This is a genomic window from Streptomyces sp. AHU1, assembly GCF_045343905.1.
GTDB lineage: Bacteria > Actinomycetota > Actinomycetes > Streptomycetales > Streptomycetaceae > Streptomyces > Streptomyces triticiradicis.
The window spans coordinates 8111546-8225246 of record NZ_CP174283.1; the positions used below are offsets into that span (position 1 = coordinate 8111546).

At 72.7% G+C, this 113701-nt stretch carries 97 protein-coding genes, 3 pseudogenes and 1 riboswitch (1 of these 101 only partly in view); of the genes and pseudogenes, 61 read left to right on the forward strand and 39 right to left on the reverse strand.

The window, feature by feature from the left end; genetic code table 11:
• Positions 1–433: pseudogene (locus ACICHK_RS35785) on the forward strand (SfnB family sulfur acquisition oxidoreductase); its annotated part reaches 754 nt to the left of the window's first position; the annotation flags it as partial.
• A gap of 57 nt (positions 434–490) precedes the next feature.
• The gene (locus tag ACICHK_RS35790; RefSeq protein ID WP_406841407.1) at positions 491–1633 is read left to right on the forward strand and encodes an LLM class flavin-dependent oxidoreductase; all 1143 of its coding nucleotides are present in this window, start codon (positions 491–493) and stop codon (positions 1631–1633) included.
• Between the two features lie 21 nt (positions 1634–1654).
• Here ACICHK_RS35790 and ACICHK_RS35795 read toward each other — a convergent pair whose 3' ends face one another.
• Positions 1655–2698 (reverse strand): acyl-CoA dehydrogenase family protein, encoded by a 1044-nt coding sequence (locus tag ACICHK_RS35795; protein ID WP_406840171.1) that lies wholly within the window; start codon positions 2696–2698, stop codon positions 1655–1657.
• A 592-nt stretch (positions 2699–3290) separates the two neighbouring features.
• Between ACICHK_RS35795 and ACICHK_RS35800 the strand changes: the two genes are divergently transcribed.
• From ACICHK_RS35800 to ACICHK_RS35810, 3 genes are all read left to right on the forward strand, one after another.
• Positions 3291–4196 carry a universal stress protein gene (locus ACICHK_RS35800; protein ID WP_406840172.1) on the forward strand — a complete coding sequence of 302 codons (906 nt, stop codon included), beginning with the start codon at positions 3291–3293 and terminating at the stop codon, positions 4194–4196.
• Between the two features lie 61 nt (positions 4197–4257).
• Entirely contained in the window at positions 4258–5280 is a 1023-nt protein-coding gene (gene adhP / locus ACICHK_RS35805; protein ID WP_406840173.1) for an alcohol dehydrogenase AdhP, read from the forward strand.
• A gap of 5 nt (positions 5281–5285) precedes the next feature.
• Positions 5286–6173: a universal stress protein gene (locus ACICHK_RS35810; RefSeq protein ID WP_406840174.1), complete on the forward strand. Its 888-nt coding sequence runs from the start codon at positions 5286–5288 to the stop codon at positions 6171–6173.
• Between the two features lie 5 nt (positions 6174–6178).
• On the opposite strand, the gene ppk2 is transcribed toward ACICHK_RS35810, so the two are convergent.
• Entirely contained in the window at positions 6179–6982 is an 804-nt protein-coding gene (gene ppk2 / locus ACICHK_RS35815) for a polyphosphate kinase 2 (RefSeq protein WP_406840175.1), read from the reverse strand.
• An 86-nt stretch (positions 6983–7068) separates the two neighbouring features.
• On the opposite strand from ppk2, the gene ACICHK_RS35820 reads away from it, so the two are divergent.
• Together ACICHK_RS35820 and ACICHK_RS35825 are read left to right on the forward strand one after the other, a co-directional pair.
• Complete coding sequence (locus ACICHK_RS35820; protein ID WP_406841408.1) at positions 7069–9453, forward strand: phosphoketolase; 2385 nt, start codon at positions 7069–7071, stop codon at positions 9451–9453.
• A 74-nt stretch (positions 9454–9527) separates the two neighbouring features.
• Positions 9528–11912: a glycoside hydrolase family 65 protein gene (locus tag ACICHK_RS35825; RefSeq protein WP_406840176.1), complete on the forward strand. Its 2385-nt coding sequence runs from the start codon at positions 9528–9530 to the stop codon at positions 11910–11912.
• Between the two features lie 73 nt (positions 11913–11985).
• On the opposite strand, the gene ACICHK_RS35830 is transcribed toward ACICHK_RS35825, so the two are convergent.
• The 3 genes from ACICHK_RS35830 to ACICHK_RS35840 all read right to left on the reverse strand — a co-directional run bounded on the left by ACICHK_RS35830 (position 11986) and on the right by ACICHK_RS35840 (position 14032).
• The gene (locus ACICHK_RS35830; RefSeq protein WP_406840177.1) at positions 11986–12690 is read right to left on the reverse strand and encodes a response regulator; all 705 of its coding nucleotides are present in this window, start codon (positions 12688–12690) and stop codon (positions 11986–11988) included.
• Positions 12691–12860: 170 nt separating this feature from the next.
• Complete coding sequence (locus ACICHK_RS35835) at positions 12861–13517, reverse strand: CBS domain-containing protein (RefSeq protein ID WP_406840178.1); 657 nt, start codon at positions 13515–13517, stop codon at positions 12861–12863.
• Between the two features lie 50 nt (positions 13518–13567).
• The gene (locus ACICHK_RS35840; RefSeq protein ID WP_406840179.1) at positions 13568–14032 is read right to left on the reverse strand and encodes a cyclic nucleotide-binding domain-containing protein; all 465 of its coding nucleotides are present in this window, start codon (positions 14030–14032) and stop codon (positions 13568–13570) included.
• A 292-nt stretch (positions 14033–14324) separates the two neighbouring features.
• Here ACICHK_RS35840 and ACICHK_RS35845 point away from each other — a divergent pair, with 292 nt between their 5' ends.
• Positions 14325–15209: a universal stress protein gene (locus ACICHK_RS35845; RefSeq protein WP_406840180.1), complete on the forward strand. Its 885-nt coding sequence runs from the start codon at positions 14325–14327 to the stop codon at positions 15207–15209.
• Between the two features lie 148 nt (positions 15210–15357).
• On the opposite strand, the gene ACICHK_RS35850 is transcribed toward ACICHK_RS35845, so the two are convergent.
• Positions 15358–15942 (reverse strand): hypothetical protein, encoded by a 585-nt coding sequence (locus tag ACICHK_RS35850; protein WP_406840181.1) that lies wholly within the window; start codon positions 15940–15942, stop codon positions 15358–15360.
• 256 nt (positions 15943–16198) lie between these two features.
• Here ACICHK_RS35850 and ACICHK_RS35855 point away from each other — a divergent pair, with 256 nt between their 5' ends.
• The 5 genes from ACICHK_RS35855 (at position 16199) to ACICHK_RS35875 (ending at position 22332) form a co-directional block, all read left to right on the forward strand.
• Positions 16199–16966 carry a helix-turn-helix domain-containing protein gene (locus tag ACICHK_RS35855; protein ID WP_406840182.1) on the forward strand — a complete coding sequence of 256 codons (768 nt, stop codon included), beginning with the start codon at positions 16199–16201 and terminating at the stop codon, positions 16964–16966.
• Positions 16967–17116: 150 nt separating this feature from the next.
• The gene (locus ACICHK_RS35860; protein WP_406840183.1) at positions 17117–17557 is read left to right on the forward strand and encodes a pyridoxamine 5'-phosphate oxidase family protein; all 441 of its coding nucleotides are present in this window, start codon (positions 17117–17119) and stop codon (positions 17555–17557) included.
• A gap of 168 nt (positions 17558–17725) precedes the next feature.
• Positions 17726–19999, forward strand: a complete 2274-nt coding sequence (pflB, locus tag ACICHK_RS35865; RefSeq protein WP_406840184.1) for a formate C-acetyltransferase — start codon at positions 17726–17728, stop codon at positions 19997–19999.
• Positions 19996–20733 carry a pyruvate formate-lyase-activating protein gene (gene pflA / locus ACICHK_RS35870; protein ID WP_406840185.1) on the forward strand — a complete coding sequence of 246 codons (738 nt, stop codon included), beginning with the start codon at positions 19996–19998 and terminating at the stop codon, positions 20731–20733. Before pflB ends, pflA begins: the two co-directional genes overlap by 4 nt.
• Positions 20734–20790: 57 nt before the next feature.
• The gene (locus ACICHK_RS35875) at positions 20791–22332 is read left to right on the forward strand and encodes a hypothetical protein (protein ID WP_406840186.1); all 1542 of its coding nucleotides are present in this window, start codon (positions 20791–20793) and stop codon (positions 22330–22332) included.
• A gap of 87 nt (positions 22333–22419) precedes the next feature.
• On the opposite strand, the gene gndA is transcribed toward ACICHK_RS35875, so the two are convergent.
• From gndA to ACICHK_RS35890, 3 genes are all read right to left on the reverse strand, one after another.
• On the reverse strand, positions 22420–23862 hold the full coding sequence (gndA, locus tag ACICHK_RS35880) for an NADP-dependent phosphogluconate dehydrogenase (RefSeq protein ID WP_406840187.1): 1443 nt from the start codon (positions 23860–23862) through the stop codon (positions 22420–22422).
• A gap of 197 nt (positions 23863–24059) precedes the next feature.
• Positions 24060–24857, reverse strand: a complete 798-nt coding sequence (gene thiD / locus ACICHK_RS35885; RefSeq protein ID WP_406840188.1) for a bifunctional hydroxymethylpyrimidine kinase/phosphomethylpyrimidine kinase — start codon at positions 24855–24857, stop codon at positions 24060–24062.
• 67 nt (positions 24858–24924) lie between these two features.
• Positions 24925–26325 (reverse strand): purine-cytosine permease family protein, encoded by a 1401-nt coding sequence (locus ACICHK_RS35890; RefSeq protein WP_406840189.1) that lies wholly within the window; start codon positions 26323–26325, stop codon positions 24925–24927.
• Positions 26317–26410: riboswitch (TPP riboswitch) on the reverse strand. Its footprint overlaps the gene before it by 9 nt.
• 193 nt (positions 26411–26603) lie before the next feature.
• On the opposite strand from ACICHK_RS35890, the gene ACICHK_RS35895 reads away from it, so the two are divergent.
• The 4 genes from ACICHK_RS35895 to ACICHK_RS35910 all read left to right on the forward strand — a co-directional run bounded on the left by ACICHK_RS35895 (position 26604) and on the right by ACICHK_RS35910 (position 30673).
• Positions 26604–27437 carry an alpha/beta fold hydrolase gene (locus ACICHK_RS35895; RefSeq protein WP_406840190.1) on the forward strand — a complete coding sequence of 278 codons (834 nt, stop codon included), beginning with the start codon at positions 26604–26606 and terminating at the stop codon, positions 27435–27437.
• A 150-nt stretch (positions 27438–27587) separates the two neighbouring features.
• Positions 27588–28955, forward strand: coding sequence for a phospholipase (locus ACICHK_RS35900; protein ID WP_406840191.1), 1368 nt, complete (start codon positions 27588–27590; stop codon positions 28953–28955).
• 140 nt (positions 28956–29095) lie between these two features.
• Positions 29096–29713 carry a hypothetical protein gene (locus tag ACICHK_RS35905; RefSeq protein ID WP_406840192.1) on the forward strand — a complete coding sequence of 206 codons (618 nt, stop codon included), beginning with the start codon at positions 29096–29098 and terminating at the stop codon, positions 29711–29713.
• A 189-nt stretch (positions 29714–29902) separates the two neighbouring features.
• Complete coding sequence (locus ACICHK_RS35910) at positions 29903–30673, forward strand: MBL fold metallo-hydrolase (RefSeq protein WP_406840193.1); 771 nt, start codon at positions 29903–29905, stop codon at positions 30671–30673.
• Positions 30674–30718: 45 nt separating this feature from the next.
• Here the strand turns inward: ACICHK_RS35910 and ACICHK_RS35915 are convergent, their stop codons facing one another.
• Entirely contained in the window at positions 30719–31432 is a 714-nt protein-coding gene (locus ACICHK_RS35915; protein ID WP_406840194.1) for a phosphatase PAP2 family protein, read from the reverse strand.
• Between the two features lie 445 nt (positions 31433–31877).
• On the opposite strand from ACICHK_RS35915, the gene ACICHK_RS35920 reads away from it, so the two are divergent.
• A complete protein-coding gene (locus ACICHK_RS35920; protein ID WP_406840195.1) occupies positions 31878–32270 on the forward strand; it encodes a VOC family protein in 393 nt (130 codons plus the stop codon).
• Between the two features lie 79 nt (positions 32271–32349).
• Complete coding sequence (locus ACICHK_RS35925; RefSeq protein WP_406840197.1) at positions 32350–33414, forward strand: adenosine deaminase; 1065 nt, start codon at positions 32350–32352, stop codon at positions 33412–33414.
• A 63-nt stretch (positions 33415–33477) separates the two neighbouring features.
• Here the strand turns inward: ACICHK_RS35925 and ACICHK_RS35930 are convergent, their stop codons facing one another.
• The gene (locus ACICHK_RS35930; protein ID WP_406840198.1) at positions 33478–33987 is read right to left on the reverse strand and encodes a DinB family protein; all 510 of its coding nucleotides are present in this window, start codon (positions 33985–33987) and stop codon (positions 33478–33480) included.
• A 60-nt stretch (positions 33988–34047) separates the two neighbouring features.
• Complete coding sequence (locus tag ACICHK_RS35935; RefSeq protein WP_406840199.1) at positions 34048–34941, reverse strand: LysR family transcriptional regulator; 894 nt, start codon at positions 34939–34941, stop codon at positions 34048–34050.
• A gap of 149 nt (positions 34942–35090) precedes the next feature.
• On the opposite strand from ACICHK_RS35935, the gene mgrA reads away from it, so the two are divergent.
• Positions 35091–36083, forward strand: coding sequence for an L-glyceraldehyde 3-phosphate reductase (gene mgrA / locus ACICHK_RS35940; protein ID WP_406840200.1), 993 nt, complete (start codon positions 35091–35093; stop codon positions 36081–36083).
• A 90-nt stretch (positions 36084–36173) separates the two neighbouring features.
• Here the strand turns inward: mgrA and ACICHK_RS35945 are convergent, their stop codons facing one another.
• Complete coding sequence (locus tag ACICHK_RS35945) at positions 36174–36551, reverse strand: nuclear transport factor 2 family protein (protein ID WP_151473900.1); 378 nt, start codon at positions 36549–36551, stop codon at positions 36174–36176.
• A gap of 356 nt (positions 36552–36907) precedes the next feature.
• Between ACICHK_RS35945 and ACICHK_RS35950 the strand changes: the two genes are divergently transcribed.
• The 4 genes from ACICHK_RS35950 to ACICHK_RS35965 all read left to right on the forward strand — a co-directional run bounded on the left by ACICHK_RS35950 (position 36908) and on the right by ACICHK_RS35965 (position 41515).
• Positions 36908–37318, forward strand: a complete 411-nt coding sequence (locus tag ACICHK_RS35950; protein ID WP_406840201.1) for a hypothetical protein — start codon at positions 36908–36910, stop codon at positions 37316–37318.
• A gap of 68 nt (positions 37319–37386) precedes the next feature.
• The gene (locus ACICHK_RS35955; RefSeq protein ID WP_406840202.1) at positions 37387–39729 is read left to right on the forward strand and encodes an FHA domain-containing protein; all 2343 of its coding nucleotides are present in this window, start codon (positions 37387–37389) and stop codon (positions 39727–39729) included.
• A gap of 6 nt (positions 39730–39735) precedes the next feature.
• Positions 39736–40482 carry a hypothetical protein gene (locus tag ACICHK_RS35960; RefSeq protein WP_406840203.1) on the forward strand — a complete coding sequence of 249 codons (747 nt, stop codon included), beginning with the start codon at positions 39736–39738 and terminating at the stop codon, positions 40480–40482.
• 34 nt (positions 40483–40516) lie between these two features.
• The gene (locus ACICHK_RS35965; RefSeq protein WP_406840204.1) at positions 40517–41515 is read left to right on the forward strand and encodes a serine/threonine-protein kinase; all 999 of its coding nucleotides are present in this window, start codon (positions 40517–40519) and stop codon (positions 41513–41515) included.
• A gap of 23 nt (positions 41516–41538) precedes the next feature.
• Here ACICHK_RS35965 and ACICHK_RS35970 read toward each other — a convergent pair whose 3' ends face one another.
• Positions 41539–42834: a streptophobe family protein gene (locus ACICHK_RS35970; protein WP_406840205.1), complete on the reverse strand. Its 1296-nt coding sequence runs from the start codon at positions 42832–42834 to the stop codon at positions 41539–41541.
• 169 nt (positions 42835–43003) lie between these two features.
• Between ACICHK_RS35970 and ACICHK_RS35975 the strand changes: the two genes are divergently transcribed.
• Positions 43004–44353: a DUF6777 domain-containing protein gene (locus ACICHK_RS35975; protein WP_406840207.1), complete on the forward strand. Its 1350-nt coding sequence runs from the start codon at positions 43004–43006 to the stop codon at positions 44351–44353.
• A 128-nt stretch (positions 44354–44481) separates the two neighbouring features.
• Positions 44482–44961, forward strand: a complete 480-nt coding sequence (locus ACICHK_RS35980) for a helix-turn-helix domain-containing protein (RefSeq protein WP_406840208.1) — start codon at positions 44482–44484, stop codon at positions 44959–44961.
• A gap of 33 nt (positions 44962–44994) precedes the next feature.
• On the opposite strand, the gene ACICHK_RS35985 is transcribed toward ACICHK_RS35980, so the two are convergent.
• The gene (locus tag ACICHK_RS35985) at positions 44995–45597 is read right to left on the reverse strand and encodes a ClpP family protease (protein ID WP_406840209.1); all 603 of its coding nucleotides are present in this window, start codon (positions 45595–45597) and stop codon (positions 44995–44997) included.
• Position 45598: 1 nt separating this feature from the next.
• Positions 45599–46252, reverse strand: a complete 654-nt coding sequence (locus ACICHK_RS35990) for a ClpP family protease (protein WP_151473909.1) — start codon at positions 46250–46252, stop codon at positions 45599–45601.
• A 247-nt stretch (positions 46253–46499) separates the two neighbouring features.
• Here ACICHK_RS35990 and ACICHK_RS35995 point away from each other — a divergent pair, with 247 nt between their 5' ends.
• On the forward strand, positions 46500–46982 hold the full coding sequence (locus ACICHK_RS35995) for a VOC family protein (RefSeq protein WP_406840210.1): 483 nt from the start codon (positions 46500–46502) through the stop codon (positions 46980–46982).
• 34 nt (positions 46983–47016) lie between these two features.
• Here the strand turns inward: ACICHK_RS35995 and ACICHK_RS36000 are convergent, their stop codons facing one another.
• On the reverse strand, positions 47017–48237 hold the full coding sequence (locus ACICHK_RS36000) for a PP2C family protein-serine/threonine phosphatase (RefSeq protein ID WP_406840211.1): 1221 nt from the start codon (positions 48235–48237) through the stop codon (positions 47017–47019).
• Positions 48238–48394: 157 nt separating this feature from the next.
• Between ACICHK_RS36000 and ACICHK_RS36005 the strand changes: the two genes are divergently transcribed.
• Together ACICHK_RS36005 and ACICHK_RS36010 are read left to right on the forward strand one after the other, a co-directional pair.
• Positions 48395–49192 carry a VOC family protein gene (locus ACICHK_RS36005; protein WP_406840212.1) on the forward strand — a complete coding sequence of 266 codons (798 nt, stop codon included), beginning with the start codon at positions 48395–48397 and terminating at the stop codon, positions 49190–49192.
• A gap of 90 nt (positions 49193–49282) precedes the next feature.
• Positions 49283–49990 carry a ribonuclease H gene (locus tag ACICHK_RS36010; RefSeq protein ID WP_406840213.1) on the forward strand — a complete coding sequence of 236 codons (708 nt, stop codon included), beginning with the start codon at positions 49283–49285 and terminating at the stop codon, positions 49988–49990.
• Between the two features lie 56 nt (positions 49991–50046).
• Here ACICHK_RS36010 and ACICHK_RS36015 read toward each other — a convergent pair whose 3' ends face one another.
• Together ACICHK_RS36015 and ACICHK_RS36020 are read right to left on the reverse strand one after the other, a co-directional pair.
• Positions 50047–50871, reverse strand: coding sequence for a tyrosinase MelC2 (locus ACICHK_RS36015; RefSeq protein WP_151473913.1), 825 nt, complete (start codon positions 50869–50871; stop codon positions 50047–50049).
• A gap of 33 nt (positions 50872–50904) precedes the next feature.
• Complete coding sequence (locus ACICHK_RS36020) at positions 50905–51309, reverse strand: tyrosinase cofactor (protein WP_406840214.1); 405 nt, start codon at positions 51307–51309, stop codon at positions 50905–50907.
• A gap of 338 nt (positions 51310–51647) precedes the next feature.
• Here ACICHK_RS36020 and ACICHK_RS36025 point away from each other — a divergent pair, with 338 nt between their 5' ends.
• The 3 genes from ACICHK_RS36025 (at position 51648) to ACICHK_RS36035 (ending at position 55128) form a co-directional block, all read left to right on the forward strand.
• Complete coding sequence (locus ACICHK_RS36025; RefSeq protein WP_406840215.1) at positions 51648–52850, forward strand: FAD-dependent monooxygenase; 1203 nt, start codon at positions 51648–51650, stop codon at positions 52848–52850.
• A gap of 176 nt (positions 52851–53026) precedes the next feature.
• On the forward strand, positions 53027–54472 hold the full coding sequence (locus tag ACICHK_RS36030; protein ID WP_406841409.1) for an MFS transporter: 1446 nt from the start codon (positions 53027–53029) through the stop codon (positions 54470–54472).
• A gap of 143 nt (positions 54473–54615) precedes the next feature.
• On the forward strand, positions 54616–55128 hold the full coding sequence (locus tag ACICHK_RS36035) for a TetR family transcriptional regulator (RefSeq protein WP_225860947.1): 513 nt from the start codon (positions 54616–54618) through the stop codon (positions 55126–55128).
• 48 nt (positions 55129–55176) lie between these two features.
• On the opposite strand, the gene ACICHK_RS36040 is transcribed toward ACICHK_RS36035, so the two are convergent.
• Positions 55177–55884 carry an SDR family NAD(P)-dependent oxidoreductase gene (locus ACICHK_RS36040; RefSeq protein ID WP_406840216.1) on the reverse strand — a complete coding sequence of 236 codons (708 nt, stop codon included), beginning with the start codon at positions 55882–55884 and terminating at the stop codon, positions 55177–55179.
• A 102-nt stretch (positions 55885–55986) separates the two neighbouring features.
• Between ACICHK_RS36040 and ACICHK_RS36045 the strand changes: the two genes are divergently transcribed.
• Positions 55987–56826, forward strand: coding sequence for a helix-turn-helix transcriptional regulator (locus ACICHK_RS36045; RefSeq protein ID WP_406840217.1), 840 nt, complete (start codon positions 55987–55989; stop codon positions 56824–56826).
• Between the two features lie 24 nt (positions 56827–56850).
• On the opposite strand, the gene ACICHK_RS36050 is transcribed toward ACICHK_RS36045, so the two are convergent.
• A complete protein-coding gene (locus ACICHK_RS36050; RefSeq protein WP_406840218.1) occupies positions 56851–57732 on the reverse strand; it encodes an aminoglycoside phosphotransferase family protein in 882 nt (293 codons plus the stop codon).
• 336 nt (positions 57733–58068) lie between these two features.
• On the opposite strand from ACICHK_RS36050, the gene ACICHK_RS36055 reads away from it, so the two are divergent.
• The 3 genes from ACICHK_RS36055 to ACICHK_RS36065 all read left to right on the forward strand — a co-directional run bounded on the left by ACICHK_RS36055 (position 58069) and on the right by ACICHK_RS36065 (position 62294).
• Positions 58069–59124 carry a tetratricopeptide repeat protein gene (locus ACICHK_RS36055; RefSeq protein WP_406840219.1) on the forward strand — a complete coding sequence of 352 codons (1056 nt, stop codon included), beginning with the start codon at positions 58069–58071 and terminating at the stop codon, positions 59122–59124.
• Complete coding sequence (locus ACICHK_RS36060) at positions 59121–60248, forward strand: polyprenyl synthetase family protein (RefSeq protein ID WP_406840220.1); 1128 nt, start codon at positions 59121–59123, stop codon at positions 60246–60248. The genes ACICHK_RS36055 and ACICHK_RS36060 overlap by 4 nt, the downstream gene beginning before the upstream one ends.
• A gap of 261 nt (positions 60249–60509) precedes the next feature.
• The gene (locus tag ACICHK_RS36065; protein ID WP_406840221.1) at positions 60510–62294 is read left to right on the forward strand and encodes a M4 family metallopeptidase; all 1785 of its coding nucleotides are present in this window, start codon (positions 60510–60512) and stop codon (positions 62292–62294) included.
• A gap of 72 nt (positions 62295–62366) precedes the next feature.
• Here the strand turns inward: ACICHK_RS36065 and ACICHK_RS36070 are convergent, their stop codons facing one another.
• Together ACICHK_RS36070 and ACICHK_RS36075 are read right to left on the reverse strand one after the other, a co-directional pair.
• A complete protein-coding gene (locus ACICHK_RS36070; RefSeq protein WP_406840222.1) occupies positions 62367–63044 on the reverse strand; it encodes an AIM24 family protein in 678 nt (225 codons plus the stop codon).
• Between the two features lie 124 nt (positions 63045–63168).
• Positions 63169–63732: an NAD(P)H-dependent oxidoreductase gene (locus ACICHK_RS36075; RefSeq protein WP_406840223.1), complete on the reverse strand. Its 564-nt coding sequence runs from the start codon at positions 63730–63732 to the stop codon at positions 63169–63171.
• Positions 63733–63858: 126 nt separating this feature from the next.
• Between ACICHK_RS36075 and ACICHK_RS36080 the strand changes: the two genes are divergently transcribed.
• On the forward strand, positions 63859–64524 hold the full coding sequence (locus ACICHK_RS36080) for a TetR/AcrR family transcriptional regulator (RefSeq protein ID WP_406840224.1): 666 nt from the start codon (positions 63859–63861) through the stop codon (positions 64522–64524).
• 33 nt (positions 64525–64557) lie between these two features.
• On the forward strand, positions 64558–65685 hold the full coding sequence (locus ACICHK_RS36085) for a sulfite oxidase (RefSeq protein ID WP_406840225.1): 1128 nt from the start codon (positions 64558–64560) through the stop codon (positions 65683–65685).
• Positions 65686–65734: 49 nt separating this feature from the next.
• Here the strand turns inward: ACICHK_RS36085 and ACICHK_RS36090 are convergent, their stop codons facing one another.
• Positions 65735–66886, reverse strand: a complete 1152-nt coding sequence (locus tag ACICHK_RS36090) for a glycoside hydrolase family 64 protein (protein ID WP_406841410.1) — start codon at positions 66884–66886, stop codon at positions 65735–65737.
• A 303-nt stretch (positions 66887–67189) separates the two neighbouring features.
• On the opposite strand from ACICHK_RS36090, the gene ACICHK_RS36095 reads away from it, so the two are divergent.
• The 4 genes from ACICHK_RS36095 to ACICHK_RS36110 all read left to right on the forward strand — a co-directional run bounded on the left by ACICHK_RS36095 (position 67190) and on the right by ACICHK_RS36110 (position 71860).
• Complete coding sequence (locus ACICHK_RS36095) at positions 67190–67876, forward strand: FadR/GntR family transcriptional regulator (protein WP_406840226.1); 687 nt, start codon at positions 67190–67192, stop codon at positions 67874–67876.
• Positions 67873–69255: a hypothetical protein gene (locus tag ACICHK_RS36100; RefSeq protein WP_406840227.1), complete on the forward strand. Its 1383-nt coding sequence runs from the start codon at positions 67873–67875 to the stop codon at positions 69253–69255. The genes ACICHK_RS36095 and ACICHK_RS36100 overlap by 4 nt, the downstream gene beginning before the upstream one ends.
• A complete protein-coding gene (locus ACICHK_RS36105; RefSeq protein ID WP_406840228.1) occupies positions 69252–71096 on the forward strand; it encodes a GMC family oxidoreductase N-terminal domain-containing protein in 1845 nt (614 codons plus the stop codon). The genes ACICHK_RS36100 and ACICHK_RS36105 overlap by 4 nt, the downstream gene beginning before the upstream one ends.
• Before the next feature lie 131 nt (positions 71097–71227).
• Positions 71228–71860, forward strand: a complete 633-nt coding sequence (locus tag ACICHK_RS36110) for a hypothetical protein (protein WP_406840229.1) — start codon at positions 71228–71230, stop codon at positions 71858–71860.
• A gap of 147 nt (positions 71861–72007) precedes the next feature.
• Here the strand turns inward: ACICHK_RS36110 and ACICHK_RS36115 are convergent, their stop codons facing one another.
• Positions 72008–73828 carry a coagulation factor 5/8 type domain-containing protein gene (locus ACICHK_RS36115; RefSeq protein ID WP_406840230.1) on the reverse strand — a complete coding sequence of 607 codons (1821 nt, stop codon included), beginning with the start codon at positions 73826–73828 and terminating at the stop codon, positions 72008–72010.
• A 426-nt stretch (positions 73829–74254) separates the two neighbouring features.
• Here ACICHK_RS36115 and ACICHK_RS36120 point away from each other — a divergent pair, with 426 nt between their 5' ends.
• From ACICHK_RS36120 to ACICHK_RS36140, 5 genes are all read left to right on the forward strand, one after another.
• A complete protein-coding gene (locus tag ACICHK_RS36120) occupies positions 74255–75346 on the forward strand; it encodes a DUF1996 domain-containing protein (RefSeq protein WP_406840231.1) in 1092 nt (363 codons plus the stop codon).
• Positions 75347–75501: 155 nt separating this feature from the next.
• A complete protein-coding gene (locus ACICHK_RS36125; protein WP_406840232.1) occupies positions 75502–77250 on the forward strand; it encodes a discoidin domain-containing protein in 1749 nt (582 codons plus the stop codon).
• Positions 77251–77297: 47 nt separating this feature from the next.
• Positions 77298–79745 (forward strand): glycoside hydrolase family 3 C-terminal domain-containing protein, encoded by a 2448-nt coding sequence (locus ACICHK_RS36130; protein ID WP_406840233.1) that lies wholly within the window; start codon positions 77298–77300, stop codon positions 79743–79745.
• 63 nt (positions 79746–79808) lie between these two features.
• A complete protein-coding gene (locus ACICHK_RS36135) occupies positions 79809–80849 on the forward strand; it encodes a LacI family DNA-binding transcriptional regulator (RefSeq protein ID WP_406840234.1) in 1041 nt (346 codons plus the stop codon).
• 114 nt (positions 80850–80963) lie between these two features.
• Positions 80964–81845 carry a universal stress protein gene (locus ACICHK_RS36140; RefSeq protein ID WP_406840235.1) on the forward strand — a complete coding sequence of 294 codons (882 nt, stop codon included), beginning with the start codon at positions 80964–80966 and terminating at the stop codon, positions 81843–81845.
• A 29-nt stretch (positions 81846–81874) separates the two neighbouring features.
• On the opposite strand, the gene ACICHK_RS36145 is transcribed toward ACICHK_RS36140, so the two are convergent.
• Positions 81875–82228: a hypothetical protein gene (locus tag ACICHK_RS36145; RefSeq protein ID WP_151473934.1), complete on the reverse strand. Its 354-nt coding sequence runs from the start codon at positions 82226–82228 to the stop codon at positions 81875–81877.
• 99 nt (positions 82229–82327) lie between these two features.
• Positions 82328–83569: pseudogene (locus ACICHK_RS36150) on the reverse strand (RNA-guided endonuclease InsQ/TnpB family protein).
• A gap of 104 nt (positions 83570–83673) precedes the next feature.
• Here ACICHK_RS36150 and tnpA point away from each other — a divergent pair.
• From tnpA to ACICHK_RS36165, 3 genes are all read left to right on the forward strand, one after another.
• Positions 83674–84102, forward strand: a complete 429-nt coding sequence (gene tnpA, locus ACICHK_RS36155) for an IS200/IS605 family transposase (RefSeq protein WP_406840236.1) — start codon at positions 83674–83676, stop codon at positions 84100–84102.
• A 159-nt stretch (positions 84103–84261) separates the two neighbouring features.
• Positions 84262–84927 (forward strand): NUDIX domain-containing protein, encoded by a 666-nt coding sequence (locus tag ACICHK_RS36160; RefSeq protein ID WP_151473947.1) that lies wholly within the window; start codon positions 84262–84264, stop codon positions 84925–84927.
• Positions 84928–84999: 72 nt separating this feature from the next.
• Positions 85000–85986: an aldo/keto reductase gene (locus tag ACICHK_RS36165; protein WP_406840237.1), complete on the forward strand. Its 987-nt coding sequence runs from the start codon at positions 85000–85002 to the stop codon at positions 85984–85986.
• A gap of 45 nt (positions 85987–86031) precedes the next feature.
• Here ACICHK_RS36165 and ACICHK_RS36170 read toward each other — a convergent pair whose 3' ends face one another.
• Entirely contained in the window at positions 86032–88581 is a 2550-nt protein-coding gene (locus tag ACICHK_RS36170) for a SpoIIE family protein phosphatase (protein ID WP_406840238.1), read from the reverse strand.
• A 317-nt stretch (positions 88582–88898) separates the two neighbouring features.
• On the opposite strand from ACICHK_RS36170, the gene ACICHK_RS36175 reads away from it, so the two are divergent.
• The 3 genes from ACICHK_RS36175 (at position 88899) to ACICHK_RS36185 (ending at position 91702) form a co-directional block, all read left to right on the forward strand.
• Positions 88899–90329 carry an MFS transporter gene (locus ACICHK_RS36175; protein WP_406840239.1) on the forward strand — a complete coding sequence of 477 codons (1431 nt, stop codon included), beginning with the start codon at positions 88899–88901 and terminating at the stop codon, positions 90327–90329.
• A gap of 38 nt (positions 90330–90367) precedes the next feature.
• The gene (locus tag ACICHK_RS36180) at positions 90368–91186 is read left to right on the forward strand and encodes a methyltransferase domain-containing protein (RefSeq protein WP_151473938.1); all 819 of its coding nucleotides are present in this window, start codon (positions 90368–90370) and stop codon (positions 91184–91186) included.
• A 147-nt stretch (positions 91187–91333) separates the two neighbouring features.
• Positions 91334–91702, forward strand: a complete 369-nt coding sequence (locus ACICHK_RS36185; protein WP_406840240.1) for a DUF6479 family protein — start codon at positions 91334–91336, stop codon at positions 91700–91702.
• A gap of 107 nt (positions 91703–91809) precedes the next feature.
• On the opposite strand, the gene ACICHK_RS36190 is transcribed toward ACICHK_RS36185, so the two are convergent.
• Positions 91810–92703 (reverse strand): Gfo/Idh/MocA family protein, encoded by an 894-nt coding sequence (locus ACICHK_RS36190; protein WP_406840241.1) that lies wholly within the window; start codon positions 92701–92703, stop codon positions 91810–91812.
• Between the two features lie 258 nt (positions 92704–92961).
• On the opposite strand from ACICHK_RS36190, the gene ACICHK_RS36195 reads away from it, so the two are divergent.
• Both ACICHK_RS36195 and ACICHK_RS36200 read left to right on the forward strand, forming a co-directional pair.
• Positions 92962–93750: a PIG-L deacetylase family protein gene (locus ACICHK_RS36195; RefSeq protein WP_406840242.1), complete on the forward strand. Its 789-nt coding sequence runs from the start codon at positions 92962–92964 to the stop codon at positions 93748–93750.
• A gap of 197 nt (positions 93751–93947) precedes the next feature.
• The gene (locus tag ACICHK_RS36200) at positions 93948–95375 is read left to right on the forward strand and encodes a M1 family metallopeptidase (protein ID WP_406840243.1); all 1428 of its coding nucleotides are present in this window, start codon (positions 93948–93950) and stop codon (positions 95373–95375) included.
• Positions 95376–95407: 32 nt separating this feature from the next.
• On the opposite strand, the gene glgB is transcribed toward ACICHK_RS36200, so the two are convergent.
• The 5 genes and pseudogenes from glgB to ACICHK_RS36225 all read right to left on the reverse strand — a co-directional run.
• Positions 95408–97765: a 1,4-alpha-glucan branching enzyme gene (gene glgB, locus ACICHK_RS36205; RefSeq protein WP_406841411.1), complete on the reverse strand. Its 2358-nt coding sequence runs from the start codon at positions 97763–97765 to the stop codon at positions 95408–95410.
• Positions 97714–99087: a maltokinase N-terminal cap-like domain-containing protein gene (locus tag ACICHK_RS36210; protein WP_406840244.1), complete on the reverse strand. Its 1374-nt coding sequence runs from the start codon at positions 99085–99087 to the stop codon at positions 97714–97716. The genes glgB and ACICHK_RS36210 overlap by 52 nt, the downstream gene beginning before the upstream one ends.
• 47 nt (positions 99088–99134) lie before the next feature.
• The gene (gene treS, locus ACICHK_RS36215; RefSeq protein ID WP_406840245.1) at positions 99135–100856 is read right to left on the reverse strand and encodes a maltose alpha-D-glucosyltransferase; all 1722 of its coding nucleotides are present in this window, start codon (positions 100854–100856) and stop codon (positions 99135–99137) included.
• Positions 100843–102837, reverse strand: coding sequence for an alpha-1,4-glucan--maltose-1-phosphate maltosyltransferase (locus ACICHK_RS36220; RefSeq protein WP_406840246.1), 1995 nt, complete (start codon positions 102835–102837; stop codon positions 100843–100845). Before ACICHK_RS36220 ends, treS begins: the two co-directional genes overlap by 14 nt.
• Positions 102838–102938: 101 nt before the next feature.
• Positions 102939–103130, reverse strand: a pseudogene (locus tag ACICHK_RS36225) (DUF5133 domain-containing protein); the annotation flags it as partial.
• A gap of 301 nt (positions 103131–103431) precedes the next feature.
• Here ACICHK_RS36225 and ACICHK_RS36230 point away from each other — a divergent pair.
• Complete coding sequence (locus tag ACICHK_RS36230) at positions 103432–103947, forward strand: pep a2 (protein WP_192582572.1); 516 nt, start codon at positions 103432–103434, stop codon at positions 103945–103947.
• A 253-nt stretch (positions 103948–104200) separates the two neighbouring features.
• Positions 104201–105598, forward strand: a complete 1398-nt coding sequence (locus tag ACICHK_RS36235; RefSeq protein ID WP_406840247.1) for an FAD-binding oxidoreductase — start codon at positions 104201–104203, stop codon at positions 105596–105598.
• An 18-nt stretch (positions 105599–105616) separates the two neighbouring features.
• Here the strand turns inward: ACICHK_RS36235 and ACICHK_RS36240 are convergent, their stop codons facing one another.
• From ACICHK_RS36240 to ACICHK_RS36250, 3 genes are all read right to left on the reverse strand, one after another.
• Positions 105617–106423, reverse strand: a complete 807-nt coding sequence (locus tag ACICHK_RS36240) for an SAM-dependent methyltransferase (RefSeq protein WP_406840248.1) — start codon at positions 106421–106423, stop codon at positions 105617–105619.
• 270 nt (positions 106424–106693) lie between these two features.
• Entirely contained in the window at positions 106694–106930 is a 237-nt protein-coding gene (locus tag ACICHK_RS36245) for a DUF397 domain-containing protein (RefSeq protein ID WP_103553710.1), read from the reverse strand.
• 3 nt (positions 106931–106933) lie between these two features.
• Complete coding sequence (locus ACICHK_RS36250; protein WP_406841412.1) at positions 106934–107755, reverse strand: helix-turn-helix domain-containing protein; 822 nt, start codon at positions 107753–107755, stop codon at positions 106934–106936.
• Positions 107756–108053: 298 nt separating this feature from the next.
• On the opposite strand from ACICHK_RS36250, the gene ACICHK_RS36255 reads away from it, so the two are divergent.
• Complete coding sequence (locus tag ACICHK_RS36255; RefSeq protein ID WP_406840249.1) at positions 108054–109463, forward strand: hypothetical protein; 1410 nt, start codon at positions 108054–108056, stop codon at positions 109461–109463.
• A gap of 67 nt (positions 109464–109530) precedes the next feature.
• Here the strand turns inward: ACICHK_RS36255 and ACICHK_RS36260 are convergent, their stop codons facing one another.
• On the reverse strand, positions 109531–110352 hold the full coding sequence (locus ACICHK_RS36260; protein WP_406840250.1) for an SDR family NAD(P)-dependent oxidoreductase: 822 nt from the start codon (positions 110350–110352) through the stop codon (positions 109531–109533).
• Positions 110353–110498: 146 nt separating this feature from the next.
• Here ACICHK_RS36260 and ACICHK_RS36265 point away from each other — a divergent pair, with 146 nt between their 5' ends.
• The 3 genes from ACICHK_RS36265 to ACICHK_RS36275 all read left to right on the forward strand — a co-directional run bounded on the left by ACICHK_RS36265 (position 110499) and on the right by ACICHK_RS36275 (position 112782).
• Positions 110499–111092, forward strand: coding sequence for an ATP-binding protein (locus ACICHK_RS36265; RefSeq protein ID WP_406840251.1), 594 nt, complete (start codon positions 110499–110501; stop codon positions 111090–111092).
• Positions 111093–111316: 224 nt separating this feature from the next.
• Entirely contained in the window at positions 111317–111832 is a 516-nt protein-coding gene (locus tag ACICHK_RS36270) for a hypothetical protein (protein WP_151471766.1), read from the forward strand.
• 113 nt (positions 111833–111945) lie between these two features.
• On the forward strand, positions 111946–112782 hold the full coding sequence (locus ACICHK_RS36275) for a hypothetical protein (protein ID WP_406840252.1): 837 nt from the start codon (positions 111946–111948) through the stop codon (positions 112780–112782).
• A gap of 49 nt (positions 112783–112831) precedes the next feature.
• Here the strand turns inward: ACICHK_RS36275 and ACICHK_RS36280 are convergent, their stop codons facing one another.
• The gene (locus ACICHK_RS36280) at positions 112832–113374 is read right to left on the reverse strand and encodes a hypothetical protein (RefSeq protein WP_151471768.1); all 543 of its coding nucleotides are present in this window, start codon (positions 113372–113374) and stop codon (positions 112832–112834) included.
• Positions 113375–113701: the final 327 nt, after the last annotated feature.

Genomic DNA, 113701 nt, shown 5'->3' on the forward strand with positions numbered 1-113701 from the left:
CGCCGAGGCGGCGGAGTTCGTGCGCACCAAGAGCCGTCCCTGGTTCGAGAGCGGCGTGGACACGGCGGCCGAGGACCCGTTGCTCATCCAGCGCTTCGGTGAACTCGCGCTCCAGGTGAGGGCGTCCGAGGCACTGCTCGGTGTCGCGGGCCGTGCGGTCGACGCGGCGCGCGAGGAGCTGACCGACGCGTCGGCGGCCGAGGCGTCCATCGCCGTGGCCGCCGCGAAGGCGCACACCTCCGGCACCGCCGTACTGGTCGCGGACGCCCTCTTCGAGGTGTCCGGAACCCGTGCCGCGCTCGACTCGCTGAACCTGCACCGGCACTGGCGGGACGCCCGCACCCACACCCTGCACGACCCGGCGCGCTGGAAGATCCAGCACATCGGCCGCCACGTCCTGAGCGGCATCAGACCGCCGCGGCACGGCCTTCTCCAGACACCGTCCGACGGCCCCTCGCCCGCCAGGCCCCCACGATCGGAGAACTCCGCCGTGTCCCTCACCTTCCACTGGTTCCTGCCCACCAACGGAGACAGCCGTCATGTCGTCGGCGGCGGCCACGGCACCCCCGCCACCGCCTCCGGAGGGGACCGGCCGCCGACCGTCGCCTATCTGAGCCAGATCGCCCGCGCGGCGGAGGACCTGGGGTTCGTGGGCGCCCTCACCCCGACCGGCGCCTGGTGCGAGGACGCGTGGCTGACGACCGCGATGGTAAGCCAGCGCACGGAGCGGCTGAAGTTCCTCGTGGCCTTCCGGCCGGGCTTCGTGTCGCCCACGCTCGCCGCGCAGATGGCCTCCACCTTCCAGCGCCACAGCGGCGGGCGGCTGCTGCTGAACGTGGTGACCGGCGGGGAGAGCCACGAGCAGCGCGCGTACGGCGACTTCCTCGACAAGGACGCCAGGTACCGCCGTACCGGCGAATTCCTGGGGATCGTCAGGGAGTTGTGGGACGGGAAGACCGTCGACCTGACCGGCGAGCACCTGAGGGTCGAGGACGCCCGGCTCACCCGGGTCCCCGACCCGGTCCCGCAGATCTACTTCGGCGGTTCCTCGCCCGCCGCCGGTGAGGTCGCCGCCCGCCACGCCGACGCCTACCTCACCTGGGGCGAACCGCCTTCCCAGGTCGCCGGGAAGATCGCCTGGATCCGCGGGCTCGCGGCCCGGGAGGGGCGGAACCCGCGGTTCGGCATCCGGCTCCACGTCATCACGCGCGACACCTCCGAGCAGGCCTGGGCCGAGGCCCACCGGCTCCTCGACGGCTTCGACCCGGCGACCGTACGGTCCGTGCAGGAAGGGCTCGCCCGCAGCGAGTCGCAGGGACAGCGGCGGATGCTCGCGCTGCACGGCGGCAGCCGGGACGGACTGGAGATCCACCCCAATCTGTGGGCCGGCATCGGTCTGGTGCGCGGCGGAGCGGGCACCGCCCTGGTCGGCAGCCACGAGGAGGTCGCCGAGCGGATCGAGGAGTACCACGCCCTCGGCATCGACGAGTTCGTGCTCTCCGGCTACCCGCACCTGGAGGAGGCCTACTGGTTCGGCGAGGGCGTCCTGCCCCGCCTCGCCACGCGGGGCCTGTGGCGGCACCCGTTCGCGGCGCCGTCCGCGCCCGCCGTCCAGGTGCCCTTCGGCGGCTGAGCGGAGCGTCCGGGACGGCCCTCAGCCCAGCGATCCCAGGTGCGCGGCGCGCACCTGGGCCGTCTGCCCCTGCACCAGCAGGAACATCCCCTCGCGCGCGAGGCGTTGGGCCGGGCTGCGCAGATCCATCGCCCGCCCGCCGCCGGCCACGACCGCCGCCGTGGTGGCCGCCCGCATCACGTCGTACGCCCGTGCCTTGCACTCCAGGCGCTCCTCGATCCGCTCGGTGGGCACCGGGTGGTCGGCGAGTTCGTACGCCCGCCGTCTGACCTCGTCGAGGCGCGCCCGCAGCGCCTCGGCCGTCCGCCGCGCCGGGGGATCGTCCCCCAGCAGGCCGATCGCCGCCGCCGTGATCCCGAAGACGGCCGGCGAGGCGTTGGTGTTCCTGGGCCGGTCGGTGACCGCCCAGGACTCGTACGGAGTGCGCAGCGCCACCGCGTCGTCGGGCAGCCACAGCCCGTCCAGTTCCAGCGAGACCGTCCGGGACGCGGTGAGCGCCGCGAGCCGCATCGGCGGTGACGGCCGCAGCCCCGGCTGCTCACGCGCCCCGGTGAACGCGAACAGCGCCTCGTCCTCGTCCGTCACCCCCGCCAGCAGCATGACGTCGTTCAGCCCCCAGCCGGTGTACCAGGGGACCGTCCCGTCGAAGCGCCAGCCGCCGCGCTCGCGCGTGACCCGCACCGGGACGCGCGGGTGGGCCCGCAACTGGGCGTACGCGACACCGGAGAGCAACTCCCCGCGCGCGAGCGGACCCAGCAGACGTTCCCGTACCGGAAGGGCGCTCCTCGCCAGGGTCGCCACCGGGGTGTGGTGCTGGGTCTGCACGAACCAGGTCGAACAGCACGCCCCGGCCAGGATCTCCGCGGTCTCCCGGACCACGGCGGCGGGCGCCGCCGAACCGCCGTCCTCGACCGGGGCGCCGATCCCGAGCAGCCCCGACCGCTTCACGGCCTCGATGCTGCTCGCGGGCAGGCCCTCCCGGTCCACGTGTTCCGCCAGGGGCGCCAGCACCCGGTCCGCCAGTTCCCGGGCCGTGGTGACGAGCGGATGCGGTGGGGCGGTCATCGAAGGGGTCTCCCGCCGTCGTCGTGGCGCGTGCCGATCCGGGGTGCGGGCCCCGTCCGGGGTCCTGGAGGAGATCATGCACACCCCGGACGGGTTCCACACGGAGCCCTCCGAAGCGAGCGGCCGGCCGGGGCCGGGACGCGACCCGCGGCGGCCCGGCGTCCTCGGTACCCTCGAAGGGACCACCACCGTGGCCGTGCACGAGGCCTCCGGCCGGTGCGCGAGATCCTGCCGCCGTCCGGCGAGGGCCGGATCGAAGGCGGCTCGCACTCGCCCTGATCGGCGGTATCGCGCTGCGGATCTCCGCGGTCGCGGGCACTGTGATGACAGGGCCGGCGCGGGTCGCCGAGCGGCCGCCCGCCCGGCACCGTCCGACGGCTCACCGAGCGTGCCGGTGACCCGATCGTCGACCGCCCCCTCGTACGCCGCCGTCCCGACCGTCCTCGCACCGGCCTCCGCGGGCGGCCCCCGCGGCGGCGCGCTCTGGGCCGAACGGCCCTCATCGGGGACCTGCGGCCCCTGCCCCGTCCGGCCGCTCGGGCGCGAGGCTGGAATCGGATCGACCGGACCGTCGACTCAGGAGGTGGACACCATGTCCCGCACCGTCACCGTGGGCCTCGACGGTTCTCCCGAGAGCCGCGCCGCCGCCGAATGGGCCGCCCGCGAGGCACGGTTGCGCGCCCTGCCGGTCAGACTGGTCAACGTGTGGGAGCCGGCCCCGGACCCCATGGCCCAGGCACCGCTGCTCGGAGCCGAGACCCTCCAGCACTGGAGCGAGCGGATCCCGCGCGAGGCCGCCGAAGGGGTACGGCTGCGGCACCCGGGGGTCGACGTCACCGTCGAACAGCTCACCGGCCGGCCGGCCGAGGCACTGCTGAAGGCCGCGGACGACGCCGAACTGCTGGTCCTCGGCACCCGCGGGCTCAGCGGCGCGGGCGGTTTCATGGTCGGCTCGGTCGGGCTGGCCGTCGCGGCGCACGCCGGACGCCCCGTGGTCTTCGTACGCGCCGATGAGCAGGCCGCCGACGAGCACCTGCCGGATCCGACGGGCATCCCGTCCGCCGCGGCGCCCTTCCGTCCCGTCGTGCTCGGACTCGACACGAGCCGCCCGGACGACGAGCTGATCGGCTTCGCCTTCGAGGCGGCCCTCCTGCGCGCCACGGTGCTGCGGGTCGTGCACTCCTGGAACGAGCCGCCCTACATCGCCTACGGGCTGCCCCCGGACCTGAAGATGACCGCCCGGCTGGCCGCCGAGGACGCCGTCGCCATGACCACGGCGCTGCGGACCTGGCGGGAGAAGTACCCGGCCGTCGAGATCGTCGAGGACTCCCTGTCGGGGAAGCCGGCCAACCACCTCGTGGACGCCTCCCGGGAGGCCTCGCTCGTGGTCGTGGGCCGCCGGATCCGCCGGGCCGCGCTCGGCGCCCACATCGGACCCGTCACGCACGCGGTGCTCCACCACTCCACCGCCCCCGTCGCCGTCGTCCCGCACCCGTGAGCACCACCGGCCGCCCCGGCCCGGTGCCGACCGCACCCGACCGTGCAAGGAGAGACACCCCATGAAAGCGGCAGTCGTACGAGCGTTCGGTGAACCGCTGGTCATCGAGGACCGCCCGGACCCCGAGCCCGGTCCCGGTCAGGTCCGCATCCGCCTGGAGGCCTCCGGGCTCTGCCACACCGACATCCACGCCGCCCACGGCGACTGGCCGGTCAAGCCCAGTCCGCCGTTCGTCCCCGGACACGAGGGCGTCGGCCTGGTCGAGGCGCTGGGCGAGGGCGTCACCCACCTGAGGGTGGGACAGCGGGTCGCCGTGCCCTGGCTCGGCAAGGCGTGCGGACGCTGCGAGCACTGCCTCTCCGGCTGGGAGACCCTGTGCGAGCAGCAGCTCAACACCGGCTACGGGTACGACGGAGGCTACGCCGAGAAGATGCTCGCCTGGGCCGACTTCGCCCAGCCGGTGCCCGAGGGCATCGACCCGCTCGACGCGGCCCCGCTCACCTGCGCCGGCGTCACCACGTACAAGGCCCTGAAGGTCGCCGACGTCCGGCCCAGCCAGCTCGTCGCCGTCTCCGGCGTGGGCGGACTCGGCCATCTCGCCCTGCAGTACGCGAAGATCGCCGGGGCGACCGTGGCGGCGGTCGACGTCACCGACGAGAAGCTCGAACTCGCCCGGGAACTCGGCGCCGACATCGTGATCGACGCCCGCAAGGAAGACGTGGGCGAGGTCCTGCGGAGCCACGGCGGAGCGCACGCCGCGCTCGCGCTCGCGGTCGACGAGGAGGCGTTCGGCGCGGTGTACACCGGACTGCGGCGCGGCGGGAAGCTCGTCATGGTCGCCATGCCGGCGCACGGCACGATCCAGGTCCCGATCTTCGAGACCGTGCTGAACGGCACCTCCGTGATCGGCTCCATCGTCGGCACCCGGCAGGACCTGGCCGAGGTGTTCGAGCTGCACGCGGCGGGCCGCACCAGGGTCATCCGTGAGTCCCGGCCGCTGAGCTCGGTCAACGAGTCCATCGACGAGGTCCTGCACGGCCGCGTCCAGGCCCGGATCGTCTTCGACTTCGGCGAAGGGAGCTGACCGCGGTGGACCTGCCCCTCGTCGTGGGTGTCGACGGATCGGAGCTCGCCATGCGCGCCGTGGACTGGGCCACGGACGAGGCCGCCCTGCGCGGGCTGCCGCTGCGCCTGGTGTACGCCTCGCTCTGGGAGCGCTACGAAGGCGCCGCCCTCGCCGAGGGGGTCGGCAGGTCCTTTGAGCAGATCACGGCCGACGCCGTCGTACGGGCCGCCGCCGAGCGCGCCCGCCGTCGCGACGCCGCCGTGCGGGTGACCACCGAGGTGGTGCCCGACGACGCGGTGGGCGCGCTGCTCAGGAAGGGCAGGGACGCCACCGCCCTGGTGCTCGGCTCACGAGGACGCGGCGGCGTCGCCGGGATGCTCCTCGGATCGGTGAGCCTCACCGTCGCCGCCCGCGCCCACTGCCCGGTGATCGTGCTGCGCGGCAGCCACGACAACCGGGCCAGGGACGGCCGCCACCGGCGGGTCGTCCTCGGGGCCGGCGATCCCGCGCACGGCTCGGCCGCCGTGCGCTTCGCCTTCGAGGAGGCGGCCGGACGCGGGGTCGCGCTGGAGGCCGTACGGGCCTGGCGGTGCCCCGCCCACGAGGGCGCCGGACACCCGCTGACGGCGGGCGGGCCCGGCAAGCCGTACGAACAGCGGGCGGCGGAGATCCTCGACGAGGCGCTGGGCTCCGCCGCCGCCGAGCACCCCGGGGTGGCCGTGCGCCGGCGGACCGTCGAGGGGACCGCCCGCAAGGTGCTGCTGGACGCCTCCGAGGAGGCTGACCTGCTCGTCGTCGGGGTCCGGCGGCGCGACGGCCACGGACACGTCGGGCTGCAGCTCGGCAGGGTCGCCCACGCGGCCCTGCACCACGCGGCCTGCCCCGTCGCCGTCGTGCCCCTGCGGGCGTGAGGGCCTCAGAGGCCCGCCGCGTGGTCGGGGACGAAGGTCTGCAGATCGCGCGGCGGGCGGACGTACCCCGTCGACGGCGGCCGGTCGGGCAGCTCCAGGACCGGCGGCGGAACCTCGTGATAGGAAACGGTGGAGAGCAGGTGGGCGATCATGTTCAGCCGGGCCCGGCGCTTGTCGTCGCTCTCGACCACGAACCACGGCGCCTCGACGATGTCCGTGTGCACCAGCATCTCGTCCTTCGCCCGGGAGTACGCCTCCCAGCGGGTGATCGACTCCAGGTCCATGGCGGACAGCTTCCAGCGCCGCGTCGGGTCCTTCAGCCGGCGCCGGAACCGTTTCTGCTGCTCCGCGTCGCTCACCGAGAACCAGTACTTGCGCAGCAGCACGCCCGCCTCCACCAGCATGCGCTCGAAGATCGGGCACTGCCGCAGGAAGAGCTGGTGCTCCTCCTTCGTGCAGAAGCCCATGACGTGCTCGACCCCGGCGCGGTTGTACCAGCTCCGGTCGAACAGCACGATCTCCCCGGCGGCCGGCAGATGCTCCACGTACCGTTGGAAGTACCACTGGGTGCGCTCGCGCTCGGTCGGCTTCGGCAGCGCCACGATCCGCGCGACGCGCGGGTTCAGATGCTCCGCCACCCGCTTGATCGTGCCGCCCTTGCCCGCCGCGTCCCGGCCCTCGAAGACCACCACGACCCGGGCGCCCTCCGTCCGCACCCACTCCTGGAGCTTCACCAGCTCCGTCTGCAGACGCAGAAGTTCCCGCTCGTACGCCGCAAGCGGCACCTTCGCCGTCTTCTCGTCGGCCATGCCGCCTCCTCCACCCGATCACGCCTCCTGTGAAGCGCTGCGATGAACCGCCTCGTCGACTTATCCCGATGACCCACGGAGTCACCATGCCCAAGGCCGGACACCAGGACAGCACGGTACTGACCGACGACGAACTGCGCACTCTGGACGCCCACTGGCGGGCCGCCAACTACCTTGCCGTGGGCCAGATCTACCTGCTGGCCAACCCGCTGCTCACCGAGCCCCTGACCCCCGCGCACATCAAGCCCCGGCTGCTCGGCCACTGGGGCACCTCGCCCGGCCTCAACCTGGTCCACACCCACCTCAACCGGGTGATCAGGGCCCGCGGCCTGGACGCGCTGTGCGTCTGGGGCCCCGGACACGGCGGCCCGGCCGTGCTGGCGAACTCCTGGCTGGAGGGCACGTACAGCCGGACGTACCCCTCCGTGCCCCGGGACGCGGAGGGCATGGAGAAGCTGTTCCGGCAGTTCTCCTTCCCCGGCGGAGTGCCCAGCCACGTCGCCCCCGAGACGCCCGGCTCCATCCACGAGGGCGGCGAACTCGGTTACTCCCTCGCCCACGCCTACGGCGCCGCCTTCGACAACCCGGGACTGCTGGTCGCCTGCGTGATCGGCGACGGCGAGGCGGAGACGGGACCGCTCGCCGCGTCCTGGCACTCCAACAAGTTCCTCGACCCGGTGCACGACGGAGCCGTCCTGCCGGTCCTGCACCTCAACGGCTACAAGATCGCCAACCCGACCGTGCTCTCCCGGCTCCCGGAGGCCGAACTCGACGAGCTGCTGCGGGGATACGGCCACGAACCGATCCACGTCACCGGCGACGACCCCGACCGGGTCCACCGCGCCATGGCCGCGGCGATGGACGACGCCCTCGACCGCATCGCGCTGCTCCAGAGCACCGCCCGCGAGGAGGGCGTCACCGGGCGGGCCCGCTGGCCCATGATCGTGCTGCGCACCCCCAAGGGCTGGACCGGCCCCGCGGAGGTCGACGGCGAGCCCGTCGAGGGCACCTGGCGCGCTCACCAGGTGCCCTTGGCCGGGGTCCGCGAGAATCCCGAACACCTGCGGCAGTTGGAGGCCTGGCTGCGCTCCTACCGGCCCGGGGAGCTCTTCGACGCCGAGGGACGGCCGGTGGCCGACGTACTGGCCTGCGTGCCCGACGGCTCCCGGCGCCTCGGCGCCACCCCGCACGCCAACGGCGGCCTCCTCCTGCGCGACCTGCCGCTGCCGCCCCTGGAGCGCTTCGCCGTCCCCGTCGACAAGCCCGGCACCACCCTGCACGAGCCGACCCGGGTCCTCGGCGACCTCCTCGAGGACGTCATGAACAAGACCTCCGAGCGCCGTGACTTCCGGCTGGTCGGCCCCGACGAGACCGCCTCCAACCGGCTCCAGGCCGTCTTCGGCGCCAGCGGCAAGGCCTGGCAGGCGGGGACCCTGCCGGTGGACGAACACCTCGACCGGCACGGCCGCGTCATGGAGATCCTCTCCGAACACACCTGCCAGGGCTGGCTGGAGGGCTACACCCTCACCGGCCGGCACGGACTGTTCTCCTGCTACGAGGCCTTCGTCCACATCGTCGACTCCATGGTCAACCAGCACATCAAATGGCTGAGGACCTCGCGCGAACTGCACTGGCGCGCCCCGATCGCCTCCCTCAACTACCTGCTCACCTCGCACGTGTGGCGCCAGGACCACAACGGCTTCTCGCACCAGGACCCCGGCTTCGTCGACCACGTCCTCAACAAGAGCCCCGAGGTCGTGCGCGTCTACCTCCCGCCGGACGCCAACACCCTGCTGTCCGTGGCGGACCACGTCCTGCGCAGCCGCGACTACGTCAACGTCGTCGTCGCCGGCAAACAGCCCTGCTTCGACTGGCTGTCCATGGACCAGGCCCGCGCCCACTGCGCCCGCGGCGCCGGCATCTGGGACTGGGCGGGAACGGCCGACGGCGACCGGGACCCCGACGTCGTCCTCGCCTGCGCGGGCGACGTCCCCACCCAGGAGGTACTGGCCGCCTCCGGCCTGCTGCGCCGCCACCTGCCCGGACTCGCCGTCCGGGTCGTCAACGTCGTCGACATGACCCGGCTGCTGCCGCGCGAGGAACACCCGCACGGGATGAGCGACTTCGAGTACGACGGGCTGTTCACCACGGACAAGCCGGTGATCTTCGCCTACCACGGCTATCCCTGGCTCGTCCACCGGCTCGCCTACCGCCGCGCCGGCCACGGCAACCTCCACGTGCGCGGCTACAAGGAGATGGGCACCACCACGACCCCCTTCGACATGGTCGTCCGCAACGACATGGACCGCTACCGGCTGGTCATGGACGTCGTCGACCGCGTCCCCGGCCTCGGCGTCCGCGCCGCCGCCCTGCGCCAGAAAATGGCCGACGCGCGCTCCCGGCACGCCGTCTGGATCCGCGAGCACGGCACCGACCTCCCCGAGGTCGCGGACTGGACCTGGACCGGCTGAGGACCCACGGGAGGGCCCGCCGTCCCCGCGCGTTCCGCGGGGACGGCGGGCCACCCGTACCGGAGGATGGAGCCATGGACGACCTCACCTGGGAATACGAGGGCTACCACCCGGCGCAGGAAAGCCTGCGCGAATCGCTGTGCACCCTCGGCAACGGGTACTTCGCGACCCGCGGCGCCGCCCCGGAGTGCACCGCGGACTCCGTCCACTACCCGGGCACGTACGCGGCGGGCTGCTACAACCGTCTGACCTCACAGGTGGCCGGGCAGCAGGTCGAGAACGAGGACATGGTCAATCTCCCCAACTGGCTGACCCTGCGCGTGCGGACCGCCGGCGGGACCTGGCTCACCCCCGACTCCCACCGGCTGCTCGACCACCGGCTGAGCCTCGACCTGCTCGCGGGCACCCTGGAACGCACCGCGCGCTACGAGGACGAGGAGGGCCGGCGCCTCGCCGTGCGGCAGCTCCGCCTGGTCCACATGGCCGATCCCCACCTCGCCCTGCTGCGCACGGAGCTGACGGCCGAGGGCTGGTCGGGACCCGTGGAGATCGAGTCGGCACTCGACGGGACGGTCACCAACAACGGGGTCGAGCGCTACCGCTCCCTCGCTTCCCGCCACCTCACGGACGTCCGGACCGGCACCGGGAAACCGGACACGGTCTGGCTGCACTGCCGCACCTCCGCCTCGGAGACCGGTGTCGCCATGGCCGCCCGGACCGTCACGGACGTGCCCGCCGCGACCACGGACGCGCACACCCCGGGGCGCGCCGCCCAGTCGCTCGGGATCGCGCTGGCCGACGGCCGGACGGTGACCGTGGACAAGACCGTGGCCCTGCACACCTCCCACGACCCGGCGATCGAGGACCCGCTGGACGCGGCCGTCGACCGCGTCGGCCGGGCCGGGGACTTCGAGACGCTGCTGGAGACCCACCGCACGGCGTGGCGGCAGCTGTGGCGCACCGCCGAACTGGACGTGCGGGGCGGCGTGGGCCCGATCCTGCGCCTGCACCTGTTCCACGTGCTCCAGACTCTCTCCCCGCACACCGCGGAGCTCGACGTCGGTGTCCCGGCGCGCGGGCTGCACGGCGAGGCCTACCGGGGGCACGTGTTCTGGGACGAGCTGTTCGTGCTGCCGTACCTGAACCTCCACTTCCCCGAGGTCTCCCGCGCCCTGCTCACCTACCGCCACCGCCGGCTGGAGCGGGCCCGCCGGTCGGCCCAGGACGCCGGCCGCACCGGCGCGATGTACCCGTGGCAGAGCGGCAGCGACGGACGGGAGGAGACCCAGCGACTGCACCTGAACCCGCGTTCCGGGCGCTGGCTGCCCGACCACTCGCGCCTCCAGCACCACGTCGGATCGGCGGTCGCGTACAACGTGTGGCAGTACTGCGAGGCGAGCGGAGACACCGAGTTCCTGCACACCAAGGGCGTCGAGATGCTCGTGCAGATCGCCCGCTTCTGGGCCGGCCTCGCCGGGTACGACGGCGCCCTCGGCCGCTACCGGATCCGCGGTGTCGTCGGCCCCGACGAGTACCACGACGCCTACCCGGACGCGGTCCGGCCGGGCCTCGACGACAACGCGTACACGAACGTCACGGCCGCCTGGGTGCTCGCCCGCGCCCTCGACGTGCTGGGCGAGATGCCCGAACTGCTGCGCCGGGACCTCGTCGAGCGGACCGGCCTCGACCCCGCCGAACTCGATCTCTGGCACGACGTGTCGAGCGGACTGCACGTGCCCTTCCACGCCGGTGTGATCAGCCAGTTCGAGGGTTACGGGGACCTCGCGGAACTCGACTGGGAGGGCTACCGGAGGCGGTACGGCGACATCCGGCGGCTCGACCGGGTCCTGGAGGCCGAGGGCGACAGCGTCAACCGCTACCAGGCGTCGAAGCAGGCGGACGTGCTGATGCTCGGCTACCTCTTCTCGCCCGCCGAACTCGGCGCCCTGTTCCGCAGGCTCGGACACGAGGTCGACGACGTCCTGTGGCGGCGCACCGTCGATCACTACCTGAGCCGCACGAGCCACGGTTCGACGCTGAGCAGCCTGGTGCACGGCTGGGTACTGGGCCGGGCGCGGCGCGCCGAGGCCTGGACGTACATCCACGAGGCGCTGCGGGGTGACATCGCCGACCTGCAGGGCGGCACCACGGGGGAGGGCATCCACCTGGGTGCCATGGCGGGCACCCTCGATCTCGTCCAGCGCGGGCTGACCGGCCTCGAGACGCGCGGCGGAGCGCTGCGGTTCGACCCGGTCCCGCTGCCGGAGCTGTCCGAGTACGGTTTCTCGATCCGCTACCGGGGCCACCGTGGTGTGCAGGTGCACCTGAACGCGGGAAGGCTGAGCGTCAGCGTGCCGGCGTCGGACGAGCCGCCGATCGACATCACCCTGGCGGACCGCACGGTCACGGTGGCGCCGGGCGAGTCCTGCGTCCTGACGCTGCCGGACAGGCGACAGTGACCGGTCGCCGGGGACTCGGGGTCGGGAACCCGGGGCCGGGCGCGGCCGGCCGGGTCGCCGGCCCGGGAGGGACTCAGCGCGCGGAGTGGTGGCCGGCCGTTTCCGGGTGTTCGAGCTCCTTGGCGAGCACCGCCGCCTGGACGCGGCGCTGGACGCCGAGCTTGGCCAGCAGCCGTGAGATGTGGTTCTTCACCGTCTTCTCGGACAGGTAGAGCTCCTTGCCGATCTCGCGGTTCGTGAGCCCGTCCCCGATCAGCGCGAGGATGTCCCGCTCGCGCGGGGAGAGGCCGGCGAGCTCCTGCGAGAGGGGCGGCTCCTCGGCCGGGTCCGTGCGCAGCTTGCGCATCAGCCGGGCGGTCGTCGTCGGGTCCAGCATCGACTGGCCGGAGGCGACGGTACGGACCGCCGAGATCAGGTCCGACCCCTTGATCTGCTTCAGCACATAGCCCGCCGCACCGGCCATGATGGCGTCGAGCAGCGCCTCCTCGTCGTCGAACGACGTCAGCATCAGGCAGGACAGCTCGGGCATCTGGCTGCGCAGCTCCCGGCAGACGCTGATGCCGTCGCCGTCCGGCAGGCGTACGTCGAGGACCGCCACGTCGGGGCGCAGCGCGGGGCCGCGCACCAGGGCGTGCTCGACGCTGTCCGCGTCGCCGACCACCGAGATGTCGGGTTCGGCGTCCAAGAGGTCCGTCAGACCACGGCGCACCACCTCGTGGTCGTCCAGCAGGAAGACCCTGATCGGGTTCTGCTCGGAGAACGTACGCGCCTCGGTCATGACGATCCCTTGTTCAGTAATGGACCACGCACCGTGAGTCCTCTCAGGACGATCATCACTCTTCCGGCCCGAATGCACTAGGGCCGACCGGCCCCATACGAGTCTGCCCCTGTTCCACCGTTGCGTATTCTGTCCTTTTTTCGCCACCTCGGTCGGTGACCGGCCGACGACTACGGGTGGCTTTCCGGGCCCGTGAGGTCGAAGCCCACGTCCACCACTCCTTCGACGCCCCGCGCCAGCCGGGCGGCCACCGGCACCAGCGCGGTGTCGCGGACGCGCCCGGACAGGGTGACGACACCCTCCCGCACCTCGACGCGGACCGCCGCGGGCGACGCGTGGAACAGACGGGCCACGACCTCCCGGCGGACCTCCTCGGCGATGTCCTCGTCACCGCGCAGGAACACCTTGAGGAGATCGCCGCGGCTGACGACGCCCTCGAGGCCGCCGAGCCCGTCGACGACGGGCAGCCGTTTGACCTTCGCGCGCGCCATGACGCGGGCGGCCTGCGCCAGGGTCGCGTTCGCCCGCACGGTGACCGCCGGAGAGGTCATCAGGTCCTCAGCGGTCACTCCGCCGGCCTTGGCGAGATCGCCCAGCCGCCGCAGCTGCGTGCGCCGGTCGGGGTCGTGGTCGCGGAACTCCTCCTTGGGCAGCAGATCGGCCTCGGAGACCACCCCGATCACCCGGCTCTCACCCTCCACCACGGGCAGGGCGCTGACCCGCCACTGCTCCATCAGCCGCACGATCTCCTTGAACCCGGCCCCACGGCCGATGGCGGCGACCGTGTGGGTCATCACGTCGCTCACGATGTGCGGACTGCCGTTCACGGTGACTCCTCGGTCGGTTCCGGCGGTGGCCGCCGGCGTGACGGGTGCGGTCAGCGCACGCTGCCGCTGCCGTAGGGGGCGTACAGGTCGAGCAGCCGGGTCCGGGCCGACTGGAGCCGGTGGGCGACGATCCGGCCGGCCCACTGGGCCACGGCCATGCCGAACGAGGGATCGCTGCGGCACATGCTCCGGACCTCCTCGGCGTCGAACTCGTAGGCGCGCACCGGGCTCGTCGCCTCGGCGCCCAGATGCCAGACGTGCGGGTCGAACAGCCAGGACCAGCCGACGAGTTCGTTGTGGCCGAGGATCTCGATGACGGCCGGGCGGCGACCCGGGACCCGCAGGTCGAGCGCCACGGTCCCGGTCCGGACGATCCAGAAGCGGTCCGCGCGGCCGCCCTCCTCGAACAGCCGGGCGCCCTCGGGGAACGACACCTCGCGGGCCACGCGCAACAACTGTTCCCGGTGCTGGGCGGGCAGCGCCCGCAGCATGGTGGATGTGGTGGAAGCGTTCATGATCCTGCCTCTCCCTGACGCCCGGCCCTTCCACCTCGAATCTCCGCCCGCGGTCCGCCCGCCGCCATGGGCCGTCCGGCCCCGGCCGCGGGCCGCACGGCACCCGTCGGTGAGGACGGCCACGGCACGGCCGACGGCGGCCCCTGCTGTACGGACGGCCGGCGTCTTCCTCCCGGAGGAGTGAAGTCCCTTGCGGCATGGGCCGGTTGGTCCCTACGGAGGACCAGCGGCCCCTCCTCCGGCGCCCGTGCGGACACGAGACTGATCACGCATCCCCCAAGGAGGTCACCAGATGTCCCGCACCATCGTCGTCGGTCTGGACGGCTCGCCCGAGAGCCTCGCCGCAGCCGAGTGGGCAGCCCGTGAAGCCCTGCGCACGGACGCCCGGCTGCGTCTCGTGCACGCCTGGTTGTGGCATCCCTACGTCTACGGCCCGCTGGCCGGTGTCTCGGTCCCGCCGCCGTCGGAGGACCCGCAGCGGGAATGGGCGGAGCGCCTGCCGCGCGAGACCGCGGACAAGCTCCTCGCGGACCACCCCGGTCTGTCCGTCACGGCCGAGCGCGTCGCCGAGCAGCCCGTCACCGCGCTGCTGGCCGCCGCCGAGGACGCCGAGCTGCTGGTGCTCGGGTCCAGGGGCCTCGGCACGGTCGCCGGTTTCCTGACCGGATCCGTCGGGCAGGCCGTGGTGGCCCGGAGCCGGACGCCGATCGTGCTCGTACGGGCCGACGCGCCGCCCGCGGGGGCGCCCGGGCGCGAGGAGGTCGTCCTCGGGCTCGACCTGGAGCACCCGGACGCCTCCGTGATCGCGTTCGCCTTCCGCGCCGCGGCCCGCCGGGCGACGGACCTGCACGTCGTCCACGGCTGGAAGCTGCCGCCGTACTACGGCTACGGCGGAGTCCTCGACGCCGGGGTCGACGAGGAACTGCTCACGGAGGCGCGGGGGCAGCTGACCGAGGTCCTGACCCCCTGGCGGGAGAAGTTCCCCGCCGTCGAGGTGCGCGAGCAGGCCGTGATCGGCGGCGCGGGTCCCCATCTCGTGGAGGTCTCGCGGAACGCCGCGCTGGTCGTGGTCGGCCGCCGCAACCGGCAGTCCCCGGTCGGCAGCCACATCGGCCCGGTGACACAAGCGGTGCTGCACCATTCCGCCGCGCCGGTCGCGGTGATCCCGCACGACTGACCGCTCGGTCGCCGGTACGCGACGAAGGGCCCCGGGAACCACCCCGGGGCCCTTCGCGCCCCGGCCACCAGGACCGCCCGATCCGTCGGCTCACCGGCTCACCGGCTCACCGCTCCTGTGGCCCTCCGGCCGGTCGCCGTCCGGGACGTCACGGAGTCTTGTGCCCCCACTGCGGGCCGAGCCGTTCCCACTCGCGCTCCCACCGGTCGTAGCGCCGCTGGTCGAGGCGCCACCGGACGAGACCGCCGACGCCGAAGACCAGGCCGCCCAGGGCCACGCCGGCGCCGACGCCCAGCAGGCTGGACTCGGTGGCCGCCGCGCTCCCGGTCGGAGGCGCCGTCGTCGGCAGACCCCGCGCGTCCAGCCAGATCATCACGTGCGACCCGGCCTTGTGCCCGGACTCCACCAGGGCGCTGCCGACCCGGGGCGACCCGTCCGGCGCCGTCCACCGGACCGTCGCCCGGACATGGTCGTAGACCGCGCTCTCCCCGGCGGGTACCGCCGATCCCGTACCGGCGACCAGGACGGCCGGGACGGCGTGCCGGTCGTGGCGCAGCCGCGTGAAGGACGCTTCGGCGGCGTGGGCCGTCACCAGACCGGCGACGGTGCCGCCCAGCACCATCACCGTCCAGACGATCAGCACGATCCACGCCTCGAAGACGTCGTCACGGCGACGCAGCGGATTCCTCCGCCAGCGCCAGCACCACTGCCTCGCACCCTGTGCTCCGCGCATGGCACCGCACCTCCTCGCTACACCCCAACAGTGCAAGCGGATCGCGGCGCGCGCGAGCGGTGGCGGGGGACGTCCGGTCCCGCGGTGAGGACCGAACGGCCCATGCGTGGGGCATCTGCCCCGGTCAGGGTGGATATGAGAGGTCGGGCGGCATGCTGAACGGACCGCCGTCGAGGCACTGTCCGTCCTGGCCGTCGGGCGCTCCGCAGGTCGGTACGTCCTGTCGGCGAGAAATGGCCGGAAGGAAGTGAAGGACATGTCCGAGCGGACACGAGGCCTCATGTCCGAAGGGGCGCCGCAGGCGAGGCACAGCGGGATTCCGGGCGGGACGGACTCGCCGCGCGGGTCCTCGGGCACGACGTCCGGGGCCGGGACGACGGCCGTGACGGGCGACGTCGGGCGGCGTATCGCCGCGCGGCGCGAGGAGCTCGGCCTGTCCCAGGAGGACGCGGCCGTCCGCGCGGGCATCGCCGTCGGCTACCTCCGGTACCTGGAGCGCCGGCCCACCGCGGCGCCCGGAGCGAGCGCCCTGATCCGGCTCGCGGACGCCCTGGGCACCAGCGTCGCCGCGCTGCACGGCGGCGACGTCGAGCTGCCGCCGGGTGTCGGCCGGGCCGGGCCCCACTCCGAGCTGGTCGAACTCGGCCCCGAGGAGTGCTGGGCGCGGCTGTCGACGCACGGCGTCGGAAGGATCGCCCTCCACACCCCCGAGGGGCTCGCGGTCCTTCCCGTCAACTACAGCGTCCTCGACGGGTCGGTCTCCTTCAGGACGGCGCCCGGTTCGGCACCCGCCATGGCGGTCGGAGCCCGTGTCGCCTTCGAGGTGGATCACGTCGACGAGGCCCTCAGCCAGGGCTGGAGCGTGCTCGTCCGGGGACGCGGGCGGGCCGTGACCGGTCCCGACGCCGTGCGACGGCTCGACGCCCTCGCCCACAGCCGGCCCTGGGCCGGTGGCGCGGAGCGCGACCTGTGGGTGCGCGTCGAGGAGGAAGGGATCTCCGGCCGCCGGATCGCCGTGCGGTGACGCGGGCGCCGGGAAGTGGCCACTCTCCGTCCGGCCGGGACCAATGGGCCCTGTACCCCCCGCGCCGGCCGCCGGAATCTGAACCGTATGTCGCTGTACCGCTGTGCCGCACTGCTGTGCCGCCCCGACGCGTGAGAGTTGGCTCCGGTGATGAATCCCAACGACGGCTTTCGTGAACTCGGCCGGCAGGAGTGCCTGGACCGGCTCGGTGGCGCGCCCATCGGCAGGGTGGTCCACACGCGCAACGCCCTGCCCGCGGTCGTGCCGGTCAACTTCGGTCTCGACGGTGATTCCGCCGTCGTGCTGCGGACGTCGGCCGACTCGGAACTGGCCCGCTCCATCGACGGCGTGGTGGTGGCGTTCGAGGCCGACGCGGTGGACGCGGCCGCGCACTCCGGCTGGAGCGTGGTCGTGACGGGCCACGCCCTGGTGGTGAGCGACCCCGCCGAGCACGATCACCTCATCCGGACGGGGCCCCGTTCCTGGGTGGCCTCGCCCCGCGACGTCTTCATCCGGATCGCGTCCGAACTGGTCACGGGCCGCGAGCTCGTGGGAGGCCGCACGCTGTACGGCGTCGATCTGCCCCTGTGAGGCCGCGGGAGGCCGCGGGAGGCCGAACGGCCCTACCGGGCCGAGGGCTTTCGGCGTGAACGCCGGTGCTGTCCGGCCCTCGCCGGGACCGGCCCGGAGGACAAGGATCGAAAACGCGGAAGGCGCGGAAGCGCCGAACATCTGGACACTGTGCGAGGGAGACCGGCAATGACCACAACGGTGGCGGCCGAGGGCCGGGAGACCGAGGGCCGGACGGCCGAGGCGTGGCAGGGCTTCGCCGGAACGGCATGGCGCGAGCGCGTCGACGTCCGCGACTTCATCCAGGCCAACTACACGCCCTACGAGGGGGACGCCACCTTCCTGGCCGGCCCGACGGAGCGCACCCGGGCCGTCTGGGACAAGATCAGCGCGCTCTTCCCCGAGGAGCGGAGGAAGGGGATCCTCGACGTCGACACCGCGACCCCGTCCACGATCACCTCGCACGCCCCCGGATACATCGACCGCGAGCGGGAGCTGATCGTCGGCCTCCAGACCGACGCTCCGCTGAAGCGCGCCATCATGCCGGGCGGCGGTCTGCGCATGGTCGAGAACGGACTGAAGGCGTACGGCTACGAGCCCGACGAATTCGTCACCCGCGTCTTCGGTACCTACCGCAAGACCCACAACGACGGCGTCTTCGACGCGTACACCCCCGCGATGCGCGCCGCCCGCAAGGCCGGCATCATCACCGGCCTGCCCGACGCCTACGGCCGGGGCCGGATCATCGGCGACTACCGGCGCGTCGCCCTGTACGGCACCGACCGGCTCATCGCCGCCAAGCGGGCGGAACGCGCCGTCCTCGACGCGGCGCCCTCCACCGAGCACATCGTCCGCGACCGCGAGGAACTCGCCGAGCAGATCAAGGCGCTCGGCGAACTGACCCGGATGGCGGCGACGTACGGCTGTGACGTCTCCCGCCCCGCGGCCACCGCCCACGAGGCCGTGCAGTGGCTGTACCTGGGCTATCTCGCCGCCGTGAAGGAGCAGAACGGCGCAGCGATGTCCCTGGGCCGCACCTCGACCTTCCTGGACGTCTACCTCCAGCGCGACCTGGACGCCGGGGTCCTGGACGAGACCCGCGCCCAGGAACTGGTCGACGACTTCGTGATCAAGCTGCGCATCGTACGGTTCCTGCGCACCCCCGAGTACGACGCGCTGTTCTCCGGAGACCCGACCTGGGTCACGGAGTCCATCGGCGGCATCGGCGAGGACGGCCGTCCGCTCGTCACCCGCACCTCGTTCCGCTTCCTGCAGACCCTCTACAACCTGGGACCGGCCCCCGAGCCCAACCTCACCGTCTTCTGGTCGCCCCGGCTCCCCGCCGGTTTCAAGGAGTTCTGCGCCCAGGTCTCCATCGACACCAGCGCCGTCCAGTACGAGTCCGACGAACTCATGCGGCCCCGCACCGGCGACGACACCGCGATCGCCTGCTGCGTCTCCGCCATGGCGGTCGGCAAGCAGATGCAGTTCTTCGGCGCGCGGGTCAACCTCGCCAAGGCGCTGCTGTACGCGATCAACGGCGGCCGGGACGAGATGAGCGGCGAGCGGGTCGCTCCCGAGGCCCCGGCCCTGACGGGGGAGTACCTGGACTACGACGAGCTGTCGAAGGCGTACGACGTCATGCTGGACTGGCTGGCCGAGACGTACGTCAACGCGCTCAACGTCATCCACTACATGCACGACAAGTACGCCTACGAGCGCATCGAGATGGCGCTCCACGACCACCCCGTGCACCGCTTCATGGCCTGCGGCATCGCCGGCCTCTCCGTCGCCGTCGACAGCCTGTCCGCCGTCAAGTACGCCCGGGTCAAGGTGATCCGGGACGAGACCGGCCTGGCCGTCGACTACGAGACCGAGGGCGACTACCCGGCGTACGGCAACAACGACGACCGGGCCGACTCCATCGCCGTCGCCCTGGTGGACTCCTTCATGACGAAGGTGCGCGAGCACCCCACCTACCGGGACGCCGAGCACACCCAGTCGGTGCTGACGATCACCTCGAACGTCGTCTACGGCAAGCACACCGGCAACACGCCCGACGGCCGCCGCGCGGGAGCGCCCTTCGCGCCCGGCGCGAACCCGATGAACGGCCGCGACCGGCACGGGGTCGCCGCCTCCGCGCTCTCCGTCGCCAAGCTGCCCTACGAGCACGCCCGCGACGGCATCTCCCTGACGACGACGATCACTCCGGAGGGTCTGGGACACGTGCCCGCCGAGCGCGCCGGCCACCTCGTCGGCATCCTCGACGCCTACACGGCCTCCGGCGGCTTCCACATGAACGTCAACATCCTGGACCGGGCGGTCCTGGAGGACGCCATGGAGAACCCGGAGAAGTACCCGGAGCTGACCATCCGGGTCTCCGGCTACGCCGTCAACTTCGTCCGCCTGACCCGCGAGCAGCAGCTCGACGTGATCAGCCGCACCTTCCACGGCTCGCTGTGAGGACGGCCACCACGGGCCGGATCCACTCCTGGGACCTGTCCACCGGCGTGGACGGTCCCGGGACCCGGTTCGTCCTCTTCGTCAACGGCTGCCCGCTGCGCTGCCTCTACTGCGCCAATCCCGACACCTGGCACATGCGCGACGGCAAGGAGGCCACCGTCGACGAGGTGATGGCGGAGATCGAGAAGTACCGGCCGTTCGTCACCGCCTCCGGGGGAGGGGTGACCATCACCGGCGGCGAGCCCCTGCTCCAGCCCGCCTTCACCGGCGAGATCCTGCGCCGCTGCAAGCAGGCCGGACTGCACACCGCCGTGGACACCTCCGGGTTCCTCGGCGCCCGTGCCGGCGACCAGCTCCTCGCGGACACCGACCTGGTGCTGCTCGACATCAAGTCCTTCGACGTCGCCGCCTACCGGAAGCTCACCGGCGGTGAACTCGGCCCGACGCTCAACTTCGCCACCAGGCTCGACCGTCTCCGCATCCCGGTGTGGGTCCGCTACGTCCTCGTCCCGGGCCACACCGACGCCCCCGAGACCGTCGACGGACTCGCCCGGTTCCTCTCCGGGCTCGGGAACGTCGACCGGGTGGACGTCCTCCCCTTCCACAAGATGGGCGCCCCCAAGTACGAGGCCCTGGGCATCCCCTTCCCCCTGCGGGACAACCCCGTTCCCGACGCCGCCCTGATCGAACGGGTCCGGGGTCAGTTCAGGTCCCACGGGCTCGCCGCCCAGTGACCCCCGCGCCGGGAAAACCCCGGGCCGCTCCACCGCGGCCCGGGGCAGGATGCCCCTGTGAACCACGTCCTGAGCGGCCTCGCCGCCAACCCGGCCCTGCCCTCCGAACTGGTCGACCGGCTGATCGCCGTCGCGGACGCCGACCTCGCTCACGACCTCGCCGACCGGGAGGACCTCGGCCACGGACAGGCGGTCGCCCTCTTCTCGCACGACCCGGAGTGCGGCGTGCGGCTCGCCTACGCGGGGAAGCTGACGGCCGCCGACGTCGATCCCGTGGCACAGCCGGACACCGCCCTCGCCCTGCTCGACGAGGGGTCCGGCAGCCCGGAGTGGGCCCGGCTCCTCGCGGCGGATCCCGCGGTGGAGCGCCGGGAGAAGCTGGCCGCCTGCCCCGGCCTCCCGGCCGACGTGGTGGACCGGCTCGCCGCGGACCCGGATCCGTGCGTCGTCGCGGAACTCGCGCTGCGGACCGCATCGGAAACGGCCGCGAGGCTCGCGGGGCACCCGCACGCCGAGGTCCGCCGCGCGGTGGCGTTCAACGAGGCGACCCCACCGGACGTACTGGCCGCGCTCATCACCGGCGAGGGACTGCCGCCCGCGCGGCACTGCCTGGTCTGCGACCGCGAGGCGACCCCCTTCGCCCATGATCCCGAGTGCTCCCTGCCGGACTGCCACCTGGGTCCGGGCGACTCCTGCGACGGCTCCCACGAATCCACCGTCCACGAGATACGGATCGCGGCACTCGGCAACCCCGGCACGCCCACCGACGCGGTCGTCCCCTTCGCGGACCACCCCTCGATCCAGCTGCGCCGGCCGCTCGCCACCCGCCCCGACCTGCCGCCGGAGGTGTGCGCACGGCTCGCCGCGGACCCCGTTCCCGGCGTCCGCGCCGACCTCGCCGAGAACCCCGCGACCGGCGAGGACGTCATCCGCGTACTGGCGCGGGACCGGGACCCCCAGGTGCGCCGGGCCCTCGCCCGCCATCCCCGTGTCCCGCTCGACGTGCTCACCGAACTGGCCCGGACCGCCAAGGCCGCCGCCACTCTGCTCCCGCGCGTCGCCGCCGCGACGGCCGCCGAGATCGAGGACCTGGCCCGGTCGCCGGACCCGGCGGCGCGCATGCTCGTGGCCCAACGCCGTGATCTGCCGCCCGAGATGCGCGACGCGCTGGCAGGTGACCCCGACGCGAAGGTGGTCAAGTCCGTCGCCCCTCATCCGGGGCTCTCCGAGAGCCTGTTGCGCGCCATGACCGACCGGCACGGAGTCAGGGTCCTCGCCAAGGTCGCGACCAACCCCGACGCGAGTCCGGCGCTGCTGGAGTACCTGACCCGGCAGGCACCACCCCCGCAGAAGGCGTTCCGGGCGATCGCCGGGCACCCGAACGCGTCGGCCGAAGCCCTGCTTTCCTACCTCGCGGACCGCGAGGCCAGGCCCCGGGCCGCCGGTCACCCGGCACTCCCGCCGCGGGTGATCGTGGAACTGCTCTCCGACGAGGACGCGCAGGTGGCGGAAGCGGCCGCCGCCAACCCGTCGCTGCCGCCCGCCGTGATGCGGGAGCTCGTGAGCAGTGTCGACAGGCTTGCCGTGAAAGGCGGTTGAGGCATCGGGCGGACACGCGGGAGCGGGCCGCACGTCCCCCGCCGGGGTGTGCGGCCCGCTCCTCGTCCGTGTGTCACCCGAGTGGGGTCACAGCATCTCGGTCTCGTCGCGGGACGCCTCGCCCCACAGCGTGTGGAAGCTGCCCTGGCGGTCGGTGCGCCGGTAGGTGTGGGCGCCGAAGAAGTCGCGCTGGCCCTGGGTGAGGGCGGCCGGCAGGCGGTCGGCGCGCAGGGTGTCGTAGTAGGACAGGGCCGCGGAGAACGCGGGCACCGGGACGCCTCTGCGGGTGGCGATGGAGACGACCTCGCGCCACGGCACCTGGGCGTCCTTGATCTCGGTGGCGAACCCCGCGTCGGACAGCAGGCTGACCAGGCCCGGGTCGACGGCGTACGCGGCCCGGATGCGGTCGAGGAACGCCGCGCGGATGATGCAGCCGCCGCGCCAGATCTTCGCCACCTCGCCGAGGTCGATGTCCCAGCCGTACTCGGCGGCGGCGTCCAGGATCATCTTCCAGCCCTGGTCGTAGGCGATCAGCTTCGAGGCGTACAGGGCGTGTTCGACCTGGCTGGTGAAGCGCTCGGCCTCGGTCCCCGACAGGTCCCAGTGGGTGCCGCCGGGCAGGCCGCGGTAGGCGGCGCGCAGCCCGTCCTGGCTGGAGGCGGCCCGGGCGAAGGTCGCCTGCGCGATGGCGGTGACCGGGGAGCCGAGGTCCAGCGCGGTCTGCACGGTCCAGCGGCCGGTGCCCTTCTGCCCCGCGGCGTCCACCACGACGTCGACGAACGGCTCCCCGGTCGCGGCGTCCGTGTGCGCGAGGACCTCGGCGGTGATCTCGATCAGGTACGAGTCGAGACGGCCCTTGTTCCAGCGCCGGAAGATCTCCGCGATCTGCGGCGGGGTGTAGCCGCCGACACGGCGGAGCAGGTCGTAGGCCTCGCCGATCAGCTGCATGTCGGCGTACTCGATGCCGTTGTGCACCATCTTGACGAAGTGGCCGGCACCGTCCGTGCCGACGTGCGTGGCACAGGGCTCGCCGTCGACCTTGGCGCTGATCGACTCGAACATCGGGCCGAGCGAGGCGTACGACTCCGGGGAGCCGCCGGGCATGATGCTCGGCCCGTTGAGGGCGCCCTCCTCGCCGCCGGACACACCCGCGCCGACGAAGTGGATGCCGCGTTCGCGCAGCGACTGTTCGCGACGACGGGTGTCGGAGAAGTGGGCGTTGCCCCCGTCGATGATCATGTCGCCGTCTTCGAGCAGTGGCGCGAACTCCTCGATGACGGCGTCGGTGGCGGCACCCGCCTGCACCATGATCATGAGGCGGCGGGGGCGCTCCAGCGCCGCCACGAAGTCCTCGGCCGACTCGGCCGCGACGAAGGAGCCCTCGTGCCCGAACTCCTCGACCAGTGCCTTGGTGCGCGCGGGCGTACGGTTGTGGACGGCGACGGTGTAGCCGTTCCTGGCGAAGTTGCGGGCCAGATTGCGGCCCATCACCGCGAGCCCTGTGACGCCGATCTGCGCGGTCGCCTTCATGGTGTGCTCCTTGGATCCGGTTCTGCCTGTCCGCGTACCTGACGGGCGAGCAGACGACTGTCGCTGTTCCGATCAGTACGCACGGGAGGGGCCGGGGCGTTCAGCGTCCGGGGCAGGAGCTGTGCGGGACCGCGGAACGGGTGTCCGGCGCCGGGCGGAGGGGGCCGCCGGGAGCCGCGGGCGACGGCCGCGAGGGGTCAGCCCTCCCGGCGCAGCCGCCACCCGTGGTCCACCGGTCCGATGCCGGCGCCGAGCGCGAAACCGGCCTCGATCGCGGCCGTCACGTACGCCTTGGCCCGTCGTACGGCCTCCGGCACCTCGAGGCCCTCGGCCAGGCCCACCGCGACGGCCGAGGCGAGCGTGCACCCCGTGCCGTGCGTGTGCCGGTTGTCGTGGCGCGGCGCGCGCAGCCAGTGCTCGGCGGTTCCGTCGGTGAGCAGGTCGACGGCCTCGCCGGGCAGATGGCCGCCCTTCACCAGCACCCAGCGGGGACCGAACGCGAGCAGCAGCCCGGCGGCCCGGCGCATGCCCGTCTCGCCGTCCACCTTCACCCCGGTGAGCTGGGCGACCTCGTCGAGGTTCGGGGTGGCCACGGTCGCCCGCGGCAGCAGCAGGGTCCGTACGGCGTCCAGCGCGTCGTCGGCCAGCAGCCGGCCCCCGTGCTTGGAGACGCTCACCGGGTCCACGACGACCGGGGCGCCCACGTCGGACAGCAACTCGGCGACGGTGGCGACCAGTCCGGGCGAGGAGAGCATCCCCGTCTTCACGGCCTGGACGCCGATGTCGTCGACCACACTGCGGTACTGGGCCCGCACCGCCTCCTCGGACAGCTCCCAGGCCCCCTGCACGCCCACGGAGTTCTGCGCGGTCACGGCGGTGAGCACGCTCATCCCGTGGGCGCCCAGCGCGAGCATGGTCTTCAGGTCGGCCTGGATCCCTGCGCCTCCGCCGGAATCGGATCCGGCGATCGTCAGGACACGGGGCGGTACGGTCATGAGGGGTTCCTCTCGGGTACGGCTTCGGGCCGGGGCCCGCGACCGGCGGATCGACGGGCGGCGGCCCTCAGGCGCGGCGGCGCAGCCGCAGCGGGGCGTAGAGGGCGAGGGCGACGAGGAACGCCACGTAGTAGGAGAGATCGGCGCCGTGCAGCGCGTCGGCCACCGGACCGACGTACAGGCTCGTGTCCATGAACGGCACGGCCGCGCCGAACGCCGCGACGAAGGCCACCAGCGACGGCCGTCCGGAGCGCGGACGTGCCGTCTCGGCGGAGACGTCGACCGGGGCGCCCGCGCGCTCCCGCCCCCAGGCGATCCAGTCGACGACGACGATCGCGACGAACCCGGGGATCCAACAGCCCACGAACAGCAGCACGTTCTGGAAGCGCGCCGTGGTGTCGGCGGCGTGCATCCACAGCACCAGCGGGAAGCCGAGCGCGGCGGCCAGGGCGGCCGCCACCGGGCGCGGTATCCGGACCCCCAGGGTCTGCAGGGCCAGCGAACCGCTGTAGTCGTTCATCGCGTTGCTGCACACCGCGGCGAGCGCCACGGCCAGCAGCCCGAACGCGCCCGCGGCGCCGCCGCCCAGCAGCGTGTCCACGCCCGCCGCCGTCTGGTCGGTCAGCACCGACGCGCCCCACAGCCCGAGGACCTGCACCGCGACGAAGGACGCGACGAGCCCGAGCAGGGTGCACCAGAACATCCGGGGGCGGGACGTCGTGCGCGGCAGGTAGCGGCTGAAGTCACCGGCGTACGGCGCCCAGGACAGCGACAGGCTCAGCGCGATGGTGCTGGTGAGCACGAACGCCCCCGCGCGGTCGGCGCCGGTCGCGGACCCGGTCGTCGCGGGGTGGACCCCGTCGAGCATCCGCCAGGCGATCACCGCGAAGGCCACGGCGAGCACGAACGTCATGACGATCTGCAGACGGTGGATCGCTTCGTAGCCGAGCACGCCCAGGGCCCCCTGGGCCGCCATCATCACCAGCACGCCGAGCCAGAACGGCCAGCCGCACAGCCGCGCCAGCGCGTCCCCGCCGAACAGGCCGATCAACGCGTCCCAGGCGACCGAGGACAGCCACTGGAGCATCCCGGGCAGCACCACCGAGCGGCCGAACGCGAGCCGCGCGAGCGGGAGTTGACCGGTGCCGGTGAGGCCGCCCCAGGTGCTGAGATAGGCGGTGGGCAGTGCGCCGAGCACGGTTCCGAGGACCACCGCCGCGAGAGCGGTGGTGAAGTCCAGGCCCAGCGCGATGCCGATGGTGCCGGTGAACACGCCCGTCATCGTCAGGTTCGGGGCGAACCACACGGTGAACAGGCGCCCGGCCCCGCCGTACCGGTTGGTCTCGGGGACCGGCTCGATGCCGTGCCCCTCCACCCGCAGGTCGCCGGGTGCGGCGGGCATCCGTCCGTCGAAGACGGCGGGCCGGCTGTCGGCGGGCAGCCCGCCGGGAACATGCGCCAATGGCATGGAAGACATCCCTCCGCCAGTACGAACTGGTTCAGGTTCGACGGGTGTGATCTCAGCCCTCGGACGGGCACCCCGTGTCCGGTACGACGCACACCCTAACCGCTCCCGGGGACCGGCCGGGAGCGGGTCCCGCCGCCGGAACCCGTGCCCGGCCCCCGGCCGGACCGTTTCACAGCGCGGCGGGTGCCGCCCCTCGGTACTGTCGGAAGTGATCGCCGCTCGCTCTTTGCCCCCGGGTTCCCGGACCCCGGCGGCCGGGCGGAAGGAGGCAGGGTGCCGTGACCGTGATCTCCCTGAAGTCCGCGCAGGTGCGGGAAGGACTCGCCCTCCCGTACGCCGACGCCGGCTACCCCGGTGGCACACCGGTCGTCTTCGTGCACGGTCTGGCCGACTCCTGGTGGTCCTTCGAACCCCTCCTGAGGCGCCTTCCGGCGTCCCTGCACGGTTACGCGCCCACTCAGCGCGGGCACGGCGACGCCGGCCGGCCCCCGGAGGGCTACACCCCCGACGACTTCGCCGCGGACCTGGTGGCCTTCTTGGACGTGGTCGGCATCTCCCGGGCCGTCCTGGTCGGGGCGTCCAGCGGCGGCGTACCGGCGCGCATCGTCGCCGGCAGCCACCCCGACCGCATCGCGGGTCTGGTGCTGCTCGGCGTCCCCGGCACCCTCGCGGACAAACCGGCTGTCACCAGGGTGGTGAAGGCCGTGGAAACCCTGTCCGATCCCGTGCCCCGCGCGTTCGTCGAGGACTTCCTGGCCGGCACGGTGGCCCGCCCGATCGCCCGGGGCTTCGTCGAGACCATGATCGAGGAGAACCTCAAACTCCCCGCGTACGTCTGGAAGGACACCGTCCGCGGTCTCCTCGACACCGATCTGCGCGCGACCCTCGCGGGCATCCTGGTGCCCACCCTCGTCGTCTGGGGCGAACAGGACGAGTTCCTGCCCCGTGAGGACCAGCGGACCATCCTGGACGCCGTCCACGGCGCCGACTTCCTCGCCTATCCGGGGACCGGTCACTGCGTCCACTGGGAACAGCCCGAACGTGTGGTCGCCGACCTCACCGCGTTCGTCACGCGGATCGAGCACCCCGGGACGCGGTACGGCGCCGTCTGACCCCGCCCGGCGGGTGAACGGCGCTTCCACCGAAGCGAGTCGGACGGAATCCCCCGATTCCCGCGGTTGACGTGATCCCTGCCGCGATGCCTCCGGCCACCCGCCTTCGCATGGCATGCTCATGCTTCCCACAGGAAGGGAACACGTGCCATGAGACCGAGCCGACGCTCCCTGTTCGCCGCCACCGCCGTACTGGGATCCGCTCTTGCCGTCCCCGCACCCGCCGAAGCCGCCGAAGTCCCCGCCACCGGGGCCTATTACGTCCAGAGCGCCGTCACCGGACTGAACGCCGCCGACAGCGCGGGCGCGATCGTCCAGCACAACCCCAAGGGCAACGAGGACCACCAGCAGTGGACCCTGCGCCAGAACGGCTCCTCGTTCGTGCTCGAGAGCGCCGACACGGCGGGCAGTTGTCTGGGCCGCTCGGGCGACCAGGCCCGGACCGTCGCCTGTACGAGCGCGGACGCCGCGTGGGAGGTGACACCGAGCGGCACCGAACAGTACGCGCTCAAAAACCCCGGAACGAACAGGTACTTGACCGTCGCCGACAAATCCGCGGGCTCCAACTACCCGGCCCAGCTGGCGATCGGCTCGCCCGGCGCCCTCGCCTCCTGGTACCTCACCCCGGTCGTGCCCGCGACCCGGCCGATGCCGCCCCAGGACCAGCGAACCCTGGACCAGGTCACGTTCCTCACCGCCCACAACGCCTACGCGAACGGCGTGGACGGCGGATTCGCCCCGCCCTTCGTCAACTTCTTCCCGAATCAGAACCGCGGCATCAACCAGCAACTCGCGGACGGTGTACGGGGCTTCATGCTCGACCTGCACCAGACGCCCGACGGTGCGATCCTCTGCCACAACAGCTGCACCCTCGTCAGCAGGCCGGTCGCGCTCTGGGTCGACCTCCAGCGCATGGTCGACTTCCTGAAGCAGCACCCCGACCAGTTCGTCACCGTCTTCCTGGAGGACTACGTCGACCCGGGTGTCCTGCGCTCCGAACTCGCCCGCGTGAACGGCCTGTCCGACGTCCTCTACCGTCCCGACCGGACCGGCGTGCGCGAGAACGGCTGGCCGAAGCTCGCCGACCTGACCGCCGCCGGACAGCGCCTGCTCGTCTTCACCGACCACAGCCGTGCGTCCGACGAGTCCGCCGGACTGACCCGGGACAGCTTCGGCGTCATGTACCAGCGTGAGTGGACGGTCGAGAACTACTGGTCCATGGGTTCGGGGCTCGGCTCCTCCGACTGGTCCTGCTACAGCCGCTGGTACGGCGCGGACACGAACGTGCCGCTCACCCGCACCGAGCCGGGCTTCCGCCCCCTCTTCGTCATGAACCACTTCCGCGACGCCACCATCGCCGGGACCGTCGGCACGGACAACACCAAACTCGCCGACCGGGCCCGCCGCTTCTGCGAGCCGGCCGCCCGCAAGAAGCCCAACTACCTCGCCGTCGACCGCTACGACCTGGGCGACCCCGCCTCCGCGGTGAACACCCTGAACACGTACGTGTATCCGTAACCGGACGGGACCGCGAGCCCCGCCCGGCCGTTCCCCCTCGGGTGCGACCGGGCGGGGCTCACGTGCGTGCCGGGACGCCGAGGGCGCGTGTCGGTGCCGTACGGCAGGATCCCCGTCCACAGACGTGGGAGGGGATCGCCATGGGGATCGGATACAAGACGTCCTGGCTGGCCGTGCCGGGTGCCGGCAGCGGGGAGGTCGCCGACGCGCTCGGGTTGGCCGGACGGGTGGCGATGGACTGGGAGGCGGGGACCGAAGCGGCGTACACGCGGGGCGTCTTCGTGGCGTCCCCCGTGGACGGCTGGACCCTGGCGCACGGCCGGATCCACCTCGACGACGGGCGCGACGGCGACGGCCCCGCCATCCTGTCCTGGCTCGGGACGCTCGGCGGGCGCTTCGGCGACCTCCAGTACTTCAGCACCGACCGCATCGGCGAGCACCACGCCTGGGCGAGAGTGGAGGCCGGCCGAGTCGTCCGGGCCTACTGCTACGACGGCTGCACCGGCGACGTGCCCATGCGGCTCGGCGAGCCCACCGGGATCGAGCGCCGGCTCGGTGTCGGACAAAGGGGGCTGGAGGAGTGCCGGGAGGACTGGAGCGATGCCGAATGGGACGACTGGCACGCCGGCATGCCGAACGAGCAGCACGTCATGGCCATCGCCCGGGACTGGGGAATCTGCCCCCTCGACATCCCGGAGGGCGCGCACGTGGACGACGGCGTCCACGGGTTTCCGCCGGGTGTGGATCACGTGTCCTAGGCCCTGTCGTCACATTCCCGTCGTCGCCCGAAGGGCGGCCCTGCGGCGTCGTGGGGGTCCCCCCTGCTCGAGCGAAGCCGAGAGCTCGGGGGAGCGTGCTCTGGGGGCACCCCCTGCTCGAAGAGCTAGGGGGAGTGCCGGGCGTCGCGGGGCAGGCGGGAATTTGACGACAGGGCCTAGGATCCCGGGATGAGCGACGGGCTTCTCCACCTCACGGTCCTGGGCTGTGCGACGCCGTATCCGAGCGCGGAGAATCCGTGCTCCGGCTATCTGGTGTCGAGCGGGGACACCCGTGTCTGGGTGGACGCCGGGAGCGGGACGCTCGGTCCGCTCCAGCGCCATGTGCGGCTGGACGAACTCGACGCGATCTGGATCTCGCACCTGCACGCCGATCACAGCGCGGACCTGCTCACCGCGTACTACGGCGCGCTGTACTCGGACATCCGTCTCGCGGCGCCGATCCCCCTCTACGGTCCGCCCGGAATCGCCGACCGGCTGGCCGGCTTCCTCACCAACACCCCGGTCCGCAGCCCGATCGAATCCGCCTTCGCGGTCACCGAGCTGTACGACGGGCACCGGACGGCCGTCGGCTCGCTCCGGCTGACCAGCAGGGCGGTGTCGCACGGCATTCCGGCCTTCGCCGTGCGCATCGAGGCGGCGGGCGGTTCGCTGGTGTACTCCGGGGACACGGCGCCGTGCCCGAGCCTCACGGAACTGGCCGGGGGATGCGACGTCCTGTTGTGCGAGGCCGAGAGCGCGGAGGCACCGGCCGAGGGCGAACAGGTGCACCACACGCCCGAGGACGCCGGTGACACGGCCGCCGCGGCCGGGGCGGGCCGGCTGGTCGTCACGCACGTCGGCCGCTTCCTCACCCCGCGGCAAGCGGTGACGCGCGCCGCGACCCGGTTCGACGGCCCCGTCGACCACGCCGCTCCCGGCGCCACCTTCTCGATCGGCTAGACGGAGGCTCCGCGGCGCGGCATGCCGCTCCGCCCTGCGGTCCCATCATTCGCGAGGCGAGTCGTGGCGCTCCTCCGCCGTGGGGCTCGGGCCGGGACGGGGCGCTGTCGTCGAGGAGTGGACCCGGGGGAAGAACCGCGCGAGGACGTACAGGAGCAGGCTCAGCCAGCAGACGGCGAACAGCCAGCCGCCCACGACATCGGAGAACCAGTGGACGCCCAGGTAGACGCGGGACAGGCCGACGAGCACGGCCCAGCCGCCGATGAGCAGGACGAGGGCCCTCCTGGACTGCGGGGCGCGGGCGAGCACCGCGAGGACCAGCACTCCGGCGGCGACGGCGGAGGTGGTGGTGTGACCGGACGGGAACGACCAGCCCGAGGCCCGGGTGGCCCAGTCCTCCACGGGGGGCCGGGGGCGGGCGATCAGCGACATCACGGCGAACCGGACGGTCTGCGCGACGGCCAGGACGCACACGCAGACGGTGACGGCGCGCACCCGCTGCCGTGCCGTCCGTCCGAGGAGGAGGCCGGCCACGACGACCAGCGCGTACGGGACGGCCCCCGTGCCGGTGTACGTCACGCCGCGCGCCAGGGCGAGCGCCTCGTCCGGGCGGTGCGCCGACGACCAGGAGGCGAGCGCCGAGTCGACGGACAGGGGAGCCCCTCCATGACCGGTCACCACCAGCGCCAGCAGCACGAAGGCGACCAGGCTCCCCGCCGCGACCGCCGCGGCGACGGCGCCGGTGTTCGCGCGCCTCATGGCCGCGCCGGGGCGGCGACGGCCTCGCGCGCGGGCGTGACGCCCGGAGCGGCGGACATGGATGTGGCCCCTTTCCACGGCGGGCGCGCACGCGGCGGGACACCTCGTCCGGGCCCGTCTCCCTCGCCGGATTCGTCTACACAATTGTAGACGATCGACGGCCGGGGTCGTTCCCGGATCACCGCGGGAGGTCCGGCCTCCCGCCAGCCTGCAAGGTGCGACGCCCCGCCGCCCGGCGAGGACCGGCGCCCCGCCCGCCCCGCAGGCCTCGGTGCCGCGCCGCCCGGGAGGGGTTCGGCGTCCCGCCGCCCGGCGGGAGGCCCGCGGCGAGCCGTCCCGCCGCCCGGCCGAGGGCGCGGCCCCGGCCGCCGTCGACGGGAGCCCTCCTGGCGTCCGACAGGGAATGCCGTACCCTGCGTGTTACGTATAACCCTGGAGAGGCCCGATGAGACGCATCGCCCTGGTCACCCTCGTCGTCGACGACTACGACGAGGCCGTCCGCCACTACACCGAAGCCCTCGGCTTCCGCCTCGTCGAGGACACCCCGAGGCCCGACGGCTCCCGCTGGGTCGTCGTCGAGCCGGGCACGGAGGCCGGTGGAACCGGGCTGCTGCTCGCCCGGGCCAAGGACGAGGCGCAGCGCGGCCGGATCGGCGACCAGACCGGCGGACGGGTCGGCTTCTTCCTGTACACCGACGACTTCGCCCGCGACCACGCCCGGATGAGCGCCGCGGGCGTGACCTTCCTGGAGGAGCCGCGCCACGAGCCCTACGGCTCGGTCGCCGTCTTCCAGGACCTGTACGGCAACCGCTGGGACCTGCTCCAGCCCGCGGACTGACCCGGTCTCCCGCACCCCGCGCACTCTCCCGCTCTCCCGCACCCTCCCGCTCCGAACGACCTGCCGAGGAACACCGCACATGACCGCTCCCCGCATCGACATCGACACCATCCGCCGCCTGCCCAAGGCGGTCCTGCACGACCACCTCGACGGAGGTCTCCGCCCGGCCACCCTGGTCGAGCTCGCGGAGACCGTCGGCCACACCCTGCCCACCACGGACCCGGGGGAACTGGCCGCCTGGTACTACGAGGCCGCCAACTCCGGCGACCTGGTGCGCTACATAGCCACCTTCGAGCACACCCTCGCCGTGATGCAGTCCAGGGAGGGCCTGCTGCGCACGGCCGAGGAGTACGTCCTCGACCTCGCCGAGGACGGTGTCGTCTACGGCGAGGTGCGGTACGCGCCCGAGCTCATGGTCAACGGCGGGCTGACCCTGCCCGAGGTCGTCGAGGCCGTCCAGGAGGGCCTCGCCGCCGGTATGGCCAAGGCGGCCGCCGCGGGCACCCCGGTGCGCGTCGGCACCCTGCTGTGCGGCATGCGGATGTTCGACCGGACCCGGGAGACCGCCGACCTCGCGGTGGCGTTCCGGGACGCCGGAGTCGTCGGCTTCGACATCGCGGGCGCCGAGGACGGCTTCCCGCCCGCCGACCACCTGGACGCCTTCGAGCACCTGCGCCGCGAGAGCGTCCCGTTCACCATCCACGCCGGCGAGGCCCACGGTCTGCCCAGCATCCACCAGGCGCTCCAGGTCTGCGGCGCCCAGCGCATCGGCCACGGCGTCCGCATCACCGAGGACATCGTGGACGGCAAGCTCGGCCGCCTCGCGGGCTGGGTGCGCGACCGCCGCATCGCCCTGGAGATGTGCCCGACCTCCAACCTCCAGACCGGTGCGGCGACCTCCATCGCCGAGCACCCCATCACCGCCCTGCGCGACCTGGGCTTCCGCGTCACCCTCAACACCGACAACCGGCTGGTGTCGGGGACGACGATGACCCGGGAGATGTCGCTGCTCGTCGAGGAGGCGGGCTGGGGCGTCGAGGACCTGCGGACCGTCACGGTGAACGCTCTCAAGAGCGCGTTCATCCCCTTCGACGAGCGCAAGGCCCTCATCGAGGACGTCGTGCTCCCCGGCTACGACATCTGAGTCCGGCCGAGGCGTCCGGGACCGGCCACGGCACCCGGGACCGGCAGCGGCATCCGGGACCGGCTACGGACCCTGGACCAGCCCGCGTACGTAGGCGGCCTGTCCGACGTGCTGGAGATCGTCGGACAGGACGCTGACCAGGCGCACGCCCAGGGTGACCGGCGGGTCCCAGCGCTCGTCCACGACCCGCTCGAAGTCGTGGGCGGCCAGCCCGCCGATGTAGTCGAGGGTCCGTTCGTGGACGGCGTCGTGGTAGCCGAGCAGCAGGTCGCCCGATTCCACCCGGACCCGGGCGACCTGCGCGGACGTGTGCCCGTACCCGGTGTCGCCCCGGGGCAGGTCGAGCGCGAAGCGCTCCGCCCAGTCCCCGGTGAGCCACACCTGCTCCGTCCCGGCCGCGTCCGCGACGTGGTCGTCCTGGATCCGGGTGAGGTGCCAGACCAGCCAGGAGACCGAGTTGGCCCCCTCGCCGGGGCGGGCGTCGAGGACCTCCGGCGCGAGGCCGCCGACGGCCGCGTGGACTTCTTCCCGGACGCGGCCGAAACCGTCGATGAGGATGTCCTTCGCAAGCATGGGACCACCATCGCGCATCGCGTCCGTCCCTGCGTCCGGAACCACGGGTCCGCAGGCGGCTCAGGTGCCGTCCCGGGAGGCGTCGAGCAGCGTCATCAGGGCACGCGCGGCCGGACTCGTGGCCTCCGCCGGCGGCAGCATCGCGACCGTCTCGTACGACCCCTCCGAGACGCCCTTGAAGGGCAGCGAGGTCAGATCGCGGGCCTCCGGCTTGCGGCCGAAGTGGCGCGGCACGACGGCGATCCCGAGACCCTCGTGGACGAGTTCCAGGAGGCTGTGGACGTCGTTGACCTCCAGGGCCACCGTCCGCCGCACACCCGCCGCCGCGAACGCCGCGTCGGTGGTGCGCCGCGGCCCCCAGTCGGGGTGGAAGTCGACGAAGGCCTCGTCGCCCAGCTCCTCGGGCGTGGCCACGGCGGCCGCCGCGAGGGCGTGCTCCGGGTGGCAGAGCACGGTCATCGGCTCGCTGGCCAGCGGGACCGACCGCAGGTGCTCGGAGTCGGCACGGGTCCGCACGGCGAAGGCCAGGTCGAGACGGCCCGCGGCGACCTCCTCCGCCAGCGCCTCGGAGCCCGCCTGGCGCAGCCGGATCTCCACGTCCGGATGCCGCCGCCGGAACGCGGCGAGGAGCGTGGCGCAGTGCACGCCGGCGATGCACTGTTCGGTGCCGAGGGAAAGAGTGCCGCGCAGCACCCCCTGCACGGCGGCCACGGCGTCGTGCGCCGAACGCACCTGGGCGAGTATCCGCTCCGCCTCGACGAGCAGGGCGCGACCCGCCTCCGTGAGGGTGACCCGGCGGGTCGTGCGGACGAAGAGCGGGGCCTGGAGCTCCCGCTCCAGCGCGCGGATCGAGGACGAGAGGCCCGACTGCGACACCATCAGCCGTTCCGCCGCCCGGGTGAAGTGCCGGTCCTCGGCGACGGCGACGAAGTGCTGGAGATGACGCAGTTCCATGAGGAGCAAGGGTAGGCGCCGCAGGACGGACGTCCGGACCGATTGAGAAGCGGGACCGCTCAATGCCATCCGATCCTCCCGTTGGACCGCTGCCCGCGGGGCGCGCGAGAGTGGAGGCAGCCTGTTCCCCGGCCCCTCAGGAGTACGCGTTGTACACCCCGCACCCCGACCGTTACGCGGACATGCCCTACCGGCGCACCGGACGCAGCGGCCTGAAGCTCCCCGCGCTGTCGCTCGGCCTGTGGCACAACTTCGGCCCCGACCGGCCCGTGGACGTCCAGCGCGCGATCCTGCGCCGGGCCTTCGACCTCGGCGTCACCCACTTCGACCTGGCGAACAACTACGGTCCGCCGCCCGGCGCCGCCGAGTCAGCCCTCGGCGACGCCCTGAGGGCGGACTTCGCGCACCACCGCGACGAGCTGATCGTCTCGACCAAGGCCGGCTATCTGATGTGGCCGGGACCGTACGGCGAATGGGGCTCGCGCAAGTACCTGCTGTCCTCGCTCGACCAGAGCCTGGGCCGGATGGGCCTGGACCACGTCGACGTCTTCTACTCGCACCGCCCCGACCCGGAGACTCCCCTGGAGGAGACGATGGGCGCCCTGCACTCGGCGGTCCAGCAGGGCAAGGCGCTGTACGTCGGCGTCTCGAACTACTCGGCGGAGCAGACCCGCGAGGCCGCCCGGATCCTGGCCGACCTGGGCACCCCGCTGCTCATCCACCAGCCGCGCTACTCCATGCTCGACCGCCGTCCCGAGGACGAGGGCCTGCTGGACGCGCTCGACGAGCTCCAGGTGGGCTCCATCGCGTACTCCCCGCTGGAACAGGGCCTGCTCACCGGCCGCTACCTGAACGGCATCCCGGAGGACTCGCGGGCCGCGAGCGACAGCCCGTTCCTGAGCGCGGACACGGTCACCGAGGACCTCGTGGGCCGGCTGCGGACCCTCGACGACATCGCCAAGTCCCGCGGCCAGTCACTGGCCCAGCTGGCGCTGGCCTGGGTGCTGCGCGGCGGCCGGGTCACCTCCGCCCTGGTGGGCGCCAGCAGCCCGCGGCAGCTGGAGGACAGTGTCGCGGCCATCGGCAACCTGGACTTCGCCGAGGACGAACTTGCCCGGATCGACGCGGTGGTCAAGGGATAGGACCCCCGTGCCCGTGCCGGACCCCCGGCGCGCCCGGACCCGTGCCGGACCCCCGGCGCGTCGCCCGTGCGCGCCGGGGGACCCGGTGTCTCAGGCCGGGACGCGGTCCAGGAATCCGTGCACGCTCCGGATCCGGCCCTCGTCGTCCAGGACGATCACGTCGGATCCCGCGACGGGCGCCGAGCCGTCCGACTCGTCGACCAGTTCCCAGCCGAAGCGGGCGGTGTCGTGGTGGCCGTCGACCGGGCCCAGCGGACGGAAGACGAAGCCGGGGAACTGCTCGTGCACGGACGTGATCACGGCCGCGATCCCCTCGTGCCCGCGGACGTCGGCGAGCGGGTCGGTGTACGTGCCGTCCGTGCTCCAGGCGGCGGCCACCGCCTTCGCCAGGGTGTCCCGGCCGCCCGCGTTCCAGGCCTCGAAGTAACGGGTGACGGCGGTCTCGTACCGGTCGGTGTTCGCGGACATGGTGAACCAGCCTCCATCGAGGAACGTATCCATGGTCAAGGTCCGTGTCCCGGGCCGGTGCCGTGCCCCGGACGCGGTACGACCACCCTGGCGGGCGCCGCGCGGAGCGTCGATTACCCCGCGGGTCATGCCGCGGCCCCGGAGCCGGGTTCGCTGCCGGTGCCCTTTCGGCCAATCGCGGCGGTGAATATGCCAAGAGACTGGCTGGATTCACATGGTGACAGTGTGTCAGTAGTGACGATACTCAATCAGTAGGGCAATTCAACCAAGCCCGTGCAATTGCACGGCGCGGTGCCCATGAGCCGCAGGGAAAGAGAGGCCGGACCGGCGACGAGCGACGCCAATGGGGGAAGATCGTGCACGACGAATTCCTGTGCCATGTCACCGCGTACGGCATGTGCGGCGGTCAGCGAGTCGGCGTACCCCTGGGCACCTATCGCGCGCCGACCCTCGCGCTGGCCCTGTGGTGGATGCGGGACCGCGCGGCCTGGATGGCCGAACGGCTCGATCCGCAGCCCGAGGACCCCGCCTTCCCGCCCAACTCGATCGCGCCGGTGGGCGACAGCGTCCCCGACGTCCCGGCGATGCTGCGCGCCTGGTGCGGTGACACCGAGCAACAGGAGCTGGTGGCCGAGGAGTTGGCCGCGGGCAAGCTCGTCCGCGTCTCCACCAGCGATGACACCACCGAGTACGAGCTGCTCGCGGAATCGGTGGACGCGCTGCGCATGCACCGCACCGCCGCGGTCCTCGGGATCTCCGCCGCCTGACCGCTCGCGCGCCCCGGCCGCCCGACGTTGCTCAGGCGCGTATGTGGGCGAATCGTTAGAATTCTGGCATGGCAGAGAGGCCGGTCGCGGCGACCGCACCCGAACTCGTCCTCGAAACCGAGACGGGCTCGACGGTGATGAGTCCGAACCACGACTACCACGTTGGGCGCGATCCGCTGTGCGACGTCGTGATCGACGACGTCCGGGTCTCGTGGCACCACGCGGTGCTGCGGCCCCACGCCGATCACTGGACGCTCGAGGACGAGAACAGCACGAACGGCACGTACGCCGACGGCCGGCGCGTCCACGAATGGGGCGTCGGACCCGGCAGCGTGATCCGCTTCGGCAGCCCCGCCGACGGCCCGCGCGCCGTCCTCGTCAGCCGCCCGCCACCCGCCGGGGAGCGCCCCTCGGCCGTTTCCATGCCGGCCGCCACCAGCACCTTCCGGCAGCCGACCACCGTACGGCCGCTGCCCTCCCGCACCGTCCGCATCGGCCGCGGCCCCGACAACGACCTCGTCGTCGACGACCTGATCGTCTCCCGGAACCACGCCGAACTGCTGGCCCGGCCCGACGGGACGTACGAGATCGTCGACCTCGGCAGCCACAACGGCACGTTCCTCAACGGCCAGCCCGTCGAGCGCGCCCTGGTCACACCGGGTGACATCGTCGGCATCGGGCACTCCGCGTTCTGTCTCGTCGGCGACCAGCTGCAGGAGTACGTCGACAGCGGCGAGGTCTCCCTCGACGTGCAGGACCTCGTCGTCGAGGTGGACCGGGGGCGCAAGACGCTGCTGGACGGGGTGTCCTTTCCCGTCGGCGAGAAATGTCTGCTCGCCGTCGTCGGTCCCAGCGGCGCCGGCAAGTCCACGCTCCTGAACGCGCTCACCGGACAGCGGCCCGCCGACCACGGCACGGTCCTCTACGACGGCCGTGACCTCTACCGCGACTACGCCGAGCTGCGCCAGCGCATCGGCCTCGTCCCGCAGGACGACATCCTGCACGCCCAGCTGACCGTCCGCCGGGCGCTCACCTACGCCGCCGAACTGCGCTTCCCGCAGGACACCGCCAAGGCGGAGCGCCGGGCGCGGGTGGACGAGGTGATCGGCGAACTGGGCCTGGAGCAGCGCGCCGACCAGCCCATCCACAGTCTGTCGGGCGGACAGCGCAAGCGCGTCAGCGTGGCCCTGGAGCTGCTCACCAAGCCCTCCCTGCTCTTCCTCGACGAGCCGACCTCGGGGCTGGACCCGGGCATGGACCGCTCGGTGATGCACATGCTGCGCGGCCTCGCCGACGACGGCCGCACCGTCATCGTGGTCACCCACAGCGTGCTCAGCCTGGACGTCTGCGACCGGCTCCTGGTCCTCGCGCCCGGCGGCAAGGTCGCCTACTACGGGCCGCCCGACGACACCCTGCCCTTCTTCGGCTACCGGCAGTGGCCCGAGGCCTTCGAGGCCTTCGAGCGCGACAGGGACCGGGACTGGGCGGGGGAGTACCAGGACTCGCCGTTCCACCGGCAGTACATCGACAAGTCGACCTCGCAGCCGAGGGTGCCCGACGCGGAGACCGGAGCGCTCGTCGGGCCGCCCCCGAAGGCCCAGAGCTGGGGCTCCCAGCTGCGCACCCTGGTCCGCCGCTACGCGGCCGCGCTGGGGGCCGACCGGACCTTCCTCGCCATCATGATCGCCCTGCCGTTCGTGATGGGCGCGATGGCCCGGGCGCTGGCGGGCGGGAAGCTGACCCGGGACACGGCGATGAACGCGCTGCTCATCCTGTGCGTCGGCGGCGTGCTGACCGGCGCGGCCAACGCCGTGCGCGAACTCGTCAAGGAACGGACGATCTACCAGCGGGAACGGGCGGTCGGCCTGTCCAGATCGGCGTACCTGATGTCCAAGGTCGTCGTCCTCGGCACCATCACCGTGCTCCAGGCCGTCGTGCTCACCCTCGTCGCCCTGTTCGGCGTCGACCTCAACGCCCCCGGCGGCGAGGGCGTGCTGATGCCGCCGCTGCTGGAGATCACGCTGGCCGTGGCGCTGCTCGCCTTCACCGCGATGATGCTCGGCCTCCTCGTGTCCGCCGTGGTGCGCAAGGAGGAGGTGACGATGCCGCTGCTGGTGCTGCTGGCCATCGTCCAGGTGGTGTTCTGCGGCGCCCTGCTGAAGCTGCACGGAGTGCCCGGCCTGGAGCAGCTGTCCTGGCTCGTGCCCTCCCGCTGGGCCCTCGGCGCGATGGCCGGGACCATCGGCCTCGCCAGGATCGTTCCCGGCGACCTGACCGGCGATCCGATGTTCCGGCACTCCACCGGAGCGTGGCTGATCAACATGGGCATGCTCGTCGTGCTCTCCGTCGTCTTCGGCTGGCTGGTCGCCCGGCTGCTGCGGCGGCACGAGCCCGCGGTCATGCGGAAGTAGCCGCCGATGACGAGCCCTGGCTTCCGCCCGACGCACGTCGTCCCGCAGGACGGGCTGCCCGCCTGGGAGTCCCCGGACCCGTCCCGGCCCACCGTGCCCCTGGACGCGCTCCTGCCGGTCGAACTCGTCGACCGGCTCGGGGACTGGGGGCGGATCGTCTGCGCGAACGGCTGGTCGGCCTGGGTCGACGGCCGCCTGCTGGTCGCCGTACCGCAGGTACCGCCGGCGGCGACCCGTCCGCTCGCCCGCACGGCCGATCCGCGCCCGCTGCTGGCCCGCGTCGAGCAGGCGCTCACCGGCTACCGGCGCGCGGTGGAGGAACTGGCGTCCGGGCGGCTGGAGGCCGAGACCTTCCGGGCCCGCACCCAGGGCAGCCGGATCGGCATGGTCGTCGACGGCGAGTCGCTGTGGCTGTACGACGGCGAGCACGAGCGGTGGGTGTACTGCGACGGAACACGGCTGAGCACCTTCGCGGCCGAGCGCGCCCCCTCGGCCACGCGCCGCGAGACCACGGACCGGCCCGAGGAGCGGGACCCGTCGCCGAGCGGGCCCCCGGAGCGGGACCGCGCGCGGGGGCCGGCCCGGCCACCGGAACCGAGCGTGGCGCAGGGGCCGGGCCCGGCGCACGGGCACCAGACGGAGCCGACGCGGATCGTGCGGGGGTCCGCGTCCGGCGGTCCTCCCGAGGGTCCGCCCGGCGGACACGAGCCCACCCGGCTGGTCACCTTCGACGACGACCGGGGCGAGGAGTGACGCGCGGCGCGGGGCACGAGCGGGGTGACGCCTGATGGACGAGACGCCCGGGCAGGACGCCGGCCCGTTCTCGGGACGGCCCTCCGAGCTGATCGGACGGCGGATCGCGGGGTACCGGATCGAGCGGGAGATCGGCCGCGGCGGGATGGCCGTCGTCTACCAGGCCAAGGACCTGCGCCTCGACCGCACGGTCGCCCTCAAGCTCCTCGCCCCCGAACTCGCCCGCAACGACACCTTCCGCGGCCGCTTCACGCACGAGTCACGGGTGGCCGCCGCGATCGACCACCCGCACATCGTGCCCGTCTTCGAGGCGGGCGAGACGGACGGCGTCCTCTACATCGCCATGCGCTACGTCGCCGGGCGCGACCTGCGCCACCTCCTCGACCGCGAGGGACCGCTGACGGTCACCGTGGCCGCCCGGATCGGCATCCAGGTCGCCTCCGCGCTCGACGCCGCCCACGACCACGGACTGGTGCACCGGGACGTGAAGCCCGGGAACATCCTGGTCGCCCAGGGAACCGACAGCGACCACCCCGAACACGTCTATCTCACCGACTTCGGACTGACCAAGAAGTCCCTGTCGCTGACCGGGTTCACGAGTGTCGGACAGTTCGTCGGCACCCTCGACTACGTGGCCCCGGAGCAGATCTCGGGCAAGCCGGTCGACGGCCGCTGCGACGTCTACAGCCTCGCCTGTGTCGTCTACGAGATGATGGCCGGCCGGCCGCCCTTCCGGCGCGACGACGACATGGCGCTGCTGTGGGCCCACCAGTACGACCAGCCGCCGGCCCTGAGCGCCGTGCGCCCCGGCATCCCGGACGCGGTCGACGCCGTCCTCGCGAAGGCGCTCTCCAAGAGCCCCGACGACCGGTACGACTCGTGTCTCGCCTTCGTCAGCGCGCTGCGGATCGCCGCACGCGGCGCGGCGACCGGGGGCGGCACCCGGCCCGGCGCCGAGACCGGGGACGTACCGGGCGGCCCGGGGCCCGTGCCGGAACCGCCCGCCTGGGCCCGGCCGGTGTTCCGGAGCTGAGGCGCCGGTGACGGCGTCCGCCCTCACCCGGGCGGGCCGGCCTCGCCCCCGCGCCGGACGCCCCTCGCCAGGAGGGCGCCCAGGAAACCGGTGACCAGCCCCCACAGCACGGCGAGGCCGAGGGCACCCCACACCTGGGGCTTCAGGAAGAGCTCCCCCTTCAGGCCCCCGCCGATGTCGCCGAGACCGAGGATCGACAGGCCGTAGTTCGCCGAGATCCGGCCGAGCAGGCAGATCATGAGCACCGTCAGCGCCAGGGCGACCGCCATGTGGAGGGCGTGCTGCCAGACCCGCGTCCGGGCCGGTGAACGGGCCGCCATCAAGAACGCCGCCCCGACCAGCAGTACGGCGTCGACGACCACCAGCCACCAGATCCTGCCGTCGTAGTCCGCGAGGGAGCCGAGGTTGAGCTCGGACACGTCCGGGGTGCGCAGCACCTCGTCGAGCACGTGCGGCATCGGCAGTCCGAAGGGCCCGTCCACGCGTCCGTTCCAGGTGGCGCCCAGCCCGATGGTGAACGCGAGCCAGACGACGTTGGGAAGACCGAGGAGCATCACGGCGAACGTCTCGGCCGGGTGGCCGCGGGTCGCCGCCACCACCAGGCCGATGACCACGCCGAGGCCGACGCAGGCGAGCAGCAGGACCACCATGGCGTACGCGGCCGGCCGCACCGATGCCTGGAAGCGCAGCAGCCGGGCGGGGAGCGGCGCGCCGCGCGAGACCAGCAGGGCGATCACGAACACGCCCGCGAGCCACAGCACGCCGAAGACCAGGGTCGGTGCCGTGGCGGCTTTGAAACCCACCTCGGGCGTTGCGCCGAACAGGTCGCCGATGGCGCCGATGGTGCCGTTCCCGAGGTCGACGGTGAAGTTCTGGCGGGCCGCGAGCGCCAGTCCGACCAGGGCGAGCAGCCACAGGACGCCGAGCCGTCCGGCCCAGCCGGCCAGTTCCGCCGCCCCGGCGACGGCCCGGTGCCGCAGCGGCCGCAGGAATCCCGCCCCGAGCACCAGCGCTCCGGTCAGGGTCACCGACAGCGGGACCACCGTGAGGCCCGCCTTCGTCTCGGCGATGGCTCCCGCGTCGCCGGTGAACTCGACGGTGCCGCCGACCGCCGTGACGAGGGTGGCCGCGACCACCCGTGGATAGGCGTTGTCGGGGAGGTCGGTGGCGCCGGACGCCCACAGGCCGAGCGCGGCGACCACCACCATGAGGACCAGACCGGCCAGTACGGCCGCGAGAGCCTGGAGCCAGCCGTGACGGGCGGCCGGACGCGCACCGCTGGTGCCGGCCGGCTGGGCGGACGGTGTCTGGGGACTCACGCTGCCACGCTAAGCAGCGGTGACACCGTCCGCCCCTCGGGAGAGCCGACCGCGTCGGCTTGCGGGCACCGGCGGACCGGGGCACACAATGGGTGCGTTGCGGAACGAAGCGGCGAAGCGGAACGGAACGCGACATCGCCGCAGCATCCCCCATCGGGAAGAAGAGCTCGTGAGCGTCGAACCGCCGTCCTCCGGCCGTCCCACCGGGCCGCCCTCGGGCCCGCTGTCGGGTCCGTCGCAGCCGAGCCCGACCCAGCCCGTCGACATCCCGCCCGCCGGACCGCCCAGCGGCGCGTCCGGCGCGGGCGGCGGAGCCGGCGGCGCGGGAGGCGGGGGGACGGGAGGCGGTGGCGCGGGTGGTCCCTCGGGACCCGGCGGTGGAGCCGCGGGGCCGGGGCGGCCGGGCGGGGAACCCGAGCACCCCTGGTGGCGGTCGGCGCCGCGGGTCGCGCTGATCACCGGTGTCGTGGCGGCGGCGGTGATCCTGGGACTGGTCTTCACCAACAACGGCGGCGGGGCCAAGAACACCGGCGGTGAGGTCTTCCTGCAGGCCGCGGACAAGACGGGGCCCGACCCGTTCACCGAGTCGACCGCCAACGACACGTCCACCGCCCCGGAGACCCCCGCGACGCCGTCCACGTCGGCGCCCGCCAACGCGACCCTCGCCGTGAGCGGCAACGCGCCCGGCCTCTACGGCGGCACCCGCAACGTCTCCAGCTGCGACGTGGAGAAGCAGATCAGCGCGCTCAAGGCTGACCCGGCGAAGAACAAGGCGTTCGCCTCGGTCGAGGGCATCCAGCCGAACACGGTTCCCGCCTACCTGCGCTCCCTGACCCCCGTGCAGCTGCGCATGGACACGCGCGTCACCAACCACGGCTACCGCAACGGCGCCCCCACCAGCTACCAGGCGGTCCTCCAGACCGGCACCGCCGTCCTCGTGGACTCCCGCGGTGTGCCCCGGGTGCGCTGCGCGTGCGGCAACCCGCTGCTCCCGCCGGTCGCGCAGCAGGGCACCCCCAGGGCGACGGGCGACTCGTGGCCCGCGTACCGCTCGCGGGACGTCGTGGTCGTGGCGCCCTCGACGACGGTCATCGACGTGTTCGTCCTCTACGACCCCGGGAACAAGGAGTGGATCGCCCGGGAGCGGGGCGACGAGGGCAAGCACGACAAGAAGACGCGCCCACCGGTGAAACCCTCGCCCTCGGCCAGTGTCTCGGGCTCCGCCTCACCGTGCGTCTCGCCGGGCGGTTCGAAGCCGGCCTCCGGGAGCCCGTGCCCCTCGACGTCGGCCTCGCCGTCGTCCGAGAGCTCGTCCCCGTCGTCCGGACACTCCTCCTCCGAGCCGTCCTCCTCCGAGCCCTCTTCCTCCGAGCCGTCCACCTCCGAGCCGTCCACGTCGAAACCGGAGAGCCCCTCCATCGTGCCGCCGCCGCCCGCGACGGAGTCGGGTCCGGCGTCCGGTCCGGCCTCCGCGGATCTGACGACGCAGTCGGGCGCCTCCTCCGGGACGTCCTCCTGACCCGAGGAGGCGGTACCGCGTCGGGAGCGGCGAGCGGGCACGGTCCCGGACCGCCGGCGTCCGCCCGCTTCACCGAGAGCGGAACGCCGGTCCCTTCCCCCGCGGCCGGGCGCTCCTAGGCTGGAGGGGTGAGCGACCACGTGACGGACGAAGCCCGTGTCATCCCGCTGCGCCCGACGGCGCCCGACGCCCCGGCCCGGGCACCGAGGCCACCGGCGCTCGCGCCGCGCCGAGGCCCCGCGGTCCCCCTGGCTCCCGCTCCCGCCGCCAAGGAGCCGTTGTGGCGCGACCTGGTCGGCGACGTCCTGCGACGCGAGCGGCTGGCCCAGGAACGCACGCTCAAGGACGTGGCCGACGCGGCCCGGATCTCCATGCCCTATCTCTCCGAGGTGGAGCGCGGCCGCAAGGAGGCCTCCTCGGAGGTCCTCGCGGCGGCCGCGCGTGCCCTCGGCCTCGGCCTGACGGAGCTGCTGTCGCTGGCCCAGCGCGAGCTGACCCGGCACACCCGGGCCGAGTCCGTCCGGGGCCGCTCCGTCGTCACCCCGTCCGCGGCCGGCCCGTCCCCGTCCGCGGTCCCGCGCCACGACGGGATGTGCCTCGCCGCCTGACACCGGTCCGCCCCGGCCGGGCCGGGGCGGAGGTCAGACCACGGCGAGCCGACGGCTCAGGATCTCGTCCGCGAGCCCGTACTCCACCGCCTCCCGCGCCGTGAAGATCTTGTCGCGGTCCATGTCCACGCGCAGCGTGGAGACGTCGTGGTGGGTGTGCCGGGACAGCACCTCCTCGACCTGCGAGCGGATCCGCAGCATCTCCTTGGCCTGGAGGCTGAGGTCCGACACCGTGCCCTGCCGGCCGCCGCTCGCCGGCTGGCCGAGCAGCACGCGCGCGTGCTCCAGGACGAACCGCCGCCCGGGGTCGCCTCCGGCGAGCAGCACCGCGGCGGTGGAGGCGGCCTGCCCGACGCAGAACGTCGAGATCGGCGCCTGCACGAAGGTCATCGTGTCGTAGACGGCCATCAGCGAGGTGAACGAGCCGCCGGGCGAGTTGATGTAGATCGCGATCTCGCTCTCCGGGCTCGACGACTCCAGATGGAGGAGCTGCGCGATGACGACGTTGGCGACCCCGTCGTCGATCTCCGTGCCGAGGAAGATGATCCGCTCGGACAGCAGCCGGCTGAAGACGTCGTACGACCGCTCGCCCTGCGGGGTCCGCTCGACGACGTTCGGAATCGTGTACGTACCCATGTCAGAGTCCCGCCCGTCGCCGTGGGGCGGCCGGGCGGACGTCGGCGAGCGACTCCACGACCCGGTCCACCATGCCGTACTCCCTGGCCTGTTCCGCCGTGAACCAGCGGTCGCGGTCACCGTCCCTGGAGATCGTCTCCTCGCTCTGGCCGGTGTGTTCCGCGGTGATCCGTTCGATGGCCCGCTTGGTGAACTCGAGGTTCTGCGCCTGGATCTCGATGTCGGCGGTGGTGCCGCCGATGCCCGCGGACGGCTGGTGCATCATGATCCGCGCGTTCGGCAGGGCGAAGCGCTTGCCGCGCGTTCCCACGCTGAGCAGGAACTGCCCCATGCTCGCGGCGAATCCCATCGCGAGCGTGGAGACGTCGTTGGGGATCAGCCGCATGGTGTCGTAGATGGCGAGCCCGGCGGTCACCGAACCCCCGGGGCTGTTGATGTACAGGCTGATGTCGGCGCGCGCGTCCTCGGCGGACAGCAGGAGCAGCTGGGCGCACACCCGGTTCGCGGAGACCTCGTCGACCTGGGTGCCCAGGAAGACGATCCGCTGGGCGAGCAACTGCGCGGCCAGGTGGTCGTCGTAGCGGGTCGGGGGAGTGTCGCCCTCCTCGGCCCGCGGTGCGTGGGCCGGGTACCGGACGGTGATGGGGGGAGCCATGGTTCCTCCTCGTCGTGAGGCGGCGGGTGCCGCCGTCGGCTCCACTCTGGGTCCGAAGGAGGCGCCGGACCGGATTTCTCGGCCCGCGGCAGATTCGCTGTCGGCAGAGCCGGAAGGCGCCCTCCCGGCGATCCGCGCGATCCGGCAGGCCGGCGGGTCCGCGAGGCCGTGCGCGCGCGGCCGATGAGTTTTCGGACCAGGATCGGTCGACAGAGACGACGACGCTTTCCCGACCGAGGAGGTCCGCATGCCCGCCGACGGTTTCACCACCTGTCTCTGGTTCGACGGCCAGGCCGAGGAGGCCGCCCACTACTACGTCTCGGTCTTCAAGCACTCCCGGCTCGGCCGGGTCGGCCGCTACACCGAGGCCGGGCCCGGGACCCCCGGTTCCGTGCTGGCCGTCGAGTTCGTGGCCAACGGCCAGAAGTTCGTCGCGGTCAACGGCGGCCCGCAGTTCACGTTCGACGAGGCGATCTCGTTCCAGGTCCACTGCTACGGCCAGGAGGAGGTGGACCACTACTGGAACAAGTTCGTCGGGGACGGGGGCGAGGCGGGTCCCTGCGGCTGGCTGAAGGACAAGTACGGACTGTCCTGGCAGATCGTCCCGGACGGGCTCGTCGAGCTGCTCGGCGACGCGGACACGGAGAAGGCCGCCCGTACGGCCCAGGCGATGTACAAGATGACCAAGCTGGACATGGCGGCCCTGGAGAAGGCGCACGCGGGGGAGTAGCCGGCGGCCGGCGCCCCGGCCCGGCCGGGGCGCCTCAGGCCGGGTGGTGGCGCGGGTGGATCCGGGCCGCCAGCACCGCCACGTCGTCCTCCGCGTGCCGGGCGTCGAGCTCGGCGAGCACCTCGTCGAGCAGGTCGTCGACCCCGGCGCCCGGCGGGAGACGCAGTGCGGCCAGCCGTGCCAGCGACTCGTCGATGTCCTCGCCGCGGCGCTCGACGAGACCGTCGGTGAACATCACCAGGGTGTCGTCCGGGGAGAGCCTGCGCACCACCTGCTGGTAGCCGCCCACCCCCGTGCCCAGCGGCGGCCCCACCGGCAGCGGCAGCAGTTCGCCGGAGCCGTCACCGGCGAACACCACCGGGGGCAGATGTCCGGCACCCGCGATCACCGCGGTGCCGCGCGCCGGATCGACACGCACGAGCAGACAGGTGGCCGGGCGCCGGGTGCCGTCCTCGGCGACCGCCGTGTCCAGACGGCGCAGCACCCGGTGGGGCGGAAGATCCGTGGAGGCGACGTAACGCAGCATCGAGCGGTACGCGGTCATGTCCACCGCGGCGTCCAGGCCGTGACCCATCACGTCGCCCACGACCAGCAGGGTCCGCCCGAAGTGCAGCCGTACGGCCTCGAACCAGTCCCCGCCCACCAGGGAACCGCCGCCCGCCGGCAGGTAACGGGTGGCGAGGTCGAGGTTCGGGTGCGGCCGGCCCGGTGCGGCGAGCAGCGCCCGCTGGAGGTCCAGGACCGTGCCGCGGAGGGACGCGTGCCGCCGGGAGTGGCCGAGGTGCACGGCGGCGAGGCGCGCCGCGTGATGGACGCCCGACAGGTCGGCGCCGGTGAACGGCGCTCCCCGCCGGACGGCGAGCAGCACCCCGTACAGGCGCCCGTGCGCCGACAGCGGCACGGTCATGACCTGCCGGGGCGTCCGGCCGGACAGGTCGATCGAGGCGGCGACCGGACGCCCCTCGTCGAGGGCGCGGACGGACAGGGGGCGCGGGCCGTCGGGCGGGGTGAGCAGCGGGGTGCGGCCGGCCTCGGCCACGCGGGCGAGTTCCGGGGCCGGGGAGCGGCGGCCGGCCGGCACGTCCGTGGGCAGCAGGTCCACCGCGGCGGTCTCGCAGAAGCGCCGGCACACGAACGCCACGAGTTCCTCGCAGGTCGTCCGTTCGTCGAGCGTCGTGCCGATCGACTCGACGGCGTCCTCCAGGGCGTTGGACGGCATCCCCGCACCCGTCGTCCCGTCGCCTCGGCCCGCCATCGCACCTCCACCGCAGCACGCGCCCGGTTCCATCCACGCACGGGGGCGGTCCGCCCGCATGCCCGGGCCCCGCCGGGCGGCCGTTCACCGCGCGGCCCGGGTGAAGCCTGGCTAGCGTGAGCAGGCAACCGTTCACCGGACAGGAGAAGGTCGGGTCATGGCCGTACAGCCTGAAGGAACGCCCTGCTGGGCGGACGCGATGTTCAGCGATGTCGAAGGGGCCAAGAGCTTCTACGGGGACGTGCTCGGCTGGACGTTCGGCGAGTCGTCCTCGGAGTACGGGAACTACACACAGGCCTACTCGGGCGGCAGGGCGGTGGCCGCCGTCGTGCCGCCGATGCCGGGACAGGAGGGCCAGTCCGCCTGGTGCCTGTACTTCGCCTCGGCCGACGCCGCCACGACCACGGGGAAGGTCAGGAGCCGGGGCGGCGAGGTGCTGATGGAGCCGATGGAGGTCGGGGAGTTCGGCACCATGGCGCTGGTCCGGGACCCCGGCGGGGCCGTCTTCGGTATCTGGCAGGCGGGCGCCCACGAGGGCTTCGAGGTGACCGGCGAGCCCGGCGCGTACGCCTGGGCCGAGGTCTTCACCCGTGAGCCGGAGAAGTCCGACGCGTTCTTCCCGGCCGTCTTCCCCTTCACCGCCCAGCAGATGCAGGACGACTCCGTCGACTTCCGCGTCTTCAGCATCGGCAGCACTCCGGTTCTCGGCCGGATGAGGATGACGGACGACTTCCCGCCCGAGGTTCCGTCGTACGTCAACGTCTACTTCTCCGTCGAGGACTGTGACGAGGCGGTGGCCAGGGCGACCGCGCGGGGCGCGGTTCTGCGCTTCGGGCCGATGGAGAGCCCGTTCGGGAAGTTCGCCGCGCTGAGCGATCCACAGGGCGCGGCGTTCTCCGTCATCGACATGAAGACGACCCAGGGCGAGATGCCCGGGATGACGGACGTGTCCTGACGCCCGTCCGTGGCCGCCGCCCCGCCGGTGACCGGCGGGGCGGTTGCGCCGGTCACCGATCGGCGCGCGGGGACCTCGCCGGGGCGTGGCATGATCGGGGACATGCCTGAACGTGTTGTTGCCGCCTGTGACGGGGCTTCGAAGGGAAACCCGGGACCCGCCGGATGGGCCTGGGTCGTCGCCGACGGGGACGAGGCCCCGGCCCGATGGGAGGCGGGGCCGCTGGGTACGGCGACGAACAACGTCGCCGAACTGACCGCGCTGGAACGCCTGTTGACGGCCGTCGCCGCCGATGTGCCGCTGGAGATCCGGATGGACTCCCAGTACGCGATGAAGGCCGTCACGACCTGGCTGCCGGGCTGGAAGCGCAAGGGCTGGAAGACGGCCGCGGGCAAGCCCGTCGCCAACCAGGAACTCGTCGCCCGGATCGACGAACTCCTCACCGGCCGCTCGGTGGAGTTCCGTTACGTTCCCGCCCACCAGGTCGACGGCGACCGGCTGAACGACTTCGCCGACCGCGCCGCCAGCCAGGCCGCGGTGGTGCAGCAGCCCGCCGGCAGTGAGCTCGGGTCCCCGGAGCCCCCCGCCTCCCCCGACACCCCGGCCGCCTCGGGGGCCGCCCGCCGCCGCCCCGCCGCCCGGACCTCCCGGCAGGGAACGTCCAGCCGCACCATCAAGGCCAAGTTCAACGGCCGTTGCGTGTGCGGCCGTTCCTACGCCGCGGGCGAGCCCATCGCCAAGAACGCCCAGGGCTGGGGTCATCCGGAGTGCCGGACCGAGGCGCAGGGCGGAGCCTGATCCGGCACCGTTTCCCGTGACGCGGGCGCGTCCTCGCGCCCGCGCCGCGGCCGGGGTCAGACGGTGTCGAACGTGTAGAACGCGGAGTGGTCGAGCAGATCGGACGGCCGGGTGTCGTTCCACGGCTTCATCGTCTCGCCGAGGTCGACGACGTTCGGGGTGTCCTTGAGCGGGAGGTAGCCGGAGCCCGGGTGCCGGCGCTGCCACTGGGCCCACAGCCTGTCTATGAAGGCGTGGTGGAGCCAGAACACCGGATCGTTGGGGGAGACGCCCGTGGACATCTGGCCGCCCACCCACACGTGCACCCGGTTGTGCAGGTTGACGCCCCGCCAGCCCTCGAGGTGATTGCGGAAGCCGTCCGAGCCGCTGTTCCAGGGCGCCATGTCGTACGTCGCCATGGCGAGCACGGACTCCACCTCGGCAGGTGTCGGCAGTTCCCGGACCCCGCTGCCCAGTGACCTGCGCAGGTAAGTGCGGCTGTCGACGCGGACGTTGATCGGCCAGTTGCCCGTGGAGGCGGCGAACGGGCCGTCCATCACCCGGCCGTCCAGGCTGCGTCCGGTGCCGCCGAGGAAGTCGGGCGCCCACAGGGAGGACCGCGTGGTGCGGTCGGTGCTCCAGTCCCAGTAGGGCAGCGCCACCGAGGGGTCGACGGCCTGCAGGGCCCGCTCGAACTCCAGGAGGAATCTGCGGTGCCAGGGCAGGAACGACGGTGAACGGTGGCCCGTCCGCTCGCCGTTGTCGGTGTCGCCGAGGATGAACGCGTTGTGCGTGGTGACGAAGGTGTCGTACTTTCCGCTGCGCTTGAGCTGCAGCAGCGCGTCGACGAATCGCCGCTTCTCGTCGGCGGTCAGGTTCGCCTGGTTCTTGCGTACGGTCATGTGCGGGACTCCACGATCTGCTTACGGGGTGGGTCAGTTGGCGGCGAAGGGCACGAGCGGCGCCCCCTGCAGCTCCACGACGGCGGCACGGGCCGCGTCGCGCGGGGTGGGCACGGGGTCGTAGTGGCTGACGACGCTGATCCAGCTGCCGTCGGCGTTGCTCATCACGTGCAGTTCGGCGCCGTCGATGAACACGGCGTACCCGCCGCCGTGATGATGACCGCCCCCGGTGACCGGGCGGCCCTCTATGCGGCGCCCCCGGAACACCTCGTCGAAGGGTTGCGGGCCGCCGTGGTGGTGCCCGTCCATGGACTTCCGTGACGTACCGGGTCCGTTCGGTGCCGCGGACGCGGAGGGTGCGGCGAGGGCCTGGACGCCCGCGCCCGTGGCGAGTGCGGCGGCGGCCCCGAGGACGCGGCGGCGAGTGAGCTCCGGCATGCGGAGACCTCCTGTGATCAGCTGTGTCGATGACCCGATATGCCTATCGGGTCGTCAAACAACGGGAGAAATCGCCGAATGTCGGTTGGCCGTGATCCGGACAATCGCGTACATGTCGTGCAGGATTGAACGAAGATGATCTTGCTGTTCCGGGTGCCCGCGGTGCGGGGGTGAACGGAAATCCTCCGGCGGGGAGGCCTCGCGCGGATGATCTTGCGGTCGCGGGTGCCGATCCGTGGCGCGGCTCACGCTCGTGATCTGGCGTGAACTGCGGGTATGGCACCCGCTGCTACTCTTCGTGCTCAATCGACCGCAATGTGCAACATAGGGGAGTGCGCGTGAAGATCGCGTGCGTCGGTGGCGGGCCCGCAAGTCTGTACTTCTCGATCCTGATGAAGCTCCAGGACCCGTCCCACGACATCACCGTCCACGAGCGGAACCCGGCCGGATCGACGTACGGCTGGGGCGTGACCTACTGGGCGGGACTGCTCGACAAACTGCGCGAGGGCGACCCGGCGTCCGCGCTCGCCGTCAGCGAGAACTCGGTGAGCTGGAGCGACGGCGTCGCCCATGTCGGCACCCGTACGACCGTGGCCCCGGGGGACGAGGGGTTCGGCATCGGCCGCCGCAAGATGCTCGACCTGCTCGCGGACCGGGCGCGGTCCCTCGGGGTCCGCGTCGAGTACGAGAGCGAGATCGCGGCCGACCGGCTGCCCGGAGCCGACCTCGTCGTCGCCGGGGACGGGGTCAACAGCACCCTGCGCGAGCGCCACGCCGACCACTTCGGCAGCGAGATCAGCCACGGGCGGAACCGCTACATCTGGCTCGGCACGACCAAGGTCTTCGACTCGTTCACCTTCTCCTTCGTGGAGACGGAGCACGGCTGGATCTGGTGCTACGCCTACCGGTTCGAGGACGACCGGAGCACCTTGGTCATCGAGTGCTCCCCGCGGACCTGGACCGGCCTCGGGCTCGACGGCGCGGGCGAGACCGAAGGCCTCGCGCTGCTGGAGGAACTCTTCGCCGGCCTGCTGGACGGGCACGGGCTGATCGGCCGGGCGCAGACCGACGGGGCGGCCCGGTGGCTCACCTTCCGCACCCTGACCAACCGGACCTGGCACCGGGGCAACCTCGTCCTGCTCGGCGACGCCGCCCACACCACGCACTACTCGATCGGCGCCGGCACCACCCTCGCCCTGGAGGACGCCATCTGTCTGGCGCGGGCGCTGCGCGAGCACGCGGACCTCGAGACCGCCCTCACCCGCTACGGGCGGGAACGCAGGGCCGAGCTCCTGTCGGTGCAGAGCGCCGCCCGCCACAGCGCCCAGTGGTACGAGAACCTGCCGCGCTACATCGGGCTTCCGCCGGAGCGGATGTTCGCCCTGCTCGGGCAGCGTCACTCGCCGCTGCTGCCGTACGTCCCGCCGCAGCTGTACTACCGGATCGACCGCGCGGCCGGACGGCTGGAGGCGCTGCGCCGCTTCAAGCGCTGGCTCGGGCCCAGGGTCGCCCGCGGAGTGCAGGCCCGCGCCCAGCGGTAGCCGTACCGGCCGGTGCCGGCGGCGGCCGGTGCCGACGGTGGCCGTACCGGTCGGTGCCCGGCTCGCGGGCGGGGCCGGTGCCTCGCGAGAAGTGGATCCCTCTTGGGGTGAATGGCGATTCACCGTTATGGTGAATTGTCATTCACCTCTTTTCCGCGTCTACTTCTGGAGTGCAGATGGCGGCCCTGCGCGAGCGGCTCGCGATACCTGTCCTGGCGTTCGGCGGGATCCTCATGGCCGTGATGCAGACGGTGGTCGTCCCGCTGCTGCCCGACCTGCCCCGGCTGACCGGGGCCTCGGCGGGCGCGGTCTCCTGGACGGTGACCGCGACCCTCCTCTCCGGAGCGGTGCTGACCCCCGTCCTGGGCCGCGCGGGAGACATGTACGGCAAGCGGCGCGTGCTGCTCATGGCCCTCGGGATGATGACGGTCGGCTCGCTGATGTGCGCGCTCACCTCCCACATCGGCGTCCTGATCGTGGCGCGGGCGCTGCAGGGCGCCGCCGCCGCCGTGGTCCCGCTGTCGATCAGCATCCTGCGCGACGAGCTGCCGCCGGAGCGCACGGGTTCCGCCGTCGCGCTGATGAGCTCCACCGTGGGCATCGGCGCCGCCCTCGGCCTCCCGCTCGCCGCCCTCCTGGTGCAGTACGCCGACTGGCACGCCATGTTCTGGGCGACGACCGCGCTCGGCGTCCTCGGGACGGCCCTGGCCTGGTGGGCGGTGCGCGAGTCGCCCGTACGCGAGCCCGGCCGCTTCGACACCCTGGGCGCGCTGGGCCTGGCCGCAGGCCTCGTGTGCCTGCTGCTCGCCGTGTCCCAGGGCGGCACCTGGGGCTGGACCAGCCCCAGGATCCTCGGCCTGTTCGCCGGCTGCGCGGCGATCCTCACGCTGTGGTGGTGGCAGCAGCTGCGTGCCGAGCGCCCCCTCGTCGACCTGAAGCTGGCCGCCCGTCCGCGCGTGGCCCTGCCGCACGTCGCCGCGCTGCTCACCGGCTTCTCCTTCTACGGCAACTCGCTGGTCACCGCGCAGCTGGTGCAGGCGCCGAAGGCCACCGGCTACGGACTGGGCCTGTCCATCGTGGCGACCGGTCTGTGCCTGCTGCCCGGCGGGGTGACGATGCTGCTGCTCTCGCCCGTCTCGGCGCGCATCTCGGCGGCCCGCGGCCCCCGGATCACCCTGGCCCTCGGGACGGCGATCATCGCCTCCGGCTATGTCCTGCGGATCGCCGACAGCCGCGATCTGTGGGCGATCATCCTGGGCGCCACGGTCTGCTCGATCGGTACGACCTTCGCCTACTCCGCCCTGCCCACCCTGATCCTGCGCGCCGTGCCCGCCGGACAGACCGCCTCCGCCAACGGCGTCAACGTCCTGATGCGCACCATTGGGCAGGCCGTGTGCAGTGCCGCCGTGGCCGCCGTGCTCGTGCACCACACGAGCCTCGTCGCGGGCGCCCCGGTGCCCACCCTGCACGGCTATCTGCTGGCCTTCGCCATGGCGGGTACCGTCGCACTGGTGGCCTGCGCCGCCGCACTGTCGATACCCGCCGACCCCGCCTCCCGCGAGACCCCGCGAACCGGCCGCCCCACCGGCGCACCCCGCGACGAGGCCCTCGAAGGAGCCTGAGCACCGTGACCACCCCGCACTCCGGTCCCACGGCGTCCCCGGTCGTCCCGGGGCCCGGCGAGCAGCCGGCCGCCGCTCCACCGCCGGGGGAGCCGGAACCGACGCCCGCCCCCCGCCGCGACGCCGAGGCGAGCAGGGCGGCGATCCTGCGCGCGGCCCGGTACCTGCTGGCCCGGCACGCGCACGCGGACATCACGCTGAAGGCGGTCGCCGACCGGGCCGGGGTGAGCGCGCCGCTGATCCTGAAGTACTTCGGCAACAAGGACGCGCTGTTCGCCCGCGTCATGTCCTTCGAGTCCGACGCCGACGCCCTGCTGGACGCCCCGCTGGAGGAGCTCGGCCGGCACATGGTCCGCCACCTCCTGGAGGGCCAGACCCGGCGCGGTGCCGACCCCGTCCTGCGGATCGTCTTCGCCCCGCTGCAGGGGGAGCAGGGCGAGACACTGCGGGCCAACTTCCGCGCCCAGGTCAGTGAACGGCTCGCGGGGCGGCTGAGCGGGCCGGACGCGGGGCTGCGCGCCGAGCTCGCCGTGAGCACCCTGCTCGGCCTCGGCGTGATGTACGGGATCGCCCGGGGCCCGCACCTGCGCGCCACCACGGTCGACGACATCGTCGACCGGTACGCGCCCGCGGTGCAGGCCCAGCTCGCGCCCTGAGCCGGATCGGACGCGCGCTCCGCGGAGCGGCGAGGCGTCACGTCACGGTCACCAGAGGACGGGACCCGCCGCGTCGAAGAAACCGCCGCTCGGTCCGTCCCGGCCGATCCGGGCCATGCGCACGATGATCCCGGCCCCCTCCTCCACGGTCTGCGTCCCGGTGTTGCCGTTCAGGTCGGTGGCGGTGAAGCCCGGCTCCACGGCGTTGATCCGCATCCCGGGGAACGCCTTCGCGTACTGCACGGTGATCATGTTGACGGCGGTCTTGGACGACGGATAGGCGACGCCGGGGTAGGCGTGGGCGGGGCTCGTGGGGTCGGTGGCCCCGGCCAGCGAGGCCAGTCCGCTGCTGACGTTCACCACGACCGGGGAGGCCGAGCGCCGGAGCAGGGGCAGGAAGGCGTGGAGGACCCGGACGACACCGAAGACGTTCGTCTCGAACAGTTCGCGCATCGCCTTGGCGGTCACCTCCGCCGCGCCGATCACGCGGTTCCCCTCGCCCCGCCCCTCGACGCCCGCGTTGTTGACGAGGACGTCCAGGCCGCCCCCGGCCTCGACGGTCCTGGCCGCGGCGGTCACGGACGCGTCGTCCGTGACGTCGATGACGACCGGGCGGGCTCCGATCCCGGCGGCCGCGCGCCGGCCGCGCTCCGGGTCCCGGCTGCCCAGGTAGACGGTGTGGCCGGCCGCGACGAGCCGGCGGGCGGTCTCGAGGCCGAGACCCTTGTTCGCTCCGGTGACGAGTGTGGTGGTCATGCGTCCAGCGTCCGGCCGCGCGTCGCGGACAGCCAGGAGCCCGCTCTTCCTGGGACCGCCGGTACCAGGCGGGCCCGCCCGGGCGGGTGCACAGTGGGTGGCATGGTGAACACGGAGTTCGGGCGGACGGTGCGGCGCTGGCGCGACCGGGTCACACCGGAGGCCGTCGGGCTGCCCGGCGGCGGGACGCGGCGCGCGGCCGGGCTGCGCCGCGAGGAGCTGGCCCTGCTCGCCGGTATCTCGGTCGACTACGTCACCCGCCTCGAACAGGGGCGGGCGGCCCACCCCTCGGAGCAGGTCGTCGAGGCACTGGGCCGGGCGCTGCGGCTGTCCGGGGCCGAGCGCGAGCACCTCTTCCAGGTGGCCGGGCTGGTGCCGCCGGGCCGGGGCACGGTGCCGGCCCACATCACTCCGGGCGTCCACCGGCTGCTCGACCGGCTGAGCGGGACACCCGTGGCGGTGTACGACGCGGCCTGGACCCTGCTGCTGGCCAACCCGCTGCACGCGGCCCTGCTGGGTGACCCCTCGGGGTGGCGCGGCAACGAACGCAACGGCGTGTGGCGCGCCTTCGTCGGTCCCGGCAGCCGGGTGCGGCACACCCCCAGGGAGCGGCGCGCCTTCGAGGCGACGCTCGTCGCCGACCTGCGCGCGACCGCGAGCCGGTACCCGACGGACCGGCGCCTCGGGCAGCTGATCGAGGACCTGTGCGCCGAGAGCGTGCGGTTCGCGGAGCTGTGGGAGTCCGGGGCCGTCGCCCGCCACGAGGCGTCCCGCAAGACCATCGACCATCCCCAGGTCGGAGCCGTGACGCTGGACTGCGACGTGCTCAGCGTCGCGGGCGGCGACCTGCGGATCATGGTCTACACCGCCGAGCCCGGTACGGAGGACGCCGAACGCGTCGCCCTGCTCGGCGTCCTCGGAACCCAGGCCCTCGTGGAGTGATCCCACGCTGACGCCGGACAGGCCCTAGGAGCCCCGCCGTTCGGCCAGTACCTCGCGGATCACGTGCTCGGCGTTGTCCGCGATCACCGGGTTCGTGGTGCGGTAGTACGGGAGTTGGGCGAGGGCCATGGACAGGGCCCAGCCGCGTCCCCGTGCCCACCCGGCGTCGTCGGCGCCGGCCGCGTCCCGGAAGACGGGCCTCGCGGCGGCGGGCAGGAGGTTCCAGGCCGGGATGAAGTCGCAGGCCGGGTCACCGGTGCCGAGGGTGCCGAAGTCGAGGACGGCCGTGAGGCGGCCGTCGTGGACCAGGAGGTTCATCGGCATCAGGTCCGCGTGGAGCCAGTGCGGCGGCCCCGTCCACACCGGCGCGGACAGCGCCTCCTCCCAGGCCGCCGTCGCGGCCCCGGTGTCGATGGTGCCGCGGAGGTCCTCGATCGCCGAGCGCGTCTCGGCGTCCACCGCGGCCAGGGGCGTGCCGCGGTAGGAGGCCGGTCCCCCGGGCAGGTCGATTCCGCGCAGGGCCGCGACGAACGCGCCCAGATCGGCGGCCAGTTGCCGGGTGTCGACCGGCGCACCGGGCGCCGGGGTGTCGCCGTCGAGCCAGCGCACCACGGACCAGTGCCACGGGTAGTCCGCGGCGGGCGTGCCGAGGCCGAGCAGCTCGGGCACCGCGAACGGGAGCATCGGGGCGAGCCGCGGCAGCCACGCGTGCTCCTTGAGCGCGTCGCCGGAGCCGTCCGCGATCCGCGGGAGACGGACGGCCATGTCGTCGCCGAGCCGGTAGACGGCGTTGACCGTACCGGCCGACCGCACGCGTCTCAGGGGCAGTTCGGCCCACCGGGGGAACTGCTCGGCCAGCAGACGCCGTACGAGCGGGCCGCCGATCCGTGTCTCACCTGCGTGCATCGGGGCCGTGGGCAAGGGTGGCCTGCTTCCGGTGGGGGCTCTGAAGCCGCCGTCCTGTGGCCGTCCGGACCGCCGCGCAACGTGTTTTGAGGCGACCGAGCAACCTTCCGGACATGATCGTCGTCTTGACGGGCAACGGGCGCGTGCCACGCGACCCTTCCCGAAGCCCCTTCACGGACGGAAAGCCGGTTCACTATACGCCTTGTGTATACACCTCATGTATACGCTGCGTGCATAGGCGGATCACTGCACGTCACCGCCCTGGAGGGGTCGACAACAGCATCACCACCGGCCGATCCCGTTCGCGGGCGGACGGTGGCGGACGGAAAGGCATTCATGTACGGCAAAGCCTTCGCCCCGGAGTACCAGGGCGCCTTGACCACCTTGTCGGTGAACTCCTCGCTGACCGATGTCCTCGCGGCGGGCACCGAGCAACTGCGCGCCGCCGAACGCGCCGGAGCCCGGGCCGAGGCCGCCCGGTCGGGCCTCGCGGTCGCCGAGGCGCACCGCAGGCTCGGGCAGGTGACGGACGCCGACCGGGCGTGGAAGGCGAGTTACCGCACCGCCCGGGAGGCCGGGGACGGCGCCGCGATGGCGTGGGCGCTGTGGAGCGGCGGCACCCTGGCCCGCCAGCGCGGAGCGTTCCCCCTGGCGTGGCGGCTGCTGCGGCTGGCCGCCGAACTCGGCGGACGGGCGGGGGACGTGGTCGTGCGCGGCTACTCGCTGGCCGGCATGGCGGAGACCGGCCGCATCCAGGGCGACTACGCGGCCGTGACCGCGCTGCACGAGCAGCTGCTGGCCGAGGCGCGCAAGCGCGGCGAGGCCCGGCACACCGTGTGGGCCCTGGAGGGCATTGCCCAGATCCACCGCAACACCGGCGCGTACGACAGCGCCTACGCGATGTTCGAGGAGGCGGCGGAGATAGCCGCCGGCGCCGAGGACCGGCGCGGTCACGCCTGGGCGCTGCGAGGACTCGCGGACATCGTCTCCGTACGGGACGGGGACACGGAGCGCGCGCTGGAGCTGCTGAGCGAGGCCGAGACCTCCTGCCGCGCGATGAAGCTGTCCGGAGCGCTCGCCTACAACCACAAGATGCGCGGCAACGTCCTCTACCGCGCCGGACGTTACGAGCAGGCCCGTGAGGTGTACGCGGGCGCCCTCGCCGAGTTCGAGGCGATGAGCGAGCCGCGCGGCACGGCCCTGTCCCGCCTCGGGCTGGTCAAGTCCCTCGCCCGTCTCGGCCGTGACGGCGCCGAGACCGCCGCGGAACTCGACGAGCTGGCCGGGCTGCTGGAGCGCATCGGACTGCGGCACGCCCACCGGATGGTCGAACAGGCGCGCACGGAACTCGGGTTGACGACCGGAACCGGCGAGACGGAGGCCGCGCGATGACCTCGACGGCCCTCGACGTCTCGACCGTCCCGGCGGTCGTCACGGTTTCCGCGGCGGCCGCGGACCGCGCGGCCCCGGAGGACCGGACGCCACCGGTCACCCCCGGGTCCCCGCCCGCCGCGCGGGTGCTGCACCGTTGCCGCGAACTCGCCGCTCCCGCGCTGGCGGAGGCGATCGGCACGCTGCACCCCTGGGTCGCCGAGATGGCCCGGTACGCGTTCGGCCGCTGCGAGGTCGGTGGTGCCCCCGCCGACCACGGCCAGGGCAAAGGGGTGCGGCAGGCGCTGGCCGTCCTCGGGGCGGAAGCCGTCCGGGGCCCGGCCGAGGCGGGTGTGCCCGCGGCCGTCGCGGTGGAGCTCGTCCACGTCTTCTCGCTTCTCCACGACGACATCATGGACGGTGACGCGCTGCGCCGCGGGCGCCCCGCCGTGTGGAAGGCGTACGGCACCGGTCCCGCCGTCCTCGCGGGCGACGCGCTGTTCGCGCTGGCCGTCGAGACCGTGGCTCTCGCTCCCCGATCCGGCTCCGCCGTACGGCAGTTGACCTCCGCGCTCGGTGACCTGGTCCGCGGCCAGGCCGACGACCTGCTGTTCGCCGACAGGCCCTGGACCGGGCCGGACGCGGTCCGGGTGGCGGAGTACGAGGTGATGGCCGAGCGCAAGACCGGTGCCCTGCTCGGCTGTGCGCTGGCGCTCGGCGCCCGGCTGGCCGGAGCGCCGGACCCGGCCGTGACCGCGCTGGACCGCGCCGGACGCCATCTCGGCGTCGCCTTCCAGATCGCCGACGACGTGCTGGGCATCTGGGGCGACCCGCAGGTCACCGGGAAGCCGGTCCACGGCGACCTGCGGCAGGGGAAGAAGACCCTGCCGGTGCTCGCGGCGCTCGGCGGCGCCGGGTACGGCGAACTCGCCGAACTCCTCGCGGCCCCGCACTCCTTGGACGCTGCCGGGGTCCGCCGCGCGACCGCCCTCGTCGAGCGGGCCGGCGGACGCGCGGCGGCCGTGCGCGAGGCGCGCCGTCACCTGGCCGCGGCGGAGGCGCTGCTCGCGGGGCTTCCCCTCGCCCCCGGGCCCGCGGCGGAACTGCGTACCGTCCTGTCCGCCCTCGCCGACCGCGCGATCTGAGACCTCCGCGTTCTCGGACCCGCCCCGGCGGCCGTACCCACCTTGTCCGTCAGCCCCGCACGCACGCACGCCCGTCCCGTCCGCTCCGGGACCGGGCACGTGCGACATCGGTCACATGCGGGCGCTGATCGGTCCGGCCAGGCAACCGCCGTATTCCCCCGCACATCTGTCCGGTCGGGAGCCGACAGCCCCCGCGGCGCCCGACGGCGCCGCGCCGCAAGGCGGTTGGTGACCCCGGCCGCCCCCGTGCAAAGGAACTCCGTGCGTAGACCCCACATACGCCACGTGGCGATCGCCGTCGCCGTGACGACGGCCGCCACGCTCCCCGGTCCCGCCTTCGCGTCCGCGCCCGCCGGACCCGCCCGCACGGCGGCCCCGGCCTCCTCGCCGGTGGACACCGCCAGGGCCGCGGCGTTCGCGCACGCCTCGGCCACCGGTGTCACCCGCGGCGACACCCTCCGGGCCAAGGACGTGATGACGGACCCGGACGGAAAGCGGCACGTCCGCTTCGTCCGCACCCACCAGGGCCTTCCCGTCCTCGGCGGCGACATGGTCGTCCACCTCGGCGCGCGGGGCGAGTACCTGGGCGTGACCCGGGCCGCCGACCACGTGGTGAAGCCGTCCACCGTCGAGGCGGAGCTGACGCCCGAGCAGGCGGAGCGCAAGGCCGAGGCCGTCGCGAAGGGTGACGCGGGCACCGCCCGGCTCGTCGTGGACGGCCGCGACGGCGCGGCCGCCCTCGCCTACCAGGTGCTCGTCACGGACAGCGAGACCACGGAGACCGGCGGGTCGACCACGGTCGTCGTGGACGCCCGCACCGGCCGGATCCGCAGCAACACCCCGAACACCGACGAGTTCATATCGCCCTCCCTGGCCGCCACGCTGCGCGAGCACGGCGAGAGCGCGACCCCGCAGACCGGCGTCGCGGCCGGTGCCGCCGGGCTGTCCGGTCTCACGGGCATCGCCGCGGCGGGCCGCTACCCGGCCACGGCCAAGGGGAGCGGAGCCTCCCTGTTCGCCGGCAAGGTGTCCCTGACCACCACCCGGACCGCCCGGAACAGCTACCTGCTCAAGGACCCGACCCGGTGGAACACCGAGACCCGGGACGCCAAGGGCCAGGAACTGGAGTCCTTCGCGCGGGGCAAGGCGTTCACCGACGGCGACAACAAGTGGGGCAACGGCGCCACCTCGGCCCGGACCACCGCCGCCGTCGACGCCCAGTACGGCATCACCCAGACCCTGGACTTCTACAAGAAGACCTTCGGCCGCAAGGGCATCAAGAACAACGGCACCGGTGCCCGCGGGATGGTCCACTTCGGCGACAAGGTCGGCAACGCCTTCTGGGACTCGTACTGCAACTGCATGGCGTACGGCGACGGTGACGGCCGGGTGTTCAAGAAGCCGCTCGTCGTCCTCGACGTCACCGGCCACGAGCTGACCCACGGGGTCGTCGACGCGACCGCCGCCCTCGAACCCACCCGCGTCGACGACGACGGCAACCAGTACGGCGAGGCGGGTTCCCTCAACGAGTCGCTCGCCGACATCTTCGGCTCGGGCGTCGAGTTCTCGGCGAACAACCCGAAGAACCCGCCGAACTACCTGGTGGGGGAGAAGCTGGGGCTCGCCCAGAAGTTCCTGCGCCGCCTCGACCGCCCGTCCCTCGACGTGCTGGAGGAGACGGTCGACTACTGGTCGCCCGCCGCGTACGACACCGAGGTGCACGCCGGTTCCGGTGTCTCCTCGCACGCGTTCTACCTGCTCGCCGAGGGCAGCGGCCGCAAGACGATCAACGGCGTGACGTACGACTCGCCGACGTACGACGGTTCCCGCGTGACCGGGATCGGCCGCGCCAAGGCCACCGCCGTCTTCTACCGGGCGCTCACCCGCTACATGGTCTCCACGACCGACTTCCACGACGCCCGCAAGGCCACGCTGAAGGCCGCCGCCGACATGTACGGCGCGAACAGCCGCGAGCGCAAGGCGGTGGACGAGGCCTGGGCCGCCGTCAACGTCACGGCCGCCAACACCCCGGCCGTCCGCCGCTGACGCAGGCTCCGGCAGACGGATCGAGGGGCCCCGCCGACCGACCGGCGGGGCCCCTCGTGCCGTGCGCCCGGATCAGTGCTGCTGCGTCTTCTGCGGTGTCGCCTCGCTGGGACGCACGACGACGTAGCCGTCGCCCTCCAGCTTCAGCTGCACCGCCTCGCCCGAACCGCCCCGGATCATCGAGCCGATCGACTGTGAGCGGTGCAGCGAGGTGCGCAGGTGCGCCGTCCAGCCGACGACCGCGTCGGTGTCGACGAACACCGGCTGCTGCTGGGAGACGGGAATCACGAGCGGGTTGCCCTCGCATATCAGCCCCAGGCTGCCGTGACCGGTGAAGACGCTGTTGAACAGGCCGCCGCCGGTGATGCCCGCGCCCTTCACGGTCTTGATCTCGTACGACAGCGACGCGTCGAAGCACAGGACGTTGCGGCCGTTGACCGTGAACACGTCGCCGGGTTCGATGCCCACGATGAAACAGTTCTGCGCCTCGTGCGCGAACCAGACCTCGCCCTGCCCGCGGACGGTCATCAGCGGAAGTCCCTCACCGGTGACCGCCCGCTTGAGCATGCCGCCCACGCCCTGGCCCTTGCGCTCGAACCGAAGGTCGCCCCGGTAGGCGACCATCGCGCCCTGGCGCGCGAACATCTCGCCCTGGACTGCGTACTTGATGGACTTGGCGTTCTGGACGCTCATGCCCGCCGCGACGGCCGGCTGCACCATGTGGTCACTGGAAAAGAGATCGCTCTTCATGCGGGCATCCTGTCGCGGAGGGTGGGGCTCCGCCAGAGTCGTGGCGATCTTGGGACGTACGGTGACCGAGTCACGACATGCCGAGGGCCGGTCCGGGCAACCGGACCGGCCCACAGGGGAGTTGTCAGGCGGCGGCCGGCGCCTCGACGTGCGCGTGCAGCCGGTTCAGGACCTCGGAGAGCTGCGCCGCGACCTCGGCGTCGTCGACGGGGTGCGTCTCGGCGAAGCGGACCACGGAGCCGGGGACGGAGAGCTTGATGTCCTCCAGCACGGTGCCGCCGGCGATGCCCACGGCCTTGCGGGCCTCGTCCTGCGCCCAGACGCCGCCGAACTGGCCGTACGCGGTGCCGACCACGACGACCGGCTTGCCGGTGAAGGCGCCCGCGCCGTACGGACGGGACAGCCAGTCGATGGCGTTCTTGAGGACCGCGGGGATGGTGCCGTTGTACTCCGGCGAGAACAGCAGGAACGCGTCGGCCTCACCGGCGGCGGCGCGCAGCCGCGCGGCCGCGGCGGGGACGTCGCCCTCGACGTCGATGTCCTCGTTGTAGAAGGGGATCTCGGCCAGGCCCTCGAACAGCTCGACCTCGGCACCCTCCGGAGCGAGCTTGACGGCCGCCTCGGCGAGCTGACGGTTGTGGGAACCGGCGCGCAGGCTGCCGACGAGCGCAAGGATGCGTACGGACATGGATATCTCCTGGAGATGGAAATCGCTGAAACATTGCCGCAATAAAACGGACCGAGGTCCGCTTAAAGGTGTACCACCGAAGCGGACCGCAGTCCAGTTGTCCCCGGATGCCGTTACGCTGGCTTCATGTCCCAGCCACTTCCGCCGTTCCCGAAGCGACCGGAACCGCCCGACGAGCCCGTCCTCATGCAGCTCACCGCGCCCGAGGCCGCCCCGCTGCGCGCCGACGCCGCACGCAACCGCGCGCGCCTGCTGGAGGCCGCGGCGCGGCTGGTCGAGGAGCAGGGAGTGGCCAGGCTCACGATGGAGGGCGTCGCCTGCGCGGCGGCCGTGGGCAAGGGCACCGTCTTCCGGCGCTTCGGCGACCGCACCGGCCTGCTCATGGCGCTGCTCGACCACACGGAACAGCGCTTCCAGACCGCCTTCATCAGCGGTCCGGCTCCGCTCGGCCCCGGCGCGTCGCCGGTGGAGCGCCTGCACGCCTTCGGCCGCCACGCCCTTCGCCAGACCTCCGAACAGCTCGACCTGTACCTCGCCGCCGAACCCGAGGTCACCCGCCGTTTCACCGCCGCGCCGTACCGGGTCCGCCTCATGCACGTGTGCATGCTGCTGCGGCAGGCCGGCCCGGGACCGGACACGGACATCGAACTCGTCGCCCAGACCCTGATGGGATACCTCGACCCCGCGCTGATCGGTCATCTGACCCGCCAGCGTGGTATGCCGCCGGAGCGCCTGGAGGCCGGCTGGCGCGACCTGGTCGACCGGAGCGTCGGCCCGCGTCCCGCCGTCTAGCGTCTCCGCCGGGGGCGGGCGGACAATGGACCCATGGGGCCACGCCTCGAGGACATGAGCGCACCCGCCCGGCTGGCCGGCCCGGACGAGGGCATCAGCGCACAGGAGCTGGCCCTCGCCGCCCGGAACCACGGACTGCCGCTGGAGGCCCTGCGGTACGAGATCACACCGCCGGGCCTGCACTACGTGCTGACGCACTACGACATCCCGTACGCGGAGGAGTCCGACTGGCGGCTCGCTCTCGGCGGGCGGGTGCGGCGCCCGCTGCTGCTCGGGGTCGACGAGCTGAAGGCGTACCCTCCGGTCCGGCAGCGGGTGACCATGGAGTGCGCGGGCAACGGGCGTGCGCTGCTGACACCCCGGCCGGTGAGCCAGCCGTGGCTGGTGGAGGCGGTCGGGACGGCCGAGTGGACGGGTGTGCCGCTGCGCGTGCTGCTCGCCGAGGCCGGGGCCGGACCGGACGCGGTGGACGTGGTGTTCACCGGGGCCGATCACGGTGTGGAACGCGGGGTCGAGCAGGACTACCGGCGGTCCCTTCCGCTGGACGTGGCGCGCGGGGAGGAACCCGAGGTCCTGGTGGCCTACGCGATGAACGGCGCCCCGCTGCCACCGCAGCACGGACACCCCCTGCGGCTCGTGGTGCCGGGCTGGTACGGCATGGCGCACGTGAAGTGGCTCCGGGAGATCACGGTGACGAGCGCCCCGTTCCGGGGGTTCCAGCAGGCCGTCGCGTACCGGCTGCGGCAGGACGCCGCCGACGAGGGCGAGCCGGTGACCCGTATCGCCCCGCGCGCCCTGCTGGTCCCGCCCGGCTTCCCCGACTTCATGTCGCGGGAGCGGGCGGTCCGGCCGGGTCCCGTCACCCTGACGGGACGGGCCTGGTCGGGGTGCGCGCCGGTGACGGGGGTCGAGGTCAGCACGGACGCGGGGCGCACCTGGCACCCGGCGGAACTGGACCCGCCGAACGCCCACCGCTGGGCCTGGCGCGCGTGGCGCTTCACCTGGACGGCGGCCCCCGGCCGGCACGTCCTCGGCGCGCGGGCCACCGACGCCGACGGGTGTGTCCAGCCGGTCGACCAGCCGTGGAACCGCGGCGGTTTCATGAACAACCTCGTCCAGCGCGTCCCCGTGCTCTGCCTGGATCCCGACGGCGACGGGTGAGGCCGCCGGGGCGGGTGACGCCCCGGCGGCCCGGGCGGCGCGGCTCCGGTCAGCTGAACGGATCCAGCGTGACGTAGGCCTGCTGCGGATCGCCGTCGTGGACGAGGGACTCGTGGTTCCCGACGTCGTCGAAGGCGAACGCGTAGGCCTTGCCGTCGGCCATCTGCGCGTGAACGGCGCGGGCGTACTGGTTGGTCACCGCGTCCTTGTAGAAGTTCCCGGAGCCCGTGTCCGGCTGGTTGGGGTTGGTCAGCAGCGTGGTGCGGTTGAAGCCCGCGCACAGGGTGCGTGAAATGGGTCCGCGCACCAGGTCGTTGGGCGCGTCGAGCCGCTTGTAGCAGCCGAAGACGCTGTCCGAGTCGGGCTTCTGGAAGCTGGTGACGACCGCTCCGGAGCCGTTGGTGAAGTTCATGACACCGCCGGAGACGCGCCCGAAGTACTTGGTGTTCGGCTGGTCGGCGAACGGGGTCACCGTCAGCGTCGACGAACCGTACTTCTGCCAGACGCGGTTGATGTAGTCGTCCATGACGCCGGCCGGGAGCGCGCCCGCCTCGATGCCGTGTCCCGGGGCGAGCGCCCGCAGCACCGTGCCGTCCGACCGCGTCTGGACGAGGTTGGCCCAGCCGCCCGGCTGGGCGCGCAGCGCGTCGAAGAAGCCCTTGTAGCCACCGGCCTTGAGGTGCCCGGTGTTCCTGGTGGTCCCGTCGGCGCCCTTGACCCCTACGGCGTACGGGGCGGAGAACATGTCGACCTGGGTGCTGTTGATCCACAGGCCGGAGTCGTTGAGCGTGTACTCGGACCAGTTGAAGAGGATGCCCCGGTTCGGGTCGCTCGGATTCTGGACGGCCGGCTGCACGAGACCGCCGGTCGTCACCCGGAAGTCGATCTTCTGCCCGAAGGAGAAGTAGAGTCGGCCGGAGAACTTGGGGATCCGGATCGTCGTCGACCGGCCGTTCGCCGGTCCCGGGATCGACGCGTCGGGCGCGGGGGTCGGCGGGTTGCCGCCCGCGGGCCACGCGTGGAAGGTGCCGTTCGCGTCGGCCCAGCCCTGCCGTCCCGTGGAGAGCTGGGTGCCGAGGTCGTAGATGTAGACCTGTTCGCCGCGGCCGGAGTTGTTCGTGAAGGTGAGCGGGATCGTCGCCGGGACCGCGGCCTCGGCGCGCGTGGGGGCGCCGAAGGCGAGCAGGACCGTGGTGAGCAGCGCCGTGACGAGCGTGGCCGAGGCCGGCGCCCAGGCCGGCCGTCTGGTGTGTACGCGCACTCTCTGCCTCCTTGATGTGGGGTTCAGCGAGGTGGATTCATGCGGACGCGGCTCGTCCGCTTCCTTTTGAGAGCGCTCTCAGAATCGAACCAGGTGGCGTACATGTCAACGATTCGCGCACGATTGGTCCGGTCCAACTCGCCTTTCTGTAAACGGTGTTGATCGAATGCGAGGGGTTGACTCCCAGGGACGGCCACTGGTTCAGTGGCTCATCCACTCAGCCACTTGCCCGGAGGGGGAAACGTGGAGGCCCTGCCCCGCGAGACCATCGTGGACGTCCTGGAGGACCGGCTGCGCACGGACATACTCGACGGCCGCCATCCGGCGGGGAGTTACCTCCCCCCGGAACGACGGCTGGCCGACGGGTACGGCGTCACCCGCACCACGCTCAAGCACGCCTTCGGCCGGCTCGCGCAGGCCGGACTGCTGGAGACCCGGCACGGAGTGGGCACCCGGGTGCGGGACTACGCCCGGCTCGGCGGAGCGGATCTCCTGCCCATGCTCGTCCGGCACGACTCCGGCTGGGTGCGCGAGGTGTTCGAAGTGCGGCGCGGGGTCGGCGCGTCGATCGCCGAGCGGGCCGCCGAGCGCGGCACCCGCCCGCAACGGGCCGAACTGGGCGCGCTGCTCGCGGCCCTGCCGCGGGCCGAGGACGCCGACGCGGTCCAGCTGGCCGACGTGGAGGTGCACCGCGCGCTGGCCCGCGCCACCGGCAACCGCGTGTACGTCCTGCTCACGAACACGCTCTTCAACGCCTACCTGCCGGTCCGCTCCCTGCTGAAGGGACCCTTCACCGACCCGGAGGCCGCCCACCGGAGACTGGCGCCGGTCGTGGAGGCCGTCACCGCCGGGGACGCCCGGCGGGCGCGCGAGGCGGCCGACACCTATCTGCGGGAGACCGAACGCATCATGCTGGAGGGCCTCGCATGAGGGGCACGGTGTTCACGGAGACGATGCTCGGCACCGTCCGTCTCGACGGCGAGCCGGAGGAACGGCGCGTCCGGCTCGATCTGCGTGCCGACGCCGACCGCGTCCTGCTCCCGCACCGGACCACCCCGGCCCGGCTGACCGGCCGGGTGCGCATCGCCGGACGCGCCGACGACCCGGGCGCCGAGGGCGAGCTGGAGGTGTCGCCGATCGCCCGGCGGCGCATCCGCTACCGGCTCGCGTTCACCGCCGACGGACGCCGCCTCACCCTGGACGGCTGGAAGTCGGTGACCCTCCGCCACCCCCTCGCGTCGATGACCGTGCTGCCCTTCACCGTGTACGAGGGACGGGCCCGGGCGGGCGAGGGCGTCCTGCGCTTCCCCCTGGCCACCGGCCTGCTCCCCTTCCTGCTCGGCTTCCGCTTCCCGCGCCGCGAGGACCCCGCGCGGCACACGGCCCCGCGGTGGAACGGCGCCCCGGGCCGCACCGAGGTCTGGTACACCACCCTCACCGACCCCGCGAGCGGCACCGGGGTCTGGCTGCACCACGAACTCACCGCACCCGCCGACGGATCCGAACCCTTCGCCCACGGCTGGGCCGCGGTCTTCCCCCGCGAGGGCGAGGTGCGGCACGCCCGCTTCGGACCCGTCCCCTGGACCCGGCCGGCCGACGGATTCACGGCCGAGGACGTGACCTGCTCCGGCGGACGACTGACCGGCAGCGCGGGCGACCTGCGCTGGAAGCTCACCGAACAGCCCCAGGGAAAGCCGCTGTTCACCTTCCCCCGCTGGTCCTGGCGCCACCCCGTGCTGCCCGCGGCCCAGATGCTGCCGGCCGCACGGGCCGCCTACGAAGGGGAACTCTCCTACGGGGGAACGACGATGGACCTGCGCGGCGCACCCGGAGCCTCCGCCCGGATCTACGGGCACGGCAACGCCCACCGCTGGGCCTGGCTGCACGCGGACCTCGGCGCCGGAGACGTCCTGGAGATCGTCGCCGCCGTGTCCACCCGGCCCGCCCTGCGCCGGCTGCCCCCGCTCGTCTTCCTGCGCCTGCGCCGGAACGGCCGCACCTGGCCCCGGCGCCCGGAACGCCCGGCGATCGGCGGGCCGGTACTCGGACGCTTCCGGGCCGCCCTCGGCCTGCCCACGTGGACGGTCACCGGCCGGACCGCCCTGCGCCGCATCCGCGTCGAGGTGAACCAGCCCCCGGAGCGCACCCTCACCCTCGAGTACCGCGACCCGGACGGCTCCCGGGCGGTGTGCCGCAACAGCGAGTCCGCCGACGCCCGGATCGTCCTGGAACGCTGGTGGGGCCACTGGCGCCCGGAAGCCGCCTGGACCCTGGACGGCACCGCGCACGCCGAGACGGGGACACGATGACCGCCGACGGGTTCGTCGCCGCGCTCCTCGCCGACGAGGGCGGAAGCGACTGGCCCGCCCGCGTCCCGCACCGCCTCGACGCGGTCCTCGCCGCCCTGCCCCTCCCCGCCCGCGCCGGGATGCGCACCGCCGTCGCCGCCGTCGAGACGTACGCCCTGGCGCGCACCGGCAGACGCCTGGCCGCGCTGCGCCCCGACGAACGCGAGGACGTGCTCCGCTCGCTGGCCCTGCGCCCCCGGCTCGCCCCGCTCCTCGACCTCCTCAAGGTCCCCGTCCTGCTGGCCGCGGGCACCGAACGGACGCCGCTCGCGCCCGCCCCCGTGCCCGCCCCCGAGGACCCGCCCCTCGACTGCACACCGGCCGGGGAATGGCCGGCCCGCACCACCGCCGACGCGGTCGTCATCGGCTCCGGCGCGGGCGGCGCCATGGCCGCGCGGACCCTCGCCCGCGCCGGACTGGACGTCGTCGTCCTGGAGGAGGGCGGACACCACCCGACGGCCTCCTTCGGCCACCGGGCACCCCTCGACCGGTTCACCGAGCTGTACCGGGACGGCGGCGCCACCGTGGCCGTCGGCAGACCGCCCGTCCTGCTGCCCGTCGGCCGCGCCGTCGGCGGCACCACCGTCGTCAACTCCGGCACCTGCTACCGCACACCGGACCACGTGCTCACCCGCTGGCGGAGCACGTTCGGGTTCGCCCTCGCCGAGCGCTTCGGCCCCCTCCTCGACGAGGCCGAGCGAACCCTGCGCGTGGCACCCCAGCCCCTCGACGTCCTCGGCAACAACGGACTGCTCACCCTCACGGGCGCCGAACGGCTCGGCTGGCGGGCCGCCCCGCTGCGCCGCAACGCCCCCGGCTGCAAGGGCTCGTGCCAGTGCGTGGTGGGCTGCCCCACCGGAGCCAAACAGAGCGTGCAGCTGTCCGTCCTGCCCGACGCCTGCGCCGCCGGCGCCAGGATCGTCACCGGCGCGCGGGTCCACCGCGTCCTGCTGGACCACGACGTCCCGGGCCCGCCCCGCGCCGCGGGAGTCCGGGCCCGCCGCCCGGACGGCGGCGAACTGGAGATCCTCAGCCCCCTCGTCGTGGTGGCGGCCGGCACCCTCCAGACCCCGCCCCTGCTGCGCCGCTCGGGCCTCGGCGGACATCCCCGCCTGGGCCGCAACCTCAGCGTGCACCCGGCCACCAGCGTCGCCGGACGCTTCGCCGAACCGGTGACGGCCTGGCGCGGCGTGCTGCAGAGCGTCGGCGTCGAGGAACTGCACGCGGACGGCATCCTCCTCGAGGCGACCGCGAGCCCACCCGGCATGAGCAGCTTCGTCCTGCCCGGCCTCGGCCGGGAACTGCGGCGCGAACTGGAGGGATCGGACCGGCTGGCCACCCTCGGCGCCATGATCGCCGACCGCCCCTCGGGGCGGGTCGGGGGCCGGGACCGGGCGCTCGTCCGCTACGACCTCGACCCCCGCGACGGCGACCGCCTGATGACCGCCGTACGGGCCATGGGCCGCCTGCTCTTCGCCGCCGGGGCGACGGAGGTCCTCACCGGGGTCCCCGGCGCACCGCGCGCCCGCTCGCTCGACGCCCTCGACGAACTGCTCGCCCCGGTCGGCGCCCGCGGCCTCCACGTCTCCGCGTTCCACCCGACCGGCACGGCGGCCGCGGGCGGCGATCCGCACAGAGCGCCCGCGGACCCCGAAGGCAGGCTCCGCGGTGTCCACGGGGTCCTCGTCGCGGACGGTTCGGTCCTGCCGGGCTGCCCGGAGGTCAACCCGCAGCTCAGCATCATGGCGGCGGCCCTGGCGGTCACGGACGCCTGGCTCGCCGGGGCACGGCACGGGGGCTGACCCGGTGCGCGCCACCCCAATGGGCCCCCGTGGTTCGCCGTGGCCGGGCGCGGCGCGGAGCATGAGGGAGTCCGTACGGCAGGAAAAGGACGCGCCCCCGTGCCCCGTACGGCAGGAAGAGGCGAGCCCCCATGAGCAGACGTGTTCCCCACGGCCGGAGCGGATCACGGCGTGTCGCTGTCCTGCTGTCCGCGATCGCGTGCGGCTCCGTCCTCGTCTCGTGCAGCTCGGACGACGGCGGCGGCAGCAGTGCCACGGCCTCGATCACCCCGCGGCCCACCCCGCCGAACACGTCGAACTTCACGGGGACGCCGCCGTCCGCCATCGCCTCGGCGGCCTCCTCGATCATCGCGTCGGCCAGCGAACGGGCGTCGTCGGCCGCCGCCTCCGTGGAGGCCAGGGCCTCGGAGTTCGCGGCCTCGGTCTCCGCCGACACCGCCCGCGCCGCCGCCACGGCGGAGAAGGAACTGAAGAACGTCCAGGGCAGCGGCAACGCGACGTCCGAGGTCGCCATGACCGGAGTGCCCCTGGCGGAGACCGGCGGAGTGCGGGCCGTGCTCATCACCATCACCAACAAGAGCGGGGAGACGGCCTCGTACGCCGTGCAGGTCGACTTCAAGAACCCCGACGGCAAGGTCGTGGAGACGAAGTTCGTCGGCAAGGAGAACCTGGAGGCGGGGAAGAAGGCGACGCCGATCGTGATCAGCCGTCAGCCCGCGGAGCCCCAGCTCACCGCCGTGCTGACCAAGGCCCAGCGTTACTGACGGGGCGGACGCGGACGCGTACGGTCCGGGCGTCGGTGACACCGTCGCCCCGGGGCCCGGCCCCCCTCTCGGGGCCGGGCCCCGGGGCGCACCCGTGGGGGAGGTCTGCCGGGGCGCGGGCCGCCGCGGGCGCGGTGCCGGGAACCGTCAGGGGTACGAGACCACGGTGGACGGCACGGTGGAGGTGCCCGACGTGGGACTTCCCGTGTTGTTGACGACGCGCTCGTACTGCCCGTTGCCGCCGAGCGAGACCACCAGCAGATCGTGGAACCTCACGCCCGGCCTGTCGGGCGCCGCGAATCCGTGGTGCTGGACGATCGTGGGATCGACGTTGTAGTAGCAGTAGCTGCCCAGACCCCAGCCCTCGTGGGTGGTCACCGAGTCGCCGACCTTGTAGGCCGCGTACCCCTTGACGTTCCCGTTCTGGATCGCGGCCTGGTTCGGCGCGTCGTACGCCTTCTCGTTCTGGAAGAAGACCGTGCGGCCCCGCTGGCCGTACCACTGCACGTCGTACTTGTTGAAGTGCTCGACGAACAGCCCCGTGGCCAGGACGTCGTCGCCGTTGACGCGGAGGCCGTAGTCGGCCCTGTTGGTCTCCCAGCCGACGCCGGTGCCGTGGTCGGCGCGCCAGATCCAGGTGTGGTCGACGATGGTGTGCCGGCTGTTGACGACCATGCTGGTCGTCGCCCTGCTGGCGCCGGCACCGCCGATGCGCACGAAGACGTCCTGCACGGTGGTTGGATTCGCCGAGTGGTCCGCCGAGGCCCCGGCCGGGCCGATCTCCAGCAGGGTCGGGGAGTTGACGGGACCGGCGTCGATCAGGAAGCCGGCCAGCCGGATGCCGTCCACGTCGGCCGTCCTGAGCGCGGTGACGCCGTTGTCGGGGACCAGCGTGGCGTAGCCGAGGCCGAGGACCACGGTCCCCGCGCGGTTCACCTGGATCGGCCGGTCCAGGTGGTAGATCCCCGGGGTCAGCAGGAGGTGGAGGCCTTGGGCGAGCGCGGCGTTCAGGGTGGCGGCGGTGACTCCCGGCTTCGCCACGTAGAACTGGCCCAGCGGCAGCGACGAGCCGCGCGGGGTGCCGTTCCCCCAGGTGGTGCCGCGCGCGTTGACGCGCTTCTCCGGCAGGAACACCCGGTACTCACCGCCGCCGAGATACAGGAACGGCTTCTCGCGGGACACCGGTGTGGTGTCGAGCGTGGTGTACGGAGGGTTCGGGAAGGACTGCGCGGGCGCGCCCTGGACGCCCGAGAACACCATGTTCCAGACGGCGTTGACCCAGCCGCCCACCGAACTGTCGCGGGTGTACCACTGCTGTTGCGAGTACGGTCCGACGGAGCCGTCGATCCGGCTGTCGGCGATGTAACCGCCGCTCGCCCAGCCGTAGCCGGCGGGAGCGAGGTTGAGACCGCCCTTGACGTGCATACGACGGAACGGCGCGGCCTGGGCGACCGCCCACCGGTTGGTGCCGTTCACCGGGCTGAGGGCCAGGTTCTCCGCCGAGCGCCAGAAGTTCTGGGTGGCGTTGCCGTTGAACCAGCCGGCGTCGACGGTCACGTCACCGTTGATCGTCGTGTCGTCCGGTGACAGGCCGAGACCCGCGATCGAGGTGTAGAAGCCGAGCTGGGCGTTGAGCCCGTTGTACGTGCCGGGCTTGAACAGGAGCGCGTAGCGGCCCGTGCCGAACTGCGCCGATTCCTGCTGCCGGAATACCTGGTCGAGCCTGGCCTGGATCCCGGGCGTGGAGGGATCGAAGACGATGACGTTCGGGCCGAGATCACCGCCGCCGGGAAGGGCCGACGGCTTCCGGGCGGGCCGGGTGGCGGGCCGGGCGGGGGCGGCGGACGCCGGTGAGGACGGCGCGAGCAGTCCGGGTGCGGCCGCGCCGGCCGCCACCGCTCCGAGGACGGTGCGCCGCGCGACGGTGGAACGACCGGGGTCCGGGGCGTCTGTGGGGGTTGGAGGCATGGGGGGCGTCTCTCCTGGTTCAGGAAGTGAACGGTGGGAGGTACGGGGGAGCGCTCTCTCGCCGATGCATGCTTCATCCAGGTGAACGACACGTCAAGAGTTGTGACCGGAGTCCCGGATGTTGTTGCACAATGAAGTGACAACACGGCCTGTATTTGAGGTACTTGGGCAACAAATGGGTTGGTTCGGAGATCCACGGCGGGCCCGCGGCCGCGTTCAAGAGGTGCGCTCAACGTCGACGGACGATCCTTCGCCGATTCCCTTGACACCCTCGTGCGACCGCCACAACACTCCTCGACGGGAGAGCGCTCTCCCGTTTCCTCGGCACATGTGATGGACCGTCACGCGGACGGTCCGGCGGCCCGTGCTCGACGCCGCCCGGCCGTTCGACCCCCACCGTCCCCATCGACGTGGCAGGAGGTCTCCATGGCACGGAGATCGAAGATCGTCTCAGGAATGCTGATGTCCGGCGCGCTGGTGCTGACCTCGCTCGGCCTGGCCGGAGTGGCGATGAGCGCCGACCCGGCGTCCGGTCCGCCGTCGTCGGCCGGCCCAGGTGCCGTCCATGCCGTGCACGCGATGCCCGCCTCGACGCTCTCCTCACCCGAGGACCCCGACGGCGACGGCTACATCCCGGCGAATCCCCAGGTCGCCGGGGTCGTCCCGTCCAAGGCGGAGCCGGCGCACCGCTACTTCCACGAGTTCCAGGCGAACTGCTCGGTGACCCGCACCAGGCCGGACGACCCGATCGTCTACCCCGGCCAGCCGGGCAAGTCCCACGATCACACCTTCATGGGCAACACCACGACCGACGCGGCCAGCACCACCGCCTCGCTCGACGCCGGTTCGACCAGTTGCAGGGCTCCCGGCGACAAGTCCGCGTACTGGATGCCGACCCTGCTCAAGGGCGGCACCCCCGTCCTGCCGGTGGGGCCGCAGGTCATCTACTACAAGGCGGGCGTCACCGACTACACCAGCGTGCGGCCCTTCCCGAAAGGGCTGCGCTTCGTGGTCGGCAGCCCGATGCAGTCCGCGGCCGACTTCCGCAACCACCGGGGGTTCGTCGAGGGGTGGGAGTGCGGCAACAGCTACTTCAACACGGACTTCCCGCAGCAGTGCCCGAACACGGCCGACGTCCAGCTCAACATCCGTTTCCAGGCGCCCAGTTGCTGGGACGGCAAGTACCTGGACACACCGAACCACCAGAGCCACATGGCGTACCCGGTGGTGAACCCCGGAACCAACGACAACATCTGCCCGGACGACCACCCGGTCGCCCTGCCGATGATCGAGTTCAAGATGGCCTTCCCGGTCAACGGCGACATGTCACAGGTCAGGCTCTCGAGCGGCGCCGGCTACTCGTTCCACTACGACTTCTTCAACGCGTGGGACCCGCCGACGCTCAAGGCGCTCGTCGACCACTGCGTCGTCGGCGGACTCCAGTGCGACGCCCGCGGTTACGACCAGACGCATCCCGAGGCGGGCGCGGCGCTCGACGCGAACTACCGGCTCCCCTGACGCGACACCGGCGCGTCCCGCCGGTCCGGCGCGCACCCGGGCCGGCGGGACCGGACGTCCTCCCGCGTCACCCTCGCACCAGCGCCTCTCCCGCGCGCACCTCTCCTGCGCGTCCCTTCACCCGCACCCTTCACCCGTACCCCGGACGGACACCCATGACCGGATCCCGTACCACCCGGCGCCGCGTCGTGGCGCCCCTCACCGCGGGCCTGCTCGCCGCGGGAGCGCTCGTCCTGCCCTCCCCGCAGGCCCAGGCGGCCGGCGGCGTCGTCAGGGTCACCGGATCGCAGGGCGACTGGCGGCTGACCGTCGACGGAAACCCGTACCAGATCAAGGGCCTCACCTGGGGCCCGGCCGTCGCCGACGCGGGCCGCTACCTGCCCGACCTGAGATCGATGGGCGTCAACACCGTCCGCACCTGGGGCACCGACGCCTCCAGCAAGTCCCTCTTCGACGCGGCGGCCGCCCAGGGCATCAGGGTGATCGCGGGCTTCTGGCTGCAGCCCGGCGGCGGCCCCGGCAGCGGCGGCTGCGTGAACTACCTCACGGACACCGCCTACAGGAACCAGGTGCTCACCGAGTTCCCGCAGTGGGCCGCCACCTACAAGGACAACCCCGGCGTCCTGATGTGGGACGTCGGGAACGAGTCCGTGCTCGGACTCCAGAACTGCTACGGCGGCGACGAACTGGAACGGCAGCGGGACGCCTACACGGCACTCGTCGGCGACATCGCCAAGAAGATCCACGCCGTCGACCCGAACCACCCCGTCACCTCCACCGACGCGTGGACCGGCGCCTGGCCCTACTACAAGAGGAACGCGCCCGATCTGGACCTGTACGCGGTGAACTCCTACGACGCCGTCTGCGACATCAAGTCCGCCTGGCAGCAAGGTGGTTACACCAAGCCCTACATCGTCACCGAAAGCGGTCCCGCGGGTGAGTGGGAGGTCCCGGACGACGCCAACGGCGTCCCCGCCGAACCCTCCGACCGGGCGAAGGCCGACGGGTACACCCGGGCGTGGGACTGCGTCACCGGACACCGGGGCGTCGCGCTCGGCGCCACGATGTTCCACTACGGGACCGAGTACGACTTCGGCGGCATCTGGTTCAACCTGCTGCCCGCGGGCGAGAAACGGCTGTCGTACTACGCCGTGAAGAGGGCGTACGGCGGGGACACCTCCCGGGACGACACACCACCGGTCATCACGGATCTCGCCGTCGAGGGGGACGCGGGCAGGGTGCCCGCCGGGCGCGACCTCACCCTCTCGGTGAAGGCCACCGACCCCGACGGCGACCCGGTCACCTACGAGGTGCTGGACAACAGCATGTACCTCGACCGGAGCGGACAGCTGAACCCGCTGCCCTTCACCGACCTCGGCGGCGGTCGGCTCAGGGTGACCGCGTCGGACCGGCCCGGAGTGTGGAAGTTCTACGTCAAGGCCAAGGACGGCAAGGGCAACGTCGGTGTGGAGAGCCGGTCGGTGCGGATCGTGCCGCCGACGCCGGGCGGAACGAACCTCGCCCTCGGCAGGCCCGCCACCGCCTCCTCGTTCCAGACCGGCGGCGGCGACTGCCCCTGCACCGCGGCGAACGCCGTCGACGGCAACCCGAACACCCGCTGGGCCGGCGACTGGAGCGACCCCCAGTGGCTGCGGGTCGACCTCGGCGCCCGCACCTCGTTCCGCCATGTCCAACTGGTCTGGGAGACCTCGTACGCCAAGGCCTACACCCTGCAGACCTCGGACGACGGGCAGAACTGGACCACGGTCCGCACGGTCACCGACGGCAACGGCGGCGTCGACGACCTCGACGTGTCCGGCACCGGCCGCTACGTGCGGGTGAACGGCACGGCCCGCGGCACCGGCTGGGGTTATTCGCTGTACGAGTTCGGGGTCTACAACTGAACCCCGACACCGGTGGAGAGCGCTCTCCCGGGAAGGGGGCCGCGCCGGTGCGACGGTCGGGCGACGAGGCGGAGCGCGAGGCGCTCCTCGGCAAGCTCACGCTCCGCGAGAAGGTCCGGCTGCTGACCGGCGCGACCACCTGGCGCACCCGGGCCGAACCGGCTCTGGGGCTGAGGGAGATGGTCCTGTCGGACGGTCCCGCCGGAGTGCGCGGACAGTCCTGGGACGAGCGCGACCCCGCCCTGCTGCTGCCCTCGGCGTCCGCGCTCGGGGCCCTGTGGGACGAGGAACTGGTGGAGCGCCTCGGCGGGCTGCTCGCCGCCGAGGCGCGCCGCAAGGGCGTCGACGTCGTCCTCGCGCCCACCCTCAACCTCCACCGGACACCGCTCGGCGGGCGGCACTTCGAGTGCTGCTCCGAGGACCCCGAACTGACCGGCCGCACCGGCGCCGCGCTCATCAGGGGGATCCAGGCGCACGGAGTGGCCGCCACCGCCAAGCACTACGTGGCCAACGACTCCGAGACCGACCGGCTGACCGTCGACGTACGGGTGCCGGAGCGGGCCCTGCGGGAGGTGTACCTGGCGCCGTTCGAGGCGGCCGTCGAAGCCGGCGTCCGGGTGGTCATGGCCGGGTACAACGGCGTCAACGGCGCGACGATGACCGCCAGTCCGCTGCTCGACGACCCCCTCAAGAGCGCGTGGGGCTTCGACGGCGTGGTGGTCTCCGACTGGGGAGCGGTCCAAAGCTGCGAACCGGCCGCCCTCGCCGCCCTCGACCTCGTGATGCCGGGACCGGAGAGCGCCTGGGGGGAGGCGCTGGTGCGGGCCGTGGAGGCGGGGCGTGTTCCGCGCGAGGCCGTCGACGACAAGGTGCGGCGCCTGCTCGGGCTCGCCGCCGCCTGCGGTGCGCTGGGGGAGCCGCGGACGTCCGCCCCGCCCGTCACCGGCCGGTCCGGGGCACGCGCGCTGCTGCGCGAGGCCGCGGCCGCGAGCACCGTCCTGCTGCACAATCACGGTGTCCTCCCGCTCGACCCCGCCCGGCTGCGCACCGTCGCCGTGATCGGCACGCACGCGGCCCTGCCGCGCGTCCAGGGCGGCGGCAGCGCGGGGGTCTTCCCCGAGCGGGTCGTCACACCGCTCGACGGCATCAGGGCCGCGCTCGGCGACGGCGTGCGCGTCGTCCATGTGCCGGGCCCCTCGGCGGACGCGCCTCCGGCACCCCTGACCCCGGACCTGTGCACCGACCCCGTCACCGGCGACCCCGGCGTCCGGCTGCGGGTGCTGGACCCGGCAGGGCGTGAACTGCACTCCGAACACCGCACGAGCGGAAGGCAGTTGGAACCACCGCTGCCACCCGGCGCGCACACCGTCGAGATCGGCGCCTCCCTGCTTCCGGGATCCTCCGGACGGTGGGTGCTCGGAGTCGGCGGGTTCGGCCGCCTGAGCCTCACGGTCGACGAACGCGTCGTCCTGGACGGGGAGTTCGGCAGGGACACCGACGATCCGGCAGTCGTCCACGTGAACCCGCCCGTCCACGGTGTGACCGTCCCCCTCGCGGCGGGACACGCGGTGCGCGTGGTGGCGCGCCGCGAACTCGCCCCGGGGACCGGCCGGGCCACCGTCGTCACCGCGGCCCCGCCCCGCCCCGACGACGGTCCGGCCCTGGCCGAGGCGGTGCGGGCGGCCCGCGGGGCGGACGCGGCGATCGTGGTCGTCGGCACCACCGAACACGGCGAGTCCGAGGGGCACGACCGGACGGACCTCGGGCTCGGCGGACGCCAGGACGACCTGGTCCGCGCGGTGACCGCCTTCGGCTCGCGCACGGTCGTCGTCGTCAACAGCGGCGGACCGGTCGAACTGCCCTGGCGCGCGCGGGCCGGTGCCGTACTGCTGACCTGGTTCCCCGGGCAGGAGGGCGGCGCGGGCCTGGCCGACGTGCTGTTCGGCCGGGCCGAACCCGGTGGACGGCTGCCCACGACCTGGCCGACGAGGCTCGCCGACGCGCCGGTCACCCGCACCCGGCCCGAGGGCGGGCGCCTCGACTACACCGAGGGCCCGCACATCGGCTACCGCGCCTGGGCACGCCACGACCGCGCACCGGCCTACTGGTTCGGGCACGGACTCGGCTACACCACCTGGGCGTACGAGGGGCTGGCCGTCCCCGACGAGATCGTGGCCGGCGAGGCGTTCACCGTGCGGGTCGAGGTGCGCAACACGGGCCCGCGACGCGGACGCGAGGTCGTCCAGGTCTACCTCGCCCGGCCCCCCGGCCCCCTCGACCGCGCGGCCCGCCGGCTCGCCGGATACACCGCGGTCGTCGCGGAACCGGGGGAACGGGCGACGGCGTCGGTACGGATACCGGCCCGCGCGCTGCGTCACTGGGACGAGGACGAGCACGCGTGGCGCACGCCGACCGGCCCCTGCCGCGTGTTCGCCGGCCGTTCCGCGGGCGCCCTGCCGCTGACGGCCACCGCACCGGTCCGGTCCCCCGGCTGAGCGGTGGACGGCTGGGGGAGAGCGCTCTATCCCGGGGCGGCACCGTGCCGTTAGGGTGCCGCCATGAGCAGACAGGCCCCCACGCTGGAGGATGTCGCGCGAGTGGCCGGAGTCTCCCGCGCGACCGTGTCCCGGGTCATCAACGGGGTCCGCAACGTCGACCCGGGGATCCAGGAGGTGGTGCGCCAGGCCGTCGAGCGGACCGGGTACGCGCCCAACCGGGCCGCCAGATCGCTGGTGACCCGGCGCAGCCAGACGGTGGCGCTGATCGTCTCCGGCGCGGGCGACACCCCGGGGGAGGAGCAGAACGCCTTCACGGCACGGGTGTTCGCGGACCCCTTCTTCGGACGGGTCGTCAGCGGCGTGGTGGGATACCTGCGTCCACGCTCGATGCATCCGCTGCTGATGTTCGCCGAGTCCGCCGAGACCAGGAGCCAGGTGCTGGCCGACCTGCGGCAGGGCAGCGCGGACGGCGCCCTCGTCGTCTCCACCCACGCCGACGACCCGCTGCCCGCCCTGCTCGCCGACGCGGGGGTCCCCGCCGTCCTCTTCGCCCGGCCCTCCCGGCCCGTCGGGCTCAGCTACGTCGACCTCGCCCACCGCGAGGGGGCGCGGCTGGCCGCCGAACACCTGCTGGACCGGGGTTGCCGGCGGATCGTCACCGTCACGGGTCCGCTCGGCGTGGCCGCGAGCCAGGACCGGCTCGCCGGGTTCCGCGACACGATGGCCCGCAGGGGACACCCGTACGTCCCGGTCGCCGAGGGCGGGTTCACGCTGGACAGCGGAATGGCCGCAATGTCCGGGCTGCTGGCCGAACACCCGGATGTGGACGGGGTGTTCGCCGCCAACGACCTGATGGCCCAGGGCGTGTGCCAGCTGCTGCGGGAACGGGGCAGGCGGGTGCCGGACGACGTCGCGGTCGTCGGCTTCGACGACTCCAGCGTGGCGGTGACCTGCCGGCCTCCCCTGACCACGGTGCGCCAGCCGGTGGAGGAGATGGCCGCGGCGATGGCGGCTCTCCTGGACGAGCACGTCCGGGGCGTGCGCACCGAACCCACCTCGCTGGTCTTCGACCCGGAACTCGTGCTCCGCGCGTCGGCGTAGCGCCCCCACGTCCGTGGGCGGCCCCGACGGGAGTCCGCCGGTGGCGGACACTGTACGGGTCAGGACGAACGAGCACCCGGCCGGTCAGGCGGGCCGGCGACGGAAGGCAGGCGGATGACCCACCCGATCACCGTGGGCGTGGACGGATCACCCGAGAGCAGGGCGGCGCTGGCCTGGGCGGGCCGTGAGGCCGTCCGGCGGGACGTGCCCCTGCGGGTGGTGTACGCCTGGCACTGGCCGCCGCACGACATGGTCGGCGGTGGTGACCGGGAGGACCAGGCGCACTGGGCCCACGACATGATCGAGGACGCGGCCCGCACGGTCACCGACCGGCACGTCGGCCTGCGGGTGACGGTCGACGTGATCGACTCCGAGGGAGGCGACGCGGTGGAGGCGCTGCTGGGCGTCGCGGCCGACACCGGGATGCTGGTCCTCGGGTCGCGCGGGTACGGCGCGTTCGTCGGCTTCCTGCTCGGTTCCGTCGGGCAACGGGTGATCTCCGAGGCGCCCTGCCCGGTCGTGCTGGTGCGTTCGGAGGACCGCCCCGGGGACGAGGCGGGCGGCCGGGAGATCGTCGTGGGCCATCAGGGCGGTCCCGAGGACGGCGCGGCCGGACTGCGTTTCGCGTTCGAGACCGCGGCGGCCCGCGGCGCGGCGCTGCGGGCCGTACGGGCGTGGAGCCTGCCGCCGGTGTTCGCCTACAGCCCCGGTTCGCTGAAGATGCTGGACGAGGCCGGCGGCCTGGAGCCGTACGAGCGGAAGGCGCTGGAAGAGGCCCTGCGGCCGTGGCGGGAACGCTTTCCCGAGGTGCCCGTCACCCAGCACGTCGAGATGGGCAGCGCGGGCCAGGTGCTGCTGTCCCTCTCCGACCGGGCCCAGCTGATGGTCGTCGGCCGCAGGGCCGACCGTCCGGCGATGGGCGTACGCATCGGTTCGGTGGCCCACGCGGTGATGCACCACGCGCCCTGCCCGGTGGCGGTCGTCCCGCACGCCTGACCCCGGGCACCCCGGGCCGGAGACAGGCCCTAGCCGTTGTCGGCCCGGGACATCCGCAGGGCGAGGTCCTGGAGCAGATCGGCCGTCGAGACGTCGGTCCGTCCGGAGTCGTGGAGGTCGGCGAGTTCGGAGAAGAGGAACGCGAAGGCGCCCACCAGTGAGATGGCGGCGGGCAGATAGGCGTCCGCGACCGCCTGTCCCGCCTCCGCGGGGCCGGCGTCACCGGGCACCTCGACGCGCGGGAACACCTCGGTGACGAGCGCGCCCAGGTTGTTCTCGGCCGACTCGACCCCGGCCTCCTCGTCCTGGGCGATCCTGCGCACCATGGCGTTGGTCTCGGTGAGCACGCCGATCGCGCGCAGGATGATCTCCGTCTGTTCCATGCCGCGAGCCTAAACGGGTGAAGCCCCGCTGTGACCAGGATCTTGGTCTCGGGATGTTGAAGTGTTCTCCCTCGTGAACTGGATGAGGGAGATTCCTGCCTACCTCGCGGTGGCGGGCTTGACGCCACGGGGACGCCTGACGACTGCCCTCCCGGCAGCCGGGACGAGCGCGTGGCCCCTCCGGTACAGGTGCAAGACGTTGCGGGCCGCGTTCCAGTCCGCATTGCCCGACCATCCACAATCCAGATGCTTGCATACGAAGGTGGCCTGGTCCTCCCGGCCGCCCGGTGTGGTGAACCCACATGCCGAGCAGCGCAAGGAAGTGCCTGGGGCGGGAACCTTGTGCAGGGTGCCGCCCTGGCGGGCGGTTTTGTAGGTCAGCATGGTCACGGTGCGGCCCCATGCCTCCTGGCTGATGGAGCGGTTCAGGCCGGACTTCTACGCGACGTTGTGGCCGGGTTCCTCGATGGTGCCCCTGGCGGACTTGACCATGTTCTTGATGTTGAGCTGTTCGATCACGACGGTGCCGTACTGCCTGGCGATTCCGGTGGTGGTCTTGTGCTGCCAGTCGACGGCGCGGCGCGTGGCTTTGGCGCGGAGCTGTTTGATCTGGTCGTAAGTGTGCTGCAAGCGGCGCGAGGTCTTCTCCCCCCGCTTGCGGTGCTGCTCACGCCGGGCGGCGCGTCGTTCCAGGCCCAGGAGCTTGGCCTTCTCGGGCGGGTTCAGCCACTTGTCCCGGTCAGCCGTGCCGTCGGCAAGACGGGGCGGGCGTTCGTGGTCCTGATGGTTGCCGTCCGAGAGGGCCAGGGGCAGGTTCACCCCGGCATCGATACCGACGTCCGGGCCGGTGTGTGGTTCCGGCCCGGCTTCGAGGGTCTGGACGCGGAAGGAGATGTGCCAGCCGAGCGCGTCCTTGACCAGCCGCGCCCCGGTGATCCGGTTCTCCATGTCGGCGCGCTTGCCCACGGGAAGGTCTTTGGTCCAGCGGAACCGGACCCGTCCGATCTTGGGGATGCTGGCCACGCCCCAGCGGCGGTGCACACGGGCGACGTTCAGGTCCCGCCCCTGCGGGATGTCCACGGACATCACCGTGCGGACGCGGGCCTTGAAGCTCGGCGCGTGGGCGCGGCCGGCCCAGCAGTTCTTCCACGCCTGGAAGTAGGTCTTCAGTACCGCTTGCGCGGCCTGGGCGGGGAGGACGGCGAGCCAGTCGATCTCGCTTCGGGCCTGGCGGATCGCCGTGTCCGCCGCAGCCAGGGAACGCTTGTCCTTGGGCAGCATCGTCCACCAGTCGTGCAGCAGATTCCACAGGGTGCGGGCCGCGTGCGCCTGGTTGTCCACGAGCCGGATCTGCGCAGGGGTCAGCACAAGTCGGGCACGATGACCGAACTGCCGCTTCTCCCATGAACGTTCCGTGTTCACTCGATCACGATAGCGTTTGGCTCATGTCACCACGGTGGAATCCGAACCCTGATGTACGCACCGGCCGTCACGTTGTCCACAGCCTGCATGTCCACTTGGTTTTTGTCACGAAGTATCGGCGCAAGGCCATGACGGACGCCATGCTGATCAGGTGCGAGGAAATCATGCGAGAGGTCTGCCGTGACTTCGAGGCCGAGCTGAAGCAGTTCAACGGCGAAGAGGACCACGTGCACCTCCTGGTGCACTATCCGCCCAAGATCCAACTCTCCAGGCTGGTCAACTCTCTCAAGGGCGTCTCCTCCCGCTACCTGCGCAAGGAGTACGACGCGCACGTACACCGGTACCTGTGGGGCGGGCATTTCTGGTCCGGATCGTACTTCGCCGGAAGCTGCGGCGCGGCGCCGCTGACCGTCGTGCGCCAGTACATCGAGGACCAGCAGCGCCCCGGATGACCTGGCTGAAGCCAAAAGCGCAGGTCCGTAACCGAAGCCAAAGCCATGACAGTATCGAGACGCGCTTCACCTCCCCCGCGAACGGGGGAGCACTGCGCAAGATCAAAGGTGGACAGACCCCATGAACGACAACTCCCGCGCCCGCCGGGCCCGCACGCGATGACCGCGGGCATCGACACCCCCGACCGCAGGGGCCGCACCGGACTCGACCGGACGGGCCGTGACCTGACCGGCAACCCGCGGGTCAGGATCCGCGACGTGAAGCTCCTGTCCTGCCACTGGTACGTGGAGCGCACCACCACCTTCGACCTCCTGCGCGCCGACGGGACCTGGAGCACCCAGGAGCGCGAGACCCACGACCGCGGCAACGGGGCCACCCTCCTGCTGTACGACGCCGAGCGGGAAACCGTGCTGCTGACCAGGCAGTTCCGCTATCCGGTGTATGTCAACGGGCACCCGGACGGCATGCTGGTCGAGACGCCCGGCGGCCTCCTCGACGAGGACGACGAGCACCCCGAGGTCGCCGTGCGGCGCGAGGTGATCGAGGAGACCGGGCACACCGTCGGGGAGGTCGAGCACGTCTTCGACGTCTACATGAGTCCGGGTTCGGTCACCGAACGGGTGAGCTTCTACGCCGCTTCGTACGGTCCGTCCACCCGCACCCACGAGGGCGGCGGACTCGACGAGGAGGGAGAGGACATCGAGACGGTCGAACTGCCCTTCCGCGAGGCCCTGTCGATGATCCGCACCGGGGAGATCGCGGACGCCAAGACCATCATGCTGCTGCAGTGGGCCGCCCTGGAGGGGCCGTTCGCCAAGGCTTGACCTCGAGAGCGCTCCAACGAGCAGACTCCCGTCCGGGCCCGGGCACTTCGGGCCCGGACGGGAAGGAACACCATGCGTTACCGCACGATCGGCACGGACCCGGCCACCCGCCGTGAGGTGAGCGTGCTCGCGCTCGGAGCGATGCTGTTCGGCTCACTGACCGACGAGGAGACCTCGTTCGCCGTGCTCGACCGCTACGTCGAGGCCGGCGGCAACTTCATCGACACCTCCGACAACTACGCCTACTGGACCGACGGCAGCCGGGGCGGGCAGAGCGAGGAACTGCTCGGACGCTGGCGGCGCAGCCGGGGCGTCGGCGACGAGATCGTCCTCGCGACCAAGCTCGGCGCCCGCCCGCTGGCCCCGGGGACCGGTTTCGTCGACAATCCCGAGGGCCTGTCCGCCAAGGCGATCCACGAGGCCTCCGAGCGGAGCCGGGAACGCCTCGGGGTGGAGCGGATCGACCTCCTGTACGCGCACATAGAGGACCGCACCGTCGAAGCGGGCGAGAGCGTCCAGGCGTTCGCCGAACTCGTCGCGCGGGGCAGCGTCGGGCTCCTCGGGGTGAGCAACCACGCCGTCTGGCGCGTGGAGCGGGCCCGGGCCCTGGCCGCCGGGGCGCAACTGCCCGGCTACGAGGTCCTTCAGTACCAGCACAGCCTGCTGCGCCCGCGCTCCGACGTGCCGAGCGGGCTCTTCCCCGAGGGGAACCTCGGCGCCGCGACCGGAGAACTCCTCAGTTACCTGGGGGCGGAGGAGGGACTGACCCTGGTCGCCTACTCACCGCTGCTGGGCGGTGCCTACGGGCGGCGGGACAAGCCGCTGCCCCCCGACTACGACCACCCGGGGAACACCGCCCGGCTCGCCGTGCTCCGGGACGTGGCGAAGGAGACGGGGGCGACCCTCAACCAGGTCGTGCTGGCCTGGCAGATCGGCGGCGAGCTGCCGGTGATCCCGCTGGCCGGAGCCTCCTCGGTGGCCCAGTTGGAGGAGAACCTGGCCGCGGTGGACCTGGAGCTCACCCCGGACCAGCGGGCCCGCCTGGACGCGGCCCACTGACACCCGCCGGGCCCCCGTCGCCGAGGGCGGCCCGGACGGCGTCCGTCACGTGTGTCCACCCTTGCGGGGCGGTCTGCGGGTGGTGAGCAGCAGGGCGATGTCGTCGGGGCGCTCGTCGGCCTGCCGGGCCTCCGCGGTGAGCAGGTCGGCGGCGCGGGACAGGGAGGGGCTGCCCGCCGTGCGGTGCCGCGGGGTGCCCGCCCCGGCCAGGGTGGAGCGCAGGGCTTCGACCCCTTCGTCGATGTCCGTGCCGGGCCGTTCGACCAGTCCGTCCGTGTACAGGGCCAGCACGGCCCCGGGCTCCAGCACCAGGTCCGTCACGGGGTAGTCGGCGCCCGGGTCCACGCCGAGCACCACACCGCCCGGCAGGTCCAGGACCTCGGTGCTGCCGTCGGGATGGCGCAGCAGCGGCTGCGGGTGCCCGGCCCGCGCGGCCTGCGCCTCACCGGTCAGGGGGTCCACCCGGACGTAGCAGCAACTCGCGAACTGGCCCGGGTCGAGGTCGATGAGCAGCCGGTTGGTGCCGCTCATCACCTCGTCCGGAGGGTGGTCCCCGAGGGCGAACGCCCGGACCGCGCTGCGGAGTTGTCCCATGGTGGCGGCGGCCTGGACGCCATGGCCCTGTACGTCGCCGATGACGAGGGCGAGCCCGTCGCCGGCCTCGACGACGTCGTACCAGTCGCCGCCCACGTCCATGCCGACGGTGCCGGGAAGGTAGCGGCCCGCCGTCTGCACGAGGGGGTGCGCCGACAGCCGGTGCGGCAGCAGGGCCTCCTGGAGCCCGCGGGCGAGCGCCGCCTCGTTGTCGTAGCGCCGCGCCCGCTCCAGGGCCTGGGCGATCAGCCCGGCGAGCGCGGTGAGGACCGTGCGTTCCTCGGTGCTGAAGCTCCGGGGCCGGTCGAATCCGAGGATGCACGAGCCGACCGGGCGTCCGGAGGCGATCAGCGGCAGGAAGGCGCGGGCCCCGAGGGTGGCGTCCAGGGCGACGCCCGGATAGGCGGCGGCCAGCTGCTGCATCGACTCGAAGAACAGCGCCCGGCCGCTGGTGAGCGTCTCGACCCCGGGCAGTTTGGCGTCCAGGCCCACGCCGTCGAAGGGGGCGAGGAACCCCTGCGGGAAACCGGTCTCCCAGGCCAGGTAGAGCCGGCGGTCCTGGAGCAGGTAGATGGCCAGGCGGCGGCTGCCGAAGGCGGGCAGCAGCTCGCGCATCACCACTTCGGACACCTGCCGCGCGGTCACCGCCTCGGTCAGCGCGATCGCGAGGACGATGGGCCGGTACTGCGGCGCCGTGCCCGAGACACCCGAGTCGGGCTGCTCGGCCTCGGTCTGTACGGCCTGGGTCGCCTCCACGTCGAACGGGGTGTTCCCGGCGGGCCCCGAGACCCGTCCCAGGGGCGTGATCTTGCAGGTCACGCCGCGGGGGCCGGGATAGACGGAGAAGCTCAGCCAGGTGCCCGTCAGGTGTCCCGGGGTCGTCTCGGTGCCGCTCCCCACCGGGCTGCGGGCCCGGAAGTGCACCGGGTCCGGCGAGAGCAGCGCGCTGCGCAGGTGGTCCTCGTAGGCGGGGTGGTCCATCCAGGGCACCACGTCCCACAGCAGCCGTCCCAGCAGCTCGGAGCGCGGGCGGCCGAGGAGGTCGGCGGCCCGCGGATTGGCGTAGGTGATCAGCCCGATCCGGTCGATCGCGAAGACGCCCTCCGGAAGCTGGTCGGCCGCCCCGTCCGCCGCCGGCCCCGGCCCCGGGTCGACGAGGGCGCCGCTGACCCGGAACGGCGGGACGTCCCCTCCACCCGCGGTCCACAGTTCGAGGAGCCGCAGTCCGCCGCCGCCGGTGCGCACCGGCAGGGGATGGAACGGCGGCCGTCCCGCGGCGGTCTCGCGCAGGGCGGCCAGCAGCAGCCGGGGCTCGTCATGGGCCAGCGCGTCCGCGAAGGCCTCGGGCGTCCCCGCGAAATCCTCCTGGGGGATCCCGAGCAGCGCCCACAGGGCGTCGTCCGCGATCAGCGTGCCGTCGTCCGGATCCCAGGTGAACCCCCCGACGCACCGGGTGGACGGGCCGTCGACCGGTGGCCGGGTCCCGAGGGGGTCACCGTCCCACAGGACCGGGGACCCGTCCTTCTCCAGCCGCGCCAGGGCGGCTCCGAGCTCCGCCGCCACCGCCGTCATCCGGTCGCGGTCCGGCAGGACCTCGGTGGCGTCCGAGGCCGGCGGGCGCAGCACGATCAGGACGCCGTACGCGGTGGAGTCGCCCACCACCGGCACGTAGAGCGAACCGAACTGGAACGGCAGTCCCGCCGCGAGCTGGGGATAGCGGCGCATGGTCTCCGTCGGGTCGGCGAGCAGTACCTCCACGCCGAGCCGATGGGCGTCCGCGACCGGGAACGGCCGGTCCACGTGCATGCGCGACCAGGGCCGGAAGAGGGGGCCCGGAAGCCCCGCGAGCACGGCCATACGCAGCAGGCCGGGCGTGCGGGAGCGCAGATAGACGCCTCCCGCGAAGCCGCGGGCGGCCCGGATCGCGTCCGTCACCGCGTCACTGAGCAGGGAGGTCAGGCCGTCCGGCGCCTGGCCCTCACGCTCGGCGCTCCCTGTCATCGATCTGCCCTCGTCCGCCCGCCGCCGGGGGTCAACACAGCAAGAATGCGCCTCCCAGGTCGCTCGCCGCACCTCGGCGCCCTCCGCGGCGCCGGGAGGCGGGGCCGTTCCTCCCGGCCGGGCCCGCGCGGGCCCGGCGTGGACGCACCGGCTCGGACCTGCGCCGGGAGCCGTCCGGGAGCGGGCGGTCCAGGACACCGGCCCGGGCCGCCACGGCGGGCCCGCGGGGCCCGGCGCGGGGTGCCCGGTGTCCCGATCAGGTCCCCGGGGGGACACGAGCCGCCCCCGCTCGGCCATAGTGATCCCCGAATCGAAAGATGTATCGAGCAACCAGGATGAGCGTGGACACGAGCGAGAGCAGCGGCGAGAGCGGTACGGACAGCGGCACCGCGACGCCCGGCAGGAGCACCGGAACGACCGGCGGAGGCATTGGAGCGACCGGCGGAGGCACCGGGACGGCCGACGGGAACGCCGGAACGGCCGACGGGAGCGCCGGCGCCGGGCGGACCGGTCGCTCCGGATGGCGCCGGTGGGCCATGGACACCAGGCCGCTGCGCCGCCCCGCCTACCGCCGGCTGTGGTCGTCGACCGCCGTCACCGCCGTGGGCAGCCAGCTCACCGCGGTCGCCGTGCCCAAACAGATCTACGACATCACCGGCTCCTCGGCCTGGGTCGGCTACGCGAGCCTCGCCGGCCTGCTGCCCCTGGTGGTCTTCGCCCTGTGGGGCGGTGCGATCGCCGACAGCATGGACCGCCGCAAGCTGCTCCTCGTCACCAACACCGGCATAGCCGTCACCTCGCTGCTCTTCTGGGCCCAGGCCGTCACCGGACTGGACTCGGTGCTCGTCCTGATGGTCCTGCTCGCCCTGCAGCAGGCGTTCTTCGGCCTCAACTCCCCGGCCCGCAGCGCGTCCGTCGCCCGGCTCGTCCCGGCGGACGAACTGCCCGCCGCCAACGCGCTCGGCGCGACCGTCATGCAGACCGGCTCGGTGGCCGGGCCGATGCTCGCCGGCGCGCTCATCCCCCTCGTCGGGCTGCCGGAGCTCTATCTGATCGACGCCCTCGCCCTGTGCGTCACCGTGTGGGCCGTCCTGCGGCTCCCCGCGCTGCCACCCCTCGCGGGAGCGGCCTCCGGGCGCGCCGGCCTGCGCGAAGTGGTGGCCGGCTTCCGCTACATCGCGCTGCACAAGGTGCTGTTGCTGTCCTTCCTCGCCGACATCATCGCCATGGTCCTCGGCATGCCGCGTGCCCTGTTCCCGCAACTCGCCGCCGAGACGTACGCCTCCTACGGGGAGGGGCTCGCGCTCGGACTGCTGTTCGCGGCGATCCCCGTCGGCGCGGTCGTGGGCGGGCTGATGTCGGGCACCTTCTCCCGCGCCCGCAGACACGGCCTGATGGTCATCGTCTCCGTCGCGGCCTGGGGCGCGGCCATCGCCGGGTCCGGCCTCAGCGGCAGTCTGTGGCTCGCCGTGGCCTTCCTCGCCGTGGCCGGGGCCGCCGACATGGTCTCCATGGTCTTCCGCGGCGCGATCCTGCTGTCCGCCGCCACCGACGAGATGCGCGGACGGCTCCAGGGCGTCTTCACCGTCGTCGTCGTGGGCGGCCCGCGTGTCGCCGACGTACTGCACGGCACGGCCGGTTCGGCCTTCGGAGCACCCGCCGCGGTCGCCGTCGGCGGCCTGCTGGTGATCTTGGCGGTGCTTGTGCTCGCTTTTGTCACACCGGCCTTGAGGCGTTACACAATCTGAATCTGAAAAACGACCATGGTGGTTCTAGAGTGACCGCCATGGTGGACACGCGGCCCACGTCGGCCTTCCACGCGCAGAACATCAGCGCGGACAGCACTGCTCGTCTGGTGGGCGCCCTCGACGCCCAGGACGTCAACGACGGTGTGCAGCGGCTGCGTTCGTGGGCGCACGCGGCCCTGGCCGTACGGCCGGGAGAACGGGCGCTCGACATCGGCGCGGGCACCGGATCGCAGACTCGGCGCCTCGCGGCGGCCGTTGGTCCCCGCGGCAGGGTGCTCGGCATCGAGCCCAATCCCGGACTGCGTGCCGTGGCCGAGCAGCGCGGCACCGAGGAGCGCAGCGCCGCGCGCTTCGCCGACGCCGACGCCCTCTCCCTGCCGCTGCCCGACGCCACGGTCGACGTGGTGTGGTGCGAGCGGGTGCTCCAGCACCTCGTCGAGCCGGAGAAGGCCGTCTTCGAGATAGCGCGTGTACTGCGCCCCGGCGGACGGGTCGCCCTGCTGGACACCGACTGGGCGACCACGATCCTGCACCCCGGCGACCCCGAGACGATCGCCGCGCTCACCACCGGCGCGCTGTCCGCGGCCGCCGACCCGTACTCCGGACGCAAGCTGGTGGGACGGCTGACGGCCGCCGGGCTGGTGATCGACGACCGTGGGTCGCAGGCCCTGCTGCAGGACCACAAGTCGGTCGCCTGGCCGCTCATCCGGATGCTGGGCGATTCGGCGATGAGTCGTGGACTCATCGGCGAGGCGCAGCGCGACCGCCTGTACGAGGACCTCGCGGAAGCCGCGCGACAGGGCGGCCTGCACATGTCCGTGACGATGTTCGGGGCGGTGGCGCACCGCCCCGAATGACCGGGCCGGGGCTCGGGGCGCCGCACCCGGATCCACCGGGCCCAGGATCATGGCGTAGCGCCCGGATTGAACCGGAATACAATGGAATGGCCGTCGCTGACGGGCCAGTACGCATTTTTCCCCTGGCATTGGGGGTACGCGAACACCATGTACACCGCGAGCCAAGATCTGATCGCAGCGAGTTCCTCGCTGAACGCGGGTGCCGCCTTCATCGGCGGCCTCGTCATCGCCGGCGCCCTCGTCTGGGCCGTCCGGATGGGCATCCGGGTGCGGAACCTGGAATCGCGCCCGCCCACGGCCGAGGAGCAGCCCAGGCTGCCCGAGACCGGTGCGGTGCACGAGGAGCGCGAGATACGTGAACCCGACGAGGTGCCGCACGCCGCGGACGAGAGTGAGCGGCTGATGCCGTACAACATGCACTCCGCGGGAACCAAACACGCCGATGACCAGCACCGCAAGCGCTGGCAACCAGGATCCAGCGGATCCTTCGGCAGCGGCGGACCCGGCAGGACCTGACGCAGGACCTGACCGGGACGCGAAGGGGCCGACCGTCGCGAGCGGCCGGCTCCTTCACGTGCGCGGACGGGACCGGTCGCGCACGCGGCAGACCGGCCGCCGGCCCCTCAGCCGGCCGGCGCCCGGGCGATCAGGGACTGCAGGTACAGCCCGCGGTGGGCGTCGAGCGCTCCCGGCCGGCCCGAGCGGACGGCGGCGGCGAACTCCCGGCGCAGCACGGGCCAGGACTCCTCGTGGTCGAGCTCTCCGGCGTCGAGGACCAGCTCGGGATGCCGCCCGAACAGCTCCACGCGGACGATGCCCCGCTCCACCTCGACCGAGCCCGACAGGGAGGCCTGGCTCACGGCGCCGCCCTCGTGCTCACAGGTGAGTTCGAGCCAGCGGCGCGGGTCCCCGGCGCCGCGCACCCGGACGATCGGCCCCAGGGCCGCGTCCAGCAGATCGAGGAGGTGCGGACCGAGGTCCAGCAGCGCCCCGTGCTCGAGCCGCCACGGGGTCGCGAAGTCGCCGCCCAGGAAGGCGCCGCTGACACCGCAGGACCGCGCGCCCGAGACGTCCAGGGCCCGCGCCTTCGCGAGGAACCGCCGGGTGGCCGGGTGATAGCGGTTCGTGAGGACGAGCTGCGAGACCACGCCCGACGCGTCGATCGCGTCCACGAGCCGCCGCGCCGCGGCCAGGTCGAGCGCGAGCGGCTTCTCCAGGAGCAGGGCCTTGCCCGCCTCGGCGGCCCGGACGGCGAGTGCGGCCTGCACCGAGGGCGGAACCGAGAAGGCCACCGCCTCGCAGCCGTCGAGCAGCTCCTCGAACGTCGCGGCGGTGTCCGCGCCGTACGGGGCCGCCGTCTCACGGGCGGCCTCCGGCCGGCGTGCCCACACCGACGTCAGCAGTGTCTCGGGCCCGGCGGCGAGCACCCGCGCGTGCACGGCCCGCGCCCAGGGCCCCGCGCCGACGAGCCCCACCCTGACGGGAGCGTGGTTCCAGGTGGGCGAGGTGGTGGTCACGGCATCTCCTCTGCGCTGTACGGGGCCTGACGCGCCGCCGGTCGGCCGGCGCCGACGCCGGGAGCGGCGGCCGGACGGCGGATCCTCGGGCGTGTGGACAGACTTCACCACGGCGTTCCGGTGCCCGGCCAGTGGAGCAAGGCCTCGCGCCCGTGCCGCACGGCCCCGCGGGGCACACGGGGGCGCGGGAGCCCGGCGCTCGAACGCGGAGAGCGCGCCTCTGTCGGTCCGGGCCCGCCGCACGCCATCATGCCGGACATGGATCCCACACAGGACAAAGCAGGCGTCGGGGACGGTACGGGCCTGCCCGCGCTGCCGGAGGACTGGGAGAGGTGTCTCGCCGTGGCCGCGCACCCGGACGACATCGAGTACGGCACGGCCTGCGCCGTCGCGCGCTGGACCGCGCAGGGCAAGCAGGTGAGCTATCTGCTGGCGACCAGGGGAGAGGCCGGCATCGACGGCCTGCACCCGGACCGGGCGGCACCGCTGCGCGAGGCCGAGGAACGGGCCGGCGCACGGCAGGTCGGCGTCGAGACCGTCGAGTTCCTCGACCACCGCGACGGCGTCGTCGAGTACGGCATCGGGCTGCGCCGGGAGATCGTGCGCGCGATGCGCCGGCACCGGCCCGAGGTCGTGGTGTCCGGCGCGTTCACGGTACGGATGGTCGGCGGCATGACCAACCAGGCGGACCACCGGGCCGTGGGCCTGGCCGCCCTCGACGCGGCACGCGACGCCGGGAACCGCTGGATCTTCCCCGAACTCGCCGACGAGGGCCTGGAGCCCTGGAACGGCATCCGGATGGTGTGCTTCGCCGGAGCGGAACGACCCACCCACGGCGTCGACGTCACCGGCGAGCCCCTCGAGCGCGGCATCGCCTCGCTGGAGGCGCACGCCGAGTACACCAAGGGCCTGGGAGAGGGCGCCTTCGAACCGCGGCCGTTCCTGACCTGGATGTCCGGCATGGGCGGCGCGGCGCTCGGCGTCGAGTCCGCCGTCCTCCTCGACGTCCACCAGCTCATCCCGGACGGTCCGCCGCCCTGGGTGTGAGCGCTCCGGGGCCGACCACCGGGACGGACCCGGCCGCGGTCACCGGGACGGACCCGGCCCCCGAGCGGCCCGCTCCCGGCGGTGCCCTCGCGGGCCCGCGCTCCACGGACACGACATGACCCGATCGTGTGAGGGCCGGGCGGGCGGGGGCTCATAGGCTGTGCGCGAGCGATCACCGTCTGACCGGAGGAGCGAACGTGAGACCACGCCCGTACGAGGCCGCACGGAGCACAACCGTCCTGCGCCGCGAAGCAGTCGTCGCGGCCGTCCCCGTCGCGCTCGCCGCGCTGCTCATCGCGGCCGGGCCCGCCACGGCGGCCGGGAGCACGGGTTCGGCCGGCGCGGGAGACCCGTACTTCCCCCTCTCGGGCAACGGCGGCTACGACGTCCGCCACTACGATCTGACGCTCGGCTACGACCCGCGCGGCCGCCACCTCGACGGCAAGGCGGTCGTCACCGCCAGGGCCACCCAGCGGCTGACCCGGTTCGACCTCGACCTCAGCGGACTGAAGGTCACCGGCGTCACCGTCGGCCACGCCAAGGCGGCCTTCCGGCGCGACGGCCGGGAACTCGTGGTCACTCCCCGGAACGCCCTGCGCAAGGGCCAGGAGTTCCGCGTCACCGTCACCTACTCCGGCACCCCGAAGCCGGTCACCGACCCCGACGGTTCCTCCGACGGCTGGATCCCCACGGACGACGGAGCGTTCGTGGCCGGCGAGCCCCAGGGTGCGATGACCTGGTTCCCCGCCAACGGCCACCCCACGGACAAGGCGTCCTACGACTTCACGCTGACCGTCCCGAAGGGGCGCACCGCCGTCGCCAACGGCGTCCTGCTCGGGCAGCGCACCGCGAACGGCCGGACCACCTTCCGCTGGCGCCAGTCCGAGCCGATGGCGGCCTACCTCGCCACGGCGACCGTCGGCACGTTCAAGGTCGAGCAGTACACCACCCGCGACGGCATCAAGGTCTACAACGCGGTCGATCCCCGCGAGGCGGCCGCCGCCGCGCCGGTGGTCAAGAAGCTGCCGTCCGTCCTGGCCTGGGAGAGCAAGCTCTTCGGTCCCTACCCCTTCAAGGCGGCCGGGGCCATCGTCGACCGGGCCCCGGAGGTCGGCTACGCCCTGGAGACCCAGACCCGTCCCGTGTACGACTCCGCGCCCGACCTGGCCACCCTCGTCCACGAGAGCGCCCACCAGTGGTTCGGCGACTCCGTCACCGTGACCCGGTGGAAGGACATCTGGCTCAACGAGGGCTTCGCCACCTACGCCGAATGGCTGTACGCCGAGCAGCACGGCGGCACGAGCGCGCAGAAGGCCTTCGAGGCGCTGTACGTCACCCCCGCGGGCAAGGACCTCTGGGCGTTCCCGCCCGGCGACCCCGGCAGCGGCGAGCACATCTTCGACACGCCGGTCTACGCCCGCGGGGCCATGGTCCTGCACAAGCTGCGCACGGCCGTCGGCGATCCCGCGTTCTTCCGTATCCTGCGCACCTGGGCCACCGGCCACCGCGACGGGCACGGCACGACGGCGCAGTTCGTCCGGCTCGCCGAGCGGGAGTCCGGCAAGGACCTCACCGGACTCTTCCACACCTGGCTCTTCACGTCGGGCAAGCCCGCCTCGCCCTGAGGCGGGCTTCCCGGCCGCGGCTGCGGTCCGGCTCAGGCCGGCCGCAGCCACACCGTCGCCAGCGGCGGCAGCGTCAGCTCGATGCTCGTCGGACGGCCGTGCATGCCGATCGCCTCGGCCTTGACGGGCTCGGGGTGGACGACGTCGCCGCCGCCGTAGCGGAGGCTGTCCGTGTTGAGGACCTCCTGCCAGGCGGGGACGTCCTCGGGGACGCCGAGGCGGTAGCCGTGGCGTACGGCGGGGGAGAAGTGGGAGACGGCGAGGAGCGGGGTGCCGTCGGCCGCGTGGCGCAGGAAGGCGAAGACGTTGTCGTCGGCGGCGTCGCCGACCACCCACGTGAACCCGGACGGGTCGGTGTCGCGTTCCCACAGTGCGGGTTCGCCGCGGTAGAGGGTGTTGAGGTCGCGGACGAGGTCCTGGACCCCGCGGTGGTCGCCCGCGGCGCAGTACTCCGGGTCGAGGAGCCACCACTCGGGGCCCTCGGCCTCCTTCCATTCCCCGCCCTGCGCGAACTCCTGCCCCATGAAGAGGAGTTGCTTGCCGGGGTGGGCCCACATGAAGCCGAGGTAGGCGCGGGCGTTCGCGCGCCGCTGCCACCAGTCGCCGGGCATCTTGGAGACGAGCGCCTGCTTGCCGTGCACGACCTCGTCGTGGGAGATCGGCAGGACGTAGTTCTCGCTGTAGGCGTACACCATCGAGAAGGACATCTCGTCGTGGTGGTACTTGCGGTGGATCGGCTCGTGCTGCATGTACTCCAGCGAGTCGTGCATCCAGCCCATGTTCCACTTGAGGCCGAAGCCGAGCCCCCCGTCGGACGTCGGACGCGTGACACCGTCCCAGGCGGTGGACTCCTCGGCGATCGTGACGACGCCGGGGTTGCGGCGGTAGACCGTGGCGTTCATCTCCTGGAGGAACGCCACCGCGTCGGGATTGTCCCGCCCGCCGAATTCGTTGGGGGCCCACTGGCCCTCTTCGCGGGAGTAGTCGAGGTAGAGCATGGAGGCGACGGCGTCGACGCGCAGGCCGTCGATGTGGAACTCCTCGCACCAGTAGGTGGCGTTGGCGACGAGGAAGTTGCGGACCTCGCGGCGGCCGTAGTCGAACTCCAGGGTGCCCCAGTCGGGGTGGTGGGAGCGCCGCGGGTCGGCGTGTTCGTAGAGCGGGCGGCCGTCGAACTCGGCCAGGGCCCAGTCGTCGCGGGGGAAGTGAGCGGGGACCCAGTCCATGAGGACGCCGATCCCGGCGCGGTGGAGGGCGTCGACGAGGTGCCTGAAGTCGTCGGGGGTGCCGAGGCGCGCGGTGGGGGCGTAGAAGCCGGTGACCTGGTAGCCCCAGGAGCCGCCGAAGGGGTGCTCGGCGACCGGCATGAGCTGGACGTGGGTGAAGCCGAGGTCGGTGACGTAGGCGGGGAGCTGGTCGGCCAGCTGGCGGTAGGTCAGGCCGGGGCGCCAGGAGGGCAGATGCACCTCGTACACCGAGAACGGCGCCTCGTGGACCGGCCGGCGCGTCGCCCGCTCCTTCATCCACTTCGAGTCCTGCCACGTGTACGACGACCGCGTCACGATCGAGGAGGTCGCCGGGGGCGCCTCGGTGCGGCGGGCCATCGGGTCGGCGCGCAGCGTGCGGGAGCCGTCGGGCCGCGTGATGTCGAACTTGTAGAGCGTTCCCTCGCCCATGCCGGGCAGGAACACCTCCCACACGCCGGACGATCCGAGCGAACGCATCGGGAACCCGGCGGCGCCGTCCCAGTGGCAGAAGTCCCCGCAGACCCGGACCCCGCGGGCGTTCGGGGCCCACACGGTGAAGCGCGTGCCGCTGGCGCCCTGGTGCTCCATCGGTTCGGCGCCGAGCGCCCGCCACAGCTCCTCGTGCCGGCCCTCGCCGATCAGATGCAGGTCGAACTCGCCGAGCGCGGGCAGGAACCGGTAGGGGTCCTCGGTCTCGAACTCGGTGCCGTCGTACGTGACCACCAGGGTGTACGCGGGAATCGTGCCGTGGGGCAGGACGGAGCCGAAGAATCCGTCGCCGAGGTCCTCCAGCGCCGTACGGTTCCCGTCCACGACCACCGCCACCCCCCGGGCGTGCGGCCGCAGCGCCCGGATCACCACTCCGCCCGGCACCGGATGGGCACCGAGCACCGCGTGCGGATCGTGATGGGCGCCGGACAGCAGCCGCTCCCGGTCCGTGGGGTCCAGCGCGGCGGGCTGCGCGGACGGGGCGGCGGGCTTGGCCCGTCGTGCGCGGGTGGATGCGGTGCGGGTCACGGCTTGGCCTCTCGGGGTGGGGTGGTGGGGGTGGTCGTCGGGACGGTCGGGGTCGGTGGTCGGGCGGGGCGGGGTCAGGAGCGGTCGGCGAGTCGTCCGACCGCCGCCATCGGGACGGGCAGCCAGTCGGGCCGGTGCCGTGCCTCGTAGAGCACCTCGTACACGGCACGGTCCGTCTCGTAGGCGCGCAGCAGTTCGGGTTCCTCGCGCGGGTCCCAGGCCGCGGCGTCGGCGTAGCCCGCGCAGAAGGCCCCGCGGCAGCGCTCCGCCCACTCGGGACGCCAGGGCTGCCGGGAGCGGGCCGCGTAGTCGAAGGACCGCAGCATGCCCGCGACATCGCGTACGGGCGACTGGACACGCCGACGTTCGCTGATCGGGCGGGCCGGTTCACCCTCGAAGTCGATCACCGACCAGCGCCGTCCGGCCCGCAGGACCTGGCCGAGGTGGAGGTCGCCGTGGATGCGCTGGGCCGGGCGGACCGCCGCGTCCAGGGCGGCGAGCGCGTCGAACGCCGACCGCAGCCCGGCCGCGTGCGGGCGCAGTTCGGGGACGGAGCGCGCGGCGGCGTCCAGCCGCTCGTGCATCGCCTCGGCGAGCCGGCGGTTGCGGTCCGGGCTCGGCGTGTCCACGGGGAAGGCCGTGGCCAGGGCCAGATGCACCTCGGCGGTGGCACGGCCCAGTTCGAACGCCTCGCCCGTGAAGTCCTGCCGCGAGCCGAGGGACTCGAGCGCCAGTGCCCAGCCGTCGGCGGCGTCGCGCAGATACGGCTGGAGGACGCCGAGGGTCGCCTCCTGCGGCTGCGTCGTCCGGAACCACGCGGCCGGCGCGGGGACGCGGTCGCAGCCCTGCCGGGCCAGGGCGCGCGGTACTTCCAGGTCCGGGTTGATGCCGGGCTGCACGCGCCGGAAGACCTTCAGTATGAACGCGTCCCCGTAGACCAGTGAGGTGTTGGACTGCTCGGCGTCGAGGAGGCGCGGTGCGAGACCGGAGGGCACCGTCACCGCGGGATCGGCCTCGAACAGTAGCGGACCCGCGGTACCCGAACGGCGCAGCCGCTCCAGGAGCAGTCCGGCGGCCTTCGGGTCGTGGAAGGCGTCGTACACGGTCAGCCCGGCCAGCGGACCGGTCTCCACCCGGCCGATGGCGGCGGGGGCGAGCCGCGGCGGCAGGACCTCCCGGACACCGAGGAGCAGTTGGTAGCAGTCCTCGGCCGCGGGCGAGTCCGCGCTGCCGTGCGAGGGCGGGCCGAGGTGCTCGGTGCGGACCAGCAGGTGCAGGCAGCCGGGGTACAGCTCGGTCGTCGACAGCAGTGTCACATCCGCCACGGGCCTGCCCTTGCCCGCGAACCAGCGCTGCCGGGGCAGCCAGGCCCGCAGCAGTTCGGCCAGCGGGGTGAGCAGCGGTGCGGTGTCGAGGCCGCTCGGACGCTGCAGAGCGGTGTTCGCCATGACGGCACGTCCTTTCAGGGGCGGGCGGGCTGTCGAGGGGTACGCGTTCACGGGCGCCTCGTGGCGGCGGGCCCGACCGCGGGACGCAACCGGAACCAGTAGAAGCCGTGGCCGGCGAGGGTGAGGAGGTAGGGGAGTTCGCCGATGGCGGGGAAGCGGACGCCGCCGATGAGTTCGACGGGGTGCCGGCCGTTGAATTCGCGCAGGTCGAGTTCGGTGGGCTGGGCGAAGCGGGAGAAGTTGTGGACGCACAGGACGAGGTCGTCCTTGTATTCGCGCAGGAAGGCGAGGACGGCGGGGTTGGTGGAGGGCAGTTCGGTGTAGGAGCCGAGTCCGAAGGCGGTGTTCTGTTTGCGGATCTCGATCATGCGGCGGGTCCAGTGCAGGAGCGAGGAGGGTGAGGACATGGAGGCCTCGACGTTGGTGACCTGGTAGCCGTGGACGGGGTCCATGATCGTGGGGAGGAAGAGGCGGCCGGGGTCGCTGGAGGAGAAGCTGGCGTTGCGGTCGGGGGTCCATTGCATGGGGGTGCGGACGGCGTCGCGGTCGCCGAGCCAGATGTTGTCGCCCATGCCGATCTCGTCGCCGTAGTAGAGGATCGGGGATCCGGGCAGGGAGAGCAGCAGGGCGGTGAAGAGTTCGATCTGGTTGCGGTCGTTGTCCAGGAGGGGGGCGAGGCGGCGGCGGATGCCGATGTTGGCGCGCATACGCGGGTCTTTGGCGTATTCGGCGTACATGTAGTCGCGTTCTTCGTCGGTGACCATTTCGAGGGTGAGCTCGTCGTGGTTGCGCAGGAAGATGCCCCATTGGCAGGAGGCGGGGATGGTGGGGGTCTTGGCGAGGATCTCGGAGACGGGGTAGCGGGACTCGCGGCGCACGGCCATGAAGATGCGGGGCATGACGGGGAAGTGGAAGGCCATGTGGCATTCGTCGCCGCCGGAGGGGAAGTCGCCGAAGTAGTCGACGACGTCCTCGGGCCACTGGTTCGCCTCGGCCAGCAGCACCGTGTCCGGATAGTGCGTGTCGATCTCCTTGCGCACCCGCTTGAGGAACTCGTGGGTCGCAGGAAGGTTTTCGCAGTTCGTCCCCTCCACCTGGTACAGATACGGCACCGCGTCGAGGCGGAAGCCGTCGATGCCCAGGTCCAGCCAGAACCGCAGCGCGGAGATGATCTCCTCCTGGACGGCGGAGTTCTCGTAGTTGAGGTCGGGCTGGTGGGAGAAGAAGCGGTGCCAGTAGTACTGCTTGCGGACGGGATCGAAGGTCCAGTTGGAGGCTTCGGTGTCGACGAAGATGATGCGGGCGTCCTGGTACTGCTTGTCGTCGTCGGCCCAGACGTAGTAGTCGCCGTAGGGTCCGTCCGGGTCGGAGCGGGATTCCTGGAACCACGGGTGCTGGTCGCTGGTGTGGTTCATGACGAAGTCGATGATGACGCGCATGCCGCGTTGGTGGGCGGCGTCGACGAACTCGACGAAGTCGGCGAGGTCGCCGAACTCGGGGAGGACGGCGGTGTAGTCGGAGACGTCGTAGCCGCCGTCGCGCAGGGGGGATTTGAAGAAGGGGGGCAGCCACAGGCAGTCGACGCCCAGCCATTGGAGGTAGTCGAGTCGGGCGGTCAGGCCTTTGAGGTCGCCGATGCCGTCGCCGTTGCTGTCCTGGAAGGAGCGGACCAGGACCTCGTAGAAGACGGCGCGTTTGAACCACTCGGGATCGCGGTCCTTGACCGGGGTGTCCTCGAACGTGTCCGGGACGGGCTCATTGAGCGTCATGCGGGGACCCTCCGATCAGCGGTGCCGGGCCGACTGCGAGCACATGTGCACCGCCCGGACCCAGGCGCACATAGTTGGTCCTGCCCCAGTTGTAGGTCTCGCCGGTGAGCTCGTCGCGCACCGGAAAGCGCGCGTCCTCGCTCGGAGCGAGTCGCGGCATGTCCAAGGACACTGTCGCCTGCCGGGTGCGGTGGGGGTCCAGGTTCGCCACGACGACCACCGTGTCGTCACCCGAACGCTTGCTGTACGCGATCACGGCATCGTCGTCGACCTGGTGGAATCGAAGATTCCGTATCTCGTGGAGAGCCCTGTGGTCCCGTCTGATCGCGTTGAGCCGGGTGATCAGGGGGATGATGGTGCGGCCCTCGCGTTCGGCGGCGGCCCAGTCGCGGGGGCGGAGCTGGTACTTCTCGGAGTGGAGGTATTCCTCGCTGCCGGGGCGCTGGGGGGTGTTCTCGCACAGTTCGTAGCCGCTGTACATGCCCCAGGCGGGGGAGAGGGTGGCGGCCAGGACGGCGCGCAGTTCGAAGGCGGGGCGGCCGCCGTGCTGGAGGAACTCGTGGAGGATGTCGGGGGTGTTGACGAACAGGTTGGGGCGCATCCGGGCGGCCGAGTCGCCGGCCAGTTCGGTCAGGTAGTCGGTGAGTTCCTCCTTGGTGTTGCGCCAGGTGAAGTAGGTGTAGGACTGCTGGAAGCCGATCTCGGCCAGGGTGCGCATCATGGCGGGGCGGGTGAAGGCCTCGGCCAGGAAGATGACGTCGGGGTCGGTGGCGTTGACGTCCGCGATCACCTGTTCCCAGAACATCACGGGTTTGGTGTGCGGGTTGTCGACGCGGAAGATCCGCACCCCGTGGTCCATCCAGAACCGCAGGATCCGTACCGTCTCGCGGACCAGGCCCGGCATGTCGCGGTCGAAGGCGATCGGATAGATGTCCTGGTACTTCTTGGGCGGGTTCTCCGCGTGGGCGATGGTGCCGTCGGGCCGGTGATGGAACCACTCCGGGTGCTTGTCCACCCACGGGTGGTCCGGGGAGCACTGCAGCGCGAAGTCCAGCGCGATCTCCAGCCCCAGCGCGGCGGCCCCGGCGACGAAGGCGTCGAAGTCCTCCATCGTGCCCAGGGCCGGGTGGAGCGCGTCGTGACCGCCCTCGGGCGAACCGATCGCCCACGGCACCCCCACGTCCTCGGGCCCCGCCGACAGCGTGTTGCCCGGACCCTTGCGCCAGGTGGTCCCGATCGGATGGACCGGCGGCAGATACACGACGTCGAAACCCATCCGCGCGATCGCCGGCAGCCGCCCGGCCGCACTGCGCAGCGTCCCGTGCACCGGCACATCCACCCGCCCGCTCTCCGAGCGCGGGAAGAACTCGTACCACGACCCGAACAACGCCCGCTCCCGCTCCACCAGCAACGGCAACGCCTCCGACGACGTCACCAGCTCACGCAACGGACACCCCGCCAGCACGGCCGTCACTTCCGGGGCCAGGGCCGCCGCGAGACGGTCGGCCGGGGGCAGGGAGTCGTCGCGCAGGGCGGCCGAGGCCGCCAGGACCGTGTCCCGGCCGGCGGCCTCGGGAACGCCCGCGGCCGCCCGCTCGTGGAGGGCGGAGCCCTCCTCCAGCACCAGCCCGACGTCGATCCCGGCCGGGACCTTGATCTCGGCGGAGCGCCGCCATCCGGTCACCGGATCGCTCCACGCCTCCACCGTGTACGTCCAGCGGCCCGTTCCCGACGGGGTGACATGGGCGCCCCAGCGGTCGGTGCCGGGGGCCAGCTCCCGCATCGGCGTCCACGGGCCGGGGCGGCCGTCCGGATCACGCAGGACGACATTGGCGCCGACCGTGGTGTGGCCTTCACCGAAAAGGGTGGCGGTGACCTGGAAGGTCTCGCCCACCACCGCCTTGGCGGGCCGTCTGCCGCATGCGACGAGCGGCCGCACATCCATGACGGGTATGCGGCCGGTCTCCGTGTGCGCGTCCATGCCTCTCGCCTCCGCGGTTCTGGGCCCGAATCGTCGTTGCCGCGAAAGGCCCTTTCGGTGTGGTCCTCCAGGACCGTCGTTCAGATGCGTGCCGGAACGTCCTGCAGGTAGACCTCGGCCGCGTTCGCCGCCTCCCGCGCGCAGCGCTTCCCCATCAGGACGCACAGGGTGTATCCGGTGTTCTCGAAGTTCCCCCGCACCACACGGTCGGCGGGAGTCGCGAGAAGCAGGCGTTCCCACGCCCGGTAGCGCTCCAGATGTCTGGCGACCTCGGCTTTGGCAGGCAGCAGCATCACGCTGGTCACCTTCCCGATCTCTCGACCGCGCACGGCTCGCCTGGCCGGCGGATGAGGGCCGTACGCGAAGGGGAGCCGGTCCGGCACGGATCGACACCCTCACTCATGGTGCCCGTACGGCGACCGAGCGTCTTGTTGGCTCTTCAACCACATCGGGGTCGCGCTCGTGTTGCACGAATGGAGTAGCCCTCTCATGCTGAGGGTGACTCAGGAGCGGCGAGTGCTCACGCTCAGCGATCGGGGCCCGGTCCCGCAGGGGGCGAGAGCGAGCGAGAGCTTCGCCGGTGAGGAGCCAACGATGAAAGCCGCAGTCCCCTGCTACTACCACCTGGACGTGGAGCTCAGCCAGGAAAGGGTCGGACAGGTCAGGCGGATCCTGGCCGCACACCTCCGGTACTGGAACCTGGAGAACCTCGTCGAGTCCGTCTGCCATTGTGCGGAAGCACTGCTCCGCACCATCGAGCAGCACTCGGCGGACAAGAACACGACGATCGAGATGTGGTGGAACGGCCGACGGCTGTTCGCCGCCGTCTCGGACAGCAGTCAGGACATCCGCCCGCACCGGGCGCCGCAGGGATGCCTGGCCCAGATCGCGGCCCTGAGCGACGGCTGGGGCTGCTGTGCCACGGACGCCGGCGGGAAGATCATCTGGTCCTCGTGGCGGGCCCGCGCCGCCGATCACGCCCCGCTGGACCCGCCGGTGCCCGCGCCCTGTCTGCGTGAGGCGCGGTCGACGCCCCTGTACGCGGTGCTGCCGGAGCCCGCGCTCGTCGCCGGACGCGACGAGGCCGAGCCGGCCGCCTTCCACGGGTGAGCCGCCAGCGGGCCCGTCCGTGCCGCCCGATCGTGTCGCCGAGCGCGTCGGTCCCCGTGGACCGGCGCGCTCGGCGACGTTCACCGGGACTGTCGTGAGCCGGTGCGCCGCGGGCGGCCCGGGTCGCCGAGCCGGGCGGATGGCGCGGGGTTAGGCTGGTCTTTGATCGGGCTGAAACGGGCACATCGGACCCATCGGCGGGAGCCGGCCCGGGCGCCGGGACCTGGGGCGGTCTCCAGATACGGGGATGCGCATGTCCACCACACCGGTACAAGCGGCACGCCAGGAACTGTCCGCGTTCAAGGGGCAGTTGATCGGCCCGGAGGATTCCGGGTACGACGAGGCGCGTGCCGTCTACAACGCGATGATCGACCGGCGGCCCGCCCTGGTGGCGCGCTGCACCTCCGCGGAGGACGTCGCCCAGGTCATCGGCTTCGCCCGCGACCACGCGCTCCCGCTCGCGGTGCGCGGCGGCGGTCATCACGGCGCGGGCCTGAGCACCTGCGACGACGGAGTGGTCCTCGACCTCTCCCCGCTGAAGGACATCGAGGTCGATCCGGCGGCCCGCACGGTACGCGTCGGCGGCGGCTGCCTCCTGGGCGAGGTCGACCGGGCCACCCACGAGCACGGCCTGGCCACACCGAGCGGCATCATCTCCACCACGGGGGTCGGCGGCATCACCCTCGGCGGCGGCCTCGGCCATCTCACCCGCAAGTTCGGGCTGGCCATCGACAACCTGCTGGAGGCCGAGCTGGTCCTGGCGAACGGCGAACACGTCCGGGCGAACGCCGACGAGAACACCGACCTCTACTGGGCGATCCGCGGGGGAGGCGGCAACTTCGGCGTCGTCACCTCGTTCCTCTTCCGGCTGCACGAGGTGAGCACGGTCGTCGCGGGTCCCACGTTCTGGCCCGTCGAGAGCGGTGCCGAGGTCCTCGCGGCCTACCGTTCCTTCATCCACCAGGCGCCGCGTGAACTCGGTGGTTTCTTCCTCTTCGGCTCGGTCCCGCCGGGGCCGCCGTTCCCGGAGGAGATGCACCTGAGGAAGGTCTGCGGTGTGCTGTGGTGCCGCGTCGGGGACGACACCGAGGCGGCGGCCCGGGAGATGGCCCCGCTGCTCGACGCCCTGCCCGACCCCCTGCTGCACGGCCCCGCGCCGATGCCGCACCCGGCCATCCAGTCCGCGTTCGACGGCGTCTACCCGCCCGGCGACCAGTGGTACTGGCGAGCGGGTTTCGTCGACGAGCTCCCCGGCGAGGCCGTCGAACTGCACGCCAAGTTCGGTGCCGAGATGCCGACCTGGAAGTCGACCATGCACCTCTACCCCATCGACGGAGCCGTCCACGACGTCGGTCCGACGGACACCGCGTGGGGCTACCGCAATTCCGGCTGGGCCGCCGTCTACGCCGGTGTGGATCCCGACCCGGCCAACGCGGAGGTCGTCAAGCGGTGGAGCGTCGACTACTCCGACGCCCTCTTCCCGTACTCCGCGGGCGGCGCGTACGTCAACATGGTGATGGCCGAGGACCAGGAGGGCGTCCGGGCGAGCTACAGCGGCAACTACGAGCGGCTGGCCGGGGTGAAGGCCGAGTACGACCCCGCCAACCTGTTCCGGCTGAACCAGAACATCGAGCCGGCGTCGAGCGACTGACCCGCCGGGCGGGCCCGTTCACGGCTTGCGGGCCACGCCCCCGTGGACGTCCGTGGGCTCGGGCGACGTACCGGGCTCCGGACGCCACAGGGGGCAGGACACGATGCCGGGTTCCACCACGTCCAGGCCCTCGTAGTACGCGCCGATCTGTTCGGGGCTGCGCAGCACGTACGGGATCGCGCCCGTGTCGTCGTAGCCCTGCTGGGCCTCCTTGAGCGCCGCGTCGGTGTCCGTGCTGTCGTAGTGCACGAAACAGCTTCCGGAGGGCAGGGCGGCCTGCAGGCGCCGGACGATCGACCGGGCCTCCTCGTAGTCCTGGACGTGGCCGAGGATGCCCATCAGCATCAGGGCGACGGGCCGGGAGAAGTCGAGGATCCGGGACGCCGCCTCGATGATCTTCTCGGGCTCGCGCAGGTCCGCGTCGATGTAGTCGGTGACGCCCTCGGGCGTGCTCGTCAGCAGGGCCTGGGCGTGGCGCAGCACCAGCGGGTCGTTGTCCACGTAGACGATGCGGGAATCGGGCGCCACGCGCTGGGCGACCTGGTGGGTGTTGTCGTACGTGGGCAGGCCGGTGCCGATGTCGAGGAACTGGCGGACGCCGAGCTCGCCGGCCACGAAGGTGACGGTACGGATCAGGTAGTCGCGCGAGGCGCGGGCCATGGTCTCGATGTTCGGCGCGAGTTCGCGGTACGCGTCCCCGGCCGCCCGGTCCACCTCGTAGTTGTCCTTCCCGCCCATCCAGTAGTTCCAGATGCGGGCCGAGTGCGGCACCGTGGTGTCGATCCTGGACAGCGCGTCCTGGTCGGGGACGGGGCGGTCGGCCATCGGGGTCCTCCTGCCGTACGGCACGCGGTCGGCTTCCCACGTTAGCGTCAACGGACTTGCGGGAAAGCCGAGTTGTCGGATCGCCCGAGCGGGATCGTGGGCGACGCGGCGGTCCGTGGACCAGCTCGTGGACGAGACCGCCGTCGACGGGCGGCCGGCTTCGCCGGTGTGGGAGGACAACCCGCACGGCGGGAGGGTGCGTGCGGGTTGTCCGGTCGTGGGGGCGTGGTCGCGGCCGCCCGGGCCCCGGGAGGTGCGGCGCGGATCCGTTCAGGCGATCAGGAAGTCGGCCTGCCCCGACTTGGCGCCCTCGATGAACGCGGCCATCTCCTCACGGGAGCAGATCAGCGCGGGTCCCTCGGGGTCCCGCGACTGGCGCAGCGCGACGCTCCCGTCGTCGAGCCGCTTGGCCTCGACGCAGCTTCCGCCGTTGGTGCCGCTCCAGGGCTTGTGCCAGCCCTCGGTTCCCAGACCGGCCGCGGACATGCCGTTGTGCACGGGTCCCATGGATCACAGCTCCTTACGCAGTTCACCCAGGATGGCCCTGGTCCGGGTGACCGGTTCCGCCTGTACGGACATCCGGTCCAGTACTTCGAGATAGCTGACGACGTCGCCGGGCCGGTCGACGTAGACCGCGCCGGCCAGGCTCTCCGTGTAGACGATGTCGGGGAGTTCCGAGAAGCCGAAGCGGAAGTGGTGGAACGGGCCGAACGCGCCGGGGTGGGCGCCCACGCCGAAGCGCATGATCTGGATCCGGACCTTCGGCATGTCCAGGGCCTCGGCCAGCCGGTCGAACTGGGCCCGCATCACCTCGGCTCCGCCCACCGGCCGGCGCAGCACCGTCTCGTCCAGGATCGCCCAGAGGACCGGGGCCTCCGGTTTGGCGAGCAGGTCCTGTCGTCTCATCCGCAGGGCGACGCGACGGGCGATGTCCTCCGGCGGCTCGTTGGGGAAACCCACGCGTATCAGCGCCGTGGCGTAGTCGTGGGTCTGCAACAGGCCCGGGACGTAGTGGGGTTCGTAGAGGCGGATGACGCCGGCCTCGCTCTCCAGGCTCACATAGGCGCTGAACCAGTCCGGCAGTACGTCGCGGTACTTGTACCACCAGCCCGGCCGGTTGGCCTCCCTGGCCAGGGCGAGGAAGTCGTCGGTCTCCGCCTCCGGGACCCCGTAGGCGCGGAGCAGTTCCCTCACGTACGGGATGCGGAGCCCGACCTCGGCCTTCTCGATCCGGCGGACCGTCAGCGCCGTGACCTCGATGGCGCGCGCCGCCTCCTCGAAGGAGACTCCCGCCCGTTCCCGCAGGTGCCGCAGCCGTTTCCCGAGAACCATGCGCAGGACGGTCGGCGCGCTGCCGCCGGAGCGGTTCTCGCCCACGCCCCACCTCCCGGGAACGGCCGTCTCAGGGGGCAGTGTGCCACGCGGCCGACGACAGGGACAGAGCGGTGCGGATCGTTCCGAAATTATCGGAACGCCGGTTGCACGGGCGGTCGGCGGGCCACCATAGTGATCGGGTGACCTGTCGCGCATTCGGCGACGGTCACGCTCAACTGCGCCTGTATCTAACGTAATTGAAATCTCGTCAGGTACGTTCCGAGCGCAGCCGCACGCGGATGCGAGGCGATACGGGATGGCCGCCGTGACCGAGGGACGGACGAGGGACGCGGGCGGGACCGCCGGGGCCAACGGGGTGCTGGGGGCCGCGCTCAAGGAGGCCGGCTGTTCCTACGCCTCCCTCGCCCTGCGGGTCAACGAACTGGGACGCCGTCAGGGAACGGACACCCGCTACGACAAGACGTCGGTCACCCGCTGGCTCCAGGGCCAGCAACCAAGGGGAAACACACCGGAGTTGATAGCCGCCGTCCTGTCCGAGCGGCTCGGCCGCGCCGTGTCCCCCGCGGACCTCGGCTTCCACCCGGATCCCCGGCGCCCGGTCACGGGCAGAGCCCTCGTCTACGGCGAGGACGTGGCGGAGACCCTGCACACGCTCGCGGAACTGGGCTCCACCGACATCTCCCGCCGGGGCCTCCTCGGGACGGTCCCCTTCATCGCGGCGGCCCTGGTGAACCCTCAACGCGACTGGCTCCTCTGGCTGTCGGAGCACCAGGAGACGGTCTCTCCGCCCCTGCCCGTGAGCGGCGGCCCCGTCGAGCAGGTGCACGCGATGATCGCCGTGTTCGACCAGATGGACAACCACTACGGCGGCGGCGGAGTCCGCACCAGCATCGTGCACTACCTGTCCACCGAGGTCGTCCCCATGCTCCAGCGGCGCGGCACACCGCCCGGGCAGCGCCCGAGGCTGTTCGCGGCCGCCGCGCGCCTGGCCGCCATGGCCGGCTGGAGTTCGTACGACGCGGGGGAGTACGGCCTCGCCCAGCGCTACATGACCCAGGGCCTGCGCCTGTGCGCGGAGGGGCACGACCGGGTGCTGGGCGGCCAGATCCTCGCCGGGCTCTCCCACCTCGCCACCGGTCTCGGCCGCCCCGACGAGGGGGTGGCACTCGCCCGGGCCGGAATCGTCACGGCCCAGGGGGCGGGCAGCCCCCTCGGACTGATGCGGCTGTACGCCATGGTGGCGCGCGGACATGCCGCACAGGGCCGCGCGGACGACGTCTCCACGGCGCTGCGCACGGCCGACCGGCACCTGGCGGCGAGCAAGGGGGCCGAGGAGGAGTCGCCGTGGGTGCGCTATCTCGACCATCACTACCTCCAGGCCGAGTCGGCCCTGTGCTTCCGCGACCTGGGGCTCGCGCGCCAGGCCGAGCGCACGGCGAGCGAGTCGCTCGGCTCGGGCGCGGACCGGCGCAGGCGCCAGGCCATCAGCCGTTCCGTCCTCGCGACCGCGCACCTGCAGCAGGACCGCCTCGACGAGGCGGTCGGCACCGCGACACTGGCCCTGGAGACCCTCGGCGCCGTCCACAGCGAACGGTCCGTCCAGGCCCTGCGCGACTTCCGCAGGCGCCTCGAACCCCGCCGCGCCGAGCCCCTCGTCCAGGAGTTCGAACGCCGTTCCCGCGCCGCCCTCGGAGCGGTGGCATGAGGGACGGGCGGAGCGTCGACGGGGCGGGCGCGATGCCGTGACCGGGAGCGCCGCCCCGCCGCGGGACTCAGTACCCGTCGGGGGAGGGGGCGTTCTGGGCGCGGTCGACCGGCAGGTGCGCGCCGGAGATCCCGCTCGACCAGTCCGACAGCAGGAACGCCACGACCCGGGCGACCTCCTGCGGCGCGACCGGCGCGCCGCCGGGCAGCTCCGCCGCCACGAAGCGGGCGAACGCCTCGGGCTCCTCCCGGCGCATCCGGTCCCAGCGCCGGCCGGGGATCAGCATCGAACCGGGGGAGACCGCGTTCACCCGGATCCCGTCCGGACCGAGCTCACGGGCCAGTGACGCGGCCAGCTGGATCTGCGCGGACTTCGCGACCGAGTACTGCGCGGGCGGGCCCGGCTTCCAGCCGGAGATCGAGGAGATCACCACGACGGAACCGCCGCCCGCGGCCCGCAGGTGCGGGACCGCGGCCCGTACCAGCCGGGTCGCATGACCGACGTTCACCGCCCAGGTCGCGGCCCAGTCCTCCGCGTCCGCCTCCTCGAAGCCGCCGCCGCGCGAACCACCCGTGCAGGCCACCACCCCGTCCAGACCCCCGAACAGTTCCGCCGCGTCCTCGACGAACCCCTCCAGCTCCCCGGGGGCGGTGACATCGAGCCGCCGGGTGAACAGGGAGGGACCCACCGAAGCGGCCAGCGCCTCCAGGCCCCGCGCGGTGCGCGCGCAGGTGGCCACCCGCACGCCCTCGGCGGACAGCAGCCGCACGATCTGCTCGCCGAGCCCCCGCGTACCGCCGGTGACCAGGATCCGTTTGTCCCGCAGTCCGGTCCGGTCGGCGCCACCGTCAAGGGACACCGTCGCCCGGCCCCCGCTCCCGTTCCTCACAAGATCGAACATACATCCCACGTCACTACGCGCCTGCAACCGGACAACCCGAATACCCCCTGGTCGCCCCGGCAGTCCGGAGGGTTGGCTGCACGGGCAGCCGCCGAGACAGCCGCCCCCCACGGGCCGCACCCGAAGGAGGACCGATGCCGGCACCCAGGACACCGCGCCGCGAGCCGTCGTCCTCGCCGGCCCACGGCGACCGGGCTCCCGGGCACGAGACGCGGGCCCCGGGACAGGGGGCGCGCCCGGCGGACGTCCGCACCCGCCGCGCCCTCCCCGTGCCCGGCGGGACGGCCGTGTCCGGGGACACCCCGACGGGCCCGGCGCACGGGGCGCACGGCCTGCGGACCACCGTCCCGGCGCACCCCTCGCGGGTGCCCGCCGTGCGGGCCGCGGTCGCCGAGTGCCTCACCCGTCTGCTGCTGCCGGCCGAACGTGTCGAGGACGCCGTGCTCGCGGCCGGGGAACTCTTCACCAACGCCCTCAGACACGGCAGCCCGGACCGGGGCGACACCATCACCGTCGGCATCGAGTGCGACCCGCGCGAGCTGCGCGTGTCCGTCGCCGACCGCTCGTCCGCCCTCCCCGTGGCGCGAACGGCCGCCGGGGCGGAGGAGTCCGGACACGGACTGGCGATCGTCGCCGCGCTGAGCGACGAATGGGGCGTCGAGCCGGCCGACCCGGGCACCACGGGAAAGAAGGTGTGGTTCTCGATGGTGCTCCGGAAGGTGCCGTGAGGAACGGCTGCGGTGCCTGAGCGACGGCGTGTGGGGCTCCAGGGAAACGTGATGTGCAGCACGTGCGGAAATGCCCCTTTCGGGTGGCGCGGAAAGATTCTGGCTGGACACGGCTTGATCGCCGATCAAGAAAGGTGAAATCGCTGGCCACGGCATGTTCGGCGCATTTGACACTTCGTTGAGGGCACAGATAGGAACAGCTCTCTGAAGTGGAGAGGTGGACTGTGCGCGAGCCGAACGTGGTCGGGGACTGGCAGGAGTACGACGAACAGGTCGGCCTGCGTGTTCGCGTTCATGGTGTGGAAAAGGCGGAGCCCCCGAAGGGGCGCGACGACGCCGCCGACGAACTCACCTACTTCAGATTCCGGGTGACCGTCGAGAACCGCGCCACCGAACATTTCGGCATCCACCTCGAGGACGGCCAGATCGACATCCGCGTCGGCGCCGACGGGGAGAGCGCCTTCCTCGACTGGCGGAACTCCCAGTTCATCGAGGGCTACGACGTCTATCCCCTGCGACGGGCCACTGCGGTCCTCTTCGCGGCCGGTCCCGAGGCCGTCCTGCACCGGATGGACATCCAGATCCAGCTGAAGGTCGACGACGAGTGGACCGAGCGCTACCTCTGGGCGGGCGGCATCGAGAACGACGCGGCCGTCGAGGCGGACGCGCGTCCCGACGCGGCCCGGGACAGCCTCGCCTGTCAGGTGAGCAACTTCCTGAGGCGCGAGGCGGAGTCCTGAGCCCACCGGCCCGAGCGGCCCGGAGCGCGCGTTCGTCCCGCCCCCGTGAATCACCCGAAACGTGACGGGGTGGGTGAACGCCGGATTTCGCCGTGCCGGGCTAAGGTCGCCGGGTGAGTCGAACCGAAGCGCGCTCCGAGGGGGCGGGTCCCTTCACGACCCGGCTGACCTGGCGTCTCATGGACGGGCGCACCGCGGTCTGGGAATCGCGCCGGGCCCGTAAGCGCGGTCTGCTCACCGTGCGCGCCCCCGGGGAGGCGCAGGTACGTTCCCGGCGGGCGGACACCGTGTCGATCGCCCGGCTGCGCCGGCTGAACGCCATCGCCGCGACCGCGTTCACGGTCGGCGGGCTGCTGTTCGCCCTCGGGGCCGGGGTCGTCCAGTTCGGCTCGGGCGGTGCGACGGGCGTCTGGATCTACTTCGCGGGCGGCCTGTTCTTCAACACCGGGGGCTACGCCTCACTGCTCCAGGCGGTGAACGCTCCCCGCCGCGACAGCGAGTCCGACACGCTGGCCGGGCGGCGCTGGAGGTGGTGGAGCTACGAGCCCGGCCGGATCGACTGGCTCAGCACCTTCCTGCTGTTCGTGGGGACGCTCGTGTTCGGCGTCAACCTGGTGGACTCGCTGCTGAAGGGGCTCTCGGTCCAGCAGGTGGACCGGCTGATCTGGGCCCCCGACCTGGTGGGCTGCGTCCTGTTCCTGGTCTCGGGCCACCTCGCGATCGTCGAGGTCTGCCACGGACGTCCGCGCGTCCTGGCCGGCGACCTCGGCTGGTGGATCGTCGCGGTCAACCAGTTCGGATCCGTGCTCTTCCTCGTCTCGGCGTTGGCCGCCTACACGCGGCCGGCGACCGGAAGCCTCGTGAACGTCGACATCGCCAACTGGGGCACGCTCGTGGGAGCGCTGTGCTTCTCGGTCGGAGGCGTGATCCAGTTCTTCGAGCGGCCGTGAGGGGTGCCGCCGGACATCCCGCTCACCGGGCGGCCCCGGAGGGGATCGTCTACCGGTCGCTCGCCGGGTTGCCCTCCACCCACTGGATGAGCAGCTGTCGTACGTACGGATTGCCCTCCTGGGCGGCGTGCGCCAGTCGTTCCGCGCTCGCCCGTGCGGCCCGCCAGCTCGCCGGGGTGTCCTCGGCGTTGGCCTGGTCCGCGGCGGCCAGCGCGTCGGCCGCGAGGAGGCGGAGATCCTCGGAGAGGTCGTCGTCGGCGGCGGCCCGGTACGCCTCCAGACGCAGGGCCGCGAGGGCGGCCGGTGAAGGGGCGGGTCGCGCGGGCGGCTGGGCGTAGCCGCTCACCGCTATGACCACGCAGAAGGTGGCGACGTCCCGGCGGCTCTCCGACTGGCCCTGGGCGACGGCGGGCGCGAGCCAGGTGGGGGCCCGCCAGTGCGACACCGCGGTGGCGACGGTCAGGGCGACGGCCAGCAGGACGAGGGGGATCCAGCCACCGAGGAACCATCCGATCGGCCCGAGGACCAGGAAACAGACGGCACTGCTCATCCATATCCGGCGGCGGCCGAGTCTCAGGTGTCGTGGATCCATGTGTCCCAGTGTCGCAGGGGCGTCCGGGGCGCGCTGAGGGGGCGGGTGATTCGTGCGGCCCCGCTCCTCCCGGACCGCCCGGGGACACGGGAACGACCGCCGGGGGCACGGGAACGACCGACGGGGACACCGGGACGGTCGTTCCGGGGTGCTTTCCGCGCCATGGCGGCGGGAGCGCCCCGTGACGGCCGCCGGGGGCCGGAGCGTCCGGGCCCGTGGCCGCGAATGGCGGGAACCGCGGTGAACGGGCCCCGCGACCGGGGCGGCGGGTGTGAACGGCGCGTATCGAATGGCCGGAGATGGCCCTGTCCATCGCGACCCCCCGTA

Bases quoted from the DNA above. Each gene is read 5' to 3' on its own strand.
- ACICHK_RS36125 (WP_406840232.1), top strand. From the start codon at position 75,502: ATGACCGGATCCCGTACCACCCGGCGCCGCGTCGTGGCGCCCCTCACC.
- ACICHK_RS35910 (WP_406840193.1), top strand. From the start codon at position 29,903: ATGAGCGACGGGCTTCTCCACCTCACGGTCCTGGGCTGTGCGACGCCG.
- tnpA (WP_406840236.1), top strand. From the start codon at position 83,674: ATGTCACCACGGTGGAATCCGAACCCTGATGTACGCACCGGCCGTCAC.
- ACICHK_RS36245 (WP_103553710.1), bottom strand. From the start codon at position 106,930: ATGGGACCCGTGCACAACGGCATGTCCGCGGCCGGTCTGGGAACCGAG.
- ACICHK_RS36135 (WP_406840234.1), top strand. From the start codon at position 79,809: ATGAGCAGACAGGCCCCCACGCTGGAGGATGTCGCGCGAGTGGCCGGA.
- ACICHK_RS35920 (WP_406840195.1), top strand. From the start codon at position 31,878: ATGAGACGCATCGCCCTGGTCACCCTCGTCGTCGACGACTACGACGAG.
- ACICHK_RS36040 (WP_406840216.1), bottom strand. From the start codon at position 55,884: ATGACCACCACACTCGTCACCGGAGCGAACAAGGGTCTCGGCCTCGAG.
- gndA (WP_406840187.1), bottom strand. From the start codon at position 23,862: ATGAAGGCGACCGCGCAGATCGGCGTCACAGGGCTCGCGGTGATGGGC.
- ACICHK_RS35800 (WP_406840172.1), top strand. From the start codon at position 3,291: ATGTCCCGCACCGTCACCGTGGGCCTCGACGGTTCTCCCGAGAGCCGC.
- ACICHK_RS36115 (WP_406840230.1), bottom strand. From the start codon at position 73,828: ATGCCTCCAACCCCCACAGACGCCCCGGACCCCGGTCGTTCCACCGTC.
- ACICHK_RS36060 (WP_406840220.1), top strand. From the start codon at position 59,121: ATGACCTCGACGGCCCTCGACGTCTCGACCGTCCCGGCGGTCGTCACG.
- ACICHK_RS35890 (WP_406840189.1), bottom strand. From the start codon at position 26,325: ATGCCATTGGCGCATGTTCCCGGCGGGCTGCCCGCCGACAGCCGGCCC.
- ACICHK_RS36120 (WP_406840231.1), top strand. From the start codon at position 74,255: ATGGCACGGAGATCGAAGATCGTCTCAGGAATGCTGATGTCCGGCGCG.
- ACICHK_RS35855 (WP_406840182.1), top strand. From the start codon at position 16,199: ATGTCCGAGCGGACACGAGGCCTCATGTCCGAAGGGGCGCCGCAGGCG.
- ACICHK_RS36055 (WP_406840219.1), top strand. From the start codon at position 58,069: ATGTACGGCAAAGCCTTCGCCCCGGAGTACCAGGGCGCCTTGACCACC.
- ACICHK_RS36235 (WP_406840247.1), top strand. From the start codon at position 104,201: ATGTCCACCACACCGGTACAAGCGGCACGCCAGGAACTGTCCGCGTTC.
- ACICHK_RS36010 (WP_406840213.1), top strand. From the start codon at position 49,283: ATGATCGGGGACATGCCTGAACGTGTTGTTGCCGCCTGTGACGGGGCT.
- ACICHK_RS35915 (WP_406840194.1), bottom strand. From the start codon at position 31,432: ATGAGGCGCGCGAACACCGGCGCCGTCGCCGCGGCGGTCGCGGCGGGG.
- ACICHK_RS36045 (WP_406840217.1), top strand. From the start codon at position 55,987: ATGGTGAACACGGAGTTCGGGCGGACGGTGCGGCGCTGGCGCGACCGG.
- ACICHK_RS36050 (WP_406840218.1), bottom strand. From the start codon at position 57,732: ATGCACGCAGGTGAGACACGGATCGGCGGCCCGCTCGTACGGCGTCTG.
- ACICHK_RS35825 (WP_406840176.1), top strand. From the start codon at position 9,528: ATGGACGACCTCACCTGGGAATACGAGGGCTACCACCCGGCGCAGGAA.
- ACICHK_RS35960 (WP_406840203.1), top strand. From the start codon at position 39,736: ATGACGAGCCCTGGCTTCCGCCCGACGCACGTCGTCCCGCAGGACGGG.
- ACICHK_RS36165 (WP_406840237.1), top strand. From the start codon at position 85,000: ATGCGTTACCGCACGATCGGCACGGACCCGGCCACCCGCCGTGAGGTG.
- ACICHK_RS35925 (WP_406840197.1), top strand. From the start codon at position 32,350: ATGACCGCTCCCCGCATCGACATCGACACCATCCGCCGCCTGCCCAAG.
- pflB (WP_406840184.1), top strand. From the start codon at position 17,726: ATGACCACAACGGTGGCGGCCGAGGGCCGGGAGACCGAGGGCCGGACG.
- ACICHK_RS35795 (WP_406840171.1), bottom strand. From the start codon at position 2,698: ATGACCGCCCCACCGCATCCGCTCGTCACCACGGCCCGGGAACTGGCG.
- ACICHK_RS35905 (WP_406840192.1), top strand. From the start codon at position 29,096: ATGGGGATCGGATACAAGACGTCCTGGCTGGCCGTGCCGGGTGCCGGC.
- ACICHK_RS36145 (WP_151473934.1), bottom strand. From the start codon at position 82,228: ATGGAACAGACGGAGATCATCCTGCGCGCGATCGGCGTGCTCACCGAG.
- ACICHK_RS36265 (WP_406840251.1), top strand. From the start codon at position 110,499: ATGCCGGCACCCAGGACACCGCGCCGCGAGCCGTCGTCCTCGCCGGCC.
- ACICHK_RS35900 (WP_406840191.1), top strand. From the start codon at position 27,588: ATGAGACCGAGCCGACGCTCCCTGTTCGCCGCCACCGCCGTACTGGGA.
- adhP (WP_406840173.1), top strand. From the start codon at position 4,258: ATGAAAGCGGCAGTCGTACGAGCGTTCGGTGAACCGCTGGTCATCGAG.
- ACICHK_RS35955 (WP_406840202.1), top strand. From the start codon at position 37,387: ATGGCAGAGAGGCCGGTCGCGGCGACCGCACCCGAACTCGTCCTCGAA.
- ACICHK_RS36020 (WP_406840214.1), bottom strand. From the start codon at position 51,309: ATGCCGGAGCTCACTCGCCGCCGCGTCCTCGGGGCCGCCGCCGCACTC.
- ACICHK_RS35840 (WP_406840179.1), bottom strand. From the start codon at position 14,032: ATGAACGCTTCCACCACATCCACCATGCTGCGGGCGCTGCCCGCCCAG.
- ACICHK_RS36255 (WP_406840249.1), top strand. From the start codon at position 108,054: ATGGCCGCCGTGACCGAGGGACGGACGAGGGACGCGGGCGGGACCGCC.
- ppk2 (WP_406840175.1), bottom strand. From the start codon at position 6,982: ATGGCCGACGAGAAGACGGCGAAGGTGCCGCTTGCGGCGTACGAGCGG.
- ACICHK_RS36220 (WP_406840246.1), bottom strand. From the start codon at position 102,837: ATGGACGCGCACACGGAGACCGGCCGCATACCCGTCATGGATGTGCGG.
- ACICHK_RS36250 (WP_406841412.1), bottom strand. From the start codon at position 107,755: ATGGTTCTCGGGAAACGGCTGCGGCACCTGCGGGAACGGGCGGGAGTC.
- ACICHK_RS36110 (WP_406840229.1), top strand. From the start codon at position 71,228: ATGAGCAGACGTGTTCCCCACGGCCGGAGCGGATCACGGCGTGTCGCT.
- ACICHK_RS36170 (WP_406840238.1), bottom strand. From the start codon at position 88,581: ATGACAGGGAGCGCCGAGCGTGAGGGCCAGGCGCCGGACGGCCTGACC.
- ACICHK_RS36100 (WP_406840227.1), top strand. From the start codon at position 67,873: ATGAGGGGCACGGTGTTCACGGAGACGATGCTCGGCACCGTCCGTCTC.
- ACICHK_RS36240 (WP_406840248.1), bottom strand. From the start codon at position 106,423: ATGGCCGACCGCCCCGTCCCCGACCAGGACGCGCTGTCCAGGATCGAC.
- ACICHK_RS35860 (WP_406840183.1), top strand. From the start codon at position 17,117: ATGAATCCCAACGACGGCTTTCGTGAACTCGGCCGGCAGGAGTGCCTG.
- treS (WP_406840245.1), bottom strand. From the start codon at position 100,856: ATGACGCTCAATGAGCCCGTCCCGGACACGTTCGAGGACACCCCGGTC.
- ACICHK_RS36160 (WP_151473947.1), top strand. From the start codon at position 84,262: ATGACCGCGGGCATCGACACCCCCGACCGCAGGGGCCGCACCGGACTC.
- ACICHK_RS36005 (WP_406840212.1), top strand. From the start codon at position 48,395: ATGGCCGTACAGCCTGAAGGAACGCCCTGCTGGGCGGACGCGATGTTC.
- ACICHK_RS36030 (WP_406841409.1), top strand. From the start codon at position 53,027: ATGGCGGCCCTGCGCGAGCGGCTCGCGATACCTGTCCTGGCGTTCGGC.
- ACICHK_RS35995 (WP_406840210.1), top strand. From the start codon at position 46,500: ATGCCCGCCGACGGTTTCACCACCTGTCTCTGGTTCGACGGCCAGGCC.
- ACICHK_RS36140 (WP_406840235.1), top strand. From the start codon at position 80,964: ATGACCCACCCGATCACCGTGGGCGTGGACGGATCACCCGAGAGCAGG.
- ACICHK_RS35985 (WP_406840209.1), bottom strand. From the start codon at position 45,597: ATGGGTACGTACACGATTCCGAACGTCGTCGAGCGGACCCCGCAGGGC.
- ACICHK_RS36185 (WP_406840240.1), top strand. From the start codon at position 91,334: ATGTACACCGCGAGCCAAGATCTGATCGCAGCGAGTTCCTCGCTGAAC.
- ACICHK_RS35845 (WP_406840180.1), top strand. From the start codon at position 14,325: ATGTCCCGCACCATCGTCGTCGGTCTGGACGGCTCGCCCGAGAGCCTC.
- ACICHK_RS36000 (WP_406840211.1), bottom strand. From the start codon at position 48,237: ATGGCGGGCCGAGGCGACGGGACGACGGGTGCGGGGATGCCGTCCAAC.
- ACICHK_RS35965 (WP_406840204.1), top strand. From the start codon at position 40,517: ATGGACGAGACGCCCGGGCAGGACGCCGGCCCGTTCTCGGGACGGCCC.
- ACICHK_RS36070 (WP_406840222.1), bottom strand. From the start codon at position 63,044: ATGAAGAGCGATCTCTTTTCCAGTGACCACATGGTGCAGCCGGCCGTC.
- ACICHK_RS35935 (WP_406840199.1), bottom strand. From the start codon at position 34,941: ATGGAACTGCGTCATCTCCAGCACTTCGTCGCCGTCGCCGAGGACCGG.
- ACICHK_RS35850 (WP_406840181.1), bottom strand. From the start codon at position 15,942: ATGCGCGGAGCACAGGGTGCGAGGCAGTGGTGCTGGCGCTGGCGGAGG.
- ACICHK_RS36080 (WP_406840224.1), top strand. From the start codon at position 63,859: ATGTCCCAGCCACTTCCGCCGTTCCCGAAGCGACCGGAACCGCCCGAC.
- ACICHK_RS36280 (WP_151471768.1), bottom strand. From the start codon at position 113,374: ATGGATCCACGACACCTGAGACTCGGCCGCCGCCGGATATGGATGAGC.
- thiD (WP_406840188.1), bottom strand. From the start codon at position 24,857: ATGACCGTACCGCCCCGTGTCCTGACGATCGCCGGATCCGATTCCGGC.
- ACICHK_RS36175 (WP_406840239.1), top strand. From the start codon at position 88,899: ATGTATCGAGCAACCAGGATGAGCGTGGACACGAGCGAGAGCAGCGGC.
- ACICHK_RS36210 (WP_406840244.1), bottom strand. From the start codon at position 99,087: ATGGCGAACACCGCTCTGCAGCGTCCGAGCGGCCTCGACACCGCACCG.
- ACICHK_RS36075 (WP_406840223.1), bottom strand. From the start codon at position 63,732: ATGTCCGTACGCATCCTTGCGCTCGTCGGCAGCCTGCGCGCCGGTTCC.
- ACICHK_RS36085 (WP_406840225.1), top strand. From the start codon at position 64,558: ATGGGGCCACGCCTCGAGGACATGAGCGCACCCGCCCGGCTGGCCGGC.
- ACICHK_RS35945 (WP_151473900.1), bottom strand. From the start codon at position 36,551: ATGTCCGCGAACACCGACCGGTACGAGACCGCCGTCACCCGTTACTTC.
- ACICHK_RS35830 (WP_406840177.1), bottom strand. From the start codon at position 12,690: ATGACCGAGGCGCGTACGTTCTCCGAGCAGAACCCGATCAGGGTCTTC.
- ACICHK_RS36230 (WP_192582572.1), top strand. From the start codon at position 103,432: ATGAAAGCCGCAGTCCCCTGCTACTACCACCTGGACGTGGAGCTCAGC.
- ACICHK_RS35930 (WP_406840198.1), bottom strand. From the start codon at position 33,987: ATGCTTGCGAAGGACATCCTCATCGACGGTTTCGGCCGCGTCCGGGAA.
- ACICHK_RS36105 (WP_406840228.1), top strand. From the start codon at position 69,252: ATGACCGCCGACGGGTTCGTCGCCGCGCTCCTCGCCGACGAGGGCGGA.
- ACICHK_RS36195 (WP_406840242.1), top strand. From the start codon at position 92,962: ATGGATCCCACACAGGACAAAGCAGGCGTCGGGGACGGTACGGGCCTG.
- ACICHK_RS36015 (WP_151473913.1), bottom strand. From the start codon at position 50,871: ATGACCGTACGCAAGAACCAGGCGAACCTGACCGCCGACGAGAAGCGG.
- ACICHK_RS36180 (WP_151473938.1), top strand. From the start codon at position 90,368: ATGGTGGACACGCGGCCCACGTCGGCCTTCCACGCGCAGAACATCAGC.
- ACICHK_RS35820 (WP_406841408.1), top strand. From the start codon at position 7,069: ATGCCCAAGGCCGGACACCAGGACAGCACGGTACTGACCGACGACGAA.
- ACICHK_RS35990 (WP_151473909.1), bottom strand. From the start codon at position 46,252: ATGGCTCCCCCCATCACCGTCCGGTACCCGGCCCACGCACCGCGGGCC.